General features: G+C 72.7%; 110 protein-coding genes and 1 riboswitch (2 of these 111 only partly in view). Of the genes, 43 read left to right on the forward strand and 67 right to left on the reverse strand.

Annotated features, from left to right (window positions below; translation table 11 throughout):
* From O7602_RS25800 to O7602_RS25815, 4 genes are all read right to left on the reverse strand, one after another.
* Positions 1-499, reverse strand: partial view of a hypothetical protein gene (locus O7602_RS25800; RefSeq protein ID WP_281585196.1) — the 5' portion only. 305 nt of this gene lie to the left of the window's left edge; only the first 499 of its 804 coding nucleotides appear in the window; the start codon lies at positions 497-499; the stop codon falls past the left edge of the window.
* Positions 496-1,053 (reverse strand): sigma-70 family RNA polymerase sigma factor, encoded by a 558-nt coding sequence (locus O7602_RS25805; protein WP_281585197.1) that lies wholly within the window; start codon positions 1,051-1,053, stop codon positions 496-498. Before O7602_RS25805 ends, O7602_RS25800 begins: the two co-directional genes overlap by 4 nt.
* A gap of 67 nt (positions 1,054-1,120) precedes the next feature.
* Positions 1,121-1,636 carry a hypothetical protein gene (locus O7602_RS25810; RefSeq protein ID WP_281585198.1) on the reverse strand — a complete coding sequence of 172 codons (516 nt, stop codon included), beginning with the start codon at positions 1,634-1,636 and terminating at the stop codon, positions 1,121-1,123.
* Complete coding sequence (locus tag O7602_RS25815; protein ID WP_281585199.1) at positions 1,633-3,411, reverse strand: RyR domain-containing protein; 1,779 nt, start codon at positions 3,409-3,411, stop codon at positions 1,633-1,635. Before O7602_RS25815 ends, O7602_RS25810 begins: the two co-directional genes overlap by 4 nt.
* A 294-nt stretch (positions 3,412-3,705) precedes the next feature.
* On the opposite strand from O7602_RS25815, the gene O7602_RS25820 reads away from it, so the two are divergent.
* Positions 3,706-5,826 carry an AAA family ATPase gene (locus O7602_RS25820; protein ID WP_281585200.1) on the forward strand — a complete coding sequence of 707 codons (2,121 nt, stop codon included), beginning with the start codon at positions 3,706-3,708 and terminating at the stop codon, positions 5,824-5,826.
* Between the two features lie 13 nt (positions 5,827-5,839).
* Here the strand turns inward: O7602_RS25820 and O7602_RS25825 are convergent, their stop codons facing one another.
* From O7602_RS25825 to fxsA, 4 genes are read right to left on the reverse strand one after another with little or no spacing between them, the layout of a single operon-like run.
* Positions 5,840-7,009 carry a hypothetical protein gene (locus O7602_RS25825; RefSeq protein WP_281585201.1) on the reverse strand — a complete coding sequence of 390 codons (1,170 nt, stop codon included), beginning with the start codon at positions 7,007-7,009 and terminating at the stop codon, positions 5,840-5,842.
* Positions 7,010-7,054: 45 nt separating this feature from the next.
* Positions 7,055-8,095 carry a hypothetical protein gene (locus O7602_RS25830; protein ID WP_281585202.1) on the reverse strand — a complete coding sequence of 347 codons (1,041 nt, stop codon included), beginning with the start codon at positions 8,093-8,095 and terminating at the stop codon, positions 7,055-7,057.
* Between the two features lie 11 nt (positions 8,096-8,106).
* Positions 8,107-11,934, reverse strand: coding sequence for an FxSxx-COOH system tetratricopeptide repeat protein (gene fxsT / locus O7602_RS25835; RefSeq protein WP_281585203.1), 3,828 nt, complete (start codon positions 11,932-11,934; stop codon positions 8,107-8,109).
* Positions 11,921-12,085: an FxSxx-COOH cyclophane-containing RiPP peptide gene (gene fxsA, locus O7602_RS25840; RefSeq protein WP_281585204.1), complete on the reverse strand. Its 165-nt coding sequence runs from the start codon at positions 12,083-12,085 to the stop codon at positions 11,921-11,923. Before fxsA ends, fxsT begins: the two co-directional genes overlap by 14 nt.
* A 267-nt stretch (positions 12,086-12,352) precedes the next feature.
* On the opposite strand from fxsA, the gene O7602_RS25845 reads away from it, so the two are divergent.
* The 5 genes from O7602_RS25845 (at position 12,353) to O7602_RS25865 (ending at position 19,258) form a co-directional block, all read left to right on the forward strand.
* Complete coding sequence (locus O7602_RS25845) at positions 12,353-13,495, forward strand: FxsB family cyclophane-forming radical SAM/SPASM peptide maturase (RefSeq protein WP_281585205.1); 1,143 nt, start codon at positions 12,353-12,355, stop codon at positions 13,493-13,495.
* The gene (locus tag O7602_RS25850) at positions 13,492-14,796 is read left to right on the forward strand and encodes an HEXXH motif domain-containing protein (RefSeq protein ID WP_281585206.1); all 1,305 of its coding nucleotides are present in this window, start codon (positions 13,492-13,494) and stop codon (positions 14,794-14,796) included. Before O7602_RS25845 ends, O7602_RS25850 begins: the two co-directional genes overlap by 4 nt.
* A 34-nt stretch (positions 14,797-14,830) precedes the next feature.
* Positions 14,831-15,613 carry a hypothetical protein gene (locus O7602_RS25855; RefSeq protein ID WP_281585207.1) on the forward strand — a complete coding sequence of 261 codons (783 nt, stop codon included), beginning with the start codon at positions 14,831-14,833 and terminating at the stop codon, positions 15,611-15,613.
* 463 nt (positions 15,614-16,076) lie between these two features.
* Positions 16,077-17,195: a cellulose binding domain-containing protein gene (locus O7602_RS25860; protein ID WP_281585208.1), complete on the forward strand. Its 1,119-nt coding sequence runs from the start codon at positions 16,077-16,079 to the stop codon at positions 17,193-17,195.
* 20 nt (positions 17,196-17,215) lie between these two features.
* Positions 17,216-19,258: a family 43 glycosylhydrolase gene (locus O7602_RS25865; protein ID WP_281585209.1), complete on the forward strand. Its 2,043-nt coding sequence runs from the start codon at positions 17,216-17,218 to the stop codon at positions 19,256-19,258.
* A gap of 52 nt (positions 19,259-19,310) precedes the next feature.
* Here O7602_RS25865 and O7602_RS25870 read toward each other — a convergent pair whose 3' ends face one another.
* Positions 19,311-20,852: an alpha/beta hydrolase-fold protein gene (locus O7602_RS25870; protein WP_281585210.1), complete on the reverse strand. Its 1,542-nt coding sequence runs from the start codon at positions 20,850-20,852 to the stop codon at positions 19,311-19,313.
* A 290-nt stretch (positions 20,853-21,142) separates the two neighbouring features.
* Entirely contained in the window at positions 21,143-21,289 is a 147-nt protein-coding gene (locus tag O7602_RS25875; protein ID WP_281585211.1) for a hypothetical protein, read from the reverse strand.
* Between the two features lie 112 nt (positions 21,290-21,401).
* On the opposite strand from O7602_RS25875, the gene O7602_RS25880 reads away from it, so the two are divergent.
* Positions 21,402-22,172 carry a L,D-transpeptidase family protein gene (locus O7602_RS25880; protein WP_281585212.1) on the forward strand — a complete coding sequence of 257 codons (771 nt, stop codon included), beginning with the start codon at positions 21,402-21,404 and terminating at the stop codon, positions 22,170-22,172.
* Between the two features lie 75 nt (positions 22,173-22,247).
* Here O7602_RS25880 and O7602_RS25885 read toward each other — a convergent pair whose 3' ends face one another.
* Positions 22,248-23,660, reverse strand: coding sequence for a glycoside hydrolase family 6 protein (locus O7602_RS25885; protein ID WP_281585213.1), 1,413 nt, complete (start codon positions 23,658-23,660; stop codon positions 22,248-22,250).
* A 143-nt stretch (positions 23,661-23,803) separates the two neighbouring features.
* Between O7602_RS25885 and O7602_RS25890 the strand changes: the two genes are divergently transcribed.
* Complete coding sequence (locus O7602_RS25890; RefSeq protein ID WP_281585214.1) at positions 23,804-25,390, forward strand: DUF4139 domain-containing protein; 1,587 nt, start codon at positions 23,804-23,806, stop codon at positions 25,388-25,390.
* A 60-nt stretch (positions 25,391-25,450) separates the two neighbouring features.
* Here the strand turns inward: O7602_RS25890 and O7602_RS25895 are convergent, their stop codons facing one another.
* From O7602_RS25895 to O7602_RS25940, 10 genes are all read right to left on the reverse strand, one after another.
* A complete protein-coding gene (locus tag O7602_RS25895) occupies positions 25,451-25,720 on the reverse strand; it encodes a GlsB/YeaQ/YmgE family stress response membrane protein (RefSeq protein ID WP_281585215.1) in 270 nt (89 codons plus the stop codon).
* A gap of 135 nt (positions 25,721-25,855) precedes the next feature.
* On the reverse strand, positions 25,856-26,806 hold the full coding sequence (locus O7602_RS25900) for an ion transporter (RefSeq protein WP_281585216.1): 951 nt from the start codon (positions 26,804-26,806) through the stop codon (positions 25,856-25,858).
* Positions 26,807-26,853: 47 nt separating this feature from the next.
* Positions 26,854-27,960 carry a magnesium and cobalt transport protein CorA gene (locus tag O7602_RS25905; protein WP_281585217.1) on the reverse strand — a complete coding sequence of 369 codons (1,107 nt, stop codon included), beginning with the start codon at positions 27,958-27,960 and terminating at the stop codon, positions 26,854-26,856.
* Positions 27,961-28,018: 58 nt separating this feature from the next.
* Positions 28,019-28,699, reverse strand: coding sequence for a response regulator (locus tag O7602_RS25910; protein ID WP_281585218.1), 681 nt, complete (start codon positions 28,697-28,699; stop codon positions 28,019-28,021).
* Positions 28,696-31,242 (reverse strand): DUF4118 domain-containing protein, encoded by a 2,547-nt coding sequence (locus O7602_RS25915; protein WP_281585219.1) that lies wholly within the window; start codon positions 31,240-31,242, stop codon positions 28,696-28,698. The genes O7602_RS25910 and O7602_RS25915 overlap by 4 nt, the downstream gene beginning before the upstream one ends.
* An 85-nt stretch (positions 31,243-31,327) precedes the next feature.
* Entirely contained in the window at positions 31,328-32,203 is an 876-nt protein-coding gene (locus O7602_RS25920; protein ID WP_281585220.1) for a potassium-transporting ATPase subunit C, read from the reverse strand.
* Complete coding sequence (gene kdpB / locus O7602_RS25925) at positions 32,203-34,380, reverse strand: potassium-transporting ATPase subunit KdpB (protein ID WP_281585221.1); 2,178 nt, start codon at positions 34,378-34,380, stop codon at positions 32,203-32,205. Before kdpB ends, O7602_RS25920 begins: the two co-directional genes overlap by 1 nt.
* A gap of 20 nt (positions 34,381-34,400) precedes the next feature.
* Positions 34,401-36,056 (reverse strand): potassium-transporting ATPase subunit KdpA, encoded by a 1,656-nt coding sequence (gene kdpA, locus O7602_RS25930; RefSeq protein WP_281585222.1) that lies wholly within the window; start codon positions 36,054-36,056, stop codon positions 34,401-34,403.
* Positions 36,056-36,145 carry a K(+)-transporting ATPase subunit F gene (kdpF, locus tag O7602_RS25935; protein ID WP_018785775.1) on the reverse strand — a complete coding sequence of 30 codons (90 nt, stop codon included), beginning with the start codon at positions 36,143-36,145 and terminating at the stop codon, positions 36,056-36,058. Before kdpF ends, kdpA begins: the two co-directional genes overlap by 1 nt.
* A gap of 373 nt (positions 36,146-36,518) precedes the next feature.
* Entirely contained in the window at positions 36,519-36,737 is a 219-nt protein-coding gene (locus tag O7602_RS25940) for a hypothetical protein (protein WP_281585223.1), read from the reverse strand.
* 179 nt (positions 36,738-36,916) lie between these two features.
* Here O7602_RS25940 and O7602_RS25945 point away from each other — a divergent pair, with 179 nt between their 5' ends.
* Complete coding sequence (locus O7602_RS25945; protein ID WP_281585224.1) at positions 36,917-37,672, forward strand: methyltransferase domain-containing protein; 756 nt, start codon at positions 36,917-36,919, stop codon at positions 37,670-37,672.
* 78 nt (positions 37,673-37,750) lie between these two features.
* Positions 37,751-38,176, forward strand: coding sequence for an ATP-binding protein (locus O7602_RS25950; RefSeq protein WP_281585225.1), 426 nt, complete (start codon positions 37,751-37,753; stop codon positions 38,174-38,176).
* A gap of 3 nt (positions 38,177-38,179) precedes the next feature.
* On the opposite strand, the gene O7602_RS25955 is transcribed toward O7602_RS25950, so the two are convergent.
* Both O7602_RS25955 and O7602_RS25960 read right to left on the reverse strand, forming a co-directional pair.
* The gene (locus O7602_RS25955) at positions 38,180-39,157 is read right to left on the reverse strand and encodes an aldo/keto reductase (protein ID WP_281590528.1); all 978 of its coding nucleotides are present in this window, start codon (positions 39,155-39,157) and stop codon (positions 38,180-38,182) included.
* A gap of 45 nt (positions 39,158-39,202) precedes the next feature.
* The gene (locus O7602_RS25960) at positions 39,203-40,084 is read right to left on the reverse strand and encodes a DUF3152 domain-containing protein (protein WP_281585226.1); all 882 of its coding nucleotides are present in this window, start codon (positions 40,082-40,084) and stop codon (positions 39,203-39,205) included.
* A 116-nt stretch (positions 40,085-40,200) separates the two neighbouring features.
* On the opposite strand from O7602_RS25960, the gene O7602_RS25965 reads away from it, so the two are divergent.
* Positions 40,201-41,451, forward strand: a complete 1,251-nt coding sequence (locus O7602_RS25965) for a DUF2786 domain-containing protein (protein ID WP_281585227.1) — start codon at positions 40,201-40,203, stop codon at positions 41,449-41,451.
* Positions 41,452-41,525: 74 nt separating this feature from the next.
* Here O7602_RS25965 and O7602_RS25970 read toward each other — a convergent pair whose 3' ends face one another.
* Entirely contained in the window at positions 41,526-41,726 is a 201-nt protein-coding gene (locus O7602_RS25970; RefSeq protein WP_281585228.1) for a hypothetical protein, read from the reverse strand.
* Positions 41,727-41,977: 251 nt separating this feature from the next.
* Between O7602_RS25970 and O7602_RS25975 the strand changes: the two genes are divergently transcribed.
* The 3 genes from O7602_RS25975 to O7602_RS25985 all read left to right on the forward strand — a co-directional run bounded on the left by O7602_RS25975 (position 41,978) and on the right by O7602_RS25985 (position 43,919).
* On the forward strand, positions 41,978-42,202 hold the full coding sequence (locus tag O7602_RS25975; RefSeq protein WP_281585229.1) for a GntR family transcriptional regulator: 225 nt from the start codon (positions 41,978-41,980) through the stop codon (positions 42,200-42,202).
* Positions 42,203-42,309: 107 nt separating this feature from the next.
* Positions 42,310-42,678, forward strand: coding sequence for a YciI family protein (locus tag O7602_RS25980; protein WP_281585230.1), 369 nt, complete (start codon positions 42,310-42,312; stop codon positions 42,676-42,678).
* Positions 42,675-43,919, forward strand: a complete 1,245-nt coding sequence (locus O7602_RS25985; RefSeq protein WP_281585231.1) for a sigma-70 family RNA polymerase sigma factor — start codon at positions 42,675-42,677, stop codon at positions 43,917-43,919. The genes O7602_RS25980 and O7602_RS25985 overlap by 4 nt, the downstream gene beginning before the upstream one ends.
* Before the next feature lie 86 nt (positions 43,920-44,005).
* Here O7602_RS25985 and O7602_RS25990 read toward each other — a convergent pair whose 3' ends face one another.
* The 8 genes from O7602_RS25990 to O7602_RS26025 all read right to left on the reverse strand — a co-directional run bounded on the left by O7602_RS25990 (position 44,006) and on the right by O7602_RS26025 (position 49,107).
* Positions 44,006-44,440: a hypothetical protein gene (locus tag O7602_RS25990; protein ID WP_281590529.1), complete on the reverse strand. Its 435-nt coding sequence runs from the start codon at positions 44,438-44,440 to the stop codon at positions 44,006-44,008.
* Positions 44,441-44,445: 5 nt separating this feature from the next.
* Positions 44,446-44,970, reverse strand: a complete 525-nt coding sequence (locus tag O7602_RS25995) for an EndoU domain-containing protein (protein WP_281585232.1) — start codon at positions 44,968-44,970, stop codon at positions 44,446-44,448.
* 6 nt (positions 44,971-44,976) lie between these two features.
* The gene (locus O7602_RS26000; protein WP_281585233.1) at positions 44,977-45,471 is read right to left on the reverse strand and encodes a hypothetical protein; all 495 of its coding nucleotides are present in this window, start codon (positions 45,469-45,471) and stop codon (positions 44,977-44,979) included.
* A 2-nt stretch (positions 45,472-45,473) separates the two neighbouring features.
* On the reverse strand, positions 45,474-45,797 hold the full coding sequence (locus O7602_RS26005) for a hypothetical protein (protein ID WP_281585234.1): 324 nt from the start codon (positions 45,795-45,797) through the stop codon (positions 45,474-45,476).
* Complete coding sequence (locus O7602_RS26010) at positions 45,797-46,222, reverse strand: YbaB/EbfC family nucleoid-associated protein (RefSeq protein ID WP_281585235.1); 426 nt, start codon at positions 46,220-46,222, stop codon at positions 45,797-45,799. The genes O7602_RS26005 and O7602_RS26010 overlap by 1 nt, the downstream gene beginning before the upstream one ends.
* Before the next feature lie 147 nt (positions 46,223-46,369).
* Complete coding sequence (locus O7602_RS26015; RefSeq protein WP_281585236.1) at positions 46,370-46,543, reverse strand: CsbD family protein; 174 nt, start codon at positions 46,541-46,543, stop codon at positions 46,370-46,372.
* Between the two features lie 69 nt (positions 46,544-46,612).
* Positions 46,613-48,865, reverse strand: coding sequence for a heavy metal translocating P-type ATPase (locus tag O7602_RS26020; protein WP_281585237.1), 2,253 nt, complete (start codon positions 48,863-48,865; stop codon positions 46,613-46,615).
* A 35-nt stretch (positions 48,866-48,900) separates the two neighbouring features.
* Entirely contained in the window at positions 48,901-49,107 is a 207-nt protein-coding gene (locus O7602_RS26025) for a heavy-metal-associated domain-containing protein (RefSeq protein ID WP_281585238.1), read from the reverse strand.
* Between the two features lie 79 nt (positions 49,108-49,186).
* Here O7602_RS26025 and O7602_RS26030 point away from each other — a divergent pair, with 79 nt between their 5' ends.
* The 3 genes from O7602_RS26030 (at position 49,187) to O7602_RS26040 (ending at position 52,107) form a co-directional block, all read left to right on the forward strand.
* Positions 49,187-49,486 carry a metal-sensitive transcriptional regulator gene (locus O7602_RS26030; RefSeq protein ID WP_281585239.1) on the forward strand — a complete coding sequence of 100 codons (300 nt, stop codon included), beginning with the start codon at positions 49,187-49,189 and terminating at the stop codon, positions 49,484-49,486.
* A 7-nt stretch (positions 49,487-49,493) separates the two neighbouring features.
* Entirely contained in the window at positions 49,494-50,792 is a 1,299-nt protein-coding gene (locus O7602_RS26035) for a YibE/F family protein (protein WP_281585240.1), read from the forward strand.
* A 154-nt stretch (positions 50,793-50,946) separates the two neighbouring features.
* A riboswitch (cyclic di-AMP (ydaO/yuaA leader) is annotated at positions 50,947-51,078 on the forward strand.
* 3 nt (positions 51,079-51,081) lie between these two features.
* Positions 51,082-52,107 (forward strand): hypothetical protein, encoded by a 1,026-nt coding sequence (locus O7602_RS26040; protein ID WP_281585241.1) that lies wholly within the window; start codon positions 51,082-51,084, stop codon positions 52,105-52,107.
* Between the two features lie 62 nt (positions 52,108-52,169).
* Here O7602_RS26040 and O7602_RS26045 read toward each other — a convergent pair whose 3' ends face one another.
* Positions 52,170-52,823, reverse strand: coding sequence for a carbonic anhydrase (locus O7602_RS26045; RefSeq protein ID WP_281585242.1), 654 nt, complete (start codon positions 52,821-52,823; stop codon positions 52,170-52,172).
* Positions 52,824-52,995: 172 nt separating this feature from the next.
* Between O7602_RS26045 and O7602_RS26050 the strand changes: the two genes are divergently transcribed.
* Positions 52,996-53,334 (forward strand): helix-turn-helix domain-containing protein, encoded by a 339-nt coding sequence (locus tag O7602_RS26050; protein ID WP_281585243.1) that lies wholly within the window; start codon positions 52,996-52,998, stop codon positions 53,332-53,334.
* Between the two features lie 58 nt (positions 53,335-53,392).
* Complete coding sequence (gene mycP / locus O7602_RS26055) at positions 53,393-54,619, forward strand: type VII secretion-associated serine protease mycosin (protein ID WP_281585244.1); 1,227 nt, start codon at positions 53,393-53,395, stop codon at positions 54,617-54,619.
* A 103-nt stretch (positions 54,620-54,722) separates the two neighbouring features.
* Here the strand turns inward: mycP and O7602_RS26060 are convergent, their stop codons facing one another.
* The 3 genes from O7602_RS26060 to eccCa all read right to left on the reverse strand — a co-directional run bounded on the left by O7602_RS26060 (position 54,723) and on the right by eccCa (position 59,508).
* Positions 54,723-55,004 (reverse strand): WXG100 family type VII secretion target, encoded by a 282-nt coding sequence (locus O7602_RS26060; protein ID WP_091062555.1) that lies wholly within the window; start codon positions 55,002-55,004, stop codon positions 54,723-54,725.
* 28 nt (positions 55,005-55,032) lie between these two features.
* Positions 55,033-55,341, reverse strand: a complete 309-nt coding sequence (locus O7602_RS26065; RefSeq protein ID WP_281585245.1) for a WXG100 family type VII secretion target — start codon at positions 55,339-55,341, stop codon at positions 55,033-55,035.
* A 204-nt stretch (positions 55,342-55,545) separates the two neighbouring features.
* Positions 55,546-59,508 (reverse strand): type VII secretion protein EccCa, encoded by a 3,963-nt coding sequence (eccCa, locus tag O7602_RS26070; protein ID WP_281585246.1) that lies wholly within the window; start codon positions 59,506-59,508, stop codon positions 55,546-55,548.
* A 157-nt stretch (positions 59,509-59,665) separates the two neighbouring features.
* Between eccCa and eccD the strand changes: the two genes are divergently transcribed.
* A complete protein-coding gene (gene eccD, locus O7602_RS26075) occupies positions 59,666-61,063 on the forward strand; it encodes a type VII secretion integral membrane protein EccD (protein WP_281585247.1) in 1,398 nt (465 codons plus the stop codon).
* Here the strand turns inward: eccD and O7602_RS26080 are convergent.
* Complete coding sequence (locus tag O7602_RS26080; protein WP_281585248.1) at positions 61,047-62,213, reverse strand: type VII secretion protein EccE; 1,167 nt, start codon at positions 62,211-62,213, stop codon at positions 61,047-61,049. The two genes, eccD and O7602_RS26080, sit on opposite strands and share 17 nt — an antisense overlap.
* Positions 62,214-62,373: 160 nt before the next feature.
* Between O7602_RS26080 and eccB the strand changes: the two genes are divergently transcribed.
* The 7 genes from eccB (at position 62,374) to O7602_RS26115 (ending at position 67,923) form a co-directional block, all read left to right on the forward strand.
* Positions 62,374-63,837 carry a type VII secretion protein EccB gene (gene eccB / locus O7602_RS26085; RefSeq protein WP_281585249.1) on the forward strand — a complete coding sequence of 488 codons (1,464 nt, stop codon included), beginning with the start codon at positions 62,374-62,376 and terminating at the stop codon, positions 63,835-63,837.
* Between the two features lie 114 nt (positions 63,838-63,951).
* The gene (locus O7602_RS26090; protein WP_281585250.1) at positions 63,952-64,323 is read left to right on the forward strand and encodes a hypothetical protein; all 372 of its coding nucleotides are present in this window, start codon (positions 63,952-63,954) and stop codon (positions 64,321-64,323) included.
* Positions 64,316-65,569: a WXG100 family type VII secretion target gene (locus tag O7602_RS26095; protein ID WP_281585251.1), complete on the forward strand. Its 1,254-nt coding sequence runs from the start codon at positions 64,316-64,318 to the stop codon at positions 65,567-65,569. Before O7602_RS26090 ends, O7602_RS26095 begins: the two co-directional genes overlap by 8 nt.
* A 168-nt stretch (positions 65,570-65,737) precedes the next feature.
* Complete coding sequence (locus tag O7602_RS26100; protein ID WP_281585252.1) at positions 65,738-66,115, forward strand: hypothetical protein; 378 nt, start codon at positions 65,738-65,740, stop codon at positions 66,113-66,115.
* Between the two features lie 141 nt (positions 66,116-66,256).
* Positions 66,257-67,081: a hypothetical protein gene (locus O7602_RS26105; protein WP_281585253.1), complete on the forward strand. Its 825-nt coding sequence runs from the start codon at positions 66,257-66,259 to the stop codon at positions 67,079-67,081.
* Between the two features lie 40 nt (positions 67,082-67,121).
* Positions 67,122-67,466, forward strand: a complete 345-nt coding sequence (locus tag O7602_RS26110; protein WP_281585254.1) for a YkvA family protein — start codon at positions 67,122-67,124, stop codon at positions 67,464-67,466.
* Positions 67,467-67,509: 43 nt separating this feature from the next.
* Entirely contained in the window at positions 67,510-67,923 is a 414-nt protein-coding gene (locus O7602_RS26115; RefSeq protein ID WP_281585255.1) for a TIGR03618 family F420-dependent PPOX class oxidoreductase, read from the forward strand.
* A gap of 62 nt (positions 67,924-67,985) precedes the next feature.
* Here the strand turns inward: O7602_RS26115 and O7602_RS26120 are convergent, their stop codons facing one another.
* Positions 67,986-68,168: an antitoxin gene (locus O7602_RS26120; RefSeq protein ID WP_281585256.1), complete on the reverse strand. Its 183-nt coding sequence runs from the start codon at positions 68,166-68,168 to the stop codon at positions 67,986-67,988.
* A gap of 141 nt (positions 68,169-68,309) precedes the next feature.
* Here O7602_RS26120 and O7602_RS26125 point away from each other — a divergent pair, with 141 nt between their 5' ends.
* Positions 68,310-69,467: an AI-2E family transporter gene (locus tag O7602_RS26125; RefSeq protein WP_281585257.1), complete on the forward strand. Its 1,158-nt coding sequence runs from the start codon at positions 68,310-68,312 to the stop codon at positions 69,465-69,467.
* Between the two features lie 39 nt (positions 69,468-69,506).
* Here O7602_RS26125 and O7602_RS26130 read toward each other — a convergent pair whose 3' ends face one another.
* Positions 69,507-70,139: a dienelactone hydrolase family protein gene (locus O7602_RS26130; RefSeq protein WP_281590530.1), complete on the reverse strand. Its 633-nt coding sequence runs from the start codon at positions 70,137-70,139 to the stop codon at positions 69,507-69,509.
* Between the two features lie 252 nt (positions 70,140-70,391).
* On the opposite strand from O7602_RS26130, the gene O7602_RS26135 reads away from it, so the two are divergent.
* From O7602_RS26135 to O7602_RS26145, 3 genes are all read left to right on the forward strand, one after another.
* The gene (locus O7602_RS26135) at positions 70,392-70,784 is read left to right on the forward strand and encodes a MerR family transcriptional regulator (protein ID WP_281585258.1); all 393 of its coding nucleotides are present in this window, start codon (positions 70,392-70,394) and stop codon (positions 70,782-70,784) included.
* Positions 70,754-71,101, forward strand: coding sequence for a thioredoxin (trxA, locus tag O7602_RS26140; RefSeq protein WP_281585259.1), 348 nt, complete (start codon positions 70,754-70,756; stop codon positions 71,099-71,101). Before O7602_RS26135 ends, trxA begins: the two co-directional genes overlap by 31 nt.
* A gap of 61 nt (positions 71,102-71,162) precedes the next feature.
* Positions 71,163-71,342, forward strand: coding sequence for a hypothetical protein (locus O7602_RS26145; protein WP_281590532.1), 180 nt, complete (start codon positions 71,163-71,165; stop codon positions 71,340-71,342).
* A 100-nt stretch (positions 71,343-71,442) separates the two neighbouring features.
* Here O7602_RS26145 and O7602_RS26150 read toward each other — a convergent pair whose 3' ends face one another.
* From O7602_RS26150 to O7602_RS26160, 3 genes are read right to left on the reverse strand one after another with little or no spacing between them, the layout of a single operon-like run.
* Positions 71,443-73,815 (reverse strand): glycoside hydrolase family 65 protein, encoded by a 2,373-nt coding sequence (locus O7602_RS26150; protein ID WP_281585260.1) that lies wholly within the window; start codon positions 73,813-73,815, stop codon positions 71,443-71,445.
* Positions 73,812-74,564 carry a beta-phosphoglucomutase family hydrolase gene (locus O7602_RS26155; protein WP_281585261.1) on the reverse strand — a complete coding sequence of 251 codons (753 nt, stop codon included), beginning with the start codon at positions 74,562-74,564 and terminating at the stop codon, positions 73,812-73,814. Before O7602_RS26155 ends, O7602_RS26150 begins: the two co-directional genes overlap by 4 nt.
* A 48-nt stretch (positions 74,565-74,612) precedes the next feature.
* Positions 74,613-75,080, reverse strand: coding sequence for a DUF4442 domain-containing protein (locus O7602_RS26160; protein ID WP_281585262.1), 468 nt, complete (start codon positions 75,078-75,080; stop codon positions 74,613-74,615).
* A gap of 148 nt (positions 75,081-75,228) precedes the next feature.
* Between O7602_RS26160 and O7602_RS26165 the strand changes: the two genes are divergently transcribed.
* On the forward strand, positions 75,229-76,407 hold the full coding sequence (locus O7602_RS26165) for a Fic family protein (RefSeq protein ID WP_281585263.1): 1,179 nt from the start codon (positions 75,229-75,231) through the stop codon (positions 76,405-76,407).
* A gap of 3 nt (positions 76,408-76,410) precedes the next feature.
* Here O7602_RS26165 and O7602_RS26170 read toward each other — a convergent pair whose 3' ends face one another.
* On the reverse strand, positions 76,411-77,091 hold the full coding sequence (locus tag O7602_RS26170) for a TetR/AcrR family transcriptional regulator C-terminal domain-containing protein (protein WP_281585264.1): 681 nt from the start codon (positions 77,089-77,091) through the stop codon (positions 76,411-76,413).
* A gap of 102 nt (positions 77,092-77,193) precedes the next feature.
* Between O7602_RS26170 and O7602_RS26175 the strand changes: the two genes are divergently transcribed.
* Positions 77,194-78,309: an FAD-dependent monooxygenase gene (locus O7602_RS26175; RefSeq protein WP_281585265.1), complete on the forward strand. Its 1,116-nt coding sequence runs from the start codon at positions 77,194-77,196 to the stop codon at positions 78,307-78,309.
* A 241-nt stretch (positions 78,310-78,550) separates the two neighbouring features.
* On the opposite strand, the gene O7602_RS26180 is transcribed toward O7602_RS26175, so the two are convergent.
* Positions 78,551-78,739, reverse strand: a complete 189-nt coding sequence (locus O7602_RS26180; protein ID WP_281585266.1) for a DUF397 domain-containing protein — start codon at positions 78,737-78,739, stop codon at positions 78,551-78,553.
* Positions 78,730-79,530 carry a helix-turn-helix transcriptional regulator gene (locus tag O7602_RS26185; protein WP_281585267.1) on the reverse strand — a complete coding sequence of 267 codons (801 nt, stop codon included), beginning with the start codon at positions 79,528-79,530 and terminating at the stop codon, positions 78,730-78,732. Before O7602_RS26185 ends, O7602_RS26180 begins: the two co-directional genes overlap by 10 nt.
* Before the next feature lie 146 nt (positions 79,531-79,676).
* Between O7602_RS26185 and O7602_RS26190 the strand changes: the two genes are divergently transcribed.
* Positions 79,677-80,024 (forward strand): hypothetical protein, encoded by a 348-nt coding sequence (locus O7602_RS26190; protein ID WP_281585268.1) that lies wholly within the window; start codon positions 79,677-79,679, stop codon positions 80,022-80,024.
* A 47-nt stretch (positions 80,025-80,071) separates the two neighbouring features.
* On the opposite strand, the gene O7602_RS26195 is transcribed toward O7602_RS26190, so the two are convergent.
* The 6 genes from O7602_RS26195 to O7602_RS26220 all read right to left on the reverse strand — a co-directional run bounded on the left by O7602_RS26195 (position 80,072) and on the right by O7602_RS26220 (position 88,791).
* Positions 80,072-81,388, reverse strand: a complete 1,317-nt coding sequence (locus O7602_RS26195; protein WP_281585269.1) for an ABC transporter ATP-binding protein — start codon at positions 81,386-81,388, stop codon at positions 80,072-80,074.
* 156 nt (positions 81,389-81,544) lie between these two features.
* A complete protein-coding gene (locus O7602_RS26200) occupies positions 81,545-83,716 on the reverse strand; it encodes a bifunctional glycosyltransferase family 2 protein/CDP-glycerol:glycerophosphate glycerophosphotransferase (protein WP_281585270.1) in 2,172 nt (723 codons plus the stop codon).
* A 16-nt stretch (positions 83,717-83,732) separates the two neighbouring features.
* Positions 83,733-85,739 carry a DUF5941 domain-containing protein gene (locus tag O7602_RS26205; protein WP_281590534.1) on the reverse strand — a complete coding sequence of 669 codons (2,007 nt, stop codon included), beginning with the start codon at positions 85,737-85,739 and terminating at the stop codon, positions 83,733-83,735.
* Positions 85,740-85,783: 44 nt separating this feature from the next.
* Positions 85,784-86,527, reverse strand: coding sequence for an ABC transporter ATP-binding protein (locus tag O7602_RS26210; protein ID WP_281585271.1), 744 nt, complete (start codon positions 86,525-86,527; stop codon positions 85,784-85,786).
* Positions 86,528-87,355, reverse strand: coding sequence for an ABC transporter permease (locus O7602_RS26215; protein ID WP_281585272.1), 828 nt, complete (start codon positions 87,353-87,355; stop codon positions 86,528-86,530).
* Between the two features lie 65 nt (positions 87,356-87,420).
* Complete coding sequence (locus O7602_RS26220; RefSeq protein WP_281585273.1) at positions 87,421-88,791, reverse strand: L-serine ammonia-lyase; 1,371 nt, start codon at positions 88,789-88,791, stop codon at positions 87,421-87,423.
* Positions 88,792-89,386: 595 nt separating this feature from the next.
* Here O7602_RS26220 and O7602_RS26225 point away from each other — a divergent pair.
* Entirely contained in the window at positions 89,387-89,590 is a 204-nt protein-coding gene (locus O7602_RS26225) for a PspC domain-containing protein (protein ID WP_281585274.1), read from the forward strand.
* A gap of 126 nt (positions 89,591-89,716) precedes the next feature.
* Here O7602_RS26225 and O7602_RS26230 read toward each other — a convergent pair whose 3' ends face one another.
* From O7602_RS26230 to pdxH, 7 genes are all read right to left on the reverse strand, one after another.
* Positions 89,717-90,484, reverse strand: a complete 768-nt coding sequence (locus O7602_RS26230; protein ID WP_281585275.1) for a DUF4230 domain-containing protein — start codon at positions 90,482-90,484, stop codon at positions 89,717-89,719.
* 100 nt (positions 90,485-90,584) lie between these two features.
* Positions 90,585-91,745 carry an acyl-CoA dehydrogenase family protein gene (locus tag O7602_RS26235; protein ID WP_281585276.1) on the reverse strand — a complete coding sequence of 387 codons (1,161 nt, stop codon included), beginning with the start codon at positions 91,743-91,745 and terminating at the stop codon, positions 90,585-90,587.
* Positions 91,746-91,749: 4 nt separating this feature from the next.
* On the reverse strand, positions 91,750-92,055 hold the full coding sequence (locus O7602_RS26240; RefSeq protein ID WP_281585277.1) for a type II toxin-antitoxin system VapB family antitoxin: 306 nt from the start codon (positions 92,053-92,055) through the stop codon (positions 91,750-91,752).
* A gap of 54 nt (positions 92,056-92,109) precedes the next feature.
* Positions 92,110-92,712: a nitroreductase family protein gene (locus tag O7602_RS26245; protein WP_281585278.1), complete on the reverse strand. Its 603-nt coding sequence runs from the start codon at positions 92,710-92,712 to the stop codon at positions 92,110-92,112.
* Positions 92,713-92,714: 2 nt separating this feature from the next.
* Entirely contained in the window at positions 92,715-93,641 is a 927-nt protein-coding gene (locus O7602_RS26250) for an aldose 1-epimerase family protein (RefSeq protein ID WP_281585279.1), read from the reverse strand.
* Between the two features lie 15 nt (positions 93,642-93,656).
* Complete coding sequence (locus O7602_RS26255; RefSeq protein WP_281585280.1) at positions 93,657-94,949, reverse strand: MFS transporter; 1,293 nt, start codon at positions 94,947-94,949, stop codon at positions 93,657-93,659.
* The gene (pdxH, locus tag O7602_RS26260) at positions 94,946-95,575 is read right to left on the reverse strand and encodes a pyridoxamine 5'-phosphate oxidase (RefSeq protein ID WP_281590536.1); all 630 of its coding nucleotides are present in this window, start codon (positions 95,573-95,575) and stop codon (positions 94,946-94,948) included. Before pdxH ends, O7602_RS26255 begins: the two co-directional genes overlap by 4 nt.
* Positions 95,576-95,847: 272 nt before the next feature.
* Between pdxH and O7602_RS26265 the strand changes: the two genes are divergently transcribed.
* From O7602_RS26265 to O7602_RS26280, 4 genes are all read left to right on the forward strand, one after another.
* On the forward strand, positions 95,848-96,954 hold the full coding sequence (locus tag O7602_RS26265) for a citrate synthase 2 (RefSeq protein ID WP_281585281.1): 1,107 nt from the start codon (positions 95,848-95,850) through the stop codon (positions 96,952-96,954).
* Between the two features lie 258 nt (positions 96,955-97,212).
* A complete protein-coding gene (gene serC / locus O7602_RS26270; RefSeq protein WP_281585282.1) occupies positions 97,213-98,340 on the forward strand; it encodes a phosphoserine transaminase in 1,128 nt (375 codons plus the stop codon).
* A 190-nt stretch (positions 98,341-98,530) separates the two neighbouring features.
* Positions 98,531-99,616: a septation protein SepH gene (gene sepH / locus O7602_RS26275; protein ID WP_281585283.1), complete on the forward strand. Its 1,086-nt coding sequence runs from the start codon at positions 98,531-98,533 to the stop codon at positions 99,614-99,616.
* Positions 99,617-99,682: 66 nt separating this feature from the next.
* A complete protein-coding gene (locus O7602_RS26280) occupies positions 99,683-100,669 on the forward strand; it encodes an aldo/keto reductase (protein WP_281585284.1) in 987 nt (328 codons plus the stop codon).
* A gap of 120 nt (positions 100,670-100,789) precedes the next feature.
* Here O7602_RS26280 and thpR read toward each other — a convergent pair whose 3' ends face one another.
* From thpR to O7602_RS26305, 5 genes are all read right to left on the reverse strand, one after another.
* Complete coding sequence (gene thpR / locus O7602_RS26285; RefSeq protein ID WP_281585285.1) at positions 100,790-101,368, reverse strand: RNA 2',3'-cyclic phosphodiesterase; 579 nt, start codon at positions 101,366-101,368, stop codon at positions 100,790-100,792.
* A gap of 4 nt (positions 101,369-101,372) precedes the next feature.
* Positions 101,373-101,882, reverse strand: a complete 510-nt coding sequence (locus tag O7602_RS26290; protein WP_281585286.1) for a hypothetical protein — start codon at positions 101,880-101,882, stop codon at positions 101,373-101,375.
* Positions 101,883-102,007: 125 nt separating this feature from the next.
* Positions 102,008-103,294: an MFS transporter gene (locus tag O7602_RS26295; RefSeq protein ID WP_281585287.1), complete on the reverse strand. Its 1,287-nt coding sequence runs from the start codon at positions 103,292-103,294 to the stop codon at positions 102,008-102,010.
* 69 nt (positions 103,295-103,363) lie between these two features.
* Entirely contained in the window at positions 103,364-103,813 is a 450-nt protein-coding gene (locus O7602_RS26300; RefSeq protein WP_281585288.1) for a MarR family transcriptional regulator, read from the reverse strand.
* A 60-nt stretch (positions 103,814-103,873) separates the two neighbouring features.
* Positions 103,874-105,355, reverse strand: coding sequence for an NCS2 family permease (locus O7602_RS26305; RefSeq protein WP_281585289.1), 1,482 nt, complete (start codon positions 105,353-105,355; stop codon positions 103,874-103,876).
* 137 nt (positions 105,356-105,492) lie between these two features.
* Between O7602_RS26305 and O7602_RS26310 the strand changes: the two genes are divergently transcribed.
* The gene (locus tag O7602_RS26310) at positions 105,493-105,708 is read left to right on the forward strand and encodes a DUF2530 domain-containing protein (RefSeq protein WP_281590538.1); all 216 of its coding nucleotides are present in this window, start codon (positions 105,493-105,495) and stop codon (positions 105,706-105,708) included.
* 4 nt (positions 105,709-105,712) lie between these two features.
* On the opposite strand, the gene O7602_RS26315 is transcribed toward O7602_RS26310, so the two are convergent.
* Positions 105,713-106,570 (reverse strand): DUF3027 domain-containing protein, encoded by an 858-nt coding sequence (locus O7602_RS26315; RefSeq protein ID WP_281585290.1) that lies wholly within the window; start codon positions 106,568-106,570, stop codon positions 105,713-105,715.
* A 65-nt stretch (positions 106,571-106,635) separates the two neighbouring features.
* Here O7602_RS26315 and O7602_RS26320 point away from each other — a divergent pair, with 65 nt between their 5' ends.
* Together O7602_RS26320 and O7602_RS26325 are read left to right on the forward strand one after the other, a co-directional pair.
* Entirely contained in the window at positions 106,636-108,369 is a 1,734-nt protein-coding gene (locus O7602_RS26320) for an MFS transporter (protein ID WP_281585291.1), read from the forward strand.
* Entirely contained in the window at positions 108,366-109,016 is a 651-nt protein-coding gene (locus O7602_RS26325; RefSeq protein WP_281585292.1) for a futalosine hydrolase, read from the forward strand. The genes O7602_RS26320 and O7602_RS26325 overlap by 4 nt, the downstream gene beginning before the upstream one ends.
* On the opposite strand, the gene O7602_RS26330 is transcribed toward O7602_RS26325, so the two are convergent.
* Positions 108,988-109,998, reverse strand: coding sequence for a GNAT family N-acetyltransferase (locus O7602_RS26330; protein ID WP_281585293.1), 1,011 nt, complete (start codon positions 109,996-109,998; stop codon positions 108,988-108,990). The two genes, O7602_RS26325 and O7602_RS26330, sit on opposite strands and share 29 nt — an antisense overlap.
* Positions 109,999-110,783: 785 nt before the next feature.
* On the opposite strand from O7602_RS26330, the gene O7602_RS26335 reads away from it, so the two are divergent.
* Positions 110,784-111,614: a 1,4-dihydroxy-6-naphthoate synthase gene (locus tag O7602_RS26335; RefSeq protein ID WP_281585294.1), complete on the forward strand. Its 831-nt coding sequence runs from the start codon at positions 110,784-110,786 to the stop codon at positions 111,612-111,614.
* On the opposite strand, the gene O7602_RS26340 is transcribed toward O7602_RS26335, so the two are convergent.
* Both O7602_RS26340 and O7602_RS26345 read right to left on the reverse strand, forming a co-directional pair.
* The gene (locus tag O7602_RS26340; protein WP_073826071.1) at positions 111,575-111,961 is read right to left on the reverse strand and encodes a cold shock domain-containing protein; all 387 of its coding nucleotides are present in this window, start codon (positions 111,959-111,961) and stop codon (positions 111,575-111,577) included. The two genes, O7602_RS26335 and O7602_RS26340, sit on opposite strands and share 40 nt — an antisense overlap.
* A 28-nt stretch (positions 111,962-111,989) precedes the next feature.
* On the reverse strand, positions 111,990-112,403 hold the 3' portion of the coding sequence (locus O7602_RS26345; RefSeq protein WP_281585295.1) for an HAD hydrolase-like protein. Its footprint extends 210 nt past the window's final position; 414 of the gene's 624 nt are visible here — the last part of the coding sequence; its start codon lies off the right edge, out of view; the stop codon is at positions 111,990-111,992.

Genomic DNA, 112,403 nt, shown 5'->3' on the forward strand with positions numbered 1-112,403 from the left:
CGAAGGCCAACACGGCAGCCGTACGCCGCAGCAGCATCGTCAGGCCGGCGGCGGGCGTGGCGGCGATCAGCTCCCAGGCCGGGTCGGCCCGACGGTTCCAGGCGACCGCCACGCCCGGCAGCGGAGCCAGCGGCGCGATCAGCAGCACCAGCGCGGGCAGCCCGGTCCACAACACGCCGAGCAGCGCGGCGCAGGCCAGCGCCACTGCGGTCACGGCCAGCCACGGCAGGAGCGTGCCGACGAACCAGCGGTGCCGCAGCACCGGCCAGGACCAGCCGCGCGCGGCGGGGGCCGGCGGCGTCGCGATCTCCCGGTCCAGGATCGTCGCCACCCGCTCGATCACGGCCCGGCTGTCCGCGGTGGTGCTGCCGGCGAGCCGGGCCCGGCAGTCGGCGCAGTCCTCCAGGTGCACCTCGATCGCCCAGACGCTCGGCTCGTCGAGGCCGGGATCGCCGGCGGCGTAGCGGTCGATCTGGGTGAGGCTGGGATGGGTGGTCATGACAGCGCCTCCCGTAGGGCGATCCGGGCTCGGCGTACGCGGGACTTGACGGTGTTCTCCGGCACGCCCAGCAGCACCGACGCCTCGCGCGGCGAGAGACCGTCGAGGACCGTGGCCCGCAGGGCGGCCCGGACCTCGGGCGGCAGCACGAGCAGCGCCTGCTCCAACTCCTGGCCGATCCGGGCCGCCATCACCTCGTCCTCGGCCGCCGGTGACGTGCTCGGCATCAGCGGCACCGGTGGCACCTGCGCCCGGCGCGCCCGCCGGCGGAACGCGTCGACCAGGCGGTGGGCGGCGATGGTCCACAGCCAGCCCACCGCGCTGCCCTGCGCCCCGCCGCTGCCCCTGGCCTGTGCCCCGGCGAAGCTGCCCGCCGCCCGCCAGACCGCGAGGTAGGTGTCCTGGAGCACCTCGGCGACCACGTCGGGGTCCGTGCACCGGCGCCGCAGCCGCACCTCCAGCCAGGGCGCGGTACGCCGGTAGAGCTCGTCGAAGGCCCGCCGATCTCCACGGGCCACGCGTCGTACGAGTTCGCCCTCGTCGGCCGCGTCCATGCCGGTTCTCACACCAGGTCAGACGACGGGACCGTTGCCCAAAGGTCCCGCTCGAATGTGACGGCCATCACTTCGGCGGGCTCGCCCGGCGGCGAGCGCCGGGCGGCCAGACCACAGTGACCGGGATGCCCAGTTGCCGGGCCCAGCCGACGGTCCGGTCGGTGGACGCCCCGTGGCAGCCGGCCTCGCCGTCCCAGACCGCCACCAACCGCTGCACCCGGCGCAGCAGGTCCCGGTTTGCGGCGGCGTACGCCGGGGTGCCCGAGTGGGCGTGACCGGTGTGAAACACGTGCGCCGCGCGTCCGAGCAGGTCGTCGAAGTCCGCGCGCTTCTCCGGCGGGATCGTCGCGTCCCGGTAGTCGAGGGCCGGCAGGACCACGTCATAGGTGCCGCCGCCGGCGAGCACGGCCCGGGTGAAGAGTTGGTCGGCGCCGGGCGCCAGGCAGGTGACGCCGTGCACCGGCCGGGCGCTGATCCGGCGCAGCTCGACCCGGAGCGCGTCGGCGACGAGCCGCTCGGTGGCGGCGGTCAGGTGGATGTGCCCGGTGACGCCGACCCGCACCGGTGGGCGGCCGGAGGTCACCGGCCGGGGCCCCGGGACTGGGTGGGCACGGTGGCGCTCAGCCGGATCAGCTCGAACCCGCTGTCGGAGAGCACGTCGGGCAGGGCGCGGATCTCCTGGCGGTTCTTCTCCTGCACGTCGGGGGTCAACTCGTCCCAGGGCCGCAGCGCGGGGTGCCGCCGTCGGGTGTCGTCACGGGGCTCACCGTACGCCCAGCCCTCGCCCGCGCGTTCCCGGCACCAGCGTTCGTGCTCCAGCCTGGCCAGGACGTCGATCCGGTCCTCGATGGCCTGCTCGGCGGACGCGTCACCGGCGCCGCCGCGCCGGGGCGCCACGACGCAGCCGAGGTTCAGCAGCTTGGCGGCGATGTCCTGGACGTGGGCGCGGTTGGCCCGCCGCAGGGACTCGGGCAGGCGGGCCCAGTCCACCATGGCGGCGGCCGGACCGGGCCGGGCCCCGGGGCCGCGGTGGGCCCGCAGGTAGCGGTCGTGGATCTGCCGGGCCAGCCGTTCGGTGAGGTCCTCGGCGATCAGCCGGGCGTCGCAGGCCCGGGTCAGCACCGGATAGAGGCGGAGTTTGCCGTGCACCTCGTCGAGCAGGTCGTGCCGCGAGTCGCCGTGGAACGCGGCGGCGAGCGCCGCCTGGCGGTAGACGGGCACGAACACCTCGCCGCGCGCCGCCTGCCAGAGGGCGGGGGTGTCCAGGACGAACTGCAGCCCGACCCGCTCGTCCGGCGTGCAGATGTAGATGCGGTCGTAGCCGTCGTCCAGGTGACCCGACCCGGCGAGGCCGTCCAGGTCCAGGTCGTGCGCGACGACGTCGCAGGCGGTGCTCAGGAACGGGTACCGGGAGGCGGCGAGGGCGAGTTCGGTGCCGGCGTCGGAGGCGACGAGGTCGACCCGCAGCGGCGCGGTGGCGGCACCGCGGGTACGCCAGTGTCGGGCGGTCTCCACAAGCAGGGCCCGGCGGAAGGCGCCGCCGCCGGCGATGAGGACGCGGGTCGGCCGGGCCGGCGCGGCGGGCAGGGGGTGGTGTCGGTGCAGGGCGCGGGCGGCGACGTCGTCGACGTGGAAGTAGTCGAGCCGCAGCCGGCTGGACCCGGCGGCGCCGAGGCGTCGGGCCTGGAGGGACAGGCACATCTCCGGGTCGCGGACCTGGACGTAGACCCGGGGCGGCTGGCGGCGGTCCTGGATCAGCCGGCTGGCCGTGTTCGCGACGGCGTGGTTGCGGTCGTCGTCGTCGGTGCAGGCGTAGATGGTGTTCGCGCGGGGCAGGCCGGCGCCGCGGAGCACTTCGGGGCTGGTGGGGTCGCCCACCACCCCGAGATATCGACGCTGCCGGTATTCCAGCGGCCCGAAGGGGACGGAGCGCACCACGACCACCCGTTCGCCGTCGGCGAAGAGCCGGTCGGCGAGCATCCGGGCGAACTGGGAGTCGCCGCAGACGAGGACGTGCTCGCGCGCCCGCCGGGCGCGGATGCGACGGATCTCGGCGGCCAGGAGCAGGCGACCGGCCTCGGCGACCGCGAGCAGCGTGAACAGCGGGGCGACGAAGCGGGCGACCTGGAGCTGCCACGGGTAGGGACCGGCCTCCTGGAAGGGCTCCGCGCCGAGGACGAACAGTTGCAGGTCGTAATAGATCACGTCGGTCAGGTCATGTGCGGTTTCCGGCCGGTCCAGCAGCAGCCGTTCGAAGCCGAGATAGCCGAGGACGAAGGCGACGACGCCGACCACCGCGAACACCGCGCGCAGCCACCAGCCGGTGGGGCGGGACGAGCCCGCACCGGGCTCGGTCATCGCACGGCTCTCGGGTCGGGCGGGCGGCGGCGGATCACGAATCGGCGTCGCGGCCACCCGGTTGCCACCATGGGCCTTATCGTATTGGACAAAGTCGATCGGGCCGGTGTTCACCGCACCTGCCCGAACGGCTCTTTTCGCAGGTGAACCCGAACCGGCGGGCGGCGAGGGTCCGCTGCGGTGGCTACGGACGGCTACCATTCGAAGACGGGCCGGAGGTGGCACACGCGCGGAGCCGGCCTCCGGTACGGGAATGTCTGGCGCCCAGACCGGAGCTACCGGAGGATCAGGAAGATGGACGCGAACGCAAGTCCACCTGCGGCTGGTGCGGTCAATCCGTTCTCCCCGACGGCCGTCGCCCGGGTCAGCGAGGACGGCGTGGCGGGCCCCACGGTGGTCACGGCGGCCATCCGGGACGCGGTCGGGCACCTGGAAAACTACCTCCGGACGGGTGCGAGCGCGACCGTCGCCGTGCTCGGTGACTACGGCACCGGCAAGACGCATCTGGCGGTCGAGCTGCTGGCCCGTACCCGGGCCGCCGGCGAGCCCGTCAGCGGGGCGATCTATCTCGACGCCCCGGCCGACACGTTCCGGGCGGTGAGCCGGCAGTTCCTGGGCCGGCTTTCCCGGGCGGCCGTCCGCGACCTCGTCGCGCAGCGGCAGGCCACCGACGAGGGTGGGCCGGCGGCCGGTGCGCTCGCCGAGCGGCTACGCGAGGAGTTGGCCGACGTCACCGCGGACCCGTCGTTCGGCATCGTGCTGGCGATGCTGCTGGAGCCGGCCACCGAAGCGGCGGCGTGGGACTGGTTGACCGGCTACCCGCCGGGGCCGGCCCTGGTGGCCGCCGGGGTCACCACGCGCACCGACGTGGAGGCCGCGGCGGTCGAGACGATGGCGGTGCTCGCGGTGCTGCACGCGCGGCGGCGAAGACGGTTCGTCCTCGTCCTCGACGAGTTGCACAACCTCCTGGCGGGTCGGCCCGACGACGAGGCGACGGCCCGGATGGCGGCGCTGATCAGCGCCTTCGCGTCGTCCGGGGCGCTGCTCGTGCTCTCCGGGCTGCCCGACCTGCTGCACCTGCTCACCCCCGAGGTGCGGCAGCGGATCGGGCCGATCGTGCGGATGTCGGCGCTCAGCGTCACCGATGTCGAGGAGTTCATCCGGCGGAGCCAGGCACGCACGTTCGGGCAGGCCCGCCTCGCGCCGTTCACCCCCGAGACGGTGGACTACCTGACGAACCTGGCCGACGGGGTGCCGCGCCGGGTGATCCGGCTCTGCTACGACCTCCACCAGCGGGCGACGCAGGCGGGCACGCCGGTCACCCATGTCATGGTCCGGGAGGCGGTACGGGTCCAGTTCGACCTGGCCAGCCGGCAGGACGTGGCCGCCACCGTGCGACGGGTGCTGACCCAGGACGGCTGGTCGTACCAGCGGGACCATCTGCTCGGATCGGTGCGGGACCTGCCTGTCGACTTCTGGATCCCGCTGGACGAGCAGGACGCCGGGTGCGGGGTGCTGCTGTCCGAGTCGATCCTCAAGGCCGAGGAGGTCGACGAGCTGCACCGGCGGGTGGTGGCCATCCGCGCCCGGGTGCCCGACAGCGAGGCGATCCTGGTCGTGGTCGGGCACCTGCCCGCCGAGTTGGCGGCGGAACTCGCCGCGACGTTCAGCGTGGAGCCGATCGTCTACGACCCGCAGACGTTCGCCGAGGACCTCTCGGGCAGCGTCAAGGCGTCGATGCGCCGGCTGGAACAGGTGGTCGGTGCGGACGCGCTGACGTCGGTGCGGCAGCGGGTCGAGCGCATCCACCGGCAGCAGAGCAACACCCAGCGCTCCATCGAGCGGCTGTCGTACCAGCTGGACGAGCTGCGGGGCGAGCTGGGCGGGCCACGGGTGGTCGTGGGCGGGGTCGCCCCGGGTCCGGTGGCCGTGGGCGGGCCGGAGCTGCCCGGCCGGGTGGCCCAGGTGTTCGTGGAGGCGGTGGGGGCGCTGGATCAGCTCACCGGCGTCGACCGGCAGCTCAACGACGCCTTCGCGCCGCGGCGCGGCGCGACCGCGGATGAGGGCGGGGCGTCGCTTCGGGCCCGGCTGCGGTCCCGGGACGTGCAACGGGCGTTGGGCACGTCGATGATGCTGCGTCGGCTGGTCGAGGCGTTCCGCGACGGGGTCGCGCAGTGGTACGACAGCCACCGACGAGACCCGCAGGCGACGGATCCGGAGCGGTTGGACCGGCTCTGCGAGACCTACGACGGGCTCGCCGAGTTCCTGCCGTTGTTCCAGCTGGACGTGCTCGGCGACCTGGGCGAGTCCGACGGCGCGGCGGAGCCGCCGGACCGTTCCCGCAGATGGTCGGAGGCCCGGTCGCTGTTCGACGGGTTGAGCGGGCGGGTCCGGCAGCTGATGGTGGCGCGCTGACGGCCCGCTTTCGTCACCGTTCCGGTTCGAGCGAGCCGGCGGCCGGGTCCTCCCGCATCCGGGGCAGCGCGACCGGGTCGGTGGGCGCCGGCTCCTCGGTGTCACCGGCGGGTCGGGCGCGGTCGAGCACCGCGGTGGCGAGGGCGTGCACCACGTTGATCACGACGATGGCGGTGGCGACGACGCCCACCGTGCCCGGGAAGTTGCGCTCCAGCACGAGGGCGAGGATCACCGCGGTCAGCCCGTTCTGCTGCCCCCAGGCCAGATACCGCCGGTCGGCGCTCGGCAGGTTGCGGGACAGCGGCAGCGACACGAGCATGTGCGCGGCCACCGCGGCGAGGCCGAGCACCACCCCTTCGACCAGGTGGACTCCCCGCACGAGCAGCATGCCGAGCAGGAACGTGGCGACGAGGTAGGCGGCCTCGGTGGACCGGCCGACCACGGGGCCCAGGCGCGGCCGGAAGAAGAGCCCGGCCAGCGCAAGGCCGAGCATGAGGAACTGCCCGGCGGCGACGAGCACGAGCACGATCAGCACGCCGACCGCGGTCCACCGCAGCACGGCAAGGCGGCGTGCGCTCACCGGCGCGCCCGGGCGGAGGCCGGCGGCCAGCAGGAGACGCCACAGCAGCCAGGCGACGGCGGCGAACGCCAGGTTGAGGGCGAAGCCGAGAACGAGGTCGAGCGGATCGTTGCCGAGCATGCCCGGTGCGGTGGTGGCCACGTCGCCGCGCAACTCCAGCGCGACCGCGGAGAAATAGATCGTGAGCAGCACCGTCACCGGATCGTCGAAGGACGCCCAGACGGACAGGATGGCGCGGGCGCGGGGGGACGTCCGGTCCGGGCGGCTCATGGCGGCCACGGCGAGCGGGTCGATCTGTGCGACGGCCACGCCCAGCACCAGCACCGTCGGATCGCGGAAGGCGAGGTACATCACGGCGGCGATGAGGGCCGCCTTGAGGACCACCCCGACGGTGACGGCGAGCAGCACGGTGGACAGGTGCGCGCGTACGTCGGCGAGGCTGAGGTCGCGGGTGCTGCCGATCAGCCCGACACCCAGCAGGACCGCCGCGAGCAGCAGGTAGGTCGGCGACTCTTCCAGCCCGCGGACGTGCCCGGCCCAGGCCAGCAGCAGGCCGGACAATCCGGCGGCCACCACGGCCGCCGATCGCGCCAGAGGTTTCACAACCGTCCTCCGGGCGGGTACGACGCCGAGTGGTCCATCGGGAGCTTATCGGCCGGACGGTCCGGCGGCGGGTTCGACGAGCCGGCGCGCCGCCGTCCACAACGCGTGATCGGCCTGGCTGACCCTGTCCTGGTCGAGGGTGACGCCGAACAGGTAGTCGCCCGTGGTGAGGCGGCTGTAGTAGACGGCGCCCATCTCCACGTCGAGCACCAGGCGCGCGACGTCACCGTCGACGGCCCGGCGCAGATCCCGGCTGATCTGCAGCACCAGGAGGGACAGGTCGGCTGCGAGCCGCTGGTAGCGGCTGCGCCGGTCGGCGACGGTGACGCCCCGGTTGAAGAACGGCGCCAGTTCGGGGTGCGCCAGGATGTCGGCGCTGGCCACCTGTTCTCCCGCCCGGTGGTGGCTGAGGTAGTGCAACCCTTCCGGCCGCAGGGCCGCGGCGAGCACGCCGTCGGGGTCCGCGGACCCGGTCACGCGGGGATGGACAGTGCCGTCGATGGCCTGCTGACCCGGGCGTGTCGTGTCGGTCAGCCAGCCGCCGGGATTCTGGGAGCGTTGCCGCATCAGCCGGCGCAGGTCGGTGGCGAGCCCGGACGCGGCGCGGTCGATCGTCTCGAACTGCGTCGGGTCGGCCGGCATGGCGCCGACGCCGGCCGGGGCGGGCGGCGCGGCGCCGGTCACGGCAGGCGCGGCGCCGAAGCCGACCACGTGCTCGCTGCCGACCACCGAGTTGCAGAAGACGAGGCCGGTGGCGGTCTGCGCGACCAGCCGGATCAGCGCGCCGGTCTGCAACTCCCACAGCCGCCGGTTGAGCTCGGTCGCCCGGTAGACCAGTTGCGCGCCGACCCGACGGTGGTTGTCGCGGTGCTCGGCCAACTCGTCGCCGTCCCGCCCCGGTGCCGGCCCGTGCGCCAGCAGGTCCAGGGCGAAGTCGAGGACGCCGGAGGTGTAGTGCGCCACGTGGTAGATGCCGGAGTCGGCGAGCAGCACCTCCCGGCACAGGTCCCGCTTCTTGCGGAACCCGGGGACGTCCTGCTCGGCGGACTCCTCGTGCAGGGCGGCGCGTGGCTCCGGAACGCTCACCTGGTCACTCCTCAGCTCTCCGGCACGTCGATGTCGGTGTCGGTCAGGGCGGACGGAGTGACGTCGCCGTCGCCGTCGCGTAGGCCGCGGATGGTGGCGGCGTTGGCGGCGGCGTCCAGGCTGCACGGGTGGCTGCGCCCGAGATAGTGCACGCTGTTCAGATGTGCCTCGTCCTGGATGCGCAGGGCCTCGTCCAGGTCGCCCCGCGCCGCCAGGTGGCCGGCCTGGGCGTTGATCGCCGTCAGGGTCCACGGGTGTACGTCACCGAGTCGCGCCCGCAGGGTGCGCAGGCCACGCTCCCCGTCCCGGACGGCCTGGTCGTGCTCGCCGGCGCCGCGCAGGAACAGCCCGACGTCGACCGAGCAGGCGGCGATGAAGGGGTGCCCGGTCTCCAGTTGCCGCTCGTAGCCGCGCAGGCAGCGGATGCCGTTCTCGACGGCGACGCCGAGGTCACCGGCCCGGTAGTAGTCCACGGCCATGCTCAGCAGGCTCGCGCGGGTCAGCGGATGGTCCTCGCCGAGGTGGCTACGGTAGCCGAGGTAGGTCTCCGAGCTGCGGTTCTTGGCGGCGACGGTGGAGCCCAGGCGTCGTTCGGTGACGGCGAGGGTGCGGTTGACCCGCAGCTCCTCGAGCGGGCTGGCGGCCGGCAACTGGTGGATCCGCTCCAGCGCCTCGCGCAGGGTCGCCAGCGACAGGTCGTAGGCGCCGACCTCGCGCTCCAGCGTGCCCACCACGCAGGCCGCCCGCCAGACCCGGGAGTCCTCCGGCCCCAACAGGGCCATCCGGCGGTCGCGTTCCATCCGGGCCAACCGCAGCGCCTCCCGGGCGTCGCCGGTGAGCAGGAAGGACAGGGCGAGGTTGTTGACCGCCATCCGGGTGTTCGGATGGTCGTCGCCGACGACCTTGCGGAACCCGGCGAAGGTGGCCTGGTCCTCGACGAGGGCGTCCTCGAAACGGCCGAGGCCGCGCAGGTCCCCACCTCGGCCGCGACCGGCGACAAGCGTGCGGTAGTGCCGAAGCCCGTAGCGGCGGCGCTGCTCGCTGAGCACCTGCTCGTCGAGGCGCAGGGCATCGGCGTACTGGCCGAGGGCGCGGTGCAGGTTGGCGGTCTGCACGAGCAGGCGCATGGTCAGTTGGTCGAGCTGACCGTCGGCGGTCCACCGTTCGCACAACGGCCGGACCAGATGCAGCGCCGACTGCCAGATGTCGCTGTCGCTCGTCAGGTAGAGGTAACGGACCTGCTTGACGACCCAGTGGCGGACCAGCCGGTGATCGGACTCCAGCGCGCCGGCCGGGACGAGGTGTCGTTGCAGCTCCTCGAAGACGTCGAGGTAGCGGCGGTCGTCGGCCTCCGGGTCGGTCGGCGCGTACCCGGCGAGGCCGTGCAGCACCTGGTCGTGGCGTTCCTGCCGGAGCGGGTCGGGGATGGCCTCGCGGAGCAGCACCTGGATGGCGCGGTGCATGCGCAGCGCGGCGCCGCGTCCCCAGTCGACGTCGTAGAGGCCGAAGCGCGCGCCGACGGTCAGTACCAGGTCGATCTCGCCGGCGGTGAGCAGCAACTCCTCGGCGTCGACGTCCGCGGCGGCGGCGAGCTGGGTCAGCATCGACGTGGAGCGCAGCAGCGGCAGCCCGATGCCCTCGGGGGAGAGGAACGCGGCGAGTTCGGCCAGGCGCACCGCCAGTGGCCCGAACTCGATGTCGTCGAGGGTGCGCAGCGTGATGTCCAGGACCCGGGCCACGGTGGAGGTGTGCGAACCAGGGATGCGTTCGTCGTCCTCCTGGGCGCTGTGTCGGCGCAGCTCGTCGAGCAGTTCGGTGACGCTGCGGCCCACCGCTTCCAGGTTGGGCAGACCCTCGTCCTCGAAGGCGCGGGTGCGTTCCCGGATCCAGGCGGTGGCCAGTCGCAGGGCCAGCGGCAGGTGTTCCAGCGCGGCGGCGATGGTCCGCGCGTCGTCGGTGCTGACGCCGAGCACCCGGCGCAGCATCGCGATGCTCTCGTCGCCGCTGAAGGCGGCGACCTCAAGCGGTGAGGGCAGGTCCGGGGAGCCGTCGTCCCGGGAGGTGATGAGCACGTGGCCGGTGCCGTCGCGGGGGCGCAGCCGCTGCACCACCTCGGCGTTGTCGGCGTTGTCATAGATCAACAACCATCGGGCGATGCCGCCGCGGGTGGAGAGCGCGGTGAGCGCCGCCTCCGCCGCCCCGGTGCCGTCCACGGCGTTGATCTCGTCGGCCAGCTCAGCGAGGCTGGTCTGGACCGTGTCCCGGTCCTGCGCCGGGATCCACCAGACCACGTCGTAGTCGTAGGCGAACCGGTGGGCGAACTCGCGGGCCAACTCGCTCTTGCCGACGCCGGCGCCGCCGGTGAGCGTCACCGGGCTGCCGTCGACGCCCAAGCGGTCACGCAGCCGTTCCAGGTATTCCTCCCGGCCGACGAAGGACCGGTTGCGGGGCGGCAGGTTGTGCCGCGGCCGGCGGTCCGGCTCGGCCGGGTAGCGTGGCGCGGTGCGCAGGTCGGCGGCGGAGGCGGCGGGGGCGATCAGGCCGAGTCGGCTCAGCAGCAGCGACTGCGCCCGGTCCTGGTCCACGTCGCGCAGGTCGACGACCCGCAGTGGGTCGATCTTCTGGTCGGTCTCGCGGCCGGTGACCAGAACGGCGAGCATCTCGGCGTCGTCGGCCTGCGCGGGCAGGGTGGACAGGGCGGTGCCGACCGCCCGCAGGACGTTCGGGGAGACGACGGCAAGCACGGTGGCGTCGCCCGGGTAGGCGGGCGGGGTGCCGGACCGCAGGGCGCGGGGATGGACGGTGACGCTGGCCCGGCGCAGATGCCCGCAGATCCAGTCCACCCAGGGCCGGTCGGCCGGGTCGTAGAGCACGACGATGTCGTCGGCGCTCTCCGCCCGTTCCAGCAGGACACCCCGGCGGTAGCGGCGCCGGATCCGCTCCGGCACGGCCGCCGCCCGCGTCACCGTGCCCTCGCTGATCCACGCCGTCATCCGTTCGTACGCCGACAGCAGGCTGCCGTCGGCGTCGGGCGGATCGGCAAGCACGGCCAGCACGTCGTCGTAGGTGTCGTAGGTCTGCTCCGGCACCTCGACGATCTCCACCGACCCGCCGGGCGACTGCGCGTCGGACTCGTCGAGCAGGCCGGCGAAGGCGCGGCGGGCGGTGTCGCGTGCCTCGCCGTACGACGGGTGGTTGACGTCGCGCAGGGTCGGCGCGGCGAGGATCCGGATGCCGCCGGCGGCCTGCCGGCGCAACTCCACGGCGAGCTCGGCGGCCTGGTGCATGGCCGGCCGCCGGGGCGGCATGCTGACCACCGCGATGTCGCTGAGCGCCGCGGCGTGGGTGATGCCGGGCAGGGTGAGGTCCACCGGGGTGTCGATGAGGACGTAGTCGTAGTCGGTCTGTCGCAGCAGTTGCCGGAGCCGCACCGGGTCGCCGTCGGGACGGGTCACCGCGTCCGCGCCGACGCCGACCATCGCGAAACCGAAACTCGATCCGGGCATCGCATAGTGGTAGAGCGTGCCCTGGTGCGGCGCGGCGGGGGCGTTCAACGCGAGGGCACGGTGCGACGGCCCGTCCGGGTGCGGGCTGATCAGCGTCGCCAGCTCGGGGCCGAGGGCGGTGGCGGCCGACGCGGCGTCCACCTGGAACGAGCGCAGGTAGTCGTAGACCCGCGGGGTCCGGGCGCACCAGTCCACCGCGAGGACACGCTTTCCGTTACCGGCGAGGATCCAGGCGATGTTGGCCACCGCGCTGCTGCGCCCGGTGCCGCTGGCGGGCGAGACGAAGGACACGATGGTCCCGGCGACGCCGGGGGTGTCGTCAGTCGCGGCCATCGAGTGCGCTCTCGAAGCCCGCGTACTGGTCGCCCGGGTCCGCGCTGCGGCGTTCCAGGCGATGCAGCGCGGCCACGAGCACCGCGCTGGGCACCGCGTCGAGCGCGGTCAGATCCACCTCAGTGAGATCGATGAGATCGGAACGCAACATGTCCCCCTCCGCGTCCATCCCCCGATCACCGCCTGTCTTCGCATGTGGCTCCGGGTGGTGTCACCACGGATTCGGATATCGACCGGTGGCCAGATCCGCTGCGTAGGTTCATGATAACGGTGCGCTGCATCCATGGTGGCCTGCATTCCTCGCCGCGCGCCGATTGAACGGCATCCGTCGATGTATGCTGGATGTTCCCGTAGCGGCCGGACGGCCCCTCACCTCACGGCGGAGTGGCTGATGCCCGGACCCGATCACGGCCCAAGGATGTCGGCCGTCCCGTTCCGGCAGTTCGTGCTCAAGCTGCACAGTCGCTGTGACCTCGCCTGCGACCACTGCTACGTCTACACCAAGGCCGACCAGGGCTGGCGATCCCAGCCCCGAACCATGCCGCCGGAGGTGCTGCACCGGACCGCCCAGCGCATCGGCGAGCACGCCCGCGCCCACCGGCTCCGTCGGGTCGACGTCGTCCTGCACGGCGGGGAACCGCTGCTGGCCGGGCCCGCGCGGATGCGCGCGGCCGTGACGACCCTCCGGCAGGCCGCCACGCCCGTCCCGGTCCGCGTGACGGTGCAGACAAACGCGGTACGACTGGACGAGACGTTCCTGCGCCTGTTCGACCGGCTCGACGTCCGGGTCAGCGTCAGCCTGGACGGCGACCGGACCGGGCACGACCGGCACCGGCGCGGCCCGGACGGCCGGGGCAGCCACACCCGGGTCGAGGCGGCCCTGCGTCGGCTGACCACCGACTTCCCGCACCTGTTCAACGGTCTGCTCTGCACCGTCGACCTGCGCAACGACCCGGTCACCACCTACCGCGCGCTGCTGACGCACCGGCCCCCGGCGGTCGACTTCCTGCTGCCGCACGGCACCTGGGCCGCGCCCCCGCCCGGTCGCGCCTCCGACCCCCGCCGCACCCCGTACGCGCGCTGGCTGGCCGCCGTCTTCGACGAGTGGTACCACACGCCCGGGCAGCGCACCGGCGTCCGCCTCTTCGACGAGATCATCCAACTGCTGCTCGGCGGGACGTCCCGGCTCACCGGGGTCGGCACCGGCCCGCTCGCCGTGGCGGTGGTGCAGAGCGACGGCGCGATCGAGTTGGACGACACGCTCGCCGCCGCGTACCCCGGCGCGGCCGGCACCGGGTTGCACGTGACCCGGCACTCCTTCGACACCGCGCTGCGGCTGCCGGTTGTCCGGGCCCAGCAGGCGGGCGCCGCCGGGCTGTGTGCGACCTGCCGGGCCTGCGACCTGCACCGGGTGTGCGGCGGCGGGCTGCGCACCCACCGGTACCGGGCCGGCACCGGCTTCGACAACCCGTCGGTCTACTGCCCCGACCTGTACGCCCTCATCGGACACATCCACCGGACGGTGGCCCGGGACGTGACCGCGGTCCGGGCGGCGTCGTGACCCTCCCCCACCACCTCCTGCCCGGAGGCGTCCTCGACGAACTCGCCGCCGGCCGGGGCGGGGCCGACGCCGTCGCGCGGTTGCGCTCCGCGCAGCACAGCAAGACCCTGCTGCTGGTCCGGGCGCTGACGCTGCTGCTGGGTGAGGCGGCCCACCCGGACCTGCCCGCGGTCGAGGCGGCCTACCGGGTGCTGGCCGGGTCGGATCCGCGGGCCCGGGCGGCGGCGCTGGGCCATCCGCCGGTCGCCGCCTGGGCGTTCGGCACCGCCTCGCTGCTGCGGAGCGGGCGGAGCGCCCCGTACCCCGGGTTGCTGGCGGCCGTGGCCGTGGTCGCGGCCGTCCGCGCCGGCGCGGACGCCGACCTCGACGTGCCGTTGCCGCCCGGCGGGCCGGGCCGGCTCGACCTGCCCGGGCTCGGCACCCTCGCCGTTCCGGCCGGTGCGACCCGCGCGTCGGTGCGGTGCGTCGACGGGCGGCTGCGGGTGCGTTGCGCGGGCGAGCGGGTCGAGGTCGACGACGTGCGGGCGGCCGGGCCGGGCTGGACCCCGCTGCCCCGGATGGGGTTCCGCCGCCAGGGCCTACCGCTGTCGCTGGTGGTGGACACCCCCGGTTGGCAGCACGTCCCCGGGGTACGCCTCGACGGACCCCGGACCGACCACAGGTGGCGGCACCGCCTCGACGGGGCGTGGCGGCTCCTGGTCGACGACCACCGGCCGGTCGCCGAGGAGGTGTCCGCCGCCATGCGGGTGCTGATACCCGTCCGCGCGCCCCGGGCCGGCACCCGCAGCGGCACCTTCCACCACGCGTTCGGGTCGGTGGCGATGTCGCATCCGCTCGACGCCCGGACCGCGGCGGTCACCCTGGCCCACGAGATCCAGCACCTGAAGCTGGCCGCGCTCGCCGACATGTTCGCCCTGCTCGAACCCGGGCCGACCGAGCTGTTCTACGCGCCGTGGCGCACCGACCCCCGGCCACTGGAGGGCCTGCTGCACGGCGCGTACGCCCACCTCGGGGTGGCCCGGTTCTGGCGTCGGCAGGCGGACACCGCCCGCACCCGGGCGCAGCGGCACCACGCCCGGGTCGAGGGGGTCAGGTGGAGCCGGGCGGTGGCCGACGTCCTGCCGGTCCTGTGCGCGCGACGCCGGCTCACCCCGGTCGGCCGGCGGCTCGTCGACGGGATGGCCCGGGTGCTCGACGGATGGGCCGGTGAGCCGGTCGCCCCCGACGCGGCGGCCGAGGCCGGGCGCCTGCTGGCGGCGCACCGCGCCCGCTGGGACCACCAGCACGCGCCGACCGGCTGACATCCGCCTTCCCGACCTCCACTACGCTGACTCCATGGGGGAGGGTAACGGCAACGCCACGCGCCGTGAGTGTTTCGTCATCGCGCCGATCGGTCCCGACGGCTCGGAGATCCGCCGACGCAGCGACCAGATCCTCAACTACCTGATCCGACCGGTGGTTGAGGCACGGGGCTTCGTCGCCGTGCGCGGCGACGAGATCGAGCGGGCCGGGCTGATCACCTCGCAGGTGCTGGACCGGATCATTCAGAACGAGCTGGTCGTCGCCGACCTCACCGACCAGAACGCCAACGTCTTCTACGAGTTGGCGGTGCGGCACGCGTTACGCCGGCCGTTCGTGCAGTTGATGGCGAAGGACCAGCAGTTGCCCTTCGACGTGCAGGGCATGCGGACCATCCTGGTCGACCACACCGACCTCGACAGCGTGGAGTCCGCCAAGCAGCAGCTGGGCCGGGCGATCGACGCGATGAGCAGCGAGACCGACATCGTCACCCCGATGTCCGTCGCGCTCACCCTGCAGGATCTGCGCGGCTCGTCCAGCCCCCGGGAGGCCGGGCTGTCCCAGATCATCGAGACGCTGCCGCAGATGATGGACATCCTCCAGGACCTGCACCGCCACCTGGGCATGGGTGGCGCGACCGGCGGCGGGTCGGACGACGAGGACCACAGGCGGCTGCGGAGCCTGTTGGAGTCGTTGGCGGCGCGCGGCGGGGTGACGGAGGACGAGCTGTCCGGGCTGTTGGGTGGGGGCAGCAGCAAGTTCGAGCGGTGGGTCGAGGCCCTGATCCAGCGGGCCGGACGAAACCACCACGCCGGCTGAGCACGGCGCGGGCGCGGGCCCGGGTGACGCATCGACGCTCACCCATTGAAGATGTTAACGATAACATGTAATCTTCCCGGCGACGGAGCGAAGGGCACGCTCCCCATCGGATCGCCGAGCCGCGAAGGCAACCGGGACCACCGTGTTCCCGTGCCGTCCGCCGGTGACCGTCCGGGCGAACCGCCGGCGCCGCGCGCCGCAGCGGACGCCGGGCGTCGAGCCGCTGCGCACCCCACCCGCACGTTCCCGCGCCCGGCCACAACTCCCGCCTCCACCCGCCCGGCCCGCGGTCGCGCACGGCACCGCCGGCCGTTCCGTCCCAGAGGGAGCGTCCCTTGTCAGAAATCAGACCGCTACTTCCCCGTTGCGCGGGGAGCACCGCCGCCGGCCTCCCGGCGGACGCCACCGAGAACGCCGTTCGGGCCGACACCGTCGCCGCCGGACACCGGCAGGAGGGCTGACCATGCGTACACGGAGGAGATTCTTCGTCGCGGCGGCCCTCGCGGTCGCGACGGCCGCGATCGGCGCGGCGACCGTCACCGGGCCGGCGGGCGCCGAGTCCAACGGCGGAGTACGGGTCATGCCGCTCGGCGACTCGATCACCGAGGGCACCCAGGTGCCGGGGGGTTACCGGATCGGCCTGTGGCAGCGGCTGAACAGCGCCGGATACCGGGTCGACCTCGTCGGCTCGCAGTACAACGGGCCGGGGAACCTGGGCGACCACGACCACGAGGGGCACCCCGGCTGGCGAATCGACCAGATCGACGCCAACATCGTCGGCTGGCTGCGCAACACCACTCCGCGGACGGTGCTGTTGCACATCGGCACCAACGACATCCTGCAGAACTACAACGTGTCGGGTGCGCCGAACCGGCTGTCCAGCCTGATCGACAAGATCACCGCGACCGCGCCGGATGCCGAGGTCTTCGTCGCGCAACTCATCCCGCTGTCCAATTCGGGCCAGGAGTCGGCGGTCCGCACCTTCAACGCCGCGATTCCCGGCATCGTGCAGAGCAAGGTGAACGCCGGCAAGCGCGTCCACCTGGTCGACATGCACTCCGCGCTCAACACGAGCGACCTGATCGACGGCATCCACCCGACCGCCAACGGCTACGACAAGATGGCCGCCGTCTGGTACAACGCGTTGCGCGCGGTGCCCGGCAGCATCGGCAACGTGGGCGGGTCGACCACGCCCCCGCCGACGACGGCGCCCCCGACTACCCCGCCGCCGACGACCCCGCCCCCGACGACTCCGCCGCCGACCACGCCACCGCCGGGTGGCGGGGCCTGCACCGCCACCTACGCCCTGGCCGGGCAGTGGCCGGGCGGGTTCCAGGCCACCGTGACCGTCACCGCCGGCGGCGCGGCCATCTCCGGCTGGACCGTCACCTGGACCTGGGCCAACGGTCAGACCATCAGCCAGTCGTGGAGCGCCACGATCAGCGGCAGCGGCGCCGCCGTCACCGCACGCAACGTCAGCTACAACGGCGCGTTGGGAGCCGGCGCCAGCACCCAGTTCGGCTTCCTCGGCTCCGTCAGCGGCGCCAACAACAACCCCACGCTGAGCTGCGCCGCAGCCTGACCACGCATCGGAGGAGAACTGTGCACCGCATCAGACGACTCTGGCTGGCCAGCCTGCTGGCCGCTCTCCTGACGACGACCGGAGCCGCGTTCGTCGCCTCGTCCGCCCAGGCCGCAAGCGGCTGCCGGGTGACCTACACGATCACCAGCTCCTGGTCGGGCGGCTTCGGCGCCAACGTGGACATCACCAACCTTGGTGATCCGGTCAACGGCTGGCGGCTGACCTGGGCCTTCGGCGCCGGACAGACCATCCAGCAACTGTGGAACGGCAACCACACCCAGTCCGGGGCCAACGTCACCGTCACCAACGCCCCCTACAACGGCGCGATCGGCACCAACGCCAGCGTGTCGTTCGGCTTCAACGGCGGCTGGACCGGCAGCAACCCGGTTCCGACAGACTTCGCCCTCAACGGCGTCGCCTGCGGTGACACCCCGCCGACGACCTCGCCGTCGCCGACCACCTCGCCGACCACCTCGCCGTCGCCGACGACGTCGCCGACGGCCTCACCGACTCCCCCGCCGACGACCACGCCCCCGCCCACCGACGGGCCGTGGCCGCCGTCGTCGACCTACACCAACCCGATCGTGTGGCAGGACTTCGCCGACGGCGACATCATCCGGGTCGGCGACGTCTACTACTACACGGCCTCCACCATGCACTACTCGCCCGGAGCGCCGATCCTGCGCTCCTACGACCTGGTGCACTGGGAGTACGCCGGGCACGCGGTGCCGAATCTGGACTTCGACTCGAACAACTACAACCTGACCGGGGGCCGGGCCTACATCAAGGGAATCTGGGCCTCCGCGTTCAACTACCGCAAGAGCAACAGCACCTACTACTGGCTCGGATGCGTCGAGTTCAACCGGACGTACGTCTACACCGCCTCGGCCGTGGACGGCACCTGGCAGAAGAAGGCCCGGATCAACAACTGCTACTACGACGCCGGGCTGCTGATCGACGACAACGACACGATGTACGTCGCGTACGGCAACACCACCCTCAGCGTGGCCCAGTTGTCGGCGGACGGCACCAGCCAGGTCCGCGCCCAGCAGGTGTTCAGCACGCCGTCGAGCGTCGGGACGCTTGAGGGCTCCCGGTTCTACAAGCGGGGCAACTACTACTACATCTGGGTGACCCGGCCGGCCAACGGCCAGTACGTGCTGCGCTCGACCAGCCCGTGGGGGCCGTACGAGATGCGGCAGGTGCTGCTCAACATGCCGACCCCGGTCTCCGGCGCCGGCATCCCGCACCAGGGCGGTCTGGTGCAGACCCAGAACGGCGCCTGGTACTACATGGCGTTCGTCGACGCGTACCCCGGTGGCCGGATCCCGGTGATGGCGCCGATCAACTGGAGCTCGGACGGCTGGCCCAGCGTCCAGACGGTGAACGGCGGTTGGGGCGCCAGCTACCCGTTCCCGAACGTGCCGCGGCCACCACGCCAGGTCAAGTCGATGATCGGTCCGGACACCTTCGCCGGCCCGACGCTCGACCCGCGCTGGGAGTGGAACCACAACCCGGACACCACGAAGTTCTCGCTCAACAACGGGCTGCGGTTGCAGACCGCCACGGTCACCAACGACCTGTACGCCGCCCGCAACACGTTGACCCACCGGATCCAGGGACCGACGTCTACCGCCACGATCCAACTGGACTACTCGACCATGCGGGACGGTGACCGGTCCGGACTGGCGATGCTGAGACATCTGTCGGCCTGGGTCGGCGTCCGTCGCGACAACGGACAGACCCGGGTGTCGATGGTCGACGGGCTCTCCATGGACAGCAACTGGAACACCACGAGCACCGGCACCGAACGGGCGAGCGCGGCGGTGTCCGGCGGCCGGATCTGGCTACGTGTCAACGCGGACGTCAGACCCGGCTCCGGCCGGCAGGCGAGGTTCTCCTACAGCACCGACGGAGTCAACTTCACCTCGCTCGGGCCGGCGTACACGCTGAACAACGACTGGCCGTTCTTCATGGGCTACCGGTACGGCATCTTCAACTACGCCACCTCGTCGCTCGGCGGTTCGGTCACCGTCAACCGTTTCGACCTCACCACTCCGTGATCCGACGCGGTGGGCCGGCGACCCTCGGTCACCGGCCCACCGCGCCCACCGGTCAGTGCCCCCGACCCGGTCGCGTCAGGATCACCTGGGCCGAGGCGGTCTTGGTCGGGTCGACCACCGACGTCGCCACGACGGTGAGCGACCGCGCCCTCTCCACAGCGGCCACCGAGAGCCGGCCGTCCGCGGAGACCGTCGTCCGGGCCGAGGTCGCTCCCCGGACCGACCAGGTCACCGCCGGACTCACTCCGGGGTTGGTGGTCACCCTGGCGGCGAACTTCCGGTTGCCGCCCTTCTTCAGGTGGGTGGTCGCGGGCGTCACCGACACCGAGTCGACGCCCGACCACAGGTGGTCCCGGGCGAAGATGGTGAAGAGCTGGCTCGCGGTCATCCCGTCGTGCGCGCCGGGCACCTGGGTCGTCGCGGCGGAGTAGCCGCGGGCCCGGAAGTTGTCGGCGACGGCGTTCTGCGCGTTGAGGTTGCCCTCGAAGACGCCGTTGCCGAGGAACACGAACAGGTCGTCGTCACCGACCGCCGCCGCGACGTTGTCGTAGTCCTGCGCGCTCAGGGCCGGGTTGCCGGAGAAGTGGCCGTAGAACGCGAACGTGGTCGGGTAGCCCCGGATGACGTGGGCGCCGGTCATGCCGCCGTAGGAGAAACCGGCGTAGGCGCGTCCCTCGCGCTCGGTCGAGACGTTGTACTTCTTCTCGATCAGCGGAAGGATCGTCTGCACCAGGTTGTTGGCGGCGTTGGTCTGGTTGTAGGAGGCGAAGCCGAGGCTGGTGCCGGTGAAGTGGTTGCCCATGGTGACCACCACCGTGGGCTCGATCTCGCCCTTGGCCGTCATGTTGTCCAGGATGTTCGGGACGTTCGCCGGCACCATGAAGTCGGTCTCGTCGCCGAAGATGCCGTGGGCGAGGTAGGCGACCTTGTACGGTTGCCTGCGCTTGGCGTCGTAGCCGGCGGGCAGGTAGACGCCGAGGTAGTGACCGCTGTCGCCGAGGATGGTGGTGTAGGGGATGTACCGGACGGTGCCCCGCTTCGCGCGGTCCGCGATCGGCAGCTCATACTCTGCCCGCTGCTTCAGCACCGGGTCGTTCTGCTTTTTGGCGTAGGGCACGTACACGGCGTCGAGGACGTCGTTGTTGCGGACCCGGAACGAGGCGTCGCCCGGCGGGCGGGGCTTGGTGGAGGCCGGGTCCCAGATCCGCTTGTTATCCCAGCCCCGGGTCGGGTCCCACACCCGGTACCAGTAGCTGATCCCGCCGGCGTGCAGCGGGAGCGAGACCGACCAGTTTCCCTTGGCGTCCCGGGTCATGTCCCGGAGGAACTCGGTGCCCCCGGCGTGGTAGCGCCCCGGCTGCCACTCCTCCGGCTGGTACCGCGTGGCGCCGGTGTTCAGGTCGAGCAGCGTCAGGTCGCCGGCCAGGCGTACCTGGGTGGCGTCGGGGTTGCGGTAGACGAACGTGACGGTGTACCCGGTCGGTGACTTGTGGTCCGGCTTGACGGTCGCGCCCGGCGCGACCGCCGGCCGGTGCTTGCCGGCGACGGCGGCCGGCGCGGAGACGGTGGCGCTGGCGCCTGCGGCGAGTGCCATGAGCGCGAGCATCGAGATCGCACGGCTGAGCCGGCGTCCTCCGATCGCCATTCTCATCTGAGTGTGCTCCTGTCATTTCTGGTCCGCTCAGGACCCCGGCGGGTCGTGTTCGGACACCGACGGCCGGGCGGTGGCTGGCCCGGAGAGTGCGACAGGGCCCCCTTCCGGACCCTTGAAATGCCTGGCTAAATCGCTTTAGCAGGGGCAGTCTCACCGGGTACGCAACCCGGTGTCAAGGGTCCGTGCGGGCGAGAGGCAGGCGAGAGGGCCGGGAACCCCGGCACCCGCGCCTAACCGGTGATCACCGGCCAGGCATAGGCCAGCAGGGCGCACGCCGCCCCGAGCAGAGCGAGCGACACGCCGCGGGTACGCACGGGCAACGCGGCGAGCGCGAGCAGGATGACCGCGACAAGATAGAGAAACGCTTGCACCGACATGGATGTCTCCTCGGGATCGACGGACGGGCGGTGTGCCCTCTACCCCCGCGAGCCCGGCCGGGAAACCCGCGCGGGACACCGGAACGGGGCACCGGGTGGGAGGATCGGCCGCATGCGACGCAGATCCCTGATCGTCGGCGCGGCGGCCGGCCTCGCCGCGCCCGTCGTCGCCGGCGCGACGCCGGCAGCGGCCGCCGCTCCCGACGCCACCACCGACCCGCCCCGCCCACGGCCGCGCACCTGGACGCCGAGCAACAGGGCCAGCGGGCTCACCACCCTGCCGGCCAACACACGGCAGGTCGTCGTGGTGACCGCGGCCAGCTGGAACACCAGCTACGCCACGTTGGAGACGTTCGCGAAGACCGACGGCCGCTGGACCCCGGTCTCGGCGGCGCTGTCCGCGCGGATCGGCTCCCAGTTCTTCAGCGACAACCACGTCGAGGGCGTGCCGACCACGCCCACGGGCGTCTACGCGTTCGGCCCCACCATGTACGGCATCGCTGCGGATCCGGGCGTGAAACACCCCTACCACCGGGTCGTCACCAACGACTGGTGGAACGAGAATCCGGCTTCGTCGGCCTACAACACGTTCCAGCACACGGCCACCGACCCCGGCGGCTACAGCGAGGCGCTGTGGAAGGAGAAGCCGGCCTACACGCACTTCGCGGTGATCACCTACAACATGGCACCGAACGTGTCGAAGCCGGTGCCGAACGCGGGCAGCGGGATCTTCCTGCACGAGTTCAGCAAGACGCCTTCCGGTCCCACGGCCGGCTGCGTCAGCCTGTCGCACGCCGACCTGGTCGGCGTGCTCCGGTGGCTGGACCCGGCGGCCCAGCCGAGGATCGTGATGTGCCCGCTGGACAGCCTCGGCCGCTACTGACCGGCCCGGCCTGAGACGTGCCGCGGCCCGGCGCGGAGCTGGAAGCTCCACGCCGGGCCGCGGGCTCGGGCGGGGTCAGCTGGCCGTGCAGCTGGCCGTCCCGCCGGGGCCGGAGCCGGTGCCCTGGAAGCCGAAGTTGGTCGACTGACCAGCGCCGATGTGTCCGTTGTAGCCCACGTTCGTGAACTTGACGGTCCCAGTGGTGCCGCTCGCCTGCGCGCTCCAGACGCCGGTGATCGCGGCGCCGCTGGGCAGCGTGATGGTCACGGTCCAGCCGTTGATGTCCGCGGAGCCGGCGGTGACGTTCACGCTCGCGGTGAATCCACCGGGCCACTGGTTGACCGAGAACGAGGCGGAGCAGCCGTTACCGGTCGGCGGCGGCGTGGTGGTGGGAGGAGCCGTGGTCGGCGGCGCGGTCGTCGGCGGGGCCGTCGTCGGCGGTGCGGTGGTCGGCGGCGCGGTGGTCGGCGGCGCGGTGGTCGGCGGCGCGGTGGTCGGCGGGTTGGGCGCGCCGTTGGCCAGGCTGTAGGCCAGGTCCGGCTGGAACGAGCCGGCCGTGTAGCGGCAGCCGTCCGCCTCGCCCGGCGGCTTCACCCAGAGGTACGCGTCGATGTTGCCGTCGCCGGTGTTCACCGTCGGGTACTGCCCGATGCGCCGGTCGGTGTTGTCGTCGGCGCACCAGTCGCCGCTGGCTCCGCCGTTGCGACTGGTGTCGATGACCTGACGCTTGCCCGAGATGCCCATGCCGTTGAGGGCGGAGATGACCCCGCGGCCGAAGTTCGCCTCACTCGAGGTGGGGTTGAAGTTCGACACGTTGGTGAAGAAGCCGTCGGCGTACTGCACGCCCGCGTTCCGGAGCCGGTTGGCCGTCTCGTTGGCGCTGTTCCACGTGGAGTGGCCACCGTCGAGGTACACCTTGGCGTTGGGGTTGCCCGCCTTGATGGTCCGGGTGGCCGTCGAGATCGCCTGGTTGCGCGCGTTCAGCTCGGCGCTGCTCAGGCAGGTCAGCAGGGCGAGCGAGTCGGTCTCCAGGATGATGATGGCGGTCTGGTTGCCCAGGCCGCGGGCGAAGTTGGACACCCACGTCTGGTACTGGTTGAGGTCCGGCGCCCCGCCGGCGCTCGCTCCGCCGCAGTCCCGGTTGGTGATCTCGTAGACCGACAGCACCGGGATCTGCTGCGCCGCGTTGGCGGCGCCGATGAACCCGGAGACCTCGGACTGGATGGTCGACGGGTTGAAGTTGGCGAACCAGCGGGCCTGCGGCTGGCTCGCGATCTTGTCCCGGATGACTGCGGCGCGCCAGTCGCCGGAGTTGGCGGCGGACCACCGGACGACCGCCGACGTCGGGTCGCGGTAGAGCGATCCGGACAGTGTGCCGGCGGAGGCGCCGCCGACGGTGAGACCGATGGCGGCGGCGGTGGCGCCCGCGACGGCCGCCATGCCGAGCGCCGCCGATCTGCGGCGGCGCAGCGGGGAGAGGATAGCCACGACGTGTTTCCTCCTGATCACATCGATGTATCTAAGTTCATGGGAGCGTTCCCATGGACGGTAGCGGAGCCGGACAGCGCTGCCAAGATGTGAAGCGCTTCGATAACGTTCGACGTGAGCACGGGTCGGCTACCCTCGCCGCCGTGGACACCACCGAGATCGACGCACCGGTCGTCAGCGTGACCGTCTATCCGGACCGGGCGCGCGTCACCCGCCGCGGCAGCCTCCGGCTCCCCGCCGGCGACCATCGGGTACGCGTCGCGCCGCTCCCGTCGGGCCTGCGACGGGACTCGATCCGGGTCGGCGGACGCGGCGCGGCCACCGTGCTCGGCGTGGACGTGACCGCCCGGCGGCAGGCCCGCAGCACCGACGCGCAGGTGGTCGACCTCGAGCGGCGGCGGCGCGAACTCGCCGACGAACTGGCCGAGGTCGAGGACGCCGACGGGGTCGAGGAGCAGCGCGGCGCTTTCCTCACCCGGTTGGCCGAGCGCGCCGGCGGCACGTACGCCCGGGCGCTCGCCGCCGGCGACGCCGCGCCGGCCGACGTGGCCGCCTTCACCGACGCGGTGACCGCGCAGCTCAGCGACGCCCGGTCCCGGCGGCGCGCGCTGGCCCGGCGGCGTACCGAGCTGGCCGAGCAACTGGCCGCGGTCGATCGCGACCTCGACGCGGCGCGCGGCAAGCGGGAGCCGGACCGACTGGCCGCCGACGTGACCGTCACGGTGGCGGACGACGACGCCGACGTCGAGCTGGAACTGACCTACCTGGTGGACGGCGCCCGGTGGCAGCCCTCCTACGACCTGCGGCTCGTCGACGACACCATGACCGTCACCTGGTTCGCGCTCGTCAGCCAGGGCACCGGCGAGGACTGGCCGGAGTGCGAACTCCAGCTCTCCACCGCCCGGCCGGCGGCGACGGCCGGCGTACCCGAATTGCCGCCCTGGTATCTCGACCGGTTCCGGCCGGCGGCCCCGCGGGCCGCGGCGGCGGACCCGCCGGTCGGGATGCCGCCGCCCCCGGCGCCCGGCGCGGCGCCGGTCGGCGGCGGACTCGCCCGGTCCGCGGCACTCCGGCCCCGGGTGCGGGAGAGCGTCGCCGAGGTGGAGCAGGGGGTCAGCGCGGCCACCTACCGGCCGGCCCGGCCGGTGGCGGTGCCGGCCGACGGCAGCGCCCACCGGGCCACCATCGCGGTGCTGGAGCTGCCGGCCCGGCTGGACCACGTGACCGTGCCGGTCCGCGCCGCCGAGGCCCACCTGCGGGCGACGGTACGCAACACGTCGGCGCACACGCTGCTCCCCGGCCCGGCGGCGGTGTTCCACGGCGCCGACTTCGTCGCGGCCACCCGGCTGCCGACGTGGGCGCCGGGCGAGGAGACCGAGTTGGCGCTCGGCGTGGACGACCGGCTGCGGGTGGAGCGGAAACTGCACCGGCGCACCGAGACGAAGGCCACGCTCTCCTCGACCCGGCGGCGGGAGGTGGAGCACCGGATCACCGTCGCCAACCACACGCCCCGCGCCGCGACGGTCGAGGTACGCGACCAGCTGCCGGTGTCCCGCGACGAGGCGGTGGTGGTGCGGGAGACGACGCTTGCGCCGCCGCCGGCGGAGCGTACCGAGCTGGGGGAACTGACCTGGCGGCTGTCGCTCGCGCCGGGCGACAGCGGCGAGATCACCTTGGGCTTCCGGGTGGAGCTGCCGAAGGGGGTCGAGCTCACCGGTTGGCGGGAGTAGACGTTAAGCGGGGCCCCTTCCTATGCAGAATGCGTTAAGAAGGGGCCCCGCCTTGCACCGTCAGTGGCGGCGACGTCCGTACGCGCCGGCGGCGATGTAGACGCCGACCGCGGCGAAGATGATCTGTAGCGCCAGCTCGATCCAGTCGATGCCGGCGGTGTCGTCCACGCCGAACAGGCCGGCGACGAGGGTGCCCAGGAGCGCGGCGACCACACCGATGACAAGCGTGAGCCAGATCGGGATGTCCTGCTTGCCCGGCACCACCAGGCGACCGAGCGCGCCGATGATGAGACCGATGATGATCGCGATGAAGAAGCCGGTAACTTCCACGGGAGTCGTCCTGTTCTTCCGAGGGTTTGACGTCCCGTTCGGTGCCCCGTTCGACGTGCGGCTCAAACGCGAGAGTCGCTTCTTTCACGCAACTGTCATGGCCGATCCGGCCCGGATCGACCCGGATCGGTCCGGTCAGCGGTCCGCGGGCTGCCGTCGCCGGGGCCCGCCGGGGCTGTCCTCCCGGTCGATCCGCAGCTCCCGCTCCAACTCGGCGACCACCGTACGCAGGTCGTCCAGGCGCTGACTGATCGCGATCCGGTCCAGTTCGTCCGGCACCCCGTCGCCGTCGGAGTCGTAGTCCGACGCCAACCCCTCGGTCATCTCCAACCGGCGCGCCTCCTCCATCGAGTTGACGATGACGGCGATGAGGATGTTCAGCAGCAGGTTGACCGCGATCATCACGAAGCTGACGTAGTAGAGCAGCGTCCACGACGACACCTCCAGGCCCTGTTCCAGCAGGTCGGGCAGCGTCTCCAGGGACAGCAGCACGAACAGCGTGACGAGCGAGCGGCCGATGTCGCCGTACTGCTCCGGGTAGCGGTCGCCGAAGATGAGCCAGCCGACCATCCCGTAGACATAGAGGGTGACCCCGGCGAGCGCGAGGAACGCCGCCACGCCGGGCAGGCTGCGCCACAGCGCCGTGACGATGGTGCGCAGGCCGGGCGAGAAGCGGACCAGCCGCAGCACCCGGGCCACCCGGACGAACCGCAGCACCGCCGGGTCGCCGTGCAGCCCCGGCACGAAGATCGCCACGGTCACCAGCAGGTCGAACACGTTCCAGCCGTGCCGGAAGAAGTCCTGCGGCCGGCGGCCGTACGCCAGCACCCGGATGGTGATCTCCACGACGAAGACCACCCGGAACATCAGCTCGGTCCAGCGCAGCGCCGCCGCGGTGGCCCCCGAGTGCGGGTACGTCTCGATGCCCAGCACCGCGCCGTTGGCCATGATCAGCACCACGATCGCGATCTCGAACGGCCGGGACGCGACGATCCGGGCACACCGGGCCGCCACCGTCCCGGACTCCGCGCCGCCCGGACGGCGCACCCCCCGCTGGGCCGGCACCTCAGCTCGCCGGTCAACCATCCCGACACCCTATGGGGCGGCCCCGGGCGGGAGCCTGGCGACCGCGCTCACAGCCAGCCGCGACGTTTGAACAGCAGATAGAGCGCGCCGCAGACGGCGAGCATCAGGGCGACCGCGAACAGGTAGCCGTACCGCCAGCCCAGCTCCGGCATGTGGGTGAAGTTCATCCCGTAGACGGTGCCGATCAGGGTGGGCGCGAACAGGATCGCCGCCCAGGCGGAAACGCGCTTGACCTCCTCGTTCTGCTCGAAACTCGCGGCGGTGAGACTGCGCATCTCCTCGTTCTGCGCCTGCGACACCAGGGTCGCGTTGACGGTGAGGATGCTCTGCAACAGGTGCCGGAAGCCGTCCACCCGCTCCACCACCTGGATGAGGTGGTCGGCCACGTCCCGCAGCCGGCGGCGCAGCTCCTCGTCCGTGCCGTAGCGCTCGAAGCCGCCGGTGAGCGCCTCGACGACCTTCAGCAGCGGCCTCGCCGCCCGCTGGAACTGGATCACCTCGCGGCTCAACTGGTAGATGCGACGGCTCGCGTTCGGGTCGCCGCCGAACACCTCGGTCTCCACCTCGTCGATGTCGTTCTCCAGCCCGGCCACCACCGGCGCGTAGCCGTCGACCACCCGGTCGAGCACCGCGTACAGGACCGCCTCGGGGCCGAGCCCGAGGACACCCGGGTCGGCCTCCAGCCGCCGCCGCACGGCCGCCAGGTCGGGTGCGCCGCCGTGCCGGACCGTGATCACGAACCCGGGTCCGAGGAACAGGTGCAGCTCGGCGAACTCGACCGCCTCCCGCGCGTCGAGATAGCGGGCGGCGCGCAGCACCACGAACAGGGTGTCGTCGTACCGCTCCAGCTTCGGCCGCTGGTGGGCGTTGATCGCGTCCTCGACCGCCAGCTCGGGCAGCCGGAACTCGGCGGCCAGCGAGACGATCTGCGCCCGGCTCGGCCCGCGCAGGCCGATCCAGGCCATCGCGCCGTCGAGCTGCTGGAGACAGCGGTACGTGTCGGCGAGGCCGCCCGGCGAGGCACGCCGTACGCCGTCGACGTAGACGCCGCTGTCGACCAGCCCGGCCGCCCGCTCCGGCTCGGCCGCGCCGGCGTCGATGGCGTGCTCGTCCAACTGCCGGCCGAACCCCTCCGAGGACCGGTTGTCCGCCATGCCCCTCCCCCGCTGCTCGGCCGGCTCGCCGAGTCCCCCGCGGCGGCCGGCGCAAACGTCAGGGCCGGTAGCGGTAGCCCATGCCCGGCTCGGTGATCAGGTGCCGGGGCCGGGCCGGGTCGTCCTCCAGCTTGCGCCGCAACTGGGCCAGGTACTGCCGCAGGTAGTTGGTCTCCTGGTCGTATCCCGGCCCCCACACGTCGTGCAGCAGTTGCCGCTGGCTGACCAGCTTGCCGGGGTTGCGCAGCAGCTTCTCCAGCACGGCCCACTGGGTCGGGGTCAGCCTGACCTCCGTACCGTCGTCCCGGGTGACGGTCCGGTCGGCCAGGTCGACGGTGTGGCTGCCGACGCGCAGCGCGGGGACGTCCGGCGCGGCCGGGCCCGACCGGCGGGTCACCGCGCGGATCCGGGCGAGCAACTCGTCCACCCCGAACGGCTTGGTCACGTAGTCGTCGGCGCCCGCGTCAAGCGCGGCGACCTTGTCCTCGCTGCCGGCCCGGCCGGAGAGCACGATGATCGGCACGGTGGTCCAGCCGCGCAGCCCGCGGATGACGTCGGTGCCGTCCAGGTCGGGCAGGCCGAGGTCGAGCACCACCAGGTCCGGCGGGTGCCCGGCGGCGGCCTTCAGCGCGGCGGCCCCGCTGTCGGCCACGTCGACGTCGTAGCCGCGGACCCGCAGGTTGATCCGCAGGGCGCGCAGGATCTGCGGTTCGTCGTCGACGACCAGGATGCGGGTCATGCCGGCGGCCCTCCTGACCCGTTGGCGGTCGGCAGCCGCAGCACCATGGTGAGACCACCGCCGGGCGTGGTCTCCGGGGTGATGCTGCCACCCATCGCCTCGGCCAGCCCCCGCGACAGCGCCAGCCCGAGCCCCACCCCGGTCTGGTTGTCCCGGTCGCCGAGACGCTGGAACGGCAGGAACACGTGCTCCCACTGGTCCTCCGGGATGCCTGGCCCGGTGTCGATCACCCGCAGCTCCACCCGGCCGGCGTGCGCGCTGCCGATGATCGTCGGTGGCCGGCCGGGCGGGCTGTGCCGCAGCGCGTTGGCGACGATGTTGACAAGCACCCGCTCCAGCAGGCCGGGGTCGGCCCGCGCCGCCGGCAGGTCCGGCGGGATGTCCGTGGTCACCTCGGCCGCCGCGGCACCCAGCTCGTCCAGGGCCCGGGGTACGGCGTCCTCCAGCCCGATCGCGGTCGCGGCGACGCCGAGGGCACCGGCCTGCAACCGGCTCATGTCGAGCAGGTTCGCCACCAGCCGGCCCAGCCGGTCCAGCGACTCGTCGGCGGTGGCCAGCAACTCCTCCCGGTCCGCCGCGTCGAACTCCACGTCGTGGCTGCGCAGGCTGCTCACCGCGGCCTTGGCCGAGGCCAACGGCGTACGCAGGTCGTGGCTGACCGCGGCGAGCAGCGCGGTCCGCATCCGGTCGGCGGCAGCGAGCGGGCGGGCGGTGGCCGCCTCCTCGGCCAGCCGCTCCTGGCGCAGCGCGACGGCGGCCTGGGCGGCGAACGCCTCCACCACCCGACGGTCGGCCGCCTCCAGTCGCCGGCCGGCGAGCACCACGCTGAGCCGCTCGTCGACAGGCACCACGGTCTCCCCCGCGCTCGGGCTGCCGGGGGGCCGCTCGCCGACGCTCGCCACCACCCGCCAGGCGGCCTCGTCGGCGGATCGGGTCGGCCGTCCCTCGGCCCCGGCGGTCAGCTCCAGCACGCTCACCGCGTGCAGCCCGAAGGTCTCCCGCAGCCGGTCCAGCAGCGCGGGCAGGGGTCGCTCCCCGCGCAGCACACTTCCCGCGACGGTGGCCAGGGTCTGCGCGTCGGCGGACGCCCGGGCCGCCTCCCGGGTACGCCGGGCCGCCACGTCGACCACCCCGCTCACCGCGACCGCGACGCCGACGAACACGGCAAGCGCGAGGAGGTTGTCCGCCTGGGCGATGGTGAGCGTGTGGAACGGCGGGGTGAAGAACCAGTTCAGCAGCAGCGAGCCGCCGAGCGCGGCGACGAGCGCCGGCCACAGCCCGCCGATCAGCGCCACCCCGACCACGCCGGCGAGGAAGAGCAGGATGTCGTTGGTCAGGGTGAGGTCGGGCAGCGTCCGCAGCAGCAGCGTGAGCAGCGGCATGCCGAGCACGGCGAGCGCGTACCCGAGTAGCCGGCGGCGGCGGGACAGCGCGGCCGGCGCCGCCCCGCCACGGCGCCCCCGCCCCGCCTCCGGGTGGGTGACCAGGTGCACGTCGATCGGGCCGGAGAGCGCGGTGGTGGTCACCCCGACGCCCCGGGCGAGCACCTGGGCGAACCGACCGCGCCGGCTGGCGCCGAGCACGAGCTGGGTGGCGTTGACGCCGCGGGCGAAGTCGAGCAGCGCGGCCGGGACGTCGGTGCCCAGCACCTGGTGGTACGTGCCGCCGAGGCTCTCCACGAGCACCCGCTGCCGGGCCAGCAGGGCCGGGTCCGCGCCGGCCAGCCCGTCGCTGCGGGCCACGTGCACGGCGAGCAGGTCGGCGCCCCGGCCGCGGGCGGCGATCCGGGCCGCCCGGCGGACCAGCGTCTCGCCCTCGGGGCCGCCGGTGAGCGCCACGACCACCCGTTCCCGCGCCTCCCAGGTGTCGGAGATGCCGTGCTGGGCCCGGTACGCGTCGAGCTGCTCGTCGACCTTGCCGGCCAGCCAGAGCAACGCCAGCTCGCGCAGCGCGGTGAGGTTGCCGACCCGGAAGTAGTTGCCGAGCGCGGCGTCGATCTTGTCGGGTCGGTAGATGTTCCCGTGCGCCATCCGGCGGCGTAGCGCCTCCGGCGTCATGTCCACCAGCTCGACCTGCTCGGCGGCCCGGACCACCTGGTCCGGCACGGTCTCGCGCTGGGTGGTGCCGGTGATCTGCGCGACGACGTCGTTGAGCGATTCCAGGTGCTGCACGTTGACCGTGGACAGCACGCTGATCCCGGCGTCCAGCAGCTCCTGGACGTCCTGCCAGCGCTTGTCGTGCCGGGCGCCGGGGACGTTCGTGTGTGCCAGCTCGTCGACGACCACCACCTCGGGTCGGCGGGCCAGCACCGCGTCGAGGTCCATCTCGGTGAACTCGACGCCTCGGTAGGTCATCGGCCGGCGCGGCACCACCTCCAGGTCGCCGATCATGGCGGCGGTGTGCTTGCGGCCGTGCGTCTCGACGAACCCGATCACGACGTCGGTGCCACGCTCGGCCCGACGTTGGGCCTCTTCGAGCATGGCGTACGTCTTGCCCACCCCGGGTGCCGCCCCGAGATAGATCCGCAGTTCCCCCTTACCCACCACCCCATCCTCCCCGAGTGAAAGGAAGGGGCCCCGCTTAACGCCTTCGGTAGAGGCGGGGCCCCTTTTTAACACCTGCCACCCCTCAGCGCGGCGGGAACTCCCGGTCCAGCGCGAGGTTGAGGTCCAACACGTTCACGGCGGGCTCGCCCAGGAAGCCGAGCGTCCGGCCGGCGGTGTGCTCCCGGACCAGCCGGCGGACCGCCCCCGGGTCCGCCGCACGCTCCCGCGCCACCCGGGCCACCTGGATCTCCGCGTACGCCGGGGAGATGTGCGGGTCGAGACCGCTGCCGCTGGCGGTGACCGCGTCGGCCGGCACGGCCGGCTCCGCCGGCGCGTCCCCCCGGACCGGGGTGACCACCCCGCCCTCGGCCACGTAGTCGTGGCCGGGCCGGGCCGCCTCGACCGGCACGCCCTGCCAGGTCGGGACGAACGGCGTCGCCGGCGCGACCTGGTTGACGCTGACCACCCGGGTGATCCGGCCGGTCAGGCCGTCGGCGCGGAACACGGCCAGCACCGCGCCGACCCCGTCCGGCGTGCAGTACGGGCGCCGCCCGTCCACGCCGTCCAGCTCACCGACCGCCTTGCTGCGCGCGCAGACCTGGGTGAGCAGGCTCGGCGTGGAGCCGGCGGGGTCGGCGGCGAGCGTGTCCACCACACTCTCCGGACCCAGGTTGCTGGCAGCGGTGGCGGTCGGGTCGTAGCCGGCGGCGGACGGCCGGGACTGGAAGTAGCGCGGGACGGGGTCACCGTCCGCGTCGGTGAACGACTGGCCGATCAGCGAGCTGCCGACGGTCCGGCCGTCGACGGTGACGAGCGAGCCGTCCGCCCGGCCGTCCAGGCCGGGGATCCGGCCGACCGCGACCAGAGCGAGCGGGTACGCGAGCCCGAGCAGCACGGTGAGGACGAGCAGGGCGCGCAGGGCGGCGAGGTGTTGGGCGAGCCAACTGGGCAGACGCATCACGAGATCCCCGGGATGAACTGGACGAGCAGGTCGATGAGTTTGATGCCGACGAACGGCACCACGATGCCGCCGAGGCCGTACCGCAGCAGGTTGCGGCCGAGCAGCTTCGAGGCGCTGGCCGGGCGGTAGCGGACGCCCCGCAGGGCCAGCGGGATCAACGCGACGATGACGATCGCGTTGAAGATGACCGCGGACAGGATCGCCGACTCGGGGCTGGCCAACCGCATCACGTTGAGCCGGTCCAGGGACGGGTAGATGCCGGCGAACATGGCCGGGATGATCGCGAAGTACTTCGCGATGTCGTTGGCGATGCTGAACGTCGTCAACGCGCCCCGCGTGATCAGCAACTGCTTGCCGATCTCCACGATCTCGATCAGCTTGGTCGGGTCGGAGTCGAGGTCGACCATGTTGCCGGCCTCCTTCGCGGCCGACGTGCCGGTGTTCATGGCCACCCCGACGTCCGCCTGGGCCAGCGCGGGCGCGTCGTTGGTGCCGTCGCCGGTCATCGCGACCAGCCGTCCGCCCTCCTGCTCCTTACGGATCAGGGCGAGCTTGTCCTCCGGTGTGGCCTCGGCGAGGAAGTCGTCCACGCCGGCCTCGTCGGCGATGGCCTTCGCGGTACGCGGGTTGTCCCCGGTGATCATCACGGTCCGGATGCCCATCCGGCGCATCTCGTCGAAGCGCTCCCGCATGCCGGCCTTGACGACGTCCTTGAGGTGGATGACGCCGAGGACTCGGGCCGGTTCGCCGGCGACGTGCTCGGCGACCACGAGCGGGGTGCCGCCGGTGCCGCTGATCGCGTCGACGAGCGCACCGATCTGGTCGGTCGGGTGGCCGCCGTGTTCGCGTACCCATCTCGTCACCGCCGCGGCGGCGCCCTTGCGGATCTGCCGGACGCCGCCGTCGGCGGCGGCCAGGTCGACGCCGCTCATCCGGGTCTGCGCGGTGAACGGCACGAAGGTGGCGTGCGGGATGAGACCGGGCTCGCGCTCGCGCAGCCCGAACCCGTTCTTGGCCAGCACCACCACCGAACGCCCCTCCGGCGTCTCGTCGGCCAGGCTGGACAGCTGCGCCGCGTCGGCGACGGTGGCCGCGTCCACGCCGTCCACCGGCAGGAACTCGGCGGCCTGGCGGTTGCCCAGGGTGATCGTGCCGGTCTTGTCCAGCAGCAGCGTGTTGACGTCGCCGGCCGCCTCGACCGCCCGCCCGCTCATGGCGAGCACGTTGCGCTGGACGAGGCGGTCCATGCCGGCGATGCCGATGGCGGACAGCAGCGCGCCGATGGTGGTCGGGATGAGGCAGACCAGCAGGGAGGCCAGCACGATGCCGGCGACACCGGAGTCGGTGATCGCCTGCGTGTCCGGTGCCGCGGCCTGGTAGCCCTTGGCGAAGATCGCCAACGGCTGGAGCGTGACGACCGCGAGCAGGAAGATGATCGTCAGCGCGGCCAGCAGGATGTTGAGCGCGATCTCGTTCGGCGTCTTCTGCCGGTCGGCGCCCTCGACCAGGGCGATCATCCGGTCGATGAAGCTCTCTCCCGGCTTCTGCGTGATCCGGACGACGATCCGGTCGGAGAGCACCCGGGTGCCGCCGGTGACCGCGCTGCGGTCGCCGCCGGACTCCCGGATCACCGGGGCGGACTCGCCGGTGATCGCCGACTCGTCGACGCTGGCGATGCCCTCGACCACGTCGCCGTCGCCCGGGATGATCTGCCCGGCCTCGACCAGGACGATGTCGCCCTGCTTGAGCTGCGGCGCGGGCACCGCCTCGTCCCGGTAGGCGTTGGCCGCCGCGCCCGGAGTCCAGCCGAGCAGCCGGGTGGCGATGGTGTCCTGCTTGGCCCGGCGCAGCGTGTCGGCCTGGGCCTTGCCCCGTCCCTCGGCGACCGCCTCGGCCAGGTTGGCGAAGAGCACGGTCAGCCAGAGCCAGATCGTGATGGCCCAGGCGAACACCGACGGGTCGACGACGGCGAGGACGGTGGTGAACAGCGCGCCGATCTCGACGATCAGCATCACCGGGTTGCGCCACAGGGTGCGCGGATCCAGCTTGCGCAGCGCGTCCGGCAGGGACGCGAGCAGCTGGCGCGGGTCGAGCAGTCCGCCGCCGACCCGGTCGCCCTGGCGGGCCGGTGTGCCGAGGGTGGGCGCGTCGGCGGTGTCGAGAGGTGCCGTCATGTCCTTGTCTCTCATGGTGGTCACAGCCCTTCGGCCAGCGGGCCGAGCGCGAGCGCGGGCAGGAAGGTGAGCGCGACGAGGATCACCGTGACGCCGACGACCATGCCGACGAAGAGCGGCCGGTGGGTGGGCAGGGTGCCCTCGGACGCGGGCGTGGGCTGCTGGCGGGCCAGCGAGCCGGCCAGCGCCAGCGCGAAGATGATGGGCAGGAACCGGCCGAGCAGCATGCAGAGGCCCAGCGCGGTGTTCCACCAGGGTGTGCTCACGGTGATGCCGGCGAACGCCGAGCCGTTGTTGTTGCTCGCCGAGGTGAAGGCGTAGAGCACCTCCGACATCGCATGCGGGCCGACGTTGAGCGCGGTCGAGTTGTTGCCGGTGGCGAACGCGGCGGCCGAGCCGGCGAGCACAAGCGCCGGGGTGATCAGGAAGTACGCCGAGGCGAACTTGATCTCGCGCGAGCCGATCTTCTTGCCCAGGTACTCCGGTGTGCGGCCGACCATCAGGCCGGCGACGAAGACCGTGATCACCGCGAGGATCAGCAGGCCGTACAGGCCGGCCCCGACACCGCCGGGGGCGACCTCGCCGAGCATCATGTTGACCATCGGCATCATCCCGCCCAGCGCGGTGTACGAGTCGTGGAACGAGTTGACCGCGCCGGTCGAGGTGAGCGTGGTGGCCGCCGCGAAAGTGGCCGAGTTCGACACGTCGAACCGCACCTCCTTGCCCTCCAGCGCCGCGCCCACCGCCTGCGGCACCGTGCCACCACCGGTCAGCTCGAAGACGTTGGTCAGGGCGATGCTGGCGAGCGCGAGGATCGCCATCACGGCGGCGATCGCGTAGCCCTGCCGGTTCTGCCCGACCATCCGGCCGAAGACCCGGGGCAGGCTGAACGGGATCACCAGGAGCAGGAAGACCTCCAGCCAGTTCGTCCACGCGGTGGGGTTCTCGAACGGGTGGGCGCTGTTGACGTTGTAGAAGCCGCCGCCGTTCGTGCCCAGCTCCTTGATCACCTCCTGGCTGGCCACCGGCCCGCCGGTGATCGTCTGACCGCCGCCGGTCAGCGAGGTCACGTCGGTGCCGCCGGAGAGGTTCTGCACCACCCCGCCGAGCATCAACACGACCGCGCCGAGCACCGCGAACGGCAGCAGGATCCGCAGCGTGATCCGGGTCAGGTCGACCCAGAAGTTGCCCAGTTCGCCGGTACGGCTGCGGGCGAATCCCCGCACCAGCGCCACCGCGACGGCGATGCCCACCGCGGCGGAGACGAAGTTCTGCACCGCCAGGCCGGCCATCTGCACCAGGTGGCCCATGGTCGACTCACCCGAGTACCACTGCCAGTTGGTGTTGGTCACGAACGACACCGCGGTGTTCCACGCGCCGTGTGACGCCACCGGGTCGAGGCCCAGCGAGAGCCACAGGTGGTCCTGCAGGCGCTGGAACGCGTACAGGAACAGGATCGAGACGGCCGAGAAGGCCAGCAGGCTGCGGGCGTACACGCCCCAGGTCTGCTCGACGGCCGGGTCGACCCCGACCAGGCGGTAGATTCCCCGCTCGACGCGGGCGGACCGGGTGCCGGAGACCACCCGGTACATGTGGTCGCCGAACGGCCGGTGGACGGCCACCAGCGCCACCACCAGCGACAGCACGAAGAGCACCCCGGCTGCGGTGGTGCTCATCAGAAGCGCTCCGGGAACAGCAGGGCGGCGACCAGGAACACGCCCAGTCCGATCGCCAGCACCAGGCCGACGGCGTTGACGGCGCTCACAGCTTCTCCACACCCCGCACCACGAGGGCGAGTGCCGCGAACAGCCCCACCGTCAGCAACACGAACAGCACGTCAGACACGGCTGACCACTCCTTGCGAGTTGTCCGCGCGACCGTCTTTCGGTCGCCGGGCAATCACAACGCCGGGTCGGCCCGACGGACAGGGGTCATGACGCGACCATCACGCCGGACGGCGGATTCTTGACGCGCCTTTCACGCCGGACGGCCGGAGCGGCACAAATCGGGCAGGGCGAAACGTCGGTGCGGTTCAGACGGCGCGGAACGCAGGACTCCGACCGGAGGCCGGGGGAGGTCGCCGAGTCACTCGTCGACCGTGCGGTGGACGGCGGCCGGAGCCGGCCGCCGTACCGCTTTCAGCGTGGCATCTCCCGCCAGCCGGTGCCGCTCGACCGCCAGGCCCCGGCGAGGATGCTCGCTGAGCCGCGGCTCGGGCACTGCTGGATCTTCGACCGACCGGCGGCGCCGCCGATCTGGGCCTGAACCTGCCAGCGCTGCCCGTCGGTGCAGATGTAGACGTCGCGACGCCCGCGCGGGATGCTGACGCCGTTCCACCAGTGTTCCTCGACGACCATCCCGTGACCGTACCGCAGGTGACCCGGTCCGGCCCAGACCTGGAAATCCCATCGACCGTCGCCGGCGCGCGGGTTAGCGTCCCGACAACCGTCACTCCGAGACCGCGAAGAGGGTGTTTTGGTGCCCGTGCCGACCGCGCCGAACCGGATCGACCTGCCCACGACCCTCTGCCATCGGAGTGACCACATTGGACCTGCCACGTAACTTCACCATCCGCGAGGGCGACCTCCGCATCCTCAACCCGTTCGACGAGGTCAAGCTGGCCACGCTGGGCCGGGCGATCAAGCTCGCGCCCGGCGCCGAACTGCTGGACCTGTGCAGCGGCAAGGGCGAACTGCTCTGCACCTGGGCCCGGGACCACGGAATCACCGGCACCGGGGTCGACATCAGCACCATGTTCACCGCCGCCGCCCGGGACCGCGCCGCCGAACTGGGCGTCGGCGACCGGGTCCGGTTCGTGCACGGTGACGCCGCCGCGTACGTTCCGGAGCGGCCGGTCGACGTGGCCGCCTGCGTCGGCGCGACCTGGATCGGCGACGGTGTCCCCGGCACCCTGGAGTTGCTCGGCCGCGCGCTGCGGCGCGACGGCATGGCGCTCGTCGGCGAGCCGTACTGGCGGCGGGACCCGCCGGACGCCGAGGCCGTGACCGGTTCGCACGCCCGCTCCCGGGACGACTTCCACGACCTGCCCGGCCTGGTCCGGCTCTTCGGCGAGTGCGGCTGGGACCTGGTCGAGATGGTCCTCGCCGATCAGGACAGCTGGGACCGGTACGCCGCCGCGCACTGGCTGAACCTGCGCCGCTGGCTGGACGCCAACCCGGACGACGAGCTGGCCCCGGAGCTTCGGCGGGAACTGACCGAGGATCCGCTCAGTTACGTCCGTTTCCAGCGTGAATATCTGGGTTGGGGGGTGTTCGCGCTACTGCGTCGCTGATGCGCTGCCCGACCGGCCGGCTCCGTGGAGGCCGGCCGGTCGGGCTTAGCGGACGGCTACGCAGGGTAAAGGAAGATCATGGGACAGTTGCGCACGTCGCCGCCACCGCCGCAGGCCACCCAGCTGGAGCGGTGGGTGCTCGACACCCCCGAGGAGCTTCGCGACGTACGGGCCTCGCTGCGCGACGCGTTGAACCGGCACGGGCTCGTGCAGGGCGAGGGCCTGGACGAGGTGCCGCACATGGTCCTGCTCGTCGCCACCGAGTTGGCCAGCAACGCGCTCCGGCACGGACGGCCGCCCACCATCGTCACGCTGCTGGCCACCGACGACCGCTTCCTGCTCGACGTCGCCGACCACGACGTCAGCTCGGTGCCGGAGCTGTCCGACATCAGCCCGCTGGACTCGGGCGGACGCGGGCTGTTCCTGGCCCAGTCGATCTCGCTCGACGTCGGCTGGTACGCCTCCGACAGCACCAAGCACATCTGGGCCGCGTTCTCCCGGTAGGGCTCAGAAACCGGACACCGGGTGCGGCACGTACGGCGCCTCCAGCTCCGCCACCTCGGCGTCGGTCAGCTCCAGCTCCAGCGCGGCCACCGCGTCGGTCAGGTGATGCGGCTTCGTCGCGCCCACGATCGGCGCGGTGACCGCCGGGTTGCGGGCCACCCAGGCCAACGCCACCTGGGCGCGCGACACCCCACGCTGCTCGGCCACCCGGCCCACCGCCTCGATCACCGCCCGGTCGTGCTCCTCGGTACGCGCGTAGAGCTTGCGGCCGAACTCGTCGGTCTCCGCCCGCGCGGTCGACTCCCCCGGGTCACGGGTCAGCAGGCCGCGGGCCAGCGGGCTCCACGGGATCACCGCGATCCCCTCGTCGCGGCAGAGCGGCAGCATCTCCCGCTCCTCCTCGCGGTAGAGCAGGTTGTAGTGGTTCTGCATGGAGACGAAACGGGTCCAGCCGTGCCGCTCGGCGGCCCAGAGCGCCTTGGCGAACTGCCACGCGTACATCGACGAGGCGCCCAGGTAACGGACCTTGCCGGCCCGGACCAGGTCGTGCAGCGCCTCAAGCGTCTCCTCGATCGGGGTGACCGGGTCGAGGCGGTGGATCTGGTAGAGATCGACGTAGTCGGTGCCGAGCCGCCGCAGGCTCGCGTCGATCTCGCTCATGATGTGCTTACGGGACAGCCCGCCCCGGTTCGGCCCCGGCCCCATCCGGCCGTGCACCTTGGTCGCGATCACCACGTCGTCGCGGTCGGCGAAGTCCTTCAGCGCCCGGCCGACGATCTCCTCGCTGGTGCCGTCGGAGTAGACGTTCGCCGTGTCGAAGAAGTTCACCCCCAGCTCCAGCGCCTGCCGGATGAAGGGTCGGGCGGCGTCCTCCGGCAGTGACCAGGGGTGGGTGCCCCGACCCGGCTCGCCGTAGCTCATGCAACCCAGGCAGAGCCGGGACACCTCCAGGCCGGTGGAACCGAACGTCACGTAATCCATGCCGTCCATCTCACCACCGGCCGGCGGCGCGCGCAGTCCGGTGGGTCAGTGGTCCCCGGCCGGGATCGGGTCGTCGTACTGGCCGGACGGCCCGGCCAGCGGCTCACCGCCCACGAGCGGCCACGCGTTCGCCGCGCAGCCGTGCAGGCCGAGTGTCTGCTGCACCATCACCGGCGCCGGGCCGCCGGCCCGGGGGCAGCGCTCGTGGCCCCGGCCCAACCGGTGGCCCACCTCATGGTTGAGCAGATACTGCCGGTAGAGGCCGAGGTCGGGCACGTGCGGCACCCCGTACACCCAGCGGGCCACGTTGACCACCACCTGGTCGCCGTTGCGGCAGGAGGTGTAGCGGTCGGTCCGGTCGCCGCAGAGATCGCCACGGGTGACCGGGGTGGTCAGCAGCACCGTGAAGTCGGCCGGCCCGCCCCGGCCCACCCGTTGCAGCCGCCACCGGCCGTCGCCGGTCCAGCCGCGCGGGTCGGCGAGCGTCGCCGCGACCTCGCGGGCGAAGCGTTCGACGTCCACGTTGCGGATGCCGTCCTCGACCGCGACCCGGTAACGCAGCAGCTCGCCGGAGCGCCCGGCCACCGCGCCGACCGTGTCGGCGGTGCGGAAGTCGCCGCCGCCCCGCAGCGGGTAGGTGATGCCCGGCGGCACCCTTCCGGCCGCCGGGACCGGCGGCGGGGCGCTCCTCGTCGGCCGCGCGGTCACCGGAGACGGGCGCGCGTCCGGCACCGCCGCCGGCACGGTCCGCTCCACCCCGACCGCGGCCAGCAGCTCCGGGTGCCGCCGCACGGCGTACCCCCCGCCGGCCGTGAGGCCGGTCACGACGACGACCGCGGCCAGGGCGCGGACGCCGGCCCGCGACCTCCGTCGCCGCCGGTGCACACCCCGGTCCTGCCCGCCCACGTCGCTCTCCGTCCGTCGCACCGCCCGCGCTCCGCAGGAGAGTACGGAAGAGCGGGCCGCACGGTTGAACGGGCGGGCCGGGTACGGTCGCTGTCGGGGTGGGCGACCGGCCGCCTGTCGGATCCAGGGAGCCACCCGTGTCATCAGCCGAGCCGCTGCTCGCCGACGCCCTCGCGGCGGCGCGCGGCACCGACGTACGCGCCGCCGAGCGTACCCTCGACGCCCTGGTGGTGGCCGACGGCGCGGCGGTGGACACGGCCCTGCTCACCCGGCTGTCCCGGGCCGTGGGCCGGCTCTGGCCGCGCGGCTGGCAGCCGGTCGACCTGGACCGGCTGGCCACCCGCCGGCTCAGCCCACGCGGCGCCCGGCTGCTGCGCGACGCGCTGGCCGCCCAGCGACGCGGGTTACCCGCACCGGTCCCGGCCTGGTTCGACGAGCAGCTCACCGAGCTGGGCGCGCGCTGGGACGCCGACGCGGGCTGGCTGGACCGCCGCGCCGACGGCGACCGGATCACCGCGCTGCGTGACGCGGTCGACGCGCTCGTCCTGGTCGAAGGGCTGCCGCCGATCGCGCTGCTCCGGCCGCCGCCGGGCGCGGTCGCCGTCCCGCTCGCCGCCGCGCCGGCCACCGGCTCCCGGATGCTCGATCGGGTACGCGCGTTGCTGGCCAAGGCCGAGTCGAGCGGCTACCCGGCCGAGGCGGAGGCGTTCACCGCCAAGGCGCAGGAGCTGATGGCCCGGCACAGCATCGACGCGGCGCTGCTCGATGCCACGGCCGAGCGGCCGGACCAACCGGGTGGGATGCGCCTCGGCACCGACGCCCCGTACGCCGCGGCGAAGGCGCTGCTGATCCAGGAGGTGGCGGCGGCGAACCGGTGCGAGTCGGTCTGGTCCGACGACCTGGGCTTCGCCACCGTGCTCGGTTTCCCGGCCGACCTGGCTGCGGTCGACCTGCTGCACACGTCGCTGCTGGTGCAGGCCACCGCCGCGATGCTGCGCGGGCGGAGCGGACGCGGCGCAGGCAGCGGGCGGAGCGGACGCGGCACGGACAGCGATCGGAGCGGACGCGGCATGCGCAGCGGGCGGCGCACCAAGGGCTACGACGAGTCGTTCCTGAATGCGTTCGCGCTGCGGATCGGGGAGCGGTTGCGGGCCGCAAGCGTCGCCGCGACCGAGGAGCGGGACGACGAGCGGCTGCTGCCGGTGCTCGCGAGCCGTTCGGACGCCGTCCGGAGCCGCGCCGACCAGCTCTTTCCCGGCACCACCCGGCACCGGCTCCAGGTGCGCGACAGCGAGGGGTGGTCCTCCGGCACCACCGCCGCCGACCGCGCCTCACTAGACGCCAACCGCCCCGCCCCCCGCCCCGTGCACGGCCGCCCGCCCCGTTGATCATGAAGTTCACGGCGTACGCTGTCCGTTTTGTCGCCGCCTAGTTCATGATCGACGCCGGATGAACACGTCGGTCATCGCTTCTGCAGGCTGATCGAGGCGTAGTGTGCGAACCGCTCCACCGCCCAATCGAGTTGGGCGCAGGTGTGCCGATCCTTGCACTGCAGGCAGCCCCTCCATGGGCGATCAGAGGGCACCCAGTGAACTTCGATGATGCGATGCGCTTCGAAGACTTCCCGTGCCTCCGAGACCGCACCCGGCTCGTCGATCGGCATGACCAGCCCTCCCCGAACAGTCACGAGTAGGCCGCCGTAGGGGGCAGAGTCCATGCGTCGTGCTCCCCCACGGCGGAACGACCGGAAACCTCGGATTGCTGAAGTCCAGGAGTGTCCGACCGCTGTCTCACTGTATCCACAGTCTCACTGTAGTCAAGTTCTCACTGTCTCCACTTTGTCGGATTGCCCGCTTGTCCTGAGCCGGTCCGGGCTGGAAACATGATCGCCGCTGAAGTCCAGGAGAGCCGATCATGCCGACGCGACCACCGCACTACCGGCGCGTAGCCGATGACATCGAGGCCAAGATTCGTTCTGGCGACTATGCACCGGGCCAACAACTGCCATCGGTTTCCGAGATCGGCGAGTTGTACAACATCGCCCGTTCTACGGCCTACCGCGCCGTGAAGGAACTGCACGCCCGGAACCTGATTTACGGGCAGCAGGGGCAAGGCGTCTTCGTAGCCGAGCCCGAGTAGGTTCCCACCCCTCCAGAAACCGCAACGCGACCTGTCGGATCGGGCCGGTCGGCTCCGACCCGTCTGCGAGGCGCCACCGACGGTGGCCCGAACCCGAGGAGTGGACCATGAAGTACATGCTGCTGATCTGGAACCGGCCCGGCTTCGTCGAGGAGCTGTCCGAGGCAGAGCGCAACGCGATCTTCGGCGAGGTCGACGAGATCATGAAGGAGCTGACCGAGTCCGGCGAGCTGGTCGGCGGGGAGGCGCTGGCCCACCCGTCGCAGACGCGGACGGTGCGGGCCACGGCCGGCGGCACCGAGATCACCGACGGGCCGTTCGTGGAGAGCAAGGAGCAGTTCGCCGGCTACCTGACGGTCGACTGCGAGACCCCGGAGCGGGCCGCCGAGATCGCCGCGAGCTGGCCGGACGTAAGGCACGGCTTCGGCGTGCTTGAGGTGCGCGCGGTGATGGAGCAGGCCGGGACGGAGATGTGACCTCCCGGGCGGTCGAGGACCTGCTGCGGACGCTCGCACCGCAGGTCCTCGGCGTGCTCGTGCGCCGGCACGGCCAGTTCTACGCCTGCGAGGACGCCGTCCAGGAGGCGCTGCTCGCCGCCGCCACCCAGTGGCCGGCGCAGGGCGTGCCGGACCATCCCCGCGCCTGGCTGGTCACCGTGGCCACCCGCCGACTCACCGACGAGTGGCGCAGCGAGCACGCCCGGCGGGAACGCGAGGTCGCGGTGGGCGTCCGGCAGCCGGCGTACGCGACGGTCGCCCCGCCGGCCGACGAGGAACCGCCGAGCCGGGACGACACGCTTAAGCTGCTCTTCCTATGCTGCCATCCGGCGCTGCCGGCCGGCGCCCAGGTGGCGCTCACCCTGCGGGCGGTGGGCGGGTTGAGCACCGCCGAGATCGCCCGGGCGCACCTGGTGCCGGAGGCCACCATGAGCCAGCGGATCCGCCGGGCCAAGCAGCGGATCGAGGCGGCCGGGGCGCGCTTCACGCTGCCCTCGGCGGCCGACCGGGACGAGCGGCTGGGCGCGGTGCTACGGGTGCTCTATCTGATCTTCAACGAGGGTTACACCGCGTCGAGCGGGGACGAGCTGCACCGGGCCGAGCTGACCGGGGAGGCGATCCGGCTGGCCCGGGAACTGCGCCGATCGCTGCCGGACCACGGCGAGGTGGCCGGGCTGCTGGCTCTGATGCTGCTCACCGACGCGCACCGGGCGGCGCGTACCGGCCCGGACGGAGAGCTGGTGCCCCTGGCGGAGCAGGACCGAACCCGCTGGGACCGGGCCGCCGTGGCGGAGGGGATCGCGCTTGTGACGGAGGCGCTGACCTGGTCCGCGCCCGGCCCGTACCAGGTGCAGGCGGCCATCGCCGCGGTGCACGCGGAGGCTCCCACCGCCGCGACGACGGACTGGCCGCAGATCGTCGCGCTCTACCGGGTGCTGGCCCGGCTCGCACCCAATCCGATGGTCACACTCAACCAGGCGGTCGCGCTGGCCATGGTGGACGGACCCCGCGCCGGTCTGGCCCTGCTCGCGCCGCTGGACGCCGACGACCGGACCGCCGGCCACCACCGGCTGGCCGCCGTCCGCGCGCACCTGCTCGAACTCGCCGGCGAGCGGGCGGACGCCCGGGCCGCGTACCTGGCCGCCGCCCGCGCCACCACCAGCCTGCCCGAGCGGCGTTACCTGGAGGTACGCGCCGCCCGCCTCGCCGTCGACCCCTGAGCCGCGCAAGATCCACACCAGGTCGGCGAAGTGGCGCTTTCACCACGCCGGGATGCCGCCACCTCGCCGAGCTGGTGCCGGCCAGGTCAGAACAGCCGCCCCCGGTCCGGGTGCGGCCGACCCCACTTCTCCTCCCAGCGCAGGAGCGCCGCCTCCCAGTGCGCGAGGTCCGGACGGAACTCTCGGACGAGGTTCGGGTTGCCGGGACTGTTGCGAAGAAACACCCAGTATTGCTCCAGCGCGTCCCGGAATTCAGCCAGCGAGTAGCTGCCCTGCTCGCTTTCGACCCACTGGTTGCTGATGGAGACACCCTCGGGTTCGAAGGTCACCTCGTAGTTCTCGCTGCTCCACTCTTCGAACGGCGGCCGGCCCTGCGACACGTCGCTCAGCATGGCCAGCGCATCGAGGCAGACCAGGGCATGGGTGGAAATGTCGGTGGTGAGCCATGAGCCCAACGCGTCGAGACGCTTGTCGTCGGCCTGGAAGACCGGCAGTCCGAACTGGTCGTAGTCGAGTCGCATGGAGCTCACGGATGGCCACCTCCTGTTGCCGGTAGGACAGGCCAACCGTGGGTGAACCCGCCGGACGAATTGTAGAAGCCCTCGATCGTTACGCCTTTGTAGGTCCCGCGCCACTTGTTCGGACCGGTCTGCACGGCGTTCTGGAACGCACCGGGAACGGCGTTGTCCACCTGCGCCGGCGTCCAATGGTCCGGGAAGAAGGTGCTGAGGCCCCCGTTACCCGCTTTCGCCTTCCACCTGCCGTTCGGTGGGTCGAGCGTGGCGTCGAAGAATTCAGGCTCGGCGCTGTAGACGCCGGTACGGGAGTCCCGCTCGATCGTGCCCGGCTTGATCCGCCGGTCGGGGAAGTCCTGGCCGCCGGGCCGGTAGTGGTAGCCCGATCCCTTGGGCATACCCGGTTTGACGTGCCCGCCGAACACGTGCTCGGTGAAGTGCGGGTTCATCCGGCCGGGCCGGCTCCGGGTCTTGGTGCGTTTGAGAAACCGCAGCGCGGCTCGCATCAGCCTGCCGCCGGCCTTGCCGCCGCTCATGTCAGCTCACCCGTCGACGAGTTTCCAGAGGACTTCCTGGACGAGGTTGCCGACGATCGTGCGGGTCAACTGCTGGAAGACCGGGATCTCCAGCAGCGAGGCGCCGAAGGTGACCGCCGCGGTGGCGATGGCCTGGGCGATCTCGATGGCCAGGATGACCAGTTGCACGATGACGGCGACCTTGAGGGCGAGCACGATCGCCGCGCAGATGATCAGGCCGGTGCCGGTGAGCACCGCGGCCGTCACCCCGTCGCGGAGGCTGTCGGCGGGGCTGTCCTCCCGGTTCCACCAGGTCTGGAACGCGGTGATGTCCTGGCCGGTGTGCTGCGTCCAGACCGCCGCCGCCCCGGTGTTCGCCTCGGCGACCACGCCGGAGAGGGTGCCGGAGAACCGGATCCAGGCGTTGCCCATCTCGAAGAGCTTGACCTCGTCCGCCTCCGGCCAGGTGTAGCCCAGGACGCCGAGCAGCGACCGCAGCTCGCCGGGCAGCTCCAAGCCCATCGTCAGCCTCCCAGTGACCGGCGCAGACCGTCGAAGCCCTGCGTGATCCTGGCTTCGACCTCGGCGTAACGCGCGGCCATGTCACCGAGATCGATGCCGGCTGCGGAGATCTCGTCGAGCGCGGTGTCGAAGCATTCGAAGGCGAACGCGGAGACCTCGTCGTGCGCGGCCCCGATCAGCGAGCCGATGTCGTCGGAGCCCCAGGGGCGACCGAATCCGGCCAGCTCGGCCCGGAACGCGGTGAGCGCCTGACCGAACCGGGTCGCCGCACCGCCCAGCGCCTGCCCGGATGCGCCGAGCGCGTCGGGGTCGACCTCGACCGGCATCAGCGACCGTCCCGCTTGGAGAGCCGGTCCTGCGCCTCGACGAGCGCGTCGGTGAACGCGTTGAACTGGCGGCCGGCGTCCTCCTGGATCCGGCGTAGCTGCTCGCCCAGGGAGCCCAGGTCAACCTGGCCGGGGACGGCGGCGGTGGCCTGTTCCTGGAGGTCGGTGAGCGCGGCGTTGACCGCCGCCTCGATCTCCTCGGCCAGGGTTTCGCTCGGCATGCGCATGACCCGTGGATCCAGGGCCACGGCGGTGAGCCGGCCGGGCAGGCCGGCGGTGACCCGGATCAGGCCGTCGGCGGCCTCACCGACGCCTTCCGGTGGCGCGGGCGGCGCACCGGCGTCGGCGGCGTTGTGCCGCTGCAACGCGGCCATGGTCTCGGACAGGACCCGGCCGAGGCCGGACGGGTCGGCGGGTTGGGCCATCGCACAGCTCCTGCCGGAATCGAGGTCGCTTCGCATCTTATGCACCGAACGCGAGCCGGGGTGGCCCCGGGTGAGCGACCGTGGATGGTCCTGGACAGCACGCCGGGCCGGCCCGAAGGCCGGCCCGGTGGTGGTGCGAGGCGTACGTCAGCTCTTGAAGGCGTCCTTGATCTTCTCGCCGGCCTGCTTGAGCTTGGCGCCGGCCTGGTCGTTGCGGCCCTCGGCCTCGAGGCGCTCGTTGTCGGTGACCCGGCCGACGCCCTCCTTGACCTTGCCCGCGGTGTCCTGGGACGTGTTGTCGATCTTGTCGTCGAGACCCATGGGAACCTCCAACTCAGCAGTTGCGTGACGACAACTGATTACCCCGACGGCCGCCGGCCCAATCCAACGTCACCCGATCGGGCGGAACCGCCGCAGCCGCAGGCTGTTCGCCACCACGAAGACCGATGAGAAGGCCATCGCCGCACCCGCCAGCATCGGGTTGAGCAGCCCGGCGGCGGCCAGCGGCAGCGCCGCCACGTTGTAGGCGAACGCCCAGAACAGATTGCCCTTGATGATCGCGAGCGTGCGCCGGGAGAGCCGGATGGCGTCCGCCGCGGCCCGCAGGTCGCCCCGGACGAGGGTCAGGTCGGCGGCCTCGATCGCCACGTCGGTGCCGGTGCCCATGGCCAGGCCGAGGTCGGCCCGGGCCAGCGCGGCGGCGTCGTTGATCCCGTCGCCGACCATGGCCACCACCCGACCCTCGCGCTGGAGCCGCTCGACCACCGCCACCTTGTCGGCGGGCAGCACCTCCGCGATCACCTCGTCGATGCCCACCTCGGCGGCCACGGTGGCGGCCACGGTGGCGTTGTCGCCGGTGAGCAGCACCGGGGTGAGCCCCAGACCGCGCAGCCGGTCGACCGCCGCCCGGCTGGTCGGTTTCACCGCGTCGGCCACCGCGAGCACCCCGCGGGCCCGCCCGTCCCAGCCGGCCAGGACCGCCGTGCGGCCGGCGGCCTCCGCGCCGGTCGCGGCCCGCGACACCTCCTCGGGTACGTCGAGACCGCGCTCCCGCAGCAGTCGGTTCCGCCCGACCACCACGCTCCGCCCGTCGACGGTGCCGGTCACCCCGAGCCCTTCGACGTTGGCGAAGTCGACCGCGACCGACGGTCCGGCCTGGGCCGCCGCCTCGGCGACCGCCCGGGCGATCGGGTGCTCCGAGGCCGCCTCCAGCGCGCCGGCCAGCCGGAGCAGCTCGGCGGCGTCCTCGCCGGTGGCGGGCCGCACCTCGGCCAGCGCCATCCGGCCGGTGGTGACGGTGCCGGTCTTGTCCAGCACCACGGTGTCGACCCGCCGGGTGGACTCCAGCACCTCCGGCCCCTTGATCAGCACGCCGAGCTGCGCGCCGCGCCCGGTGCCGACCAGCAGCGCGGTCGGGGTGGCCAGGCCGAGCGCGCACGGACAGGCGATGATCAGGACGGCCACGGCGGCGGTGAACGCGGCGGTCGGCCCGGCGCCGGTGGCGAGCCACCAGCCGAGCGTGCCGGCGGCCAGGGCGATCACGATCGGCACGAAGACGCCGGAGATCCGGTCGGCGAGCCGCTGCACCGCGGCCTTGCCGGTCTGGGCCTGCTCCACCAGCCGGGCCATCTGGGCGAGCTGGGTGTCCCCGCCGATCCGGGTGGCCCGAACGACGAGCCGGCCGCCCGCGTTGATCGTGGCGCCGACCACCGTGTCGCCGGGGCCCACCTCGACCGGTACCGACTCACCGGTGAGCATGCTGGCGTCGACCGCCGAGGTGCCCTCCTCGACCACGCCGTCGGTGGCGATCTTCTCCCCGGGGCGCACCACGAACCGGTCGCCGACCACGAGCTGGTCGACCGGGAGCCGGACCTCCTGCCCGCCGCGTCGTACCGCCACGTCCTTGGCGCCCAGTTGGAGCAGGGCCCGCAGGGCGGAGCCGGCGGTGCGCTTGGCGCGGGCCTCGAAGTATCGACCGGCCAGGATGAAGACGGTCACCCCGGCGGCGGCCTCCAGATAGATGTTGCCGGCGCCGTCGCTCCGGGTGATGTCGAACCGGAACGGGTGGGTCATCCCCGGCATGCCGGCGTCGCCGAGGAAGAGCGCCCAGAGCGACCACCCGAACGCGGCGAGCGTGCCGAGCGAGACCAGGGTGTCCATGGTCGCCGCGCCGTGCCGCAGGTTGACGAGCGCGGCCCGGTGGAACGGCAGCCCACCCCAGACCACCACCGGCGCGGCAAGCGTCAGCGAGAGCCACTGCCAGTAGTCGAACTGCCAGGCCGGGACCATGGCCAGCACGATCACCGGCAGGGTCAGCACGGCGGAGACCCACAGTCGGGTACGCGGGCCGCGCAGCTCGTCCGCCGGCTCACCGGCCACGGTCTCGCGAGCCGGCGCGGGCGGCGGCGGCACCACGGCCGTGTAACCGGTCTTCTCCACGGTCGCGATCAGGTCGGCCGGGGCGACCTCGTCGGCGTACCGGACGGTGGCCTTCTCGGTGGCGTAGTTCACCGTGGCCTCGACGCCGTCCATCCGGTTGAGCTTCTTCTCGATCCGGGCGGCGCAGGACGCGCAGGTCATCCCGCCGATGGCGAGTTCGATCTGGTTCGGCGCGGTGGGCAGCGCCTTTCCCGTGGCGGTCATCGGTGCCTCCTCGGTTGCGCGGGTCCGTGGACCCGTCAGGCCCCGGCGAGGTCGTAGCCGGCCTCGTCCACGGCGGCGCGTACGGCGTCCGCGTCAAGCGGGCTCTGACTGGTGACGGTGACCCGGCCGGTGGCCAGGTCCACCTGGACGTCGGTGACGCCCGGCAGCGCGGTCAGCTCGGCGCTCACCGCGTTGACGCAGTGGCCGCAGGTCATGCCGTTGACCTGGTAGGTGGTGTCCATCTCGCCCTCCGATCCGATACCCCCCAGGGGTAGGAGTCGAACGTTAGCATACCCCCGAGGGGTACGCTATCCTCGGCGCATGACCACGCCGCCCACCCCGACCCGGGGCTACACCGCCAGCAAGGACCAGCTCCTCGCCCGGCTCCGGCGCGTCGAGGGCCAGGTCCGGGGCGTCGAGAAGATGGTCGAGGACGACCGCTACTGCATCGACGTGCTGACCCAGATCTCGGCCGTCCAGGCCGCGCTGGACAAGGTCGCCCTGGGCCTGCTCGACGGCCACGCCCGGCACTGCATGCACGAGGGCGCCGCCGAGGGCCGGGCCGACGAGATGGCGACCGAGATGATGGCTGCCGTGGGCCGTCTCATGAAGCGCGGCTGACGGGCCCGTGGGCGCCGACCACGGCCGTACCGTCCCCGCGCCGCCGCGCGTACGCCGAATCCTCGTCGCGACCGTGGTGCCGCTGTTCGTGCTCACCGTGGTCGCGGCGCTGGCGCTGTGGCCCCGGCACGGACCGGAGCCGACGGGCGGCGCGAACGTGCCGCGTCACCACGGCACGGTGACCCGGGTGGTGACCGAGCCCTGCCCGCCGACCCCGGAGGAGCCGGCGGGCGCCGCCGGGCGGTGCGGCACCGTGACCGTCGCCGCGGAACAGGGCCCGGACGCCGGCCGGGAGGTCGAGACGCCGATCCCCGCCGGGCCGGGCGCGCCCCGGGTCGAGGTCGGTGACGAGGTGATCCTGGTCGAGCTGACCGACCCGGCCGATCCGGCGGCGACGACCTACCACATCGCCGAGCACCAGCGCGGCACGCCGCTGGTGTGGCTGGTGGCGCTCTTCGCCGCCGCGATCGTGGCGTTCGGCAGGTGGCGCGGGCTGGCCGCGCTGGGTGGCCTGGTGGCGAGCTTCGCCATCCTGCTCGGCTTCGTGCTGCCCGGGATCGGCGCCGGCCGGTCCCCGCTGCCGGTGGCGATCGTCGGCGCCGCCCTGATCATGTTCGTGGTGCTCTACCTGACGCACGGGATCAGCGCGCAGACGTCGGTGGCGGTGCTCGGCACGCTCGGCAGCCTGGTGGTCACCGGGGCGCTCGGCACGCTCGCCACGGCCGCCACCCACCTGACCGGCTTCGGCAGCGAGGACGCCACCACGCTGTCGATGTTCCAGGGCGACGTCGACCTGCACGGGCTGCTGCTGGCCGGCATCATCATCGGCTCACTCGGCGTGCTCGACGACGTCACGGTCACCCAGGCGGCAACCGTCACCGAGTTGGCGCGCGCCAACCCGGGGCTGTCCCGGCGGGCGCTCTACCGGGCGGCCACCCGGGTCGGCCGGGCGCACATCGCGTCCACGGTCAACACCATCGTGCTGGCCTACGCGGGCGCCTCACTGCCGCTGCTGCTCCTGCTGGTCGCCGACTCCCGCCCGGTGAACGAGATCCTCACCAGTGAGTTCCTGGCCCAGGAGATCGTCCGAAGCGCGGTGGCCACCATCGGCCTGATCGCCGCCGTACCTCTGACCACCGCCCTCGCCGCGGTCGTCACCACCGCCGGGCGGCGCGGGCCGGACGACGACCCGGCGCCGCCCGCCCCGCGGTCGCCGCGGGAGCGGGACGAGGCGCTTGAGGCGCTCGGCGGGGCGCCCGCCGAACGTTGGCCCGGCGACCCGAGGAGTACGCAGGCCGCATGGTGACACTCCGCAGCGTGACGGCCGGAATCAAACGCGATGCTGGTCACGCTGGGCAATGTCGAATTCTCGCGATTGGTCGGCTTCCGGACGTAGATCCCCGGTCGGGGTGTCGGGTAACCTCGCTGCCGGTCACCGCCGAAGGCACGCACCGGTGCCTGCGGTACCGCCGCCCAATCGCCTCCGGGCGAGCCGGGGAACCAGGTACATGGGGTGAATCCGCGCGAGCGGTAGGGGCCACTTCCGTCCCGAACCCGTCAGCTAACCCGGTCGGCGGCCGACGGAAGGGAACACTGTGACGGCACCCCTGCGCCGCTGGCTCACACCCGTGGTGGCCGTGCTCGCCTCGTGCGCCGTGCTGGCCGGGCCGACCCCGGCGACAGCCGCCCCGCACGCCGCCGCGCCCAGCCCCTCCGGGCACGCGGAGGACGACGACCCGCCGCTCATCACCGAGGCGATCGACTCCGCCAACCGGGCGTACCTCCAGGCCAAGACGAAGCTGACCACCTCGCAGAAACGCCAGAAGCTGCTGGCCGCCGAGGTGAGCGCGGCGGAGGCCGAGTTGGAGGCGCTCAGCCCGCAGGTCAACCAGATCGCGGCACAGTCCTATCGGACCGGTCGGATGGGCGCGATGGCGATGCTGCTGGAGAGCGACTCGCCCGACTCGTTCGTCAGGCGTGCCAACGCTCTGGACGAACTCAACCTCTTCAACGCGCAACGGCTCACCGCCATCAACGCCGCCAAGAACCGCGCCGCCCAGGCCAAGCTGGCCATCGACGCCGAGGTGCGCGAGCAGGAGAAGCAGACGAACGCGATGGCCCGGGAGCGGACCGAGGCGCAGAAGGCGCTGAAGCTCGTCGGCGGGCTGGGCTTCACCGGTGGTCTGGTCTCGGCCACGTCGCCGGTCGCCAAGGTCGGCCCCGGCCGCACCGCCGACGGCGGGTGGAAGTCGGAGTCGTGCAGCGAGAACGACCCGACCACCTCCGGCTGCGTCACGCCGCGCACGCTGCACGCCTACAAGGAGGTCAAGCGGGCCGGCTTCAACCGTTTCGTGGGCTGTTACCGCCCCGGCGGGCCGTGGGAGCACCCCAAGGGCAAGGCCTGCGACTGGTCGCTGCAGAAGAGTGGCTTCTCGCCGTGGCACAACAACGACACCCGCAGGTACGGCAACGAGGTGGCCGCGTTCCTCATCCGCAACGCCGACCGGCTGGGCATCTACTACGTGATCTGGAACCGGCAGATCTGGTTCCCGGCGACCGGTTGGAGTTCCTACAGCGGGCCGTCCAACCACACCGACCACGTGCACATGTCGCTGCTCTGACGCCACACACACGCGCGCGAAGGGGCCGCCCGCGGGCGGCCCCTTCCGTCTGTCCGGTGCGGTCAGCCGGCGAGCGCCGGATCCGCCGGCGCGGCCGGCGCGGGCAGCGGAGCCGGTGACTGCGCCACCGTCCGCACCTCGCCGCCGCTGAGCCGGTAGGACATGCCGACCACCGCGCACGCCCCGCCCGCCACCCGCCCGGCGAGGACCGTCGACCGGGCCAGCAGGGCCTCCACGGTCTGCGCGATGTGGACGTCGATGATGCCGTCGAGATCCTCGACCCCCTGCCGGGCGGCCCGGAGCAGGCTGGGCGAGACGGCGTCCACCACCGCGCCGAGGTGTCCGGCCGGGGCGGCGCCGGTGCGGACCGCCTCCCGGGCCGCCTGAACCGCGCCGCACGAGTCGTGACCGAGCACCACCACGAGCGGCGTGCCGAGCACGGTGACCGCGTACTCCACGCTGCCGAGCACCTCGGGACCGGCGGTGTGCCCGGCGGTGCGTACCACGAAGAGGTCGCCGAGCCCACGGTCGAAGATGATCTCGGCGGCGAGTCGGGAGTCGGAGCAGCCGACGACCACCGCGAACGGGTGCTGGCCGTCGGCGACCGCGGCCCGGCGCCCGGCGTCCTGGTTCGGGTGCTGGGGCACACCGGTGACGAACCGGTGATTACCGGCCCGCAGTTCGGCGATCGCCTCGTCAGGAGTGTTCAGGCTCATTGCTGCTCACCTCGTGTTCGCGCGGAACGACCGGGCCGGCCGGCGGTGTCGGCCTCGCGACCCACCGTCACACGCGGCCGGAAGGCACGTCAAGATTTCGTGATACGCGTTTCATACGTCGCCGTCCCGGCCCGCACCGCGGCCGGAGCGCCCGAGCCGGGAAAGCCATACCATGACCACCATGGCGACCACACCAGGCGAGGACGGGAGCCGCCGGAACTGGACCTTCCTCACCAACCACGGGCACGTGCTGCTGGTCATCGCGCGCAACCCCACCGCACGACTGCGGGACGTGGCCGCCGAGGTGGGCGTCACCGAGCGCGCGGCCCAAGCCATCGTCGCCGACCTGGAGGCCGGCGGTTACCTCCGCCGCACCCGGGTGGGCCGGCGCAACGAATACACGATCAACCCGACCGGCCGCTTCCGGCACCCGGCCGAGGCCGACCAGCAGGTGGGTGCGCTGCTCGACCTATTCGCCGCCGAACCGGCCCGGGACACCACCGAGCGGTGACCCCCGCCGGGCGCATGCCGTGCCCGCGTACGCCCGGCCGCGACGGTAATCTCACCGCGTGCGCGACAGCTTGCGGCCCGGCTGCCCACCCGCCCGGCACCGGACCAGGTCCGTCCTCTCCGGAGCCGCGGTGGCGGCGCTGCTCGGTGGCGCGCTCGCGGTGCCCACGCCCGCCGTGGCGGCGCCGAAGTGCGGGCCCACCGGCGGTCCAGCCCCCACCGAGGTGCCGTGGGCGCTGAGCCGGCTCGATCCGGCGGCGGCCTGGCGGGTCGGCAAGGGGCGGGGCGTCACGGTCGCCGTCATCGACTCCGGCGTCTCGCCGAGCCACCCGTTGCTTCGCGGCCGGGTGCTGCCCGGCGAGGACTTCAACCAGTTGGTCCACCTGCGCGGCCAGTGCGACCTGGTCGGCCACGGCACCATGGTGGCCGGCATCATCGCCGGTCGCGAGGGCAGCGGATCGCCGTACACCGGCATCGCGCCGGAGGCCCGCATCCTGCCGCTTCGGGTCCTGGCGGAGAACAAGGAGAACTTCGACCCCGACGTGCCGGGCGAGATCGGGCGGGCGATCAGCTGGGCGGTCGACCACGACGCCGATGTGATCAACCTGTCCCTGGTCACGCTCGACGAGCCCGCGCTGAAGTCGGCGGTCGACGGGGCCCTCCGCAAGGGCGTGGTGATAGTCGCCTCCGCCGGCAACCGGCAGGAGAACCGGGAGGACCGGCCGGCCTACCCGGCGGCGTACCCGGGGGTCATCGCCGTCGCCGGGATCGACGAGCAGGGCGGCCACGTCGGCAGCTCGGTCAGCGCGGACTACGTGGACATCGCCGGCCCCGGCCTGAACATCGTCGGACCCGCCCCGCAGGGGTCCGGCTACCGGGCCGAACCGCAGGGCGGGACGAGCTTCGCCACCGCGTACGTCTCCGGCGCCGCCGCGCTGGTGCGCGCCGCGCACCCGGACATCAGTCCGGAGGAGGTGGCCTACCGGCTCACCCGCACCGCCGACAACCCGCCCGACGGGCACAACGCCCAGGTCGGCTACGGGATGGTAAACCCCTACCGGGCGGTGACGAGCCTGCTGGGCACCCGGAACGACGCGCCGCTGGGCGCGATGCCGCCACCCGCGCCGCACGCCGACCCGCTGGCCTGGCAACGCACCGTGGCGATCTGGGTCGCGGTCGTCGGCGCGCTGCTCGCAGGCGTCCTGCTGACGCTGAAGCCGATCCTGGTACGCGGCCGGCGGCGCGGCTGGCGGCCCGGCCGGCGCGACCTGCCACGGAACGCCTGACCGGGGCGGTTCCCCGGCGCCGCCCGCCGGCCGGCGCCGCACGGAAGCACAGCGGCTCCGCCCGACACGAGCCGGAGCGGAGCCGCGACGGACCGGTCGAGGGTCAGTTGCCCCAGACCTTGGAGTTGCTCATCTCCGTGGTCATGTAGTTTTCGCGGGCGATGCCCACCGCGCCGCCGATCTCGTTGAGGACCTTGTTGATGTCCCGCACGGCGGCGTCCCACTGGGCCTGGTGCTGCTGGTAGGCGACCCGGTCCTGGCCCTCCCACTCGAGCTTGGTCAGCATGGCCCGCAGCGTGTCCAGCTTCTCGTCGATGGTCCGCGAGATGGCCTGCATCTGCTGGTTGCTGCTTTCGAGGACAGCGTAGTCAACCTTGATGCTCATCGATTCCTCCTCTGCCTGTCTTCGCGGATCACGGGTTGAGCGCAGCGTGGAACTTGTCCAGCATCTGCTGCTGCTCTTCGTCGTTGACCTGGTGGGTCGTGCCGGACTTGTCGAGCAGGTCCGCGATGTTGTCCATCGCCGTGAGCAGCTTGCTCGTGTCCTCGGTCCAGCGGTTCATCAGGCTCTGGAAACCCGTGGACGCCTGGCCCTTCCAGGCCATGGCCAGGTCGTCGACCACGTTCCACAGCTTCTTGAGCTCACCGTCGACATCGCTGCGCGTGGACCGCACGTCACTCGCGGCGGTGTGCAGAGAGGCTGCACTGACCTCGAACGCCATGCTCACACCCTTCCGTCATTTGTGGCGGCGGTTCCGCCGCGCCCTCCCCCGCGGCAAGGCCAACACACCCCACCGACGGACACATCATCCGAACCGTAGCGGACGACGTCCAACCCGCGCAGCCCTGCCGTCTCATCGTCGAAAACCGACAGGCCAGCACCGACAAGGCGATCCGGCGCGGACCGTACGAGTTGGACGGTACGGTCAGGCCGGCTCCGTCCACGCGGTCTGGATCAGCTGCTGGCCGTCGCGGCGACGCACAAGCGTGCCCCGGCCCGGCGGCTGCGGGCTGGGCCGCAGATTGCCGAAGACCGCACCCTCCTCGCGGCTGCCGGACATCAGCAGACCCGGCGAGTCGAGCTCCCGCAGGCGTTGCAGCACCGGCTCGTAGAGCGCCCGGGCCACCCCGCCCACCCGGCGGGTGATGATCAGGTGCAGGCCGATGTCCCGCGCCTGCGGCAGCAGCTCGTGCAGCGCGCTGAGCGGATTGCTGCCGCCGGACGCGACCAGGTCGTAGTCGTCCACCAGGATGTAGAGCTCCGGCCCCTTCCACCAGCTCCGGTCACGCAGCTGCGCGGTGGTCACGTCCGGGCCGGGCAGCCGGTTCTGCAACGCGCTGCGGATCGAGCCGAGCCCCTGGCTGAACACCTGGTTGGACGGCGCGTAGTCGAGCAGGTGATCGCCCTCGACCGCGCCCAGCAGCCCGCGCCGGTAGTCGGCGATGACCAGCCGCGCCTGCGCCGGGGTGTACCGCTCGGCGATCCCCCGGGCGATCAGCCGCATCAGGTTGGTCTTGCCGCACTCGGCGTCGCCGAAGACGGTCAGGTGCGGCTCGCCCGCCAGGTCCAGGTAGACCGGCGCCAACGCCGCCTCGTTCACCCCGATCGGAACGCCCGGGGCGGCCCGGTCCACCACCGTGGCCAGCTCGCCGGCCGTGAGCCGGCGCGGCAGCAGCCGGACCTTCGGCGCCGGCGCACCCGGCCAGTTCGCCGCCACGTGCCCGGCCAGCGCGACCGACGCCTCGGTCAGGTCTTCGATGTCCCGCTTGCCGTCGATCCGCGACACCGCGGTCAGGAAGTGCAGCTTGTCGCGGGTCAGGCCCCGGCCCGGCGCGCCCACCGGCACGTTCTGCGCGGCCCGCCTGTCGATCTCCGACTCGGACGGGTCACCGAGCCGCAGCTCCAACTTGGTGCCGAGCAGGTCCCGCATGTTGATCCGGATCTCCGCCCAGCGCACCGCCGTGAGCACCACGTGCACGCCGAAACCCAGGCCCCGGTTGGCCAGGTTGGTGATGGTCTGCTCCAGCTCCTCGTACTCCTGGCGCAGCGTGTTCCACCCGTCCACCACCAGGAAGACGTCACCGAACGGGTCGTCGGCGAACTCCCCGGCCGCCCGCCGACGCCGGTAGCTGGCCACCGAGTCGATGCCGTGCTGGGTGAACCGGTTCTCCCGCTCGTCGATCACCGCGACCACCTCGGCCACGGTCCGCCGGACCGCCTCGACGTCCCGCCGGCCGGCGACCCCGGAGGTGTGCGGCAACCCGTCCAGGCTGCGCAACGCGCCGCCGCCGAAGTCGAGACAGAAGAACTGCACCTCGCGCGGCGTGTGGGTGAGTGCCAGCGCGGCAAGCATCGACCGCAGCATCGTGCTCTTGCCGCTCAGCGACGCGCCCACGATCACCACGTTGCCGCCCGCCCCGGCGAGGTCGACCATCATCGGGTCCCGGCGCTGCTCGTACGGCCGGTCCACGATGCCCACCGGCACCGCCAGCCGGCCCCGGCCCGGCCAGTCGGCCGTGGTCAGGCCGAACGTCGGGTGCACGCTCAGTTTCGGCAACAGCTCGGCCAGCCCGGACGGCTCGGCCAGCGGCGGCAGCCACACCTGGTGCGCCGGTCGGCCCCGACCCTTGAGCTGGCCGATCAGCACGTCGAGCATGGCCACCGCCTTGCCGTCGCCGCCCTGCTCCGGCTCCGGCGCGCTCTCCGCGGCCGGTGCCGCCGGCGCCGGCACGTAGTCGACGCCGTACGGGACGATCCGGCGCTGCACCTGCGCCCGGGTGGAACGCTGCACCTGCCCCGGCGCCCGGTAGGGGCCGGAGACGTAGGCGGCACGGAACCGCAGCATGGTGGCCGTGTCGGTCTTCAGGTAGCCGTGTCCCGGCGCGCTCGGCAGCTCGTACGCGTCCGGCACGCCGAGCACGATCCGGCTCTCCACCGCGGAGAAGGTCCGCAGGCCGATCCGGTAGGACAGGTGGGTGTCCAGGCCCCGCAGCTTCCCCTCCTCCAGGCGCTGCGAGGCGAGGAGCAGGTGCACGCCGAGCGACCGGCCGAGCCGGCCGATCATCACGAACAGGTCGATGAAGTCCGGTTTGGCGGCCAGCAGCTCGGAGAACTCGTCGCAGATGATGAGCAGGCTCGGCATCGGCTCCAGCGGCTCGCCGGCCGCCCGCGCCTTCTCGTAGTCGTAGCGGGAGACGTAGTTGCCGGCCGCCCGCAGCACCTCCTGCCGGCGGTTCATCTCCCCGGCCAGCGCGTCGCGCATGCGGTCGACGAGCGGCAGCTCGTCCGACAGGTTGGTGATCACCGCGCTGGTGTGCGGCAGCGCGTCGAGCGAGGCGAACGTCGCGCCGCCCTTGAAGTCGACCAGGACGAAGTTGAGCTCCTCCGAGGAGTGCGTCACGGCCAGCGCGCCGACCACCGTACGCAGCAGTTCGCTCTTGCCGGAGCCGGTCGCGCCGATGACCAGGCCGTGCGGTCCCATGCCCTCGTGCGCGGACTCCTTGAAGTCCAACTCGACCACGTTGCCGTCCGGCCCCAGGCCGAGCGGGATGCGCAGCCGCTCCCGGTGGCTGCGCGGACGCCAGGTCTGCCGGGTGTCCACGGTGGCCGCGTCACCGACGCCGAGCAGATCGGGCAGCTCCATGCTGCGGGCCAGCGGCTCGTCGGTGCTGGCGCCCTGCTGCTGGGAGAGCCGGAACGGCGCGACCTGCCGGGCCAACCCCTCCGCCGCGGTCAGGGTCAGCCGGTCCGGTCGGCCGAGCCGGGACGTGGTGGCGCCGCGCACCAGGTCGAGCCCGGTGCCGTCGCCGGTGTCCAGGCAGAGCAGCCAGCGCCCGGCGTCGCGCGGCACCGCGCCGGACAGGTCGAACACGGTCGTGCCGAGCAGACCCGGCCCGGTCAGCGCGCAGGTCGCCGAGACCTCGCCGCCGTCGAGCACGACCACCACGTGACCGGCGGTGGTGAGCGGCTTCGCCTCGGGCGTGAACCGCGGTCGACCGCCCAGCTCGTTGGCGAGCGCCGACTCCGCCTCGCGGAGGCTGGCGAAGACCATCCGGCGCGCGCCCGCCGCGTCCGTCCGCCCCGGGTGCTGGGCGTGCGGCAGCCACTTGACCCAGTCCCAGGCCGGCTGCCGGTCCGGCGCGGCCACCACGACCACCAGCAGGTCCTCCGGGGCGTGGAAGGTGACCAGCTGGCCCAGCGCGGCCCGGGTCAGGTCGAGCACCGGCTCCCGGTCGCCGCGCAGCGCGATCCGGCTGAACGCGCGCAGCGACAGCGCGGTGGGCAGATCGGGCACGCTGGTGTGGGCCCGGACGAAGCGGCGCAGCGCGATCGCGCTCATCGGCTCCAGGTCCTCCACCGGTTTGGTCTCCGGCGGCACGATCTCCACCGCCAGCCGCTGCGGGCCCAGCGCGATCCGCACCTCGCCGAAGTCGTCCTCGGTGACCCGCCGCTCCCACAGCCGGCGCGAGGCGGCGATCGACCAGAGCGCGTCCGGCTCCGGGTGCCGCCAGGTCATCGCGGCGCGCTGCTGCTCGGCCGCCCGCCGGGTGCGCTTGCGCATCTGCGCCAGGTAACGCATGTAGTCGCGCCGCTGGGCGTTCAGCTCGGCCTTGTCGTTGCCGCCGTTGCCGAGCGTGCCGAGCGCCATACCCAACATGGACACCCCGAACAGCCCGCCCGCCACGTACGTCATCATGCCGCCGCCCCGGCCGGCGTAGAGGAAGGCCATCGCGCCGACGCCGCAGAGCATCGGCAGGATCATCAGCACCTGGCCCATGCCCTTGGCCTGCGGCTCCGGCAACTCGGGTGGGGATTCCAGCAGCACCTCGCCGCGCGGCAGCGCCGGCCCCGGTTGACGCGGAAGTCGGCGGAACACCACCGTACTCACGGCTCTCCCCTCCCCAGAAGGTCTGCCACCGCCGGTGCGCGCGTCGGGTGGGCGACCTGTGCGCCCGCCATCGTAGGTAATCTCCCGGGGGCGTCGTGGACCCGTAGGCACGGCGTCGACGGCCGGGTGGATCGCAGGCGAGCACGAGGAGGCCACTGTGGCGACGAAGACGGCGACCGGTGGGCTGAGCCGGATCACCATCGTGGCGCCGCGTACCAGGATGGATCTGGCGTTGCCGTCCGACGTGCCACTGGCCGACCTGCTGCCCACGCTGCTGCGCTACGCCGGCGAGGATCTCGCCGACGAGGGCGTGCGGCACGGCGGCTGGAGCCTGTCCCGGCTCGGCGGGCAGCCGCTCGACGGCGGGCGCACCGCCGCGCAGCTCGGCGTCCGCGACGGCGAGGTGCTCTACTTCAACCCCCGCGCCGACACCGCCCCCGAGATCGTCTTCGACGACGTGGTGGACGCGGTCGCGACCTTTACCACGCAACGGGCCGGCGCCTGGCAGGTGGGCACCACCCGGGCGTACGCGGTGCTCCTCGCCTCCTCGGCGCTGGCCGGCGGCGCGGTCGCGGCGCTGTTCACCGGTCCGCCGCAGCTGCCCGGCGCGGTGGCCGCCCTGGTGGTCGCGGTCGCGCTGCTGGCCGGCGCCGCGGTGCTGTCCCGGGCGGCCGGCGACAGCCGCACCGGGGCGGTGCTGGCCCTGGTCGGGGTCGGCTACGCGGGGGTCGGCGGCCTGCTGGTGCTCGCCGGCGACCGCCCGCTCGGCGACCTGGCCAGCCCGCACCTGCTGCTCGCCGGCACCGCCGTGGTGCTCTTCGGCGCGGTCGCCGCGCTCGCGGTCGGGGACCGGTTGCCGCTCTTTCTCGGCGCTGTCGGCGTGGGCGCGGCGGTCGGCTGCGGCGCGGTGCTCAGCCTCGCCTTCGGCATCGACGCGGCGGCCGGGGCGGCGGTGGTGGCGACCGTGGCGTTCGGCGCGTTGCCGGCGCTGCCGATGCTCGCCTACCGGCTGGCCCGGCTGCCGGTGCCGTCGATCCCGACCGGCCCGGAGGACCTGAAGACCGACACCGAGTCGGTGGACGGACCGGCGGTGCTGCGCAACAGCGAACGCGCCGACGCCTACCTGACCGGTCTGCTGTGGACCGTCGCCCTGCTGGTGCTCGGCGGTGAGGTGGTGCTCGCCGCCGACGGTCGGCTCCCGGCGGTCCTGCTCTGCCTGGTGCTGGCCCTGCTGTCGCTGCTGCGGGCCCGCCCGTTCCTCGGCCGGGGCCAGCGCACCCCGGTGCTGCTCGCCGGCACCCTCGGCCTCGGGCTGGTCGCCGCGGCGGTCTTCGGCGCGGGTTCGCTGCCGGTCCGGCTCGGGCTGATCCTGGGCGGCCTGGTCGTGGTGGCGGTGATCAGCCTGGTCTACGGGCTCACCGTGGCCGGCAAGCGGATCTCCCCGGTCTGGGGCCGCACCCTGGACATCGTCGAGATTTTGCTGATCATCGCCCTGGTGCCGCTGGCCGTCTGGGTCTGCGGCATGTACGGCTGGATCGTCAACCTTCGACCGTGACGGTGCCCATCGCGGTGCCCACCGGCGCGGTGGCGTAGACGCCCGGGCCGTGCTGGCCGTCCAGCGGGCGGGCCGGCACGCCGGCCCGCCGGGCCATCTCCCGGACGACCTTCACCAGGGCGTCGGCGTGCCCGTCCATCGCCGCCACCCGCAGCAGCGGAGGCACCCGACGGCCGCCGGGGAGCACCACGGCCGCGACCGTGTGCGACGGGGCGGAGGTGGAGGTGACCGCGTCGACGAGCGCGCCCAGCGAGCCGTGGGGACGCACCCGCAGCGCCAGGCAGCGCTGGGTCCAGCCGCCGCCGCGCACGCTGGTCCAGGTCTCGACCGGTGACTCCGGCGCCAGGTCCAGCCCGGCCCCGGAGACCACCGCGCCGTGCAGCTCGTCCCGGCCGAGCACACGGTGGCCGAGGCCGGCGGCGTTGAGCGCCTTGCCCAGCCGGCCGACCCCGGCGGCCACCGTCCGGTGCACGCCGCGCAGGCCACCGCCGCGGGTCACCGTCTCGGTGCGGGCATCGCCCACGGACAGGCGCAGCGCCACCCACACCGTGCGGTGCGCCGCGGGCGGCGCGCCGGGCGCCGGGTACCAGACGAGCGTGTGCGAGACCACCTGGGTCTGGGTGACCGGCCCGGCGAAGTCGGCGAGCACCGCGAGCGCCCGGTCCACGACGGTCGCGTCGATCGACCCGGCGGGCGCGCCGGGCCGGCCGGTCAGCGCCAGCGCGGCGAACCAGCCGCGGTCGTCCTGGCCGATGCCGAGCCGGGTGCCGCGCTCGGTCAGCTCCACCACGGTCAGCTCCGGCGCGAGCGCGGCCAGCCTCGGGTCACCGCCGGGCAGTGCGCCCCTGGCCCGACCTCGGCGGCGACGCAGCCGGCGGCGGAGCATCAGGTCCTCGTACCACCAGCGCCCGCCACGCCTGGCGAACGCCGCCACCACGGCCAGCAACGCCAGCACCACGACGGCGGCGAGCAGCCAGGCCGGGCCGGCGGTGGCGAACCAGACGGCGAGCGCGGCGCACTCCGCCACCACGAGCTGGCCCACGACGACCGGACCGAGCCGCCCCCGCCGGCGCTTGTCCACCGGCGGGACCGGCTGGTCCGCCGCCGGGGCGGTGGCCGTACGACCGGGTGGCGCCTGGAGCTGCGTCATCGGTGAGCGTCCCTTCTGGACCTGCCGGGCGTCCGCCGGCGGGGTGTGTCGTCGGTGGCGGACGGGGTCCGGCGCACCCCCGACGGCCCCTTATCGTAGGGAAGCCCGCGGCGCTGTTCGGACCTGATCGTCGCGGACCCACCCCCGCCGGAGGTTAGTCATGCGGACCCGCCGCGATCAGGTGCAGGCGTACCGCTTCGTCACCCGCCGGATCGTCTCGGCGCTGCTCGCCGGCGACCCGGAGACCAACGACCTGCCGATGCGCCGGCTCGGCATGGCGGTGTTCGGCAGCGTCATCGCCGCGGCCGTGGTGCTCGGCGGCGTGGGCGCGTACGGGCAACTCACCAGCAACTCCGCGCCGATCGAGACGAACACCGTGGTGATCGAGCGGGAGACCGGCGCCACCTACTGGTTCGGCGACGACCAGGTGCTGCACCCGACGCTCAACTACGCCTCGGCCCGGCTCGTCGTCGATGACGCCTCGGCGGAGGTACGCACCATGTCGCAGGCCTCGATCAAGGACCGGCCTCGGGGCCGGATGGTGGGCATCGTGGGCGCGCCGGACGACCTGCCGGACCGCAAGTCGCTTGTCGGGTTGCCCTGGTCGGTCTGCGACGTGCCGGACCCGACCGACCCGCAGCGGTCGACCACCCGGCTGGTGGTCGACCGGCCGCTGCCCGGCGGCACGCCGCTCACCGACCGGGCGGTGCTGGTCCGCACGAGCGAGGCCCGCTATCTGCTGACCGGCGGCGCCCGGCTGCGCGTGGCCGGTGACGAGCAGGCGCTCGTCGCGCTGCGGATGGCCGGCGCGACGAACCTCACCGTCGGCCAGCAGTTGCTCAACGCGGTGCCGGTGGGACCGGTGCTGCGTAAGCCCACGATCGACTCCGACGGCGGCCCGAGCGGGCTGACCGTGGCCGACCGGCCGGCCCGGATCGGCCAGGTCTACCAGGCCGCCGGCCAGTTCTACGTGCTCACCCGGCAGGGCCTGGCCGCGGTCGGTGAGATCACCGCGCGGCTGCTGCTCGGCGGCGGCGGGGCGATCACCGACATCACGCCGGACGAGGCCGGCCGGCTCCTCACCGACCAACGGCTGGAGCCCGAGGGGTTGCCGGCCCGGATACCCACGCTGCACGACGTCCGGGCCGGGCGCAGCGTGCTCTGCGCCACCTACCGGTCCGGTGCGGCCGGTCAACCGCCGGCCACCACGCTCGAGGTGTTCGACTCGCCGCCGGCGGAGCTGACCGCGTCGACCGCGGTGCCGACGCGGCAGGGCGACCGGGACGCGGTGCGCACCGCCGAGAGCGTGCTGCTACCCGGCGGCAAGGGCGTGCTGGTGCAGGCCACGGCCGGGGAGAGCGGCCAGCCGGCGGCCGGCGCCACGGTCTATCTGATCACCGCGCAGGGGATCCGCTACCCGCTCGGCACCGACAGCGGCGACGCGAAGAGCGCGCTCGGCTACGGCGACGTGACCCCGGTGGCGGTGCCCGCCTCGTTGCTGGCGCTGGTGCCGACCGGGCCGACCCTGGCCCGTGCGGACGCCTTGGCGTACTTCGACGCGGCGGCGGCCCCGCAGGCGACGCCCTCGCCCGGGGGCGGAGCCGCCCAGGTCCGGGGCGGTTGAGCGACCGGCGGTACGTCCGAAGTGGAGTTGGCTGGTCACGGGTCGCCCGCGATGGCGCGGTTCGACTAGCCTGAGCGTGGCCGACGGGCCATCGACGACAACGGGGATTGAGCCATGACCGGGCGCACGACAGTGGACGTACTGTCCTTGGAGGACTTCCACCTGCGGCTTGAGCGGCGTCTGCACCAGGCGGAGTCGGTGTTGCGCAAGCTCAACACCGAGATGCAGTGCCGCCCGCCGGCCCTCGGCACGTTCACCGACGCGACGGACAACTCGCGGCGCTACGCGGAGACCCACCAGAGCTACGTCGACCACGTGGACCGCCTGCGCCGGGCGATCCTGGCCGCCCGCGAGGCGACGCAGTCGATCATGACGAACTACAAGACCGCCGAGACCCGTAACGCCGCCGCCGCGGCCGACATCGCCGCCGCTCTCTCCGGGCTGAACGAGGCGATGAAGCAGCCGAAGGAGGATCCCCGTGTCTGAATACACCCAGCGCTACCAGCATGTCAGCCACGAGGAGCTCTACCAGGGCGTCAACGCCGGCGACCCGAAGCAGATCGACGGGCTGAGCGCCCAGTGGACCTCCCTCAAGGACACGCTCGACGACCTCGCCCGTGACCTGGGCGCCGACCTGGACGCGCTGGCGAAGACCTGGACCGGCGACGCCGCCCACGAGTTCCAGCGCCGGCTGACCATGGTCGGTGGCTACTCGGGCAACCTGGCCGAGGGCATGACGGGCATCCGGCAGGCCCTGGACATGATGGCCGGCGACCTGCGCACGGCCCAGACCACAGCGGAGAGCCCGGAGAAGACCGACGACAACGACAAGCTGCTCTCCGGCGCCGGCAAGGGCTTCCTGCTCGGCGGCGCCCCGGGCGCGCTGATCGGCGGCATCATCGGTCACCAGCAGGACGAGGCCGAGCAGGAGAAGGCGCACCAGCGGATGGTGCAGGTCGTGGCGAAGCTGGCCGAGGGCTACGACTTCTCCGCGTACGGCCGGATCGTCGTGCCGGAGCCGCCGCCCACCGATCTGCCCGGCCACCACGACCGCGACGATCCGACGCTGCACAACGGCCCGTCGGTGAAGACGCCGGCGTCGGGCCCGGGCCTGGGCAGCTTCGGTCCCGGGGCGAACGGCAGCGCGACCACGTCGGGCGTGCACCACACGGCCCCGACCAGCGGCACGCCGGGCGGCGGCGCACCGGGCGGCGGCGACCCGGGCAGCCACCCCGGCGCGGGCGCGCCGGGTTCGGTCCCGACCGGCGGCACGGTCGACCCGACCGGCACCTCGCTTGCCGGCGCCGGCCCGCTGACAAGCGTCACCGGCGGCCCGACGGTCGGCGGCAACCCGGCGACCGTGACGACCGGCGGGGGCGGCGGGCTCTTCGGCGGCCCCGGCGTGCTCAGCACCGGCTCGCTCGCCGGCACCGGCCCCACCGCGGCGTCCGCCGGCCGGCTCGGCGGCGCGCCCGGCGTGGACAGCCGGTCGGCGGCCGGGACCGGGCGGCTCACCTCCGGCCGCGGGCTGACGGTCGAGTCGGAGAGCAGGTCGACCGGCCGCACCAACGCCACCGGGCGGCCCGCGATGGCCGGCCGCAACGGGGTGCTTGGCGCGCGGGGCGGTCACGACGACGACGAGTCCGATGGCCGGCTGACCTGGCTCACCGAGGACGAGATGGTCTGGGGCGACGGCAGGGCCGCCCCGCCGCCGGTGCTCGGCGGCGACTGACCCGGCCCGACACCACGACACGACACCCCGGCGCGGCACCCGAACCGGGCGTCGTGCCGTTCGTCGTCGCGCGGAGAAGCGACCGTCCACAGCGAGCCGTGGGGTGGCTCACGCAACCCACAAGATCGTCGAGCTGCGCGATCGGCTGTTGACCGATAGGTTGATGTGGTGCTGCCCGTAGCGTTCGCCTCGTCCACCTGGACGGCGATGCTGCGTCGGATCGCCCGCACGGCCGCGACCACCCTGGCGTTGATCGCCGGCCTGCAGGGCATCGCCGCCACACCCGCCGATGCCGACGCCACGACGGCACGTCCCGCCGCCATCGCGGTGACCGACGCCCGTCCGGCGTCGACCGTCGACGCCGCACGCGGGGCCACGGTGGTTGCCGAAGCCGCGCCGTGGGCCGTCACCCACCCGGCCACCGGCCCGTCCGTCGCCGGCCCGACCGATGACGCGGTCGCCGCGCCGGTCGCCGTCGTCGACGTTCCGGCCGCCGCCGACCCGGGCCGGGCGACCATCGCCCGCCGCGGGCCGCCGCGCGCCTGACGGGCCACTTTTCCGGTACGCCCCGGCGCGGCCCCACCCGGCCGCCCGCCCCCAGCATCCCGCCGCGCCCTGCCGCGCACGCCGCCCGACGCCCGGGCCCCAGTCGTTGTTCGACATTCGTTCCACCATGAGGTGCCGTAGATGCAGACCGTCTTCTCCACCGTCCTGCCGGACGTTCCCGCCGCCGCCGTGATCTGGCTGGCCCTGCTCGCCCTGGCCGCGGTCGTGGTCGCCGCGCTCGTCGTCCGCCCGACCCGGTTCCGCTCGGTGCTCGGCGAACGGATCAGCGAGGCCGCCCGGCCGAGCAGCATCGACCTGGCCGAGCGGACCCGCGAGCAGGACCGGGAAAGCCGCCGGTACGCGGACGAGGTCGCCGTGGCCGCGTCCCGCGCGACGGTCACCGCCGAGCGCAGCCGCGCCGAGTGGCTGGCCGCGCAGGACGAGGCCGAGGCGGCGTGGCTGGCCTGCCAGGCGGCGGAGGAGGACGTCCGCCGGCTGGCCGCCGCCGCGGCGCTGCCGCTGCCCCGGACCGCCCGGACCCCGGCCGAGTACGCGGACCGGGAGCGTTGGCTGCACCGGGCGGCGCTCGACGCCCAGTGGCGCAAGGAGATCAGCGTGCGGCAGCTCAGCGACATCCTCGGCGGGCGCGGCTGGGATCCGAGCCGGCACCCGGTGGAGCAGGAACTGCTGCTGCGCCGGCTGGTGCGGGACAACCTCCAGGCCCGGCAGCACGCCGCGGCGGAGCGGGAGCAGGCCGCGTGGCGGGCCGCCGAGACGGCCGCGGCGGCGGCTCGGAGCCTGCGCGAGGAGGCGTTCGCGGCGCTGCACCCGGCCGTCGAGCCACAGGCGGCGCTCTCCATCGTGGGCTTCACCGGCCCGGAGAGCACCCGGGAACTGCCCACCGGGGAGATCACCCGCGAGTTGGCGCCGGTGGCCCGGGGGCGGGCCGCCGTGGCGGCGTACTGATCGTCGGGCGGTGCTGGCCGGGCTCGGTTAGCGTGGTGCCGTGTCCCGTGAAGCCTGGTTTCTCGTCGCGCTCGGCGCCGTGGTCGCGGCGGCGACGCTTGTCGGCGCGGTGCTGCTCGCGATCCGGGTGGTCCGCACCCGCCGCATGCTGGGTGCGCTCGGCGCCGGCGGCAAGGTCGCGTTCTACGGCGCGCTGATCTACACGATCTTGCCGGTGGACCTGCTGCCCGACCCGATCTATCTGGACGACATGGGTGTGCTTGCCGGCGCGTTGTTCTACCTGGGCCGGCTGGCCGCCAAGCACCGGGCGGCGCAGCGCGTCAGCCGGGACGCCCCGGCACCGACCCTGCCCGCCGCCCCGCCGGGTGGCGTGCCGCGTCGGTGACCGGTCATCAGTTCGACAGCCACGCGGCGAGTGAGGAGACGGCATGTCCGGCGGTCACCGGTTGGACCCGCACGACGGGCGGGTCGCCCGCTTCTTCGCCGACCGGCACCTGGCGACGCTCACCACGTTGCGCGCGGACGGCACCCCGCACGTCGTACCGGTGGGGGTGACCTTCGACCCGGACGCCGGGCTGGCGCGGGTGATCACCTCGGGCGGTTCGGCGAAGGCCCGGAACGTGGCCGCCGCCGGGCCGGCGGGCACGCCGGTCGCCGTGTGCCAGGTCGACGGCCGCTGGTGGCTCACCGTGGAGGGTCGGGCGGTGGTACGCCGCGACCCGGAGGCGGTGGCCGAGGCCGAGCGGCGGTACGCCGAGCGTTACCGCATCCCGCGTCCGAATCCGGAACGGGTGGTCCTGGAGATCACCGTGAGTCGTCTGCTCGGCAGCCTGCCCGGCTGAGAGGGTTCCGCGACGGGTCCCGGGCACCCCCGTTTCGGGGCGGCCCGGGACCCGTCGAGTGGTCAGCGCGCGGTGTCGCCCCGACCGGTGTGCTGCTGCGCCATGTCGACGCCCTTGTCGATCTGCTTGTCGTACTTGCCGCCGGTGCGCTGGTCCACCGCGTCGCCGGCCTTGTCGAGGCCCTTGTCGACCTGCTCGTCATGCTTGTCGGCGAAGTCCTTCGCCGTGTCCATGAAGCTGCTCATCTCAGATTCTCCCTTCGGTACGTTGAAGGCCTTCCCTGAGGCCGGGGGCGCAAACACCGGGCGCATGCCGGGCGGGCGGTGACGCCCCGGGTGTCGGATTCACCCTCGTCGGGTATCAACGGCCACGATCGAGGAGGCGACGTGGACGACGACGCTGGTACGCCCGGACCGGCACGCCCCGAACCGAGGCGAACGGAGCCGGCCCAGCCGGCACCCGCGCCGGCCGGGCCCCGGCAGGCCTGGTCGGGGCTGCCGTGGCCGGTCCGGACGGCGGTCACGTGGAGCGCGTGCCTGTTGGTGGTGGCGGCCGGGCTGTGGCTGCTCGGCAAGGTCGCGGTGCTGCTGGCGCCGCTGGCCGTGGCGCTGGCCGGCACGCTCTTCCTCACCGCCCTGCTCGACCCGGTGCTGGTGCGGCTGCGCCGGCTCCGGGTGCCGGCCGCGCTCGCCGCGCTGCTCACCGTCCTGTTGCTGCTCGGCGTCCTGGTCGGCGCCGGTGTCCTGGTCTGGAACCTCACCGCGAGCCAGTTCGGTGAGCTGAGCCAGCAGCTCGACGAGGGCCTGCAACGGAGCCGCGAGTTCGTCACCTCCACCCTGCCGGTCAGTGACCAGCAGCTCGACCGGCTCATCGAGCAGATCCGTCAGGGCCTGAGCGGCAGCGCCCCCGACCCGGTGGCCGGTGCGCGCAAGGCCGCCGAGGTGGCCGGCGCGATCCTGCTCGGTCTGGTGCTGCTCTTCTTCCTGCTCAAGGACGGCCGGTCGATGTGGCACTGGGTGCTGCGGCGGCTGACCGGGCCACGGCGGGAGGTGACCGCCGCGGCGGGGCGGGCCGGCTGGCGGACGCTCGGCGCGTACAGCCGGGGCACGATGATCATCGCGGCGATCGACGCCATCGGCATCGGCCTGGCCCTGGTCGTGTTGCGCGTCCCGCTGGCCCTGCCGCTGGCCCTGATCACGTTCCTCGGCGGGTTCGTGCCGATCATCGGCGCCACCGTCGCCGGCGCGGTCGCGGTGCTCGTCGCGCTGGCCGCCAACGGGCCCACCACGGCCCTGCTCACGCTGGCCGCGGTGATCGCCGTGCAGCAGATCGAGGGCAATCTGCTGGAGCCGCTCGTGATGCGCCGGCAGGTCCAGCTGCACCCGGCGGTCATCCTGGTGGTGGTCACCGCCGGCACGCTCGTCGCCGGGGTCGCCGGCGCGTTCGTCTCGGTGCCGATCGCCGCGGTGCTCTGGCGGGTGCTGGACACCGTGCAGCGCTGCCGATCCGGCGAGGCCGCCCGCACCGCCGAGATCGCCCGCTGACTCCGCCCGCTGACTCCGCCTCCGCTGGGCGGCCGGCGCTCAGGCCGGATGAGGTTGGCGCAGGTGGGTGGCGAACCAGGTGCCGGCCTGGTCGGCCACCTGCTCCAACGTGCCGGGCTCCTCGAAGAGGTGGGTCGCGCCGGGCACGATGCGCAGTTCCGCCACCTTGCCCAGTTCGTCCCGCGCCTGCTCGTTGAGCACGATCACCTCCTCGTCCAACCCGCCGACGAGCAGCAGCGTCGGCGCCCGTACCGCGCTCAGTGAGCTGCCGGCCAGGTCGGGCCGTCCGCCCCGGGAGACCACCGCGCCCACCCGGTCCGGCCGGGCCGCGGCGGCGACCAGGGCGGCGGCTGCGCCGGTGCTCGCGCCGAAGAGCCCGATCGGCAGGCGGCCCAGCTCCGGGTCGGCGCCCATCCAGTCGACGATGCCGGCCAGCCGCTCGGCGAGCATCCCGATGTCGAAGCGCAGGTGGGCGGTCACCTCGTCCTGCGCCTCCTCGTCGATCGTCAGCAGGTCGACGAGCACCGTGCCCAGCCCGCGCGCGTTGAGTGCCTGTGCCACCGCCACGTTGCGCGGGCTGTGCCGCGAACTGCCGCTCCCGTGGGCGAACAACACGACCCCGCCGGCTCCCGAGGGGACGGACACGTCCCCGACGAGCCCGCCCACCGAAATCTCCCGCACACCCCTCACCCCCGCTCCACCTCCCCTTACCCCCCTCCCCCGCGATCATGAAGTTAGCGGGTAAGAGAGCGCTCCCCCATGCCGCCAACTTCATGATCGCCGGGCCGGGCCGGGCCGGGCCGGGCCGGGCCGGGGCGGGGCGGGCGCGGGGGGAGGGTGGGGGTGGGTGGGTCTGCGCTTGTTGCGTTGACGTCGGCGGCAAGGTTTAGCGTCTGGCGTGGGACAGACGGGCGGAGGGCGCTGATGCGGATCGGGGAGTTGGCGGAGCGGGCCGGGACGAGCACCCGGACGCTGCGCTACTACGAGACCCACGGGCTGGTCCGGCCGCGCCGGTCCGCGAACGGCTACCGGATCTACGACGACGCGGAGCTGCGCGTCGTGCACGAGATCCGCTCCCTGCTGGCGATCGGCTTCGGGCTGGACGACATCCGCCCGTTCGTCGCCTGTCTCCGCGCCGGGCACGACTCCGGCGACGTCTGCCCCGACTCGGTGGCGGTGCTGCGGCGCAAGCTCGCCGAGGTGGACGACTACCTCGACCGGCTCGGCTCGGTCCGCCGCCGGTTGCACGACCAACTCGCCCGCGCGATCACCCATCGGGAGGAAACATGCCTCAGGACACGCAGGCCGGCCGACTGACCGCGGTCACCGACGCCACGTTCGCGGAAACCGTGCTGGCCGCCGACCGCCCGGTCGTGGTCGACTTCTGGGCCGAGTGGTGCCCGCCGTGCCGGGTGGTCTCGAAACACCTGGCCGAGCTGGCCGAGGAGTTCGGCGACGCGCTGCGATTCGTCGCGCTTAACACCGACGAGAATCCCACCACCGCCCGGGCCTACCAGGTGATGTCCGCGCCGACCATGCTCGTCTTCCGCGACGGCCAGGTCGTCGGCTCGACAGTCGGTTCGCGGCCCAAGAACCACCTGCGGCAGAGCTTCGCCCGCCACCTGGACGGTTGAGCCGGCGCCGGGCGGGAACGCGCGGGGTGACCACGGAACCCGACCGATCGCGAGGCTCATGATGGCGAAAAAGGACCGGTCCCGGGAGCGGGAACCCAGCGACCAGGAACGCCGCGAACAGGAGCTGGAAGGCTCGCCGGAGTGGGCCGACCGCGCCGCGTCGGCGCGTACCCCCGACGATCCGCGGGCGATGGCGCCGCGGGACGCCGGCGGGCGTCCGTCCAACGGACGCCAGTTCTGAGGTACGCACACCGAGCGGCCCCGTCGACGCGGGGCCGCTCGGCCAGCCGGCCCCTGCCCGTGGCCGGCCACCCGGGCACGGCCCAGCCGGCGCGGACCGGTCAGCCGGCGTGTTCCGGCAGGTGCATCAGTGGCGCGCGGCCCGGCGGCTGCTCCGGCTGCGGCCCCGACTCGTTTTTCTGCGGCACCGGCACGGTGACCGGCTGGCCGCTTGTGACCCGCAGCTTCTCGCCGTGGTGCAGCAGTTCCAGCGCCGTGTCCGGCCCGCCGTTGCGCAGCGAGTACGTCGTCTGGTGCGGCCGGACGTCGACGCGCAGCCGCAGCGACCGCCACTGCAACGAGAACTCCAGGCGGCTGAGTCGGCTGGAGAGCCGGGGCGCGAAGGAAAGCGTCCCGTCGTGGTCGCGCAACCCGCCGAAGCCGGCGACGAGCGCGATCCAGGCGCCGGCCAGCGACGCCATGTGCACGCCGTCGCGGGTGTTCTCGTTCAGGTCGTGCAGGTCCATCAGCGCGGCCTCGCGCAGATAGCGGTGGGCCAGCTCGGGGAAGCCCACCTCGGCCGCGAGGACCGCCTGGGTGCAGGCGCTCAGCGACGAGTCGCGGACGGTGCGCCGCTCGTAGTAGGTGAAGTTCCGCAGCTTCTCGGCGGCGCTGAACGCGTCGCCCCGCCAGTGCATGGCAAGCACCAGGTCGGACTGCTTGACCACCTGCTTGCGGTACAGGTCGAAGTAGGGGTAGTGCAGCAGCAGCGGGTACTTCTCCGGCGGCGTGTGCTCGAAGTCCCACTCCTGCAACCGGGTGAAGCCCTCCACCTGCTCGTGCACGTCGATCTCGGAGTCGTACGGGACGTGCATGTCCTGGGCGGCGTCCCGCCAGGCGGCGGCCTCCTCCTCGGTGACGCCGAGGTCGAGGGCCTGGTCCCGGTAGCGCATCGCGCAGTCGGCGGCGGTGAGCAGGTTCCGCTGCGCCATCAGGTTGGTGTAGACGTTGTCGTTCTTGACCGCGGTGTACTCGTCCGGGCCGGTCACGCCGTCGATGTGGAACCGGCCGGCGCGGTCGTGGTGGCCGAGCGAGCGCCACAGCCGCGCGGTCTCGACGAGCAGTTCCAGCCCGACCTCCCGCTCCAGCGCGTCGTCGCCGGTGACCAGCACGTAGCGGCGCAGCGCGTCGGCGATGTCGGCGGCGATGTGGAACGCGGCGGTCCCGGCCGGCCAGTATGCCGACGACTCCGCCCCCTCGATGGTGCGCCACGGGAACGCGGCGCCCTCCAGGTTCAACGTGCGGGCCCGCTCCTGCGCCTGGGCCATGGTGTCGTAGCGCCACTGCAACGCGTCCTTCACGGCGCTGGGCTGTGTGTACGTCAGCACCGGCAGCACGAACATCTCGGTGTCCCAGAACGCGTGGCCGTCGTAACCGGGGCCGGTGAGGCCCTTGGACGAGATCGGCCGCCGTTCCGCCCGGGCGCCGGCCTGGAGCACGTGGAAGAGGCCGAACCGGACCGCCTGCTGGACCTCCGGGTCGCCCTCGACCCGCACGTCGGCGGCGTCCCAGAACTCGTCGAGGTATTCCCGCTGCGCGCGCCGCAGCCCGTCCCAGCCGTCGAGGCGGGCGGAGGACAGGGCGGCGCCGACCTGGTCGCGCAGCGCCGGCAGGGACCGCCGGCTGGACCAGCCGTACGTCAGGTACTTGACCACGCGCAGCTTCTCGCCGGGCTTGAGCACGCAACCGATGGTGGTGCGGACCCAGTCCTCGTACCCCTCGGATTCGATCGTGGTGTGTTCCGGGCCGTGCACGTCGTGGCCCATGGCGGCGCCGACCCGCAGGCCGCTGACCTTGGTGCGGTGGATGAGCAGGCCGCCGTCGTCGGTGGTCAGCTCCTCCTCCGCCTGCAACGGTGACTCCAGCACGGCGGCCACGCGCGGGTCGCGGCTCTGCGGCGGCAGCGACTCGTTGGCCACCAGCTCGGACTGGAGGATCAGCCGCAGCGGCCCGTCGACGGCCTCCACCTCATAGTTGATCATCGCGACGGAGCGGTGGGTGAACGACACCAGCCGGGTGCTGCGGACCTTGACCTCGCGGCCGGCCGGGGAACGCCAGTGCAGCTCCCGCTGGAGCGTGCCGGCGCGCATGTCGAGGACCCGCTCGTGGGCGAGCAGCTCGCCGTAGCGGACGTCCAACGGCTCGTCGTCGACGAGCAGCCGGATCAGCTTGCCGTTCGTGACGTTGACGATGGTCTGCCCGGATTCGGGGAAGCCGAAGCCGGCCTCCGCGTACGGCAGCGGGCGCAGCTCGAAGAACGAGTTCAGGTAGGTGCCGGGCAGGCCGTGCGGCTCACCCTCGTCGAGGTTGCCGCGCAGCCCGATGTGGCCGTTGGAGAGCGCGAAGACCGACTCGGACTGGGCCAGCACGTCCATGTCGAGCCGCACCTCGCGGATATGCCAGGGCTCGACCGGGTAGGAGCGTTCCCGGATCATGCGGCCGGCTCCGTGGTGAGCAGGTCGGCGAGGTCGGTGACCACCACGTCGGCGCCGTGCGCGCGCAGCTCGTCGGCCTGGCCGACCCGGTCGACGCCGATCACGTACCCGAAGCCGCCGGCCCGCCCGGCGGCCACGCCGGCGAGCGCGTCCTCGAAGACGGCGGCCCGCGCCGGTTCGACGCCGAGCAGCCGCGCGCCTTCGACGAACGTGTCCGGGTGCGGCTTGCCCTGGAGCTTCTGTTCGCGGGCGACAACCCCGTCGACGCGGGCTTCGAGCCAGCGGTCCAGCCCGGCGGCGTGCACCACGGCCGCGCAGTTGGCGCTGGCCGAGACGACCGCGCGGCGCAGCCCGGCCGAGGTGGCGGCCTCCAGGTAGCGCACCGAGCCGTCGTAGACCTCGACGCCGTCGTGTTCGATCCGTTGGAGCAGGACGACGTTCTTGCGGTTGCCGACGCCGTTGACGGTGTCCGCATCCGGCGGGTCGTCGGGGGTGCCCTCGGGCAGCGTGATGCCGCGGGATTCCAGGAATGAGCGCACCCCGTCGGCGCGCGGTCTGCCGTCCACGTATCGGTTGTAGTCCGGCCCGGGGTCGAACGGGCGGAACGGCTCGCCGGTCTCGTCCGACCGACGCCGCAGGAAGGCGTCGAACGTCTCGGCCCAGGCGGCGTTGTGCACCTTGGCGGTCTGCGTCAGTACACCATCCAGATCGAAGAGACACGCGGTCACGTGCGCGGGTAGGCCCAGCATTGTTTGAATCTATCCAGGCGGCTCACCGGGCAAACACGGTTCGGGGCGTCAGCGGTGCGGGCGCAGCGTCCACGTAACGGTGAGCGACGAGGTGACGGTGCCGTCCTCGGTGCCGAGTTCCACCTCGACCGGGAACTCGGGCCGCCGCCCGGCGTCCAGCTCGGCGAGCACGTCGGCCGGCGGACGCCCGAGCCGCGCCGTGGCCAGCACCGACCCCATCGCCACCTTGCGGTAGCGGATGGTCGCGGTCACGGCCAGGGGTACGGCCCGGTCGAGCACCTGCCCGAAGGCGGCCATCACCACCGCGCCGGACGCGGTCTCACCGAGCGTGAACGTGGCGCCGGCGTGGGGGCCGCCCACGTGGTTGTGGTGCGCCGGATCGTCGGGGAGCCGGACCACGGCCCGGACTCCGCCGTCGGCCTCGGGCGCGACCTCGACGATCTGGATGCCGAGGGTACGGGCGAACGGCACGGCTTCGAGGAGGGCCGCCGCCACCTGCCGCGAGTCGATGGACATGCCCAGACGCTACTCGCCGGTAACTTCCCCGGCAAGCCCGCCCCGCCGATGCGGGGCTACGGCGGGATGGCTCATTGTCTCTTAATAAGAGACAATGATCTCCGCTGGACGTACCATTGTCTCTTATTAAGAGACAATAGGACATGAGATGATCTACAGAACGCCCGAACTCAGCGACCATGACCGTAATGTCCTGGGCGAGATCCACGACATGCGCCACACTCTCGCGGATGTCTTGCGCAGCCCCCGCCGTTGGACCGGCGGGCTACGACGCACCATGCTGGCCCGGGCCATCCTCGGCTCCAACAGCATCGAGGGTTACGTGGTGGCCGAGGACGATGCCGCCGCCGCGCTCGACGGCGAGGAGCCGCTGAGCGCTGACGATCGCACCTTCGCCGAAATCCGCGGATATCGACAAGCCTTGGGCTACGTGCTGCAGACCGCCGGTGACCCGTACTTCCGCTTCGAGACGTCGACGATCCGGAGCATGCATTACATGATGCTTTCGCACGACCTGGCCAAGAGCCCCGGCCAATACCGCAAAGGGCCGATCTACGTGCACGACGAGCGGACCGACCGACGTGTGTACGAAGGCGCGGACGCCGACGACGTCCCTCACCTGATGGAGGAACTGGCCGAAGACCTGCGGTCGGACGCCACCACCTCTCCGCTCGTCAAGGCATCCATGGCACACCTGAACCTGGTGATGATCCACCCGTTCCGGGACGGTAACGGACGAATGGCTCGCGCGCTCCAGACCCTGGTGCTCTCGCGACGAGCCATCGTGGAGCCCGCGTTCTCCAGCATCGAGGAGTGGTTGGGGAGCAACACCGAGGACTACTACCGGGTGTTGGCGATCACCGGCCAGGGGCACTGGAACCCGGAAGGGCAGGCGCACCTCTGGGTGTCGTTCAATCTGCGCGCCCATCACATGCAGGCCCAGACCGTTGCCCGCCGATTCCGGGAGGCGTCTGAGATCTGGTCGGAACTTGACTCGATCGTCGCCGAAAGAAAGCTTCCCGAGCGTGTGACCGATCTGCTCTACGAGGCGGTGCTGGGATACCGTGTCCGCCGCTCCGGGTACGTCAAGCTCTCCGATGTGGAGGAGAGGACGGCAACCCGGGACCTGACCAACCTTGCCGATCAGGGCCTGCTCGAAGCACGCGGGGAGCGGCGAGGACGACACTACGTTGCCGGATCGACGCTGGCCGAGGTGCGGGAGAGGGTCCGCGCCGCCCGGGCTCCAGTGAGCGACCCCTACCCGGACATGCCGGTCCGTCTCGCGACTGGGGCTGCCACGGCAGCCGAGCCCAGTGACAAACCATAGTTTTCACCGGCCCGTGATCTCGGCGACGCCGTCCAGGATCGTGCTCAGGTTGTGGTGGAAGGTCTCCTCGGCGTCGAGATGGGCGCCGTCGACGACGAGCCGGGCCATGGTGGGATAGCGGCCGGTGTCGAGCATCCGCCTCAGGTAGGGACCGAGCGCGGACTGCCACGCCGACACGTCGGTGCCGGTGGCCCGCGCGGTGCGGCGCTCGGTGATCTCCCGGCGGAGCGCGCCGACGAGGAACGCGCCGAGGGCGCCCGAGGCCCGCTGGAGAGCGCCGATGTCGCGTACGCCGGGGGCCCGGTTGAGCGCGGCGACGGTGGCCTCGCCGACGGCGAGTGCGTGCGGTCCCAGGTGTGGCCGCGCGCCGAGCAGGTCGACGAGCCACTCGTGGTCGAGGGCGGCCTCACGCGTCGCCCGGGCGATGGTCACCACGGCGTCGCGCCAGCCTTCGGCCTCGGGAACCCGGGCACCCTCCCCGATCCCGGCGGACTCCGCGATGCGGGCGTAGACCGAGTCGACCATCAGGTCGAGCAGTTCGGACCGGTTGACCACGTAGTCGTAGAGGCGCATCGGGCCCACGCCCAACTCCTTGGCGAGTTTGCGCAACGACAGCCCGTCGAGACCGTCCGCGTCGGCGAGCCGGATCGCCGTGGTGGCGATCCGCGCCCGGCTCAGCGCCACCGGCGCCGCCCGGGGCCGCGGCTCGGGCCTTTCCCAGACCGGCAGAGGTACGTTACCGTACGGCGTATCCATAAAATACAGCGTACGCTAAGGGAGTTGACGATGCGAATCGCGATCGCCGGTGGCGGCCTGGGCGGCCTGACGCTGGCCCGCATCCTGCGCCGGCACGGCATCGGCGCGGTGGTCTACGAGCGCGAGCCGCACCGCGCCGCGCGGACGCAGGGCGGGTCACTCGACCTGCACCCGGAGTCCGGGCAGCACGCCCTGGCCGCGGCCGGTCTCGAAGCCCGCTTCCGGTCCGCGGCCCGACCGCAGGGCGAGGAGCACCGCATCCTCGACCCGGACGGCCGCGTCCTCCTGCACCACGAGCCACCACCCGACACGTTCGACGGGCGTCCCGAGATCGACCGGACCGTGTTGCGTGACCTGCTGCTCGACTCGCTCCCCGGGGACGCGGTGGCGTGGGGCCGCCGGCTCGTCACGGCGACGCCACGGCCCGGCGGGGGTTTCGAGCTGACGTTCGACGGTGGCGACCGCGCCGACTGCGACGTCCTCGTCGGCGCGGACGGCGCACGTTCGGTGGTCCGGCCGCTGCTGACCGACGTCACCCTGTCCGCCGTCTCCGCCCATGTGGAACTCAACATCAGCGACATCGACAGGCGTTATCCCCAGCTCGCCGAGATGATCGGGCCCGGCAACTTCTGGTGCATCGGCGTGCGCCAGATCCTGTCCGCGCAGCGCCTCGGCGACGGCAGCGTCCGGGTCGGGATCTCCCTGCCGGCGGACGATCGCGATCTCGACGTCTACCGCAGCAAGCGGGCCCTGCTCGACCTGTTCGACGGCTGGAACCCCCACCTCACCGCCCTCATCGAAGCCGGCGACGGCACCCCGATCCCGCGCCGGATCGAGGCGATGCCCGCCGACACGCGCTGGGACCATCGACCGGGCATCACCCTCGTCGGCGACGCCGCGCACCTCATGCCGCCGGTCGGTGAGGGCGCCAACCAGGCGATGCTCGACGCCGCCGAGCTGGCCGCGGCCCTCGCCGCCGATCCCACGACGGCCATTCCGGTGTACGAGGAAGCGATGTTCGCCCGGATCCGACCGATCGCGGAGATGTCGGCGCGGGTGCAGGCGATGATGCTGTCCTCCACCGCAGCCGCCGAGATCGTCCGCTTCTTCACGCCCCGGGAGACCGAGCCGGCCACCGGCGCTTGAGCATCATCTCCAACCGAGGCATGTCGCCACCTCGCCGAAGTGGCGGCATCCCGGGCGACGCACCCGCCACCTCGCCGAAGTGGCGGTATCCCGGGCGAGGCACCTCGCCGAGGTGGCGAAGTGGCGGTAAATCCCGGTCAAGGCGCGTCGCCACCTCGCCGAGGTGGCGGTATCCCGGGGCGCGGTATGCCGCCACCTCGCCGAGCTGGAGTCGATCATGCCGCGGGCGCGGCGTCAGAGGTCAGGCGCGCTTGGTCTGGGCGACGAACGCCGCCCAACTCGCCGGTGTGAACGTCAGCGCCGGCCCCCGCCGGTCCTTGCTGTCGCGGACCCCGACCACGCCGGGCAGGTTGTCCGCCACCTCCACGCAGTTGCCGCCGTTGCCGCTGCTGCGGGTGCTCTTACGCCAGGTCGCGCCGGTCAGCTCCATCGTTTCGCCGCCTCCGAGATCGCCGCCAGGGTCGCACCGTGCGGCATCGCCTCCGCGCGGACGGATTCCCAGGTCTGCCGCAGCGATTTTACGTCCGCCGCGCGCTCCACGATGGAGCCGTGCAACTGGTTGTCCAGGTAGCCCACGTCGTCGCCGTCCGCCGGGGTGGCGAGCACGAACGCGCCGTTGAGCCCCGGGTAGGACCCGACCGTCTCCGGCACCAGGTGCAGGTGCACCCGCGGCCGGCGACCCATCTCGACCAGGTGCGCCAACTGCTCGCGCATCACCTTCGGCCCACCCACCGGACGGCTCAGTACCGAATGGTCGAGCACCACTACGAGTTGCGGCGGCGCCGGCCCATCCAGCACCGCCTGCCGGGCCATCCGTGCGGCCACCTGCTGCTCCAGCGCCTCGCCGACGAACTGCGCGGCACCCTCGTAGAGCGCGCGGGCGTACTCCTCGGTCTGCAACAGGCCCGGGACCACAAGCGCTTCGTAGCTGCGCAGCGCGGTCGCCTCCTGCTCGATGCCCACCCACTCGCGGAACCACGGAAGCAACGACTCCCGCACCAGCGCGGCCCGGATGCGGACCAGCAGGCCGCCGCCGTTGAGCACCTCGTCGCAGCGCTCGGTGAACTCGGTGCGCGGCGCGCGACGGCACTGCTCGACGGCCGCCACCAGCGATGCCGAATAGCTCACCCGCTCGGCGAGCGCCTCCTGGGTCAGCCCGGCCTCGGTGCGGAGCCGGCGCAGCTCACCGGCGAAGAGTTCCCACAATGACGCACGGCTCATCTGCACACCTCTGCACACGAAGGACGGCCGGTCGGACAGCCGGCGATGTGGGGGTGGAACGCCTTCCGACCCTAGCGGCGCGGTGACGAGACTGTCACGCAGCGAAGCCGGATTCGTCCGGAACCCGCGAACGCGAGGAGCGCCCCGTGATCAGTCACCAGCTCGGACAGCCGCCGGACGGGCCGGCGGGGGACCGCCCTTGCGCGTACCCCGGGCATGCCACGCCGCACACGCCGCTGCGCCCGATGTGGTGTTGCCGGGCGTGCGGCCAGCCGTGGCCGTGCGCGACCGCCCGCCTGTTGCTCCGGAGCGAGTACGAGGACAACCAGATCGGCCTGTCGATCTATCTGTGCGGGCTGTTCTACGAGGCGACGCGCGACCTCTACCGGCTCAACCCGGCGGACGCGCCCTCCCCCGCCGACATGTTCGCCCGCTTCGTCGCCTGGGGCCCACACCGCCGCGCGCCCGTCCCACCGCCGCCCGACGGGTGTTAAGCGGGGGCCCCGCCTCTACCAAATGGGTTAAGCGGGGCCCCCGCCTTTCACCTCCAGCCGACGTCGATGCGGTCGCCGCGCTCGTCGAAGAAGTGCAGCGCGTCCATCCGCACCTGCACCGCCAGCGGGTGCCCGGACGACACCTGCGGGTAGGGCGCGAGCCGCACCGCCAGCTCCGCCGGGCGGCGGTGGTGCCGGCCCGGGTCGGGCAGCACGCTCGTGCGGTTGCCGCCGCCCCCGCCGTTCGGGGCGGGCTCCGGCGCGACGGACTCCGCCGCCCGTCCGGTGAGCCGCTGCATCACCTGGCCGAACCGGCGCAGGCTGCGCTGGCCGGGCGCGGTCCGCTCGACCGGGGTGCCCATCTCGTCGACCACGATCGCGGTGGCGCCGATGTCGAGGAAGGCAAGTGACTCGTGGCCGTGGTGCTCCAGGTAGCGGATCCGGCCGTGCAGCACGTCGCCGGCCGTGTCGGGGGCCACCGGGGTCAGCGCCTCGGCGCGCAGGCCGACCACGATCCGCTCGCCGTGGTAATGCGCCACGGCGCGGCTGCGGATGTCGTCCCAGGGCAGGTAGAGCGACTGCTCACCGAGATTCAGCGCGATGTACCGGTCGAGGTGGACATAGACCGACGCCTCCAGCAGGTTCATCCGGGGGCTGCCGAGGAACGCGGCGACGTAGAGCGTCGCCGGTCGCCCGTACACCTGGGTCGGGGTGCCCACGTCCTGGAGCACGCCCTTGCGCATGATGGCGACCCGGTCGGCCATGGTGAGCGCCTCGGCCTGGTCGTGGGTGACGTAGATGGTGGTGACGCCCAGCTCCCGGGTGAGCCCGGAGATCTCCGCCCGCAGCTCGGCACGGAGGCCGCTGTCGAGGTTCGACAGCGGCTCGTCCATCAGGAAGAGGCCGGGCCGGCGCACGATGGCCCGGCCCATGGCCACCCGCTGCCGCTGGCCGCCGGAGAGCTGGCTCGGCTTGCGCGCGAGCACGTCGCCGATGCCAAGCGCGCCCGCCACGTCCTGGATCCGCTCGCCGCGTGATCCCGGCTCGACGCCGCTCAGGCGCAGCGGAAATCCGATGTTGTCGCCGACTGTCATGTGCGGATAGAGCGCGAAATCCTGGAAGACCATGGCGATCTTCCGGTCCCGCGGTGGTAGATCATTGGCGAGCTCGCCGTCGAGCAGGACCGCGCCCGAGGTCGGATCCTCAAGCCCGGCCACCATCCGCAGCACGGTGGACTTGCCGCAGCCCGAGGGGCCGAGCAGGACCATGAACTCACCATCGTTGACGTCCAGATTTATGGTGTCTACCGCGATCGTCCCGTCTTGGAACACCTTGGTGACATCTTTGAGCGCGACGGTGCTCACCGTCACCTCCCCAGTTGTTCGCCCGAACCCGGAACTGACTGTGGCCAGGATCATCGGGTTCGCACATCGGGTAAACGTGCCATGTTCGGTTCGTGACAGTCCTATTACGGGGTAATCGTCAAGCTCCACCGTTAAGTGACCTGCGAGTAACCACTTTCATGCCGGTTCGTCGAGAAACACCCGGCGTACCACCCGCTCGGCGGCCTGCCCGTCGTCGAGCGCGCAGAACCGGGCCCGGAACGCCGCCCGCGCCCGCTCGGCGGTTCCGGCCCGCACCGCGCCGGCTCGGAAGAGGTCCAGCAGCCCGGGGAAGTCCGTCGCGACCGCGCCCGGCGGCTCGGCCAGCAGGTCGAAGTAGACGCCCCGGGCCACCCGGTACGCGTCCCAGTCCGGGGCGTACACCACGATCGGCCGATCCAGCACGGCGTAGTCGAACATCGCCGAGGAATAGTCGGTGACGAGCACGTCCGCGGCCAGATACAGGTCCTCGACCCGATCGTGGGCGCTGACGTCGAGCACCCGGCCCGCCGCCGGCCCGTGCGGCAGCCGCTCCCGGTCGTGGAAGTAGTGGCTACGCATCAACAGCCGCCCGTTCGGCCCGAGCACGTCGAGCAGCCGGTCCGGGTCGAACGGTGGCCGCCAGCCGGGCAGGTGCTCCCGGTGGGTGGGCGCGTAGAGCACCACGTACTCCTCCGCCCCGAGGCCCAGCGCGGCACGGACCCGGCGGCACTCCTCGACGGTGGCGCGGGCCAGCCGGTCGTTACGCGGGTAGCCGACCTCAAGCGTGGTGTAGTCGGCCGGGTACGCCCGCTCCCACATCTGGGTGGAGAAGCTGTTCGAGGTGACGCTGTAGTCCCAGCGGTCCACCCGGCGCAGCAGGCCGGCGAAGTTCATGCCCGTCGCGCCCACCGGGTAGCGCTGCTGGTCCAGCCCCATCACCTTCACCGGCGTGCCGTGGTGGGTCTGCACGTGCACCGAGCCGGGGCGCTTGCGGACGAAGTCCGGAAAGTTGACGTTGTTGACCAGCCAGCGGGCCCGGGCCAGCACCCGGTAACACTCGCGGGTGCCGGCGACGACGTACTCCACGCCCGCCGGCAGCGCGGCCACCCGGTCCCGCCGGACGATCCAGACGCCGCGCACCTGCGGGGCGAGCCGGCGGGCCGCCTCGTAGACGGCCGCCGGGTTGCACGAGTAACCCCGGTACCAGTACGCCGCGTACACCGCCAGCGTCGGATCGATCGGCCGGTGCAGCTCGGCCCGGTAGTACTCGAGCAACGCGCCGTCCCGCGCCCGCCGCACCACCGGCACCAACCGCCGCCGGACCCGGCCCGCCGTCCGCCGGGCGGTCTCCCCGGTCTGGTGCGCGCCGCGCAACGCGCTGAACGTCCGCCACCGGCCGGCCGCCACCAGCCGGTGCTTCAGCCCCTCCACCCCGGGTGGGACCGGATAGCCCGCCGGCGGCCGGAACTGGAGGTAGTCGGCGTGCATCTGGGCGAAGAACGGCGCCCGCAGCTCGGGCGCGATCCGCGCGCCGTTGCCGAGCACGGTCAGGTAGTGCCAGATCATCCGCTCGAAGATCGCCGGCCGCAGCTCGTCCATCCCCCATGTGTCGATCAGCGCGAACACGCGGTGCCACTGGGCGAAGACCTCGAAGTGCCGGTCGCCCCGGGTGCGGGTGATCGCGCCGGTCCGCCGCTGCCGGTAGTGGAGACAGATCCGGTCCAGCACCCCGATCCGCTCGGCGGCCATCAGCGCCGGATAGCTGAACGACACGTCCTCGTACCATCCGGGGGCGAAGCGGAGCCCGCGCTCGACCAGGAACTCCCGGCGGACCAGCCGGTTCCAGGCGGTGTGCAGCAGCCGCAGCGTCTCCGGCCGCTCCGGCAGCGCGAACGTCGCCGCGCCGGGCGGGTCAGGGAACACGTCGCGCATGGCGCTGCGGGTGCCGACGTTGTTCCAGTGCGCCCGGACGTGATCCACGATCAGCACGTCCGGGCGGGTGTCGCGGAGCCGGTCGGCGACGTGCGGCAGGCAGCCGGGCACCAGCCAGTCGTCCCCGTCGACGAACCACACGTAGTCACCGGAGGCTCGGTCCAGCCCGACGTTGCGGGCCGGACCGAGCCCGATGTTCTCGGTGAGCCGGACCGCTTGGACCCGGGGGTCGCGGTCCGCGTACTCGGCCAGGATCTCGCCGCTGTCGTCGGGTGAGGCGTCGTCCACCCCGATGACCTCGATGTCGCCGAACGATTGGCCGAGGATCGAGTCCAGGCATTCCCGCAGGTAGCCCTGCACCCGGTAGGCCGGCACGACGAAGCTGATCAAGGTCATGCCGGCCCGCCCTCCGTCAGCCCGGCGAGCGCGCACCCCCACGGGCGCGGGTCGGCAGGACCACCCAGGCGAGGACCACACTCGCAACAAAAACCACGAAAAGGTACGCAGTAAGTGTAGCCAGAGCGAAGCTCACAAAACCGGTAATTGCCGCTGCGGTCAGCAGCAGTGAACGCCCCTCCCAGCCCAGCGTGGCGGTGTGCAACGGCGGGGCCGCCTGCCGCTTCTCCAACCGCGCCGTCAGGTCGTAGTGGTGCAGCGTGAGCACCAGCACGTACCCGAAGATCAACCAGACCGGCGCCCGCCCGACCACCCCCACCGCGATGGCGAACAGATACTCGGCGGCCCGCAACGCGGCCGGCACCAGCCAGTCCAACGGACCGTCGTGCCGCGCCCGCGCGCCGAGCGCCGCGACCAGCAGCACCACCAAGGCGACGGCCACCGGCCAGGCCGGCGGCGTACCGTCCCGCCGGGTCGCCCACCACGCCCAGACCAGCAACGCCACCGAGGCCAGCGCGCCGAGCGCCGCCGACACCAGCGGCCGACGCGCCACCGGCAGCACCCGGGCCAGCGGGCCGTCGTCACGGTGCAGACCCGCGTCGACAGTGGTCAGCACCGGCACCCGCATCCACCGCGCCCGCAAGGTCCGCAACCCCCCGGTGTACGCGAACGCCAGCGCGCCCCAGAGCAGCACCGCGCAGAGCGCCACGAGCGGCCCGAACAGCGCGGTCGCCACCGCGATCAACGCCCACCGCTCACCGATCGGGAACACCACGGTCCGCTTCAGCCAGTACGACACCGAGCCGGTGTCCGCCTGCACCCGGGTCGACGCGGCGTTCAACTTCCCGCCGATCCCGCCCGCGTCCCCGCCGACCACCTTCGGCCGCCGGGCCGCCTCGTCGTGCAGCGCGCCGTACCAGGTGTCGGTCATGTGCCGCACGGTCTGCAACGTCATCGCGGCAAGCGCCAACGCCCAGCCGTAGCGGAACCCTGCGTGCGTGGCCCCGAAGCCGAGCCCGGCGTAGACCACGTACTCCTTGAACCGGTCGGCCATCGTGTCCAGCCAGCCGCCCCAGGCGCTGAAGTGCCGGGTGTAGCGGGCCAACTGCCCGTCCACACAGTCGAGCACGAAACCCAGGTAGAGCAGGACCGCGCCGGCCACCAGCGCGGGCCGCCCGCCCGCGCCGAACAGCACCGCCGCCGCCACCGCGAACGCCACCGAGACCATCGTGACCCCGGTCGGCCCGATCCCGATCCGGGCCGACGCCTTCGTGACGTACGGCGACCAGGTGCTGACGAAGAACGTGGTGAAAAAGTCGTCGCGTTCCTTCACCGACAACCTCAGCTCGGCCCGGTCCTCGTCGACCGCCGCCACCGCCGCCTCGGCGTCCGCCCGTTCGGCCGCGTCGCCGACCCGGTGCGCCACGAGCAGGCGTACCCGGTGGGCGAAGATCAGCGTGCCCCGGGCCGCGAGTTCGGCCACGAGCCGGTCCACCGCGGCGAGCGGCCCGCCGACCACGGTCGCCGGCCCCGCCGCCTCGGCGCCGCCCATCGGCCCGGTCGAAGGTCCGGCCGCCTCGACGCCGCCGAAGGGCCCGGTCGACGGCCCGGCCGCCGCGACGCCGCCGAACGGCGCAGCCGCTGCGCGGGCGGCGTCGGCGAGCGCCGGCAGGTCGGCCACGCCGACCCGCAGCGCGCCACCGAACACGCCGGTCGCGTCCGCGTCGCCGACCGCGACCACCTGGCCGCGCTCCTCCCGCACCGTCGCCCGGCCGTCGGCCGGCGGATCGGTGAGCACGAGCGCCACCGTCGGCCCGACCGGGCTGGTCGCGAGATGCCTGAGTACGGCCGTGTGCGCCACCAGGTCGACACCGCTGACAAGCACCGGGCCGGTCGCGGCGGCCACCAGATCGGCCAGCTCGGACAGGTCGGCGGCCACCCGCACGTCGTCCGCGCCGGCCCGCCGCCACTGCGCGACCAGCGGCTCTTCGCCTACGGTGGCCCCGCCCGCCGCCGGTCCAATGGCTCCGCCCGACGCCGGCTCGGCGGCGAGCACGATCGCGAGCGTCACCGCTGCGCCGCGTCGGCGTAGGCGCGCAACGCCTCGTCGATCGTCCCGTCGACGGTCAACCGTCCGGCGTCGAGGTAGAGCCCCCGACTGCAGAACCGGGTGAGGTCCTTGTCGTTGTGTGACACCAGCACCAGCGTGCGCCCTTCCGCGAGAAGTCGCTCGATGGTCGCATAGCACTTGGCGCGGAACTCCGCGTCCCCGACCGCGGTCACCTCGTCGACCAACAGCACCGGGTGCGGCAGGTGCGTGATCACCGCGAAGCCCAGCCGCACCTTCATCCCCGACGAGTAGTGCCGCACCGACGTGTCGATGGCGCGTTCCACCTGCTCACCGGCGAACGCGACGATCTCGTCGAAGTGCCGGCGCAGGTACGCGGAGGAGAGCCCGTGCAGCCCGCCCACGAGGTAGAGGTTCTCCCGCCCGGTCAGGTCGCCGGAGAACCCGGCGGACAGTTCCAGCAGCGGCGCGACCCGGCCGTGCACCCGGATCGCGCCCTCGTCCGGGATCAGCACGCCGGCGATCAACCGCAGCAGCGTGCTCTTGCCGGTGCCGTTGCGCCCCACCACACCGACCGTCTCGCCCGGCTCGACCCGGAACGACAGGTCCCGCAGCGGCCAGAACCGGCCGGCGTCCGGGTCGCGGGCCCCCCGGTGGATGAGCAGTTCCCGCAGCCGGAGCTGGCGGCGGCGGTTGCGGACGAACCGGATGCCGAGCCCGTCCGCCTCGATGATCGCCGCCACTCAGAGTTCCTTCAGCACGGCCGGTTCCAGCCGGCGGAACGCCCACCAGCCGAGCACGAACACCAGCACGCTGCCCGCCACGGTCACGGTGAGCAGCCGGGCGTCCGGGAACTCGTCCGGATACCAGACCGCGTGATGCAGTTGGAAGATCCCGACCAGCGGGTTCAGCTCGTACCCGAGCTTGAGCCAGCCCGGCATGCCGGAGTCACGGACCAGGTTGAACGGATAGATGATCGGAGTGGCGTAGAACAGCAGCCGGATGACCAGCCGCATGGTCCGCTCGATGTCGCGCATCAGCACGTTGCCCGCCGACAGCAGCAGGGCCAGTCCGACGAGCAGCACGAACTGCACGCTCACCGCCAGCGGCAACGCGAGCAGGCTCCAGCCCGGGTGGATCTTCCCCTGGGCCGCGTAGAGCGCCGCGATGGCGACCAGGATCGGCAGGCCGGCCAGGTACTCGGCGAAACGGCCGGCGACCCGGCCGATCGGGAAGATCGGCCGGGGCAGGTTCATCGTGGTGATCAGCCGGGCCTGTCCGGTGAGCGCGTTCGCCGCCTCGGTCAACGCCGAGCTGGCCCACATCCAGGCGAAGATCCCGGTGATCAGGAACAGCGGGTACGAGCCGGCCGCCTCCCCCAGGTGCCGCCGGGTCGCCCCGGAATAGAGCACGCCGAAGACGAACCAGTAGATCAGGCCCATGCCGAGCGGTTCGATGAGCGACCAGAGGTAACCCAGCACCGACTGCTGGTACTTCACCGCGAGATCCCGCCGGACCAGGATGCGCAGCGAGGTGCGGGCGGACCAGAGCGCCGCGACGCCTGACGTCACCGCACCATCCTCGCGCCTTCTCCTGCCGGCGCGGCGGCGGTCAGCGGCGGATCACCCCAACGAGGTCAGCACTCGATCACGTTGACCGCGAGCCCGCCCCGCGCCGTCTCCTTGTACTTGACCTTCATGTCCGCGCCGGTCTCCCGCATCGTCTTGATCACCTTGTCCAGCGACACGTGGTGCACCCCGTCACCGCGCAACGCCAGCCGCGCCGCCGTGATCGCCTTGATGCTCGCCACCGCGTTCCGCTCGATGCACGGGATCTGCACCAGCCCGCCGACCGGGTCGCAGGTGAGCCCCAGGTTGTGCTCCATGCCGATCTCGGCGGCGTTCTCCACCTGCTCCGGCGTGCCGCCCATCGCCTCGGCCAGCCCGGCCGCCGCCATCGAGCACGCCGAACCGACCTCGCCCTGGCAACCGACCTCCGCACCGGAGATCGACGCGTTCTCCTTGAACAGCACGCCGATCGCGCCGGCCGCCAGCAGGAACCGGACCACCCCGTCCTCGGAGGCCCCCGGCACGAACCGGGTGTAGTAGTGCAACACGGCCGGGATGATCCCGGCGGCGCCGTTCGTCGGCGCGGTGACCACCCGACCGCCGGCCGCGTTCTCCTCGTTGACCGCGAGCGCGAACAACGTCACCCAGTCCATCGCGCGCAGCGGATCGCCGGGGCCGCTCTCCGTCTCCAGGCCGCGCCGCAGCTCGGCGGCGCGGCGACGGACCTTCAACCCCCCGGGGAGTACGCCGTCGCGGGTGCAGCCGTTCTCCACGCACTCCCGCATCACCCGCCAGATGTCCAGCAGCCCGGCGCGCACGTCCGCCTCGCCGCGCCAGGACAGCTCGTTGGCGAGCATCACCGCACTTATCGACAGGCCGGTCTCCGCGGTGACGTCGAGGAGTTCCGCCCCGGTCCGGAACGGATGCCGCACCGGCGTGTTGTCCGGCCTGATCCGGTCCGCCCCGGCCGCCGCCTCGTCCACCACGAACCCGCCACCGACCGAGTAGTAGCTGCGCGCCCGTACCTCGTTCCCGTCCGCGTCGAAGGCCGCGAACGTCATCCCGTTCGGGTGGTACGGCAGCGAGCGCCGGCGGTGCAGCACCAGATCCCGGTCCGGGTCGAAGTCGATCTCCTGGCAGCCCAGCAGGCTGAGCCGCCGCTCGGCCCGGATCCGCGCCACCCGCGACCCGACCTCGTCGGTGTCGACCGCCTCCGGCGACTCACCCTCCAGCCCGAGCAGCACCGCCCGGTCACTGCCGTGGCCGTGGCCGGTGGCGCCGAGCGACCCGAACAGCTCCGCCTGCACCCGGGCGACGTCGGCGAGCTGCCCGTCGGCCTTCAGGCCACCCACGAACGTACGGGCGGCCCGCATCGGCCCGACGGTGTGCGAGCTGGACGGCCCGATACCGACACTGAAAAGATCGAAAACACTGATCATCGCTGCACTTTCCTCGCCGTCGTCCCCGTTGTGCGGTTCCGAACCGGTGCGTGTGCCGCGCCCCCGCTGTCCGAGGGTCGACGACCGACGCCCAGGGTGGGGGCGCCCGACCCGCAAGCCTACCCACCCACCCAGTTGCCCACCCCCACCCCATACTCCGGCCCCCCTTTTCAGGCGGCGACCGGCCCCGCGCCGGCGTCTTGATCGACTCCACTTCGGCGAGGTGGCGGTATCCTCACCCGCTCGACCCCGCCACTTCGGCGAAATGGAGTCGATCAAGTGCGTGTTCCCGCGTCTCGGGAGCCCCTTCCCACGACCCGAACGACTCACCGGACCGCCCCGCCCAAGCTGTTCCACCTACGGCCTTTGGGTGCGTTCGTTGTCGCTCTGGCAACCACAACCGCACCCAAACCCCAGGGACCTCCCCACCACACCTTCCGGCACGGGCAGGGTTGGCGCGTCGGAAGGGGCGCTCCGGGGTAAGCACCTACGGGTGCCCGGGTCGCCGAATCCTCCTCGGGGCCGAGGGCGCGGCGCGCACCCCTTCCTACCGTGGAATCAGCGCGGCGGATCGCCGCAGAAGTGGGAGACGACGATGAGTCGCAAACTGGTCCGGCCCCGCGAGGGGCGCATGATCGCCGGCGTCTGCGCCGGCCTGGCGCAGCGGTTCGGCATGTCGGCCGGGATGGTCCGGCTGCTGTTCCTGCTGTCGCTGCTGCTGCCCGGCACCCAGGTGATCATCTACCTGATCCTGTGGGTGCTGATGCCGAACGAGGACCGCTACCTCGCCACCCGCTGAACCACTCGCTGAACCAGCCGCTGACCCGACCACTGAATCACCCGCTGACCCGACACACGCCCGCCCCGGCTGAACAAGGCCGGGGCGGGGCAGGGAACAACAAGTCAGGGCAGCGCGAAACCGAGGTCAGGGGGCCGTATAGGTGACGGTGACCTTCTCGTACCCGAGGGAGCGCAGCAGCCCCTCCAGCATCTTGCGGGTGTTCTCCTCGGCCCGGGCGGCCATGCCGCTGTCCCGGGCGGCCGAGGTGATGCGGTCCTCGGCCAGCTTGTAGATCTGCTGCTGCCGGTTGGGGTCGCCCGCCACCAGGTCGTTGAGCCGGTTGATCAGGCCGCGCTGCTCCTCGAAGACGTAGCTCTTGTCCATGTCCAGGTCGGTCTCGCCGAGCTGCGGCGCGGGGAGCTTGATCTCGACGGACTTGCCGTCCTCGGAGGCCACCACGGCCCCGTCGCCAATCTTCGCGAAGTCGACGTACGCCTCGACCCGGCCCGCCCCGACGAAGAGCGTGCGCTCGTTGAGCAGGAAGTCGGGCACGTTGCGCCGGTCCTTCTGCACGTCGACCACCACCTGGAAGTTGCCTTCCGCGGCGACGTAGCGGCTCAGGTCGCGGATCGACTTGAGCAGCGGCGGCTGGCTGCGGTCGGTCTGCTCCTTGGCGAACGGGTTGCGGAAGTCGGGCAGCAGGTTTGTCGCCTGCACGCCGAGCAGCACCACCACCGCCAGCGCGGCCACGCCGAGCACCCAGAGCAGGCCGCGCGCGGGGCTGCCGGCCGGGGGCGGCGGGGCGCCCGGCTCCGGCCCGACCGGCGGCTCCGCCCGGTCGTGCAGGGACTCGCTGGTGGGGTATTCCGGAAACTCCCTGGTGGGCTGGTTGATGTCACCATCGCGGGCCATCGCCACTCACCGTCCTCGTCCGACACATCGACTGACAATGACGGTACGGGTAGCGTGCGACACTCGCGCGTCGAGTGCCGCGATCGGGGAGAACCGCAGGTCAGGAGAAGGCGGAGAGGCCGGTCAGCCGCTGACCGATGACGAGCTGGTGGATTTCCGAGGTGCCCTCGTAGGTGAGCACGCTCTCCAGATTGTTGGCGTGCCGCATCACCGGGTAGTCCCCCGAGACGCCGTTCGCGCCGAGAATGGTGCGGCACTGCCGGGCGATGTCGAGCGCCTCCCGCACGTTGTTCAGCTTGCCCACGCTCACCTGCTCGGGCCGCAGCGCCCCGGCGTCGGCGAGCCGGCCCAGGTGCAGCGCCAGCAGCAGCCCCTTGTTCCACTCCACCGCCATGTCGGCGAGCTTGGCCTGGGTGAGCTGGAAGCCGGCGAGCGGCCGACCGAACTGGGTTCGGGTGGTCGCGTACGACAAGGCGGTTTCCAGGCAGTCGCGGGCCGCGCCGAGCGCGCCCCAGACGATGCCGTGCCGGGCCTCGGTCAGGCAGCTCAGCGGCGCTTTCAGCCCGGCCGCGTCGGGCAGTTGCGCGTCCGCCGGCAGCCGCACGTCGTCGAGCGCGATCTCGCCGGTGAGCGAGGCACGGAGGGACATCTTCCGCCGGATCTCGCGCGCCGTCACACCCGGCGTGTCCATGGGTACGACAAAACCCCGCACGCCGGAGTCGGTGCGGGCCCAGATCACGGCGACGTCGGCGATCGGCGCGTTCGTGATCCACATCTTGCCGCCGGTGAGGATCCAGTCGTCGCCGTCCCGGCGCGCCCGGGTGGCCATCGACGCCGGGTCGGAGCCGTGGTCCGGCTCGGTCAGGCCGAAGCAGCCGATCGCGTCGCCGGTCGCCATGGCCGGCAGCCAGCGTTGCTTCTGCTCCTCGCTGCCGAAGCGCCAGATCGCGTACATGGCGAGCGAGCCCTGCACCGACACCAGCGAGCGGACACCGGAGTCGCCGGCCTCCAACTCCAGGCAGGCCAGCCCGTACGCGACGGCGGACGCGCCGGCGCAGCCGTACCCGGTCAGGTGCATGCCGAGCAGGCCGAGCTTGCCGAACTCGCGGGCCAGCTCGCGGGCCGGCACGTCGCCGTCCTCATACCAGCCGGCGACGTGCGGGCGTACCCGGTCGGTCACGAGCTGGCGCACGACGGCGCGGATCTGCCGCTCCTCCTCGCTCAGTGACGCGTCGACGTCGAGCAGGTCGAGAGCGGTCACGCCGTCACTCGCCCTGCTCGCCGAGCACGAGCACCCGGGCGTGGATCTGGTTGCGCTGCTGCAACGCCGCACGCAACGCCCGGTGCAGGCCGTCCTCCAGGTAGAGGCCGCCGCTCCACTGCACCACGTGCGGGAAGAGGTCGCCGTAGAAGGTGGAGTCCTCCGCGAGCAGCTTGTCCAGCGCCAACTCGCGCTTGGTGGTGATGAGCTGGTCCAGCCGCAGTGGACGCGGTGGGATCTCCGCCCACTGCTTCAACGTGAAGTTGTGCTCCGGGTAGGGACGACCGTCCCGGACCGCCCTGAAGATCACGGCGCGCTCTCCTCCCCCAGGCCCGGCTGACGATGTGGGTGCCAGCCTAGCCGCTCAGCTCCACCGCCCCCGCCGCACCACATCATCCACCGGACGCCGCCCCCGGCGAAGCGACGGTGACCGATGGTCGACAGCTCGATAACCGATGGTGACGGCACCGATCGGGTGCAGTTCCGGCGGTACCCCGAAGGCGTCCCGGTACGCCTCGATCCGCTGCGGCGGGATGCCGAAGAAGCAGGCGCCGAGCCCCTCGTCCACGGCGGTCAGCAGCATCAGCAGCGCGGCGAAGCCGGTGTCCACGTACCAGTAGGGCACCGGCCAGCGCTCCTCGGCGCGGTCCGCCCAGCCCTTGTCCGGCTCGGCGTACCGGTCGAGGTAGGCGTCGCGGTTGGCGTGCGGCACCACGATCAGCGGCGCCCGGCGCATGCCGGCCAGCCAGCGTTCCCGGCCGCCGCCGTCCGGGGTGGCCGCCGCCCAGAACCGGTCCCGGTCCGCCGGCTCCTCCAACACGAGGAAGCCCCAGCCCTGGGCGAAACCGGCCGACGGGGCCCGGACCGCGTGCGCCAGCAGCCGGTCCACGGTCTCCGGTGGCACCGGCCGGTCGGGGTCGTAGTTGCGTACCATCCGGCGACGCCGGACGACCTCGGCGAACTCCACGCTCAGACCGCCGGCCGGACGCCCCAGGCACCCCGCCAGGTCTGCCCCGGATCGAGCGTGATCAGGTCCTTGCCGGACCGGAACGCGTCCGGCGGGCAGGTCATCGGCTCCACCGCGACGGAGCGGCGGTGCCGCTCACCGCCGAGCGTGTCCCCGGTGAACACCTGCCACCAGCCGAACTCGCGGTCCGCCCAGATCCGCAGCCCGGTCGTGCCGTCCGGCGCGCCGAGCGTCACCGCCGAGCCGCCGTCGGCGTCCCGCCGCACGTCACCGAAGGCCAGGTCGAGCACCAGGCCGCCGATCGAGCGGGGCGTGGTGAAGTCGTATTCCGTCCCGGCGACCTCGGTCGCCGCCACCGGCAGCAGCCGGCCGTCCACCAGCACCCGCCTGCGCCCCGGCACGCTCAGCAGCAGGTCGTCCACGGCGACCTTGGGCAGCTGGAAGTAGGGGTGCACGGAGAAGCCGAACGGCGCCGCCTCGGCGGCCAGGTTCGTCACCTCGTGCGCGGCGTGCAGGCCGTCCGGGCCGACGCTCCACCGGCTGCGCAGCCGCAGCGCCCACGGGTAGCCGGGGGTGGGCGGCAGGTCGTAGCCGATCGTCACGCTCGCGGGCGACTGCTCGATCAGCTCCCACCGGGCCCAGTCGACCAGGCCGTGCAGGGCGTTGTGCCGTTCCGGCTCGGTCAGGTCGAGCTGGAACGAGCGGCCCCCGAACGTGTACGCGCCGTCGCGGATGCGGTTCGGCCAGGGCGCCAGCACGTGGCCGGCCGAGCCGGGGCTCAACTCGTCCTCGGCGTACCCGTCGAGGTAGTCCACCCCGTCGTGGCGGTAGGCCCGCAGCCCACCGCCGACCGCCACCACGACGGCCTCGTGGCCGTCGGCGGAAATGGTCCACTGTGCCCCGGACGGTGCCTGCGCGTCGATCCCCATTCGGCGACCCTATCGTCAGCGGCGTTCCTCGGCGGGGGTGGTGGCGCGATAGCGCAGCAGCGCCGGGAACGCCACCACCAGCAGCGTCGCCAGCACGGCCGCGGCGATCCCGCCACCGACCATGGCGAAGCCGGTGCCGAACCCGGCGGCCGTCGCGCCGGCCCGCAGGTCACCCAGGCGCGGGCCGCCGGCCACCACCACCGTGTTCACGCCCTGGAGCCGGCCGCGCATCCGGTCCGGCGCGTACACCAGCAGCATCGACTGCCGCAGGGTCGCGCTCACCAGGTCGGCGGCGCCGGCCACGCCGAGCAGCAGCACCGCCAGCCAGAGCCGGCCGGCCAGCCCGGCGAACGCGATCGCCACGCCCCAGCCGACCACCGCCACGGCGAGCGCCAGCCCTTGCCGGCGGACCCGGCCGATCCAGCCGGAGGTGAGACCGCCGAGCATCGCGCCGATGGCGATGGAGCTGTAGAGCCAGCCGACCGCCGCGCCGCCGCCGAAGCGGTCCTGGGCCAGCTCCGGGAAGAGCGCCCGCGGCATGGCCAGGATCATCGCGATCAGGTCGATGGCGAAGGAGAGCAGCAGCACCGGCGTGGTGGCCAGGTAGCGGAAGCCGTCGACGATGCTGCCCAGCCCCGCCCGGCGGACGCCGCCGCCCGGCTCCGGCTCGGGCGGCATCGCCGGCAGCCGCAGCGTGGCCCAGAGCGAGACGGTGAACAGCAGCGCGTCCAACCCGTACGCGATGGGCAGCGCCGCGTCGACGCGCCAGCCGGCGAAGATCAGCCCGGCGGCCAGCGGGCCGAAGACGGCCGCGGCGGTAAACGTGGTGTAGTTCAGCGTGGTGGCCGCCGGGACCAGCTCGGCCGGCACCAGCCGGGGCAGGATCGCGCTGCGGGCCGGCGAGGTGATCGCGAACGCCACCGCCTGCACGCCCACGAGCAGCAGGAGCAGCACCGGGCTGCGCGCCCCGGCCAGGGACTGCACCAGCAGCCCGAGCGTCGCGGCCCAGAGCAGGGTGCCGGCGGCGAGCAGCACCCGCCGCCGGTCCCGGGCGTCCGCGACCGCGCCGCCCCAGAGCCCGAAGACCAGCAGCGGTACGAACCCGGCGACGCCGAGCAGCCCGACCCAGAACGAGCCGCCGGTGAGGTCGAACATCTCCACCGGCACCGCGACCGCGGTGAACTGGAAGCCGAACATCGCCACCGCGTTGCCGAGCCACACCCGCCGGTACGCCGGCACGCCCAGCGGACGCAGGTCGATCGCCCAGCGACGCGGTTCACGCGCCCGGGCTTTGGTGATTTCCGTCACGGCGCGAGCCGCTCGACGGCCCAGACGTCCCCGGTGGTACGTCGGAACCGCAGCCGGTCGTGCAGCCGGCCGGCCCGTCCCTGCCAGAACTCCACCGTCTCCGGGCGGACCCGGAACCCACCCCAGTGCGGCGGTGCGGGGACCGGCTCGACGCCGGTGAACCGCTCCGTCGCCGCCCGGTACGCGGCGTCCAGCGCGGCCCGGTCCGGCACCACCTCGGACTGGGTGCTGGCCCACGCGCCGAGCTGCGAGCCGCGCGGCCGGCTGGCGAAGTACGTCTCGGTCTCGGCCCGGTCGACCCGCTCCACCCGGCCGGTGACGGTCACCTGCCGCTGCATCGGAAACCACGGAAAGACCAGGCTGGCCCAGGGGTTGGCGGTCAACTCGGCGCCCTTGCGCGAGTGGTGGTTGGTGAAGAAGACGAAGCCCTCCGGGTCGTACCCCTTCAGCAGCACGGTGCGGCCACTGGGTCGGCCGCGGTCGTCGGCGGTGCCGAGCACCATCGCGTTCGGCTCCGGCAGCGGGTGCGCCACCGCGTCGGCGAACCAGCGGGCGAACTGCGTGGTCCAGTCCGCGGCCAGGTCCGCCTTGGTCAGGCCCAGGTCGGCGGCGTACTCGTTACGCATGCCGGCCGGGGCGGATGTGTCGCCTGTCACTCTCGCCGTCCCTCTCCCGGGCGCACCGGCGTCCCCCGACGCTGGCCAGGCCCCGACGAACAGTCTTCCCCCACCCGAACGGGTGTCCACCGGCGGGGATGTCGCGTGGCGCACAGTGGCTGTGGGTCGCGGACCTGGTTACCCACCGGGCAAGATGTCACGAACCACATCCCTGAAGGTCGCCTGAGCTGCGGGGCTGGATCAGCCCGCCGGGCGCACCGCACCGGAAGCCTGGAGACGACATGTCCGATTTCAAACCGGGCCTGGAGGGCGTCGTAGCCTTCGAGACCCAGATCGCCGAACCCGACCGCGCGGGTGGATCGCTGCGCTACCGGGGCGTGGACATCGAGGATCTGATCGGCCAGGTCTCCTTCGGCAACGTCTGGGCGCTGCTGGTGGACGGCCGGTTCGGGCCGGGCCTGCCGCCGGCCGAGCCGTTCCCGGTGCCGGTGCACTCCGGCGACATCCGCGTCGACGTGCAGTCCGCGGTCGCCATGCTGGCCCCGTACTGGGGGCTCAGCCAGCTCCTCGACATCTCCGACGTCCAGGCCCGCGAGGACCTGGCCCGGGTGTCGGTCACCGCGCTCTCCTTCGTCGCCCAGTCGGCGCGCGGGCTGGGCCTGCCGGCGGTGCCGCAGAAGGAGATCGACAAGGCGGAGACCATCGTCGAGCGGTTCATGAAGCGCTGGCGGGGTGAGCCCGACCCGCGGCACGTCAAGGCCGTCGACGCCTACTTCATCTCGGCCGCCGAGCACGGCCTGAACGCCTCCACCTTCACCGCCCGGATCGTCGCCTCCACCGGGGCGGACGCCGCGGCGTGCATCTCCTCCGGCATCGGCGCCCTCTCCGGCCCGCTGCACGGCGGCGCGCCGTCCCGGGTGCTCAGCATGCTGGAGGCGGTCGAGCGCGGCGGCGACGCCGAGGGCTACGTCAAGGGCGTGCTCGACCGCGGCGAGCGGCTGATGGGCTTCGGGCACCGGGTCTACCGGGCCGAGGACCCGCGCGCCCGCGTGCTCCGGCGCACCGCCAAGGAGCTGGGCGCGCCGCGCTTCGAGGTCGCCGAGGCGCTGGAGAAGGCCGCCCTGGCCGAGCTTCAGGCCCGCCGCCCGGACCGCGTCCTCGCCACGAACGTCGAGTTCTGGTCGGCCGTGGTGCTGGACTTCGCCGAGGTCCCGGCGCACATGTTCACCTCGATGTTCACCTGCGCCCGGATGGGCGGCTGGTCCGCGCACATCCTGGAGCAGAAGAAGCTCCAGCGGCTGGTCCGCCCGTCCGCCACCTACGTCGGCCCGGGCACCCGCAAGCCGCAGCAGGTCGAGGGTTGGGACGCCATCCCGCACAACGTCTGAGATAGAAGGAGGGGCCCCCGCTTAACGCATTCTGCATAGGCGGGGCCCCTTCTTAACACCCGCCCTGTGTCGTACGCCTCAGGGCTGGGGGTGGGACGAACGGCCGGTCGCGGCCGGTCGGGTGCGAGGATGGGGGCCGGCAGCGCTGCCGGCCGGGTTCGGATCCCGGCCGTCCCGTGCGCCCGGCGCACGAGCCGGTCGGCGCTCCGCGCCCGCAGGAAGGCCCGCCCTCGCCCATGCGGAAGGATCGAGACAACCGTGGCTGACGCACCGACCATCCGGATTCCCGACGACCTCAGGCCCGCCGACGGACGATTCGGCTGCGGGCCGTCCAAGGTCCGCCCGGCGGCGGTCTCCGCGCTCGCCGACGTCGCCACCAGCTACCTGGGCACGTCGCACCGGCAGAAGACGGTCCGCGACCAGGTCGCCCGGCTGCGCCGCGGCCTGGCCGAGTTCTTCTCCCTGCCCGAGGGCTACGAGGTGATCATCGGCAACGGCGGCACCACCGCGTTCTGGGAGGTCGCCACGTTCGGCCTGGTCCGCGACCGGGCCCAGTTCGCCAGCTTCGGCGAGTTCGGCGCGAAGTTCGCCAAGTCGGTCAAGGACGCGCCGTTCCTGGGCGAGCCGACCGTCCGCAAGTCCGAGGCGGGCAGCGCCCCCACGCTCACCGCCGAAGCCGGCGTGGACGTCTACGCCACCCCGCACAACGAGACCTCCACCGGCGTGGCGGTGCCGATCGGCCGGGTGCCCGGCGCGGACGAGGGCTCACTGCTGCTCGTCGACGCCACCTCCGGGGCCGGCGGCCTGGACGTCGACGTCTCCGAGACCGACGTCTACTACTTCGCCCCGCAGAAGTGCTTCGGCTCCGACGGCGGTCTCTGGCTGGCGCTGATGTCGCCGGCCGCGCTCGACCGGGCCACCGAGATCAAGTCGTCGGGCCGCTACATCCCGGCCTTCCTCGACCTGGTCACCGCGATCGACAACTCGCGGCTGGAGCAGACGTACAACACCCCGGCGCTGGCCACCATCTTCCTGGCCGCCGAGCAGACCGACTGGATGAACGGTCAGGGCGGGCTGGCCTGGGCGGCCAAGCGCACCGCCGAGAGCGCCGGCATCGTGTACGGCTGGGCCGAGCGCTCCGCGTTCGCCACCCCGTTCGTGTCCGACCCGGCGCTGCGCTCCAACGTGGTCGCCACCGTCGACTTCGCCGACGGGGTGGACGCGACCGCGATCGCCAAGGTGCTGCGTGCCAACGGCATCGTCGACACCGAGCCGTACCGCAAGCTCGGCCGCAATCAGCTGCGGGTCGCGCTCTTCCCGGCGGTCGAGCCGGCCGACGTCGAGGCGCTCACCGCGTCCATCGACTACGTGGTGGAGCGACTCTGATCACGTCGTGACGCTGGGTGGTCGCCGGGGCTCCGGTGGCCACCCACCGTGATCATCGCCGCAGCTCAGTCGCGACATGCCGGGGTGTCGTTATCGCCACCGCTGGGAAGATGAGCGTACGGTGGTGCGAGGACGCCCGGGTGGCCGGCTCGTGGCGTGACGGCCAGCGAAGCGGGACGGAGGCAAGCCCATGCGCCCAGTACGCTTCGTCGCCCTTTCCGAGGACGGCCAGGCCCTGGTGCTCACCGACGAGGTGGGCCGCCTGCTGGCCCTGCCCATCGACGAGCGCGTCGCCACGGCCCTGCACTCCGAGCCGGGCGGCGCCCCGCTCGCCGTGGTGCCCGCGTCCACCGACCCCACGCCGTCGCTGTCCCCGCGGGACATCCAGGCCCGGATCCGCTCCGGCGAGTCCGCGGAGGACGTCGCCCGCATCGCCGGCGTCCCGGTCGACCGGGTGCTGCGCTACGCCGGCCCGGTGCTCCAGGAGCGGGCCATGCTCGCCCAGCACGCCCGCCGCACCCGGCTCAAGGGCGCCGAGAAGCCGACCCCGTTGGCCGAGGTGGTGAACGGCCGGCTGGCCCAGCACGGCATCGACACCGAGAAGATCTCCTGGGACGCCTACCGCCGCGACGACGGCACCTGGCGGATCATCGCCACCTGGCCGTCCGGCAAGGCCACCGCGCAGGCGGTGTGGGATCTCGACAAGTCCCGGCAGAACGTCATCGCGCACGACGACATGGCGCAATACCTGTGCGCCGAGCGTCCCACGCCGATCCTCGGCCAGGAGCCGGCGCCGGAGCGGGGCGGTCACGCGCTGCCCGGCCCGTCGCGTGGCGAGCCGAGCCGGGGCGGGCACGGCCTGCCGTCCGGCGTCGAGCAGGCCCGACCGGGGCGGGACCCGATCCGCGCCGGGCGGGACGCGCTGCTCGCCTCGCTCGACCGGCCGCTCGGCGGCTCCTCCGGCCGTGGCCTCGACAGCCGCTCGCCGGCCGCGCTCGCCGGCTCCGACGCGCCCCGGCAACGGGCGGTCGCCGGGGGCGCCGCCGCGCTGCTCGGCGGCGGTCAGGGCTCGGCGTTCGACGACGACTCGGACACGCCGAAGGAGATCCCCGCCGTACCCTCGTTGGCGGTGCTGCGGCCCCGGCGCACCGGCGCCGCGCCGGCATCCGGGTCGGGCAGCGAGGCCGGCGAGGCCGGCGGCAAGCCGCGTAAGCGGCTGCCGAGCTGGGACGACGTCCTCTTCGGCAGCGGCCCGGCGGCCCGCGAATCCTCCTGATCCACAGGTCCACCCTGGGACGCGCGAAGTGAGGCACTCGAAGTGCCCGCGTGCCAGGGTGGACCCATGGAGTACACGAACCTGGGACGCACCGGCCTGTCGGTGAGCCGACTCTGCCTCGGCACCATGAACTTCGGGCCGCAGACGGACGAGCCGGACAGCTTCGCCATCATGGACCGGGCGCTCGAACACGGGATCAACTTCTTCGACACCGCGAACGTCTACGGCTGGAAGCTCGGCGAAGGCATCACCGAACAGATCGTCGGCCGCTGGTTCGCCCAGGGCGACGGGCGGCGCGACAAGGTCGTGCTGGCCACGAAGGTCTACGGCAAGATGGGCGAGTGGCCCAACGACCAGGGCCTGAGCGCCCGGCACATCATCCGGGCCTGCGAGGACTCACTGCGCCGGCTCCAGACCGACACCATCGACCTCTACCAGATGCACCACGTCTCCCGGACCACCCCGTGGGAGGAGATCTGGCAGGCGATGGAGACGCTCGTCGCGCAGGGCAAGGTGCTCTACGTCGGCTCGTCCAACTTCGCCGGCTGGCACATGGCGCAGGCGCAGGCCGCGGCCGGCAAACGCAACTTCCTCGGCCTCGTCTCCGAGCAGTCCATCTACAACCTGCTCACCCGGCACGTCGAGTTGGAGGTCATCCCGGCCGCCCAGCACTACGGGCTGGGCATCATCCCCTGGTCGCCGCTGCACGGCGGGTTGCTCTCCGGGATCATCCGGAAGATGGCCGACGGCAGCGCCGCCCGCGGCACCACCGGCCGCTCGGCCGACGCGCTGGCCGAGCACCGGAACACCATCGAGGCGTACGAGAAGCTCTGCGCGGACCTCGGCCACGACCCGGCGGACGTGGCGCTGGCCTGGCTGCTCTCCCGACCGGGCGTGACCGCCCCGATCGTCGGCCCGCGCACCATGGACCAGCTCGACCGCAACCTCGGCGCGCTCGACGTCCACCTGGACGAGCCGACGCTGACCCGCCTCGACGAGCTGTTCCCGCCGATCGGCAACGGCGGCCCCGCCCCCGAAGCCTGGGCCTGGTAGGTGTAAGGAGGGGGCCCCTATTAACGCATTCGGTATAGGCGGGGGCCCCTATTAACCGCTGCCGGCGGCGAGCGCGCGGCGGCAGGCGCGCGGCGGCGGTGGGCGGTGGGCGCGCAGCGGTCAGAGTGACCACGCGGCGAGGCGCGTGTAACGGTCGCGGGAGCCGAGCTGGCTGCGAACCAGGATCAGTTCGGCAGCCGGCCACGGCGGGCCGGCGTACCCGTGCAGCGTCTCCCGGTCGGCCCGGACATCGGCGGGGTCCACCCGATCGCCGGGGCGGGCGATGGTCAGGTGCGCGCGGAACGGCTTGTCGTCGTGCGGCAGCCCGGCCCGGCGCAGCCCGTCGCGGACCAGCCGGGCGAGCGCCTCCAGCGCGTCGATGTCGCCGCGCACGTCCACCCAGAGCACAGTGGACCGGCCCTGTCCGAAGCTGCCCCCACCGCCGAGGCGCAGCCGCGGTGAGCTGCCCCGGCGGTCCCGGAACGCCGCTGCGGCCAGCCCAAGCGTGCTCTCGACGTCGGCCAGCCGGTCGTCCGGCACCTCGCCGACGAAGGCAAGCGTGAGATGGAAATGGGCCGGGTCGGCGAGCCGGACGTTGACGCCGCTCGCGGAGGCGAAAGCGACCCGCAGCTCGGCGACCCTTCCCGTCAGGTCGTCGATGGCGGCCTGGGGTGGACAGATCGCCGCGAAGAGCCGCACCCGGTCAGCGGTGCCGCTGGTGGTGCGCCGCGCGGGCGGCCGGCAGGGTCAACCCGGCGGCGTGCAGCAGCCCTTCGACGCGTACCCGTTCGATCTCCCGGTCGACGCCGTTCAGCTCGGTGAGGTGCTCGGTGATGCCCAGGGCGTGGCAGGCGGCGCGCAACCGCTCGTCGTACGCCTCGATGACCGCGCCGTGCCACACCACCGACCGGTCGGCGGCGGCGAGCCGGTGCCCGCCCAGCCGGCGTAGGTCGTTCGCGAGCTGCTCCAGGGGGCGGCGGCCCTCCCGTTCGAACTCGGTGAGGTCGATGTCACGGGTCAGCGCCTCGGCCTCGACGGCCCGGTCGAGCCGGTCGATGGTGCGGCGCTCGCGGCGCTGCTCGCGCCACTCGGCCCAGCCGCAGGCGACCCGGTCGATGATCTCGTCGGCGCAGAAGATCAGCGCGAACAGGGCGGGCAGGCAGCAGACGGCAAGGATCGCCAGTGTCAGCAGCAGCGCCTGCCCCAATCCCACACATTGACGCTAGGCCCTGCCGGACGTACCCGCCACCCGATTGCCGAAACCCGGCTGCTACAGGTGTGCGGGGTGTTAAGCGGGCCCCTTCCGATACCGAAAGCGTTAACAAGGGCCCCCGCCTTTCACTCGGCGCCGGCGGACACCACGTAGAAGCGGGGCATCGGGAGTACCCGCAGCCGCAGCCGGGCGCCGGAGCGACGGAGTTGCCAGGTCAGCGCCAGCAACGCGGCGGCCAGCGAGATCAGGCCACCGATCCAGATGCTCGCGCCGGCGCCGAACCGTTCGGCCGTCCACCCGATGATCGGCGCGCCGACCGGGTTGGTGCCCAGGAACACCAGCACCCACAGCGCCATCACCCGGCCCCGGAAGGAGGCGTCGACGCCGAGTTGCACCCGCTGGTTGGCGGCCTGGGCGAAGAAGACCATGAAGAACCCGGTGGGCATCAGGAGCGCCACCACCATCCAGTACGCCGGGGCGAGCCCGACCAGTGTGCCGAAGCTGGCGCAGCCGATCGCGGCGCCGAGCACCAACCAGACCGAGGGGCGGCTGCGCCGGCCGGTGCCGGCGAGCGCGCCGACCAGAGCGCCGACCGCGAGCGCGGTGCTGAACAGGCCGAACGAGGCGGCCCCGGTCTTGAACACGGTCTTGGCCAGCGCGGCGAGGGTGAGCTGGAAGTTGAACAGGCTCATCCCGATCACCGACATGAGCATCATGGGCAGCAGCAGGTCGGGGCGGCGGGCGACGTAACGCAGGCCGTCCACCACCCGGGCCCGGTCCCGCTCACCGGCCGGCGGCAGGGCCTTGCGGTGCAGTTCGGCGGGGCGCATCTTGACCACGTTGACGAGCGGGGCGATCGAGCTGAGCGCGGTGAACATGAAGACCGGGCCGACGTCGAAGGCGGCGATGGCGAGGCCGGCGACGGCGGGGCCGACGATCCGGGCGGAGTTGAACACGGCGGCGTTGAGCGAGAGGGCGTTCGGCAGCAGCGGCACGCCGACCAGTTCGGAGACGAACGCCTGCCGTACCGGTGTCTCCACCGCGTTGGAGACACCGAGCAGGGCGGCGAACGCGAAGACGTGCCAGAGCTGCACCAGGCCGGTGACGACGAGCAGGCTCATGCCGAGCGCCAGCACGGTCCAGAACGCGTTGGCGATGAAGAGCAGCATCCGCTTGTCGTACCGGTCGGCGAGGCGGCCGGAGAGCAGGGTGAGCAGGAGTACGGGGGTGAACTGCAACGCGGTGACCACGCCGAGCGCGGTCGCGGAGTTGTCGCTGAGGTCGAGGACGAGCCAGTCCTGGGCGATGAACATCATCCAGACGCCGATCAGTTTGATCAGCTGTCCGGTGGCGAAGAGTCGATAGTTGCGGACTCGTAGGGACTGGAACATCGTGCTCAGCTTGGCCTGCACTCTTGGTGCGCCTCCTCGCGTCGGGTACGCCTCATCCACAGCGGACGAAGCGAACCGCGCGATGCGGTGTCAGGCGCGAGCGATCCCCTGGAGGATGTCGGCGGCCCGCCGTAGCGTGTCGCGTTCCTCCTCGGTGAGCGCGGCCAGCCGGTCGGCCAGCCACTCGTTGCGGGCGCGCTCGAACTGGTCGAGCACGGCCCGTCCCCCCTCGGTCGCCGCCAGGATGACCTGCCGTCCGTCGGTCGGGTGGGGGGTGCGCTGCACGAGGCCGCGCTCCTCCAGCTTCGCGACGATCCTGGTCATCGTGGGCGGCTGCACCCGTTCGACGTCGGCCAGTTCCCGTGGCGTGAGGGCGCCTGCCAGGTTGAGGCTGGTGAGCGCCGACAGCTGGGTGACCGTGAGGTCGCCGACCGGCCGGGCTTGTCGGACCCGCCGGTTGAGTCGGGTGATCGCATCTCGCAGCTGGGGGGCCAGCTGCGCCGGTGGCACGCGTTTCGCCGTCACCGTCCGCTCCGTCACACTAGTTAGCTTAACTAATGAGCCTGGCTAACGACGGGCGTTATGACCAGGCTCACCGGCTCACAGCAGCACGGACTCGATCGGCCCGCGCAGGAAGTAGAGGACGAAGAGCGCCGCCACGCCGTACAGCAGGGGGTGGACCTCCCGGGCCTTCCCCTTCGCCAGCTTCACCAGCACGTAGCTGATCACGCCGGCCCCGATGCCGTTCGAGATCGAGTAGGTGAACGGCATCAGCACGATGGTGAGGAACGCCGGGATCGCGATCTCGTAGTCGGTCCAGTCGATGGTCCGGACCGCCGTCATCATCAGGAAGCCGACCACCACCAGCGCTGTCGACGCGGCCTCGAACGGCACGATCGCCGACAGCGGCGCCAGGAACATGGCCAGCAGGAACAGCACGCCGGTGACCAGGTTGGCCACCCCGGTCCGGGCACCCTCACCGACACCTGCGGCACTTTCGATGTACGAGGTGTTGCTCGACACCGACGCCGCGCCACCGGCGGCGGCGGCGATCGAGTCGACGAGCAGGATTTCCTTGGCCCGGGGCGGGGTGCCCTGCTCGTCGAGCATGTCCCCCTCCTGGCCGATCGCGACCATCGTGCCCATGGTGTCGAAGAAGTCCGTGATCAGCAGCGTGAAGACGAACATCAGCGGGACCAGCCAGCCCACCCGGGTCCACGAGTCGAGCACGTTGAAGTTGCCGAGCAACGACAGGTCGGGCAGGTCCACCACCTGCTTCGGCAGTTCGGGCACGTTCAGCGCCCAGCCCTTCGGGTTCGGCTTGCCGTCGACGAAGGACGGGCCGATGTTGCCGATCGCCTCGACCACGATGGCCAGCACGGTGGAGGACAGGATGCCGATCAGGATCGCCCCGCGGACCCGGCGCACCACGAGCACCACGGTGACCAGCAGGCCCACCACGAACACCAGCATCGGCCAACTGACGATCTTGCCGTTGATGCCGAGCCCGACCGGCACGGTGCTGTTCGCCGCGTCCGGCACCCGCCGGACGAACCCGGCGTCGACCAGGCCGATGATGGTCAGGAACAGACCGATGCCGACGCCGATCGCGGTCTTGAGCTGCGTCGGCACCGAGCGGAACACGGCGGTACGCAGCCCGGTGAGCACCAGGATGCCGATCAGCACCCCCTCGATGACCACCAGACCCATCGCGTCCGCCCAGGTCATCTGCGGCGCGATCTCGAACGCCACGAGCGCGTTCACACCCAGCCCGGCGGCCAGCGCGATCGGGAACCGGGCCACCACCCCCATCAGGATGGTCATCAGGCCGGCCACCAGGGCGGTCGCCGCGGCGAGCGCCGGGATGGCCAGGGTACGGCCGTCGGCGTCCTCCGAGCCGCCGAGGATCAGCGGGTTCAAGACCACGATGTACGCCATCGTGAAGAACGTCGCGAAGCCACCGCGGATCTCCCGTCCGGTCGTCGACCGGCGGGCGGAGATCTCGAAGTAACGGTCGAAGGCGTTACGCGGGTGCGCGGGATCGGGCGGCGTGCCGTGGTCCGCCGGCGGGGCAATGGCCATCGGAGGTCCTCATCCTGTCGATCAACCGGTCTCGTCGCGCGCATCGTGCCAGATCACCCGGCGGACAGGGAAGGACGATCACGTACGCTGGGCCGGTGCCCGAGGAGCAGCCGCGGCCGGAGCCGCTCGACCCGCCGATGGTGCCGTTCGCCGTCGCCGGGCTGATCGTCTGGGCGGTGGCCGGTCTGGTGTTGCTGATCTTCTTCCGCGGCTGGCTCACCGCACACGGGCACCAGAACTGGCTCTGGACCTGCCTCGCCGGTTTTCTGTGGGGCTTTCCCGGGCTGGCCACGATGATGCGGCACGACGCCAACAGGCGTCGCCGACGGGCAACCGCCGATCCTCAGCGCTGACCGGTCAGGGCTGCCCGGCAGGCTCCGCCGGCTCGACCGCTTTCGCCGGCTCGACCGCCTCCGCCGGGCCCGGGGCCTGGCCGACGGGCATCGCCTCGACCTCGCTGTCGTCGTAGACGGTGGGCAACTCGTCGACGGGCGTCTCGGCCACCCCGACGAGCGTCTCCGAGTGCGCGCCGCAGCCGTGGTCGGCGCTGACCACCCGGCCGTCGTCGGGGGCGAAGAAGTTGCCGCACGCCCCGAACGCCTGCCGCAGCGAGCCGGCCAGCGGCAGGTAGAAGCCGCAGGTGCCGCAGCGGGCGGCGGCCGGGGCGGCGGTGGAGATGGCGGCGTCCGGCCCGTGGTCCCCGTCGTACCAGCGTTGGGCGGTCTCGGCGCGCCCTTCCCGGGACAGCACCCGGGCCCGGCCGAGGCCCAGCTCCCAGGAGGTCTCCTCCACCGCCGGGTCGTCGGAGAGCAGGTAGCCGGGGGCGAGCCGCTCGTCGTCGGCCGAGGTGGTGATCAGGTCACCCGGGCCCAGGTCACCCGGCTGGAGCCGCTCCTGCCAGGGCAGCCAACCCGGGGCGAGCAGCGCGTCGGGGCCGGGCAGCAGCACCGTCTCGCAGATCGTGACGTGCTTGCTGCGCGCCACCCGGGTCACCGTGACGGCCCACCGCCAGCCGCGGTAGCCGGCCATCCGGCAGTCGAAGTAGTGGGTGACGACCCGGTCGCCTTCGGCGACGGCCTGGAGGTGATCGCCGACGTCGGTCGGCTCCACCTCGGTGATGGCGTCGCGGGCCACCTCGACGGCGGCGGCGCAGACCTGGTCGAGCCGGGGAGCGCGGGCGGAGACGGGCCTGGTCACTCTTCCATTGTTCCCCATGCCCGTCGGCGGGTTCTCTCCGGGTGAGGCGGCGCGCGGGGAGCGGATGGGCGAGGATGGGTCACATGGCGCAGTCCTCCCGCTCCGGCCGCTCCTTCCTCGGGCGGACCGTCGGCACCGGCATCCGCGCCACCCGGCTGCTGCTGCGGGGCTCGCTGCACGGCGGACGCTGGATGACCCGTCGGGCCGGCACCGCCCGGGCCCGCAGCGCCGGCAACGAGGTGGGCATGGTCCGCCTGTTCGACCTGCACGCGGTCTCCTGCGCCGGGGACACGCTGATCGCCATCGGCCTGGCCGGGACGATCTTCTTCGACGTGCCGCTGGGCGAGGCCCGCAACAAGGTCGCGCTCTACCTGCTGGTGACCATGGTCCCGTTCGCCATGCTCGCCCCGGTGGTCGGCCCGCTGCTCGACCACTTCCGCCACGGCCGCCGGTACGCCCTGGCCACCACCATGCTCGGCCGGGCCTTCCTGGCCTGGTTGATCTCCGATTACATGGGCGGCCTCGGGCTCTACCCGGCGGCGTTCGGGGTGCTCGCCCTCTCTCGCGCCTACGGGGTGGCCCGGTCGGCAGCGGTGCCCCGGCTGCTCCCCGACGGGCTGGGACTGTCCCAGGTCGGAGCGCGATCCAGCGTCTACGGCACGGTCGCCGGCGCGCTAGTCGCCCCGATCGGCTTGGCCGCGTTCTGGTTCGGGCCGCAGTGGCCGCTCCGGGTCGCCGCGGTGATCTTCCTGATCGGCATGGTGATCGCGCTCCGGTTGCCGCCGAAGGCCGACTCGGAGCCGCCGGAGCGGATGCCGCGCCCGCTACGGGCGATGCGCCGCAGCGACGGCGAGCGCCCGCTGGGCCGGGGACGTCCCGCCGGTCGCCTGGTGATCGCCACGCTGATCGGAGCTGCGGCGCTGCGCGGGCTCTACGGCTTCCTGCTGCTCTTTCTCGCGTTCGCCATCAAGGCCGGCGACCTGACCACCGATTTCTTCGGCCGCGAGCTGAGCGCCCAGGCCGCGCTGGGCCTGGTCGGGGGCGCTCTGGCGGTGGGCACCTTCCTGGCCACCGCGCTCGGCACCCGGCTGCGCATCCATCGCCCGACCGCGATCCAGTCCAGCGGCACGATCATCGTGGCCGGTGTCGCGCTGCTCGCCGCGATCAAGTTCTCGCTGCCCATGGTGGCGCTGCTCTGCCTGGTGGCAGCGCTGATGAGTGGGATCGCCAAGCTGGCGGTGGACGCGTCGATCCAGGAGCGGATCCCGGAGCGGCTGCGGGCCAGTTCCTTCGCGCACTCGGAGACCGCGCTGATGCTCGCCTTCGTGGCCGGCGGCGGGCTCGGGCTGGTGCCGTTCACCGGCCTGATCGGGGTGGCGGTGGCCGCCGGCGTGGCCGCGCTGGTGGCCGTACGCGGTGTGCTGGTCGCCGGCCGCCTGCGCGGCGAGCGCCTGGTCGGCCGCCCCTTGGGCGACGACGAACTGACCAGCGGCCGCCCCTTGGGCGACGACGAACTGACCAGCGGCCGGCCCTTGGGCGACGACAAGCTGGCGGCAATGTCGCCGGCCGCCACGCCGGCCGAGCCCGCCGGCACGGCGCTACACGACCCGACCGGTACCGCGTTCCACGAGTCCGCTGTCACCTCGTTCGACGACCCGGTGCCCACCTCCCCGGCGCCGCAGCGAGCCGACGTGCCGGCCCCCGACGACGGGCTGGCGCCGCCCGGCTTCCACATCTACCGCCCCTCCTCGTCGGTCGGCGGACCGGGCACGACGGAGGACGAGAACCGGCGCGATCCCCGGGGGCCGGTGGCGTGACCGGACTGTTGGTGGTCACGGCGGTGCCCGCCGAGGCCGAGGCGGTCCGCGCCGGCCTCACCGACCCGAGCGTGACGGTGCGACCGGTCGGCGTCGGCCCGGCGGTCGCCGGCGCCGCCACGGCCCGGATGTTGGCGCTGGCCGAGGCCGCCGGCCGGCCGTACCGGGCGGTGGTCAGCGCCGGCATCGCCGGCGGCTTCGTCGGTCGGGTCGAGGTCGGCGCCACCGTGCTGGCCGACCGTAGCGTCGTCGCCGACCTCGGCGCCGAGTCGCCGAGCGGTTTCCTCCCGGTCGAGGAGCTGGGCATGGCCCCCGAGCTGCTGGGCGTCGGCCGCACCGTGCCCGCCGACCCGGCCCTGCTGGGCGCGCTGCGCGCCGCCCTCCCCACGGCCACCGTCGGCACGGTGCTGACGGTCAGCACGGTGACCGGCACCGCCGCGAGCACGGCGGCCCTCGCCGACGGGCACCCAAACGCTGTGGCCGAGGCCATGGAGGGGTACGGCGTGGCCGTCGCCGCTGCCCTGGCCGACGTCCCCTTCGCCGAGCTGCGCACGATCTCGAACCCGATCGGCCCACGTGACCGCGGCGCCTGGCGCATGCGGGAGGCGTTCACCGCACTCACCACCGCCGCATCAGTCCTGCGTTGACCGGCAGGTCGAGCCGCATCTCCGCCGCTCGCATCGACTCGACCCGGAAGCCGCAGACCCACAGGAAGCGCGTGCTGCCGCCCTCGGCGAATCCGTGCGCCGACCGCACCCCGCACCGGGCCATCTCGGCGGTCAGCGCGTTCACCAACCGTCGGCCGATGCCGAGTCGCCGGTATGCCGGCACGACCAGGATCCCGTCCAACACGATTTGATCCTGCTCGGGCACCGGATGCCCGAACAGCAACTCGTCGCTGCGCTCGTGTGCGCGCAGTTCGCCCACCAGCTCACCGTCGGGCAACTCGGCGACGAACCGCCAGGAGGTGGTCGGCAGCTCCGGGGCGAGGTGCCGACGGACCCGGAAGCCTTGCCGCACCCTTTCGCGAATCCGGTCGCGATCACGCAGCTCCCGGTCGAGGCGGTACGTCACCGCCGGCAGGGCGGTCCAGTAGCCGGCGGACAGGCTCGGCCAGTGCGCCCACCAGGCCCCCGGCCAGTCCTTCGGCTCACGCACCTCCCGGGCGTCCAGGTGCGCCGGGCAGTGCCGCCCCGCCGCGTCCCGCAGTTCCTCCTGCGGCGCCGCCAGCCCTCCGCCCGGCGCGCCGGGCCCCGTGGCTGGTTCCGGCGCGCCGGGCCCCGTGGCTGGTTCCGGCGCGCCGGACGTGACTGGCTCCGGCGCGACGTCCGGTGGTGGCGGCACGACGATGATCTGCCCGCCCGCACCGATGACCAGCCGCTCGATGGTCCGGAAACTCGGGCCTGCCGACCGGCCAGAGGACCCACCAGCCGACCGGCCGACCGATGGGCTCGGATTTCCGGACTCGATGCGCGCCAGGGTGGCCTGCGGCACCCCCGACCTCGCCGCCAGCTCGCGCTGGCTGAGATCGGCCGCCCGGCGTAACGCCCGCAGCGTCGCCCCCAGCTTGATGGCCGCTCCGGTGGCCGGTCCGGTGGCCGGCCCGGTGGGATGCTCGACGTCGGTCACCACGCCATGCTCGACCGTCGCCGGCTGTTCCTCCACCCCACTCGTCCGCCTGTGGACAACCCTGTGGAAAAGCAGAGCCCCTGGGGACGAAGGGGTGCGCGGGCTGCCTAGAAACTTGATGACGTGAGTGGATCGGCCGCAGGCGGGCGGGCGCGCCGAGCCAGGGCCGAATCCCACGCCTGGCAGGGAAGCTCGACGCGGCCGGATTGACCCCGGCCCCATCCGACCCCGGCCGAACCCTCAACCCACCAACCGACCCCGACCGAACCCTCAACCCCACCCAACCGAACCTCAACCCCACCCAACCGAACCCCCAACCCAACCCAACCCACCCCGACCGAACCCTCAACCCACCACCGACCCCGACCGAACCCTCGATCCCACCCAACCGACCCCTAACAGGATGAATCAACCCTGGCGAGGATTCGGTCGAGTCCCCCGACGGCGGGGCGAAGCCCGTCCGGGGGCCGATTCATCTACGTCATCAAGTTTCTAGGCACCCAAACCGCACCTCGCCGCGCGCCAGCTGCTGCTTGAGCTGGGTCTGGTCCACCCTGCACCTTCACCGCGGGGAACAATTCCTCGGCCTCCGTCAAAGCGGCACGGCCTGGACCCGGCACACTCCCTGGACCCGGCACACCCCTGGACCCGGCACTTCGAGCTGAACCCGCCACTTCGAGCTGACCGAGCTGACCCGGCAATTCGCGGTAAGCCCACGGCCTCGCAGGTCACATCGCGGAGCCGGGGCGGCGGGCGCTGGAGAGGGACGGAGCTACGGTGGGAGCGTGGCGCTCTCCCTGGCGATCTCCCCCTGCCCCAATGACACGTTCGTCTTCGACGCCCTGGTGCACGGGCGGGTGCCCGGCGCACCTCCGGTCGAGGTGACCTACGCGGACGTGGACGTCACCAACACGGCCGCCGAGCGTGGCGCGTTCGATCTGGTGAAGGTCAGTTACGCGGCGCTGCCCTGGCTGCTCGGCGATTACCACCTGCTGCCCTGCGGGGGCGCGCTGGGCCGGGGCTGCGGCCCGCTGGTGCTGACCCGGGGCGACCGGACCGACCTGTCCGGCGCGACCGTGGCGGTGCCCGGCGAGCGGACCACGGCGTACCTGCTGTTCCGGCTCTGGGCTACCGGGCAGACGCCGAGGCGGATCGAGGTGGTGCCGTTCCACGAGATCATGCCGGGCGTGGCTGCCGGCCGGTACGACGCCGGTCTGGTGATCCACGAGGCCCGCTTCACCTACCCGCGGCACGGGCTGACCGCCCTGGTCGATCTGGGCGAGTGGTGGGAGAGCGACACTGGGCTGCCGATCCCGCTCGGCGCGATCCTGGCCCGCCGCGGTGCGGTCGACCCGGTCGAGGCCGCCGCGTGGGTCCGCGAGTCGGTCCGGCATGCCTGGGCCGACCCGGAGGCCAGCCGCGGGTACGTGCTCGCACACGCGCAGGAGATGGAGCCCGACGTGGTGGACCGGCACATCGGCCTCTACGTCAACGAGTTCACCGCCGACCTGGGTGAGGCCGGCTTCGCCGCCGTGGAGGCGCTGCTGGGCCGGGCCGCCGACGCCGGGCTCGTCCCTCAGACCTCCAGCTCGCGCGCCACCGCGTGGACCAACTGAGCGATCTTCTGCGCGGCCTTGCGGTCGGGGAAGCGACCCCGGCGCAGGTCCGGCTGGACCTTCGCCTCCAACACCTTGATCATGTCTTCGACGAGGCCGTGCAGCTCCTCCGCCGGCCGGCGGCGCAACTCCGCCACGGACGGCGGCGCCTCCAGCAGCTTCACCCCCATGGCCTGGGCGCCACGACGGCTGTCCACCACGCTGAAATCGACCCGCTGGCCACCTTTCAGGTCGGCGACACCCGCCGGTAGCGCGCCCTTCGGCAGGAACACGTCGCCACCCTCGTCACTGGTGACGAACCCGTATCCCTTGGCCGCGTCGTACCACTTCACTCGACCCGTCGGCACCTGTCGAACCCCGCTCCACTCGAACCGTCTACCCCTCCAAGGCTAGCCCGATGATCCGGTCTACCGCCTGCGGGAATTCGACAAGATCATCCAGCACCAGGTATGCGCCGGCCGCACTCAACTCGTCCACCGGGCAGGGGCCGGTCGCCACTCCCACGCCCGGGATTCCGGCCGCCCGCGCCGCGGCCATGTCGGCCACGTGGTCACCCACGTAGAGCGTCGCGCCGTGCTCCCGCAGCGCGGTCGCCTTCTGCTCGGCGAACAGGTCCCCGACCAACTCGTCGACCGGCAGCCCGAGGTGGTCCAGGTGCAGCTTCGCCAGCCGCCCGATCTTGGAGGTCACCACCATCACCCGTCCGCCGCGCGCGTGCACCGCCCGGAGCGCGGCCTCCGCGCCCGGCATCGGCGTCGTCGGAGTGATCGCGTACGCGGGATAGAGCTC

The organism is Micromonospora sp. WMMD1128 (assembly GCF_027497235.1).
Taxonomy (GTDB): domain Bacteria; phylum Actinomycetota; class Actinomycetes; order Mycobacteriales; family Micromonosporaceae; genus Micromonospora.

Bases quoted from the DNA above. Each gene is read 5' to 3' on its own strand.
- O7602_RS26105 (WP_281585253.1), top strand. From the start codon at position 66,257: ATGCAGACCGTCTTCTCCACCGTCCTGCCGGACGTTCCCGCCGCCGCC.
- O7602_RS25820 (WP_281585200.1), top strand. From the start codon at position 3,706: ATGGACGCGAACGCAAGTCCACCTGCGGCTGGTGCGGTCAATCCGTTC.
- O7602_RS26150 (WP_281585260.1), bottom strand. From the start codon at position 73,815: ATGATCCGGGAACGCTCCTACCCGGTCGAGCCCTGGCATATCCGCGAG.
- O7602_RS26030 (WP_281585239.1), top strand. From the start codon at position 49,187: ATGACCACGCCGCCCACCCCGACCCGGGGCTACACCGCCAGCAAGGAC.
- fxsA (WP_281585204.1), bottom strand. From the start codon at position 12,085: ATGTTGCGTTCCGATCTCATCGATCTCACTGAGGTGGATCTGACCGCG.
- O7602_RS26010 (WP_281585235.1), bottom strand. From the start codon at position 46,222: ATGGCCCAACCCGCCGACCCGTCCGGCCTCGGCCGGGTCCTGTCCGAG.
- sepH (WP_281585283.1), top strand. From the start codon at position 98,531: ATGCGCCCAGTACGCTTCGTCGCCCTTTCCGAGGACGGCCAGGCCCTG.
- O7602_RS26315 (WP_281585290.1), bottom strand. From the start codon at position 106,570: ATGGGGAACAATGGAAGAGTGACCAGGCCCGTCTCCGCCCGCGCTCCC.
- O7602_RS26160 (WP_281585262.1), bottom strand. From the start codon at position 75,080: ATGTCCATCGACTCGCGGCAGGTGGCGGCGGCCCTCCTCGAAGCCGTG.
- O7602_RS25995 (WP_281585232.1), bottom strand. From the start codon at position 44,970: ATGAGCGGCGGCAAGGCCGGCGGCAGGCTGATGCGAGCCGCGCTGCGG.
- O7602_RS25975 (WP_281585229.1), top strand. From the start codon at position 41,978: ATGCCGACGCGACCACCGCACTACCGGCGCGTAGCCGATGACATCGAG.
- O7602_RS26025 (WP_281585238.1), bottom strand. From the start codon at position 49,107: ATGGACACCACCTACCAGGTCAACGGCATGACCTGCGGCCACTGCGTC.
- O7602_RS26185 (WP_281585267.1), bottom strand. From the start codon at position 79,530: ATGAGCCGTGCGTCATTGTGGGAACTCTTCGCCGGTGAGCTGCGCCGG.
- O7602_RS25845 (WP_281585205.1), top strand. From the start codon at position 12,353: ATGTCGGCCGTCCCGTTCCGGCAGTTCGTGCTCAAGCTGCACAGTCGC.
- kdpA (WP_281585222.1), bottom strand. From the start codon at position 36,056: ATGAGCACCACCGCAGCCGGGGTGCTCTTCGTGCTGTCGCTGGTGGTG.
- O7602_RS25815 (WP_281585199.1), bottom strand. From the start codon at position 3,411: ATGACCGAGCCCGGTGCGGGCTCGTCCCGCCCCACCGGCTGGTGGCTG.
- O7602_RS26175 (WP_281585265.1), top strand. From the start codon at position 77,194: ATGCGAATCGCGATCGCCGGTGGCGGCCTGGGCGGCCTGACGCTGGCC.
- O7602_RS26145 (WP_281590532.1), top strand. From the start codon at position 71,163: ATGGCGAAAAAGGACCGGTCCCGGGAGCGGGAACCCAGCGACCAGGAA.
- O7602_RS26045 (WP_281585242.1), bottom strand. From the start codon at position 52,823: ATGAGCCTGAACACTCCTGACGAGGCGATCGCCGAACTGCGGGCCGGT.
- O7602_RS26060 (WP_091062555.1), bottom strand. From the start codon at position 55,004: ATGAGCATCAAGGTTGACTACGCTGTCCTCGAAAGCAGCAACCAGCAG.
- O7602_RS26090 (WP_281585250.1), top strand. From the start codon at position 63,952: ATGACCGGGCGCACGACAGTGGACGTACTGTCCTTGGAGGACTTCCAC.
- O7602_RS25910 (WP_281585218.1), bottom strand. From the start codon at position 28,699: ATGACCCGCATCCTGGTCGTCGACGACGAACCGCAGATCCTGCGCGCC.
- O7602_RS26250 (WP_281585279.1), bottom strand. From the start codon at position 93,641: ATGGGGATCGACGCGCAGGCACCGTCCGGGGCACAGTGGACCATTTCC.
- O7602_RS25970 (WP_281585228.1), bottom strand. From the start codon at position 41,726: ATGCCGATCGACGAGCCGGGTGCGGTCTCGGAGGCACGGGAAGTCTTC.
- O7602_RS26155 (WP_281585261.1), bottom strand. From the start codon at position 74,564: ATGCTGGGCCTACCCGCGCACGTGACCGCGTGTCTCTTCGATCTGGAT.
- O7602_RS25900 (WP_281585216.1), bottom strand. From the start codon at position 26,806: ATGGTTGACCGGCGAGCTGAGGTGCCGGCCCAGCGGGGGGTGCGCCGT.
- O7602_RS26065 (WP_281585245.1), bottom strand. From the start codon at position 55,341: ATGGCGTTCGAGGTCAGTGCAGCCTCTCTGCACACCGCCGCGAGTGAC.
- O7602_RS25860 (WP_281585208.1), top strand. From the start codon at position 16,077: ATGCGTACACGGAGGAGATTCTTCGTCGCGGCGGCCCTCGCGGTCGCG.
- O7602_RS26080 (WP_281585248.1), bottom strand. From the start codon at position 62,213: ATGACGCAGCTCCAGGCGCCACCCGGTCGTACGGCCACCGCCCCGGCG.
- O7602_RS26220 (WP_281585273.1), bottom strand. From the start codon at position 88,791: ATGATCAGTGTTTTCGATCTTTTCAGTGTCGGTATCGGGCCGTCCAGC.
- O7602_RS26020 (WP_281585237.1), bottom strand. From the start codon at position 48,865: ATGACCGCCACGGGAAAGGCGCTGCCCACCGCGCCGAACCAGATCGAA.
- O7602_RS26280 (WP_281585284.1), top strand. From the start codon at position 99,683: ATGGAGTACACGAACCTGGGACGCACCGGCCTGTCGGTGAGCCGACTC.
- O7602_RS25940 (WP_281585223.1), bottom strand. From the start codon at position 36,737: ATGGTCGTCGAGGAACACTGGTGGAACGGCGTCAGCATCCCGCGCGGG.
- O7602_RS26305 (WP_281585289.1), bottom strand. From the start codon at position 105,355: ATGGCCATTGCCCCGCCGGCGGACCACGGCACGCCGCCCGATCCCGCG.
- O7602_RS26320 (WP_281585291.1), top strand. From the start codon at position 106,636: ATGGCGCAGTCCTCCCGCTCCGGCCGCTCCTTCCTCGGGCGGACCGTC.
- fxsT (WP_281585203.1), bottom strand. From the start codon at position 11,934: ATGGCCGCGACTGACGACACCCCCGGCGTCGCCGGGACCATCGTGTCC.
- pdxH (WP_281590536.1), bottom strand. From the start codon at position 95,575: ATGCGTAACGAGTACGCCGCCGACCTGGGCCTGACCAAGGCGGACCTG.
- O7602_RS26015 (WP_281585236.1), bottom strand. From the start codon at position 46,543: ATGGGTCTCGACGACAAGATCGACAACACGTCCCAGGACACCGCGGGC.
- O7602_RS26310 (WP_281590538.1), top strand. From the start codon at position 105,493: ATGGTGCCGTTCGCCGTCGCCGGGCTGATCGTCTGGGCGGTGGCCGGT.
- O7602_RS26165 (WP_281585263.1), top strand. From the start codon at position 75,229: ATGATCTACAGAACGCCCGAACTCAGCGACCATGACCGTAATGTCCTG.
- O7602_RS25870 (WP_281585210.1), bottom strand. From the start codon at position 20,852: ATGGCACTCGCCGCAGGCGCCAGCGCCACCGTCTCCGCGCCGGCCGCC.
- O7602_RS26005 (WP_281585234.1), bottom strand. From the start codon at position 45,797: ATGCCGGTCGAGGTCGACCCCGACGCGCTCGGCGCATCCGGGCAGGCG.
- O7602_RS25880 (WP_281585212.1), top strand. From the start codon at position 21,402: ATGCGACGCAGATCCCTGATCGTCGGCGCGGCGGCCGGCCTCGCCGCG.
- O7602_RS26225 (WP_281585274.1), top strand. From the start codon at position 89,387: ATGAGTCGCAAACTGGTCCGGCCCCGCGAGGGGCGCATGATCGCCGGC.
- O7602_RS25855 (WP_281585207.1), top strand. From the start codon at position 14,831: ATGGGGGAGGGTAACGGCAACGCCACGCGCCGTGAGTGTTTCGTCATC.
- eccB (WP_281585249.1), top strand. From the start codon at position 62,374: ATGCGGACCCGCCGCGATCAGGTGCAGGCGTACCGCTTCGTCACCCGC.
- O7602_RS26120 (WP_281585256.1), bottom strand. From the start codon at position 68,168: ATGAGCAGCTTCATGGACACGGCGAAGGACTTCGCCGACAAGCATGAC.
- O7602_RS26265 (WP_281585281.1), top strand. From the start codon at position 95,848: ATGTCCGATTTCAAACCGGGCCTGGAGGGCGTCGTAGCCTTCGAGACC.
- O7602_RS26230 (WP_281585275.1), bottom strand. From the start codon at position 90,484: ATGGCCCGCGATGGTGACATCAACCAGCCCACCAGGGAGTTTCCGGAA.
- O7602_RS25955 (WP_281590528.1), bottom strand. From the start codon at position 39,157: ATGGATTACGTGACGTTCGGTTCCACCGGCCTGGAGGTGTCCCGGCTC.
- O7602_RS25920 (WP_281585220.1), bottom strand. From the start codon at position 32,203: ATGCGTCTGCCCAGTTGGCTCGCCCAACACCTCGCCGCCCTGCGCGCC.
- O7602_RS26135 (WP_281585258.1), top strand. From the start codon at position 70,392: ATGCGGATCGGGGAGTTGGCGGAGCGGGCCGGGACGAGCACCCGGACG.
- O7602_RS26000 (WP_281585233.1), bottom strand. From the start codon at position 45,471: ATGGGCTTGGAGCTGCCCGGCGAGCTGCGGTCGCTGCTCGGCGTCCTG.
- O7602_RS25950 (WP_281585225.1), top strand. From the start codon at position 37,751: ATGGGACAGTTGCGCACGTCGCCGCCACCGCCGCAGGCCACCCAGCTG.
- O7602_RS25875 (WP_281585211.1), bottom strand. From the start codon at position 21,289: ATGTCGGTGCAAGCGTTTCTCTATCTTGTCGCGGTCATCCTGCTCGCG.
- O7602_RS25990 (WP_281590529.1), bottom strand. From the start codon at position 44,440: ATGCGACTCGACTACGACCAGTTCGGACTGCCGGTCTTCCAGGCCGAC.
- O7602_RS26050 (WP_281585243.1), top strand. From the start codon at position 52,996: ATGACCACCATGGCGACCACACCAGGCGAGGACGGGAGCCGCCGGAAC.
- kdpB (WP_281585221.1), bottom strand. From the start codon at position 34,380: ATGACGGCACCTCTCGACACCGCCGACGCGCCCACCCTCGGCACACCG.
- O7602_RS26200 (WP_281585270.1), bottom strand. From the start codon at position 83,716: ATGACCTTGATCAGCTTCGTCGTGCCGGCCTACCGGGTGCAGGGCTAC.
- O7602_RS25805 (WP_281585197.1), bottom strand. From the start codon at position 1,053: ATGGACGCGGCCGACGAGGGCGAACTCGTACGACGCGTGGCCCGTGGA.
- O7602_RS25905 (WP_281585217.1), bottom strand. From the start codon at position 27,960: ATGGCGGACAACCGGTCCTCGGAGGGGTTCGGCCGGCAGTTGGACGAG.
- O7602_RS26180 (WP_281585266.1), bottom strand. From the start codon at position 78,739: ATGGAGCTGACCGGCGCGACCTGGCGTAAGAGCACCCGCAGCAGCGGC.
- O7602_RS26115 (WP_281585255.1), top strand. From the start codon at position 67,510: ATGTCCGGCGGTCACCGGTTGGACCCGCACGACGGGCGGGTCGCCCGC.
- trxA (WP_281585259.1), top strand. From the start codon at position 70,754: ATGCCTCAGGACACGCAGGCCGGCCGACTGACCGCGGTCACCGACGCC.
- O7602_RS25980 (WP_281585230.1), top strand. From the start codon at position 42,310: ATGAAGTACATGCTGCTGATCTGGAACCGGCCCGGCTTCGTCGAGGAG.